The 95,170-nt window shown below is 39.0% G+C and carries 65 protein-coding genes and 2 tRNA genes (1 of these 67 only partly in view); 39 read left to right on the top strand and 28 right to left on the bottom strand.

Annotation, left to right across the window (positions count from 1 at the left end):
• Positions 1-61 precede the first annotated feature (61 nt).
• Positions 62-8,881, top strand: coding sequence for an invasin domain 3-containing protein (locus SKC36_RS03965; protein ID WP_459464722.1), 8,820 nt, complete (start codon positions 62-64; stop codon positions 8,879-8,881).
• A gap of 321 nt (positions 8,882-9,202) precedes the next feature.
• Here the strand turns inward: SKC36_RS03965 and SKC36_RS03960 are convergent, their stop codons facing one another.
• Together SKC36_RS03960 and SKC36_RS03955 are read right to left on the bottom strand one after the other, a co-directional pair.
• Positions 9,203-10,042, bottom strand: coding sequence for a metallophosphoesterase family protein (locus SKC36_RS03960; protein ID WP_459453226.1), 840 nt, complete (start codon positions 10,040-10,042; stop codon positions 9,203-9,205).
• Between the two features lie 106 nt (positions 10,043-10,148).
• Positions 10,149-11,762, bottom strand: coding sequence for a DUF5060 domain-containing protein (locus tag SKC36_RS03955; protein ID WP_459464720.1), 1,614 nt, complete (start codon positions 11,760-11,762; stop codon positions 10,149-10,151).
• 129 nt (positions 11,763-11,891) lie between these two features.
• Between SKC36_RS03955 and SKC36_RS03950 the strand changes: the two genes are divergently transcribed.
• Positions 11,892-11,963 (top strand) — tRNA-Arg (locus SKC36_RS03950).
• Between the two features lie 1,214 nt (positions 11,964-13,177).
• Positions 13,178-15,550 carry a heavy metal translocating P-type ATPase gene (locus tag SKC36_RS03945; protein WP_459453224.1) on the top strand — a complete coding sequence of 791 codons (2,373 nt, stop codon included), beginning with the start codon at positions 13,178-13,180 and terminating at the stop codon, positions 15,548-15,550.
• A gap of 191 nt (positions 15,551-15,741) precedes the next feature.
• Here SKC36_RS03945 and hflX read toward each other — a convergent pair whose 3' ends face one another.
• From hflX to atpA, 4 genes are read right to left on the bottom strand one after another with little or no spacing between them, the layout of a single operon-like run.
• Positions 15,742-17,013: a GTPase HflX gene (hflX, locus tag SKC36_RS03940; RefSeq protein ID WP_459464718.1), complete on the bottom strand. Its 1,272-nt coding sequence runs from the start codon at positions 17,011-17,013 to the stop codon at positions 15,742-15,744.
• A gap of 60 nt (positions 17,014-17,073) precedes the next feature.
• Positions 17,074-17,898, bottom strand: coding sequence for a DUF2911 domain-containing protein (locus SKC36_RS03935; RefSeq protein ID WP_459464716.1), 825 nt, complete (start codon positions 17,896-17,898; stop codon positions 17,074-17,076).
• Between the two features lie 4 nt (positions 17,899-17,902).
• Entirely contained in the window at positions 17,903-18,784 is an 882-nt protein-coding gene (gene atpG / locus SKC36_RS03930) for an ATP synthase F1 subunit gamma (RefSeq protein WP_459464714.1), read from the bottom strand.
• Positions 18,785-18,798: 14 nt separating this feature from the next.
• A complete protein-coding gene (atpA, locus tag SKC36_RS03925; RefSeq protein WP_459453220.1) occupies positions 18,799-20,379 on the bottom strand; it encodes a F0F1 ATP synthase subunit alpha in 1,581 nt (526 codons plus the stop codon).
• Between the two features lie 240 nt (positions 20,380-20,619).
• Between atpA and SKC36_RS03920 the strand changes: the two genes are divergently transcribed.
• From SKC36_RS03920 to porD, 8 genes are read left to right on the top strand one after another with little or no spacing between them, the layout of a single operon-like run.
• Complete coding sequence (locus SKC36_RS03920) at positions 20,620-21,396, top strand: FKBP-type peptidyl-prolyl cis-trans isomerase (protein ID WP_459464712.1); 777 nt, start codon at positions 20,620-20,622, stop codon at positions 21,394-21,396.
• 18 nt (positions 21,397-21,414) lie between these two features.
• Positions 21,415-23,544, top strand: coding sequence for a carboxy terminal-processing peptidase (locus tag SKC36_RS03915; protein WP_459453218.1), 2,130 nt, complete (start codon positions 21,415-21,417; stop codon positions 23,542-23,544).
• Positions 23,544-24,344, top strand: coding sequence for an inositol monophosphatase family protein (locus SKC36_RS03910; protein ID WP_459453217.1), 801 nt, complete (start codon positions 23,544-23,546; stop codon positions 24,342-24,344). The genes SKC36_RS03915 and SKC36_RS03910 overlap by 1 nt, the downstream gene beginning before the upstream one ends.
• A gap of 7 nt (positions 24,345-24,351) precedes the next feature.
• A complete protein-coding gene (locus SKC36_RS03905; protein WP_459464710.1) occupies positions 24,352-24,504 on the top strand; it encodes a FeoB-associated Cys-rich membrane protein in 153 nt (50 codons plus the stop codon).
• A gap of 3 nt (positions 24,505-24,507) precedes the next feature.
• Positions 24,508-26,265: an ABC transporter ATP-binding protein gene (locus SKC36_RS03900; RefSeq protein ID WP_459464708.1), complete on the top strand. Its 1,758-nt coding sequence runs from the start codon at positions 24,508-24,510 to the stop codon at positions 26,263-26,265.
• Between the two features lie 39 nt (positions 26,266-26,304).
• Complete coding sequence (locus tag SKC36_RS03895; protein WP_459453214.1) at positions 26,305-27,195, top strand: outer membrane protein assembly factor BamD; 891 nt, start codon at positions 26,305-26,307, stop codon at positions 27,193-27,195.
• Positions 27,196-27,251: 56 nt separating this feature from the next.
• Positions 27,252-27,569, top strand: a complete 318-nt coding sequence (locus SKC36_RS03890; RefSeq protein WP_459453237.1) for a DNA-directed RNA polymerase subunit omega — start codon at positions 27,252-27,254, stop codon at positions 27,567-27,569.
• Positions 27,570-27,593: 24 nt separating this feature from the next.
• Positions 27,594-28,502 carry a type IX secretion system protein PorD gene (gene porD / locus SKC36_RS03885; protein WP_459453213.1) on the top strand — a complete coding sequence of 303 codons (909 nt, stop codon included), beginning with the start codon at positions 27,594-27,596 and terminating at the stop codon, positions 28,500-28,502.
• A 352-nt stretch (positions 28,503-28,854) separates the two neighbouring features.
• Here the strand turns inward: porD and tilS are convergent, their stop codons facing one another.
• On the bottom strand, positions 28,855-30,192 hold the full coding sequence (gene tilS, locus SKC36_RS03880; RefSeq protein ID WP_459453212.1) for a tRNA lysidine(34) synthetase TilS: 1,338 nt from the start codon (positions 30,190-30,192) through the stop codon (positions 28,855-28,857).
• A gap of 52 nt (positions 30,193-30,244) precedes the next feature.
• On the opposite strand from tilS, the gene SKC36_RS03875 reads away from it, so the two are divergent.
• Positions 30,245-31,789, top strand: coding sequence for an OstA-like protein (locus SKC36_RS03875; RefSeq protein ID WP_459453211.1), 1,545 nt, complete (start codon positions 30,245-30,247; stop codon positions 31,787-31,789).
• 95 nt (positions 31,790-31,884) lie between these two features.
• Positions 31,885-32,490 (top strand): T9SS type A sorting domain-containing protein, encoded by a 606-nt coding sequence (locus tag SKC36_RS03870; protein WP_459464706.1) that lies wholly within the window; start codon positions 31,885-31,887, stop codon positions 32,488-32,490.
• Between the two features lie 82 nt (positions 32,491-32,572).
• Here SKC36_RS03870 and htpG read toward each other — a convergent pair whose 3' ends face one another.
• Positions 32,573-34,390 carry a molecular chaperone HtpG gene (htpG, locus tag SKC36_RS03865; protein ID WP_459464742.1) on the bottom strand — a complete coding sequence of 606 codons (1,818 nt, stop codon included), beginning with the start codon at positions 34,388-34,390 and terminating at the stop codon, positions 32,573-32,575.
• Positions 34,391-34,484: 94 nt separating this feature from the next.
• On the opposite strand from htpG, the gene SKC36_RS03860 reads away from it, so the two are divergent.
• The 5 genes from SKC36_RS03860 (at position 34,485) to lpdA (ending at position 42,424) form a co-directional block, all read left to right on the top strand.
• Complete coding sequence (locus SKC36_RS03860; protein ID WP_459453209.1) at positions 34,485-35,429, top strand: DUF3667 domain-containing protein; 945 nt, start codon at positions 34,485-34,487, stop codon at positions 35,427-35,429.
• 9 nt (positions 35,430-35,438) lie between these two features.
• Positions 35,439-36,374, top strand: coding sequence for a type IX secretion system membrane protein PorP/SprF (locus tag SKC36_RS03855; protein ID WP_459453208.1), 936 nt, complete (start codon positions 35,439-35,441; stop codon positions 36,372-36,374).
• Between the two features lie 245 nt (positions 36,375-36,619).
• Positions 36,620-39,349: a 2-oxoglutarate dehydrogenase E1 component gene (locus SKC36_RS03850; protein ID WP_459453207.1), complete on the top strand. Its 2,730-nt coding sequence runs from the start codon at positions 36,620-36,622 to the stop codon at positions 39,347-39,349.
• A gap of 22 nt (positions 39,350-39,371) precedes the next feature.
• A complete protein-coding gene (odhB, locus tag SKC36_RS03845) occupies positions 39,372-40,970 on the top strand; it encodes a 2-oxoglutarate dehydrogenase complex dihydrolipoyllysine-residue succinyltransferase (RefSeq protein ID WP_459464704.1) in 1,599 nt (532 codons plus the stop codon).
• A gap of 47 nt (positions 40,971-41,017) precedes the next feature.
• Positions 41,018-42,424 (top strand): dihydrolipoyl dehydrogenase, encoded by a 1,407-nt coding sequence (gene lpdA / locus SKC36_RS03840; protein ID WP_459453205.1) that lies wholly within the window; start codon positions 41,018-41,020, stop codon positions 42,422-42,424.
• A gap of 1 nt (position 42,425) precedes the next feature.
• On the opposite strand, the gene mscL is transcribed toward lpdA, so the two are convergent.
• Positions 42,426-42,779, bottom strand: a complete 354-nt coding sequence (gene mscL / locus SKC36_RS03835) for a large conductance mechanosensitive channel protein MscL (RefSeq protein ID WP_459464702.1) — start codon at positions 42,777-42,779, stop codon at positions 42,426-42,428.
• Positions 42,780-42,999: 220 nt separating this feature from the next.
• Here mscL and SKC36_RS03830 point away from each other — a divergent pair, with 220 nt between their 5' ends.
• Positions 43,000-44,160 (top strand): sialidase family protein, encoded by a 1,161-nt coding sequence (locus SKC36_RS03830; protein ID WP_459464700.1) that lies wholly within the window; start codon positions 43,000-43,002, stop codon positions 44,158-44,160.
• A 155-nt stretch (positions 44,161-44,315) separates the two neighbouring features.
• Here the strand turns inward: SKC36_RS03830 and SKC36_RS03825 are convergent, their stop codons facing one another.
• The 5 genes from SKC36_RS03825 to asnS are packed head-to-tail and all read right to left on the bottom strand — an operon-like array spanning position 44,316 to position 49,488.
• Positions 44,316-45,686: an MATE family efflux transporter gene (locus SKC36_RS03825; RefSeq protein ID WP_459464698.1), complete on the bottom strand. Its 1,371-nt coding sequence runs from the start codon at positions 45,684-45,686 to the stop codon at positions 44,316-44,318.
• Between the two features lie 3 nt (positions 45,687-45,689).
• Positions 45,690-46,997, bottom strand: a complete 1,308-nt coding sequence (gene murA, locus SKC36_RS03820) for a UDP-N-acetylglucosamine 1-carboxyvinyltransferase (protein ID WP_459453201.1) — start codon at positions 46,995-46,997, stop codon at positions 45,690-45,692.
• Positions 46,998-47,006: 9 nt separating this feature from the next.
• Positions 47,007-47,663, bottom strand: a complete 657-nt coding sequence (locus SKC36_RS03815; RefSeq protein ID WP_459453200.1) for a DUF4290 domain-containing protein — start codon at positions 47,661-47,663, stop codon at positions 47,007-47,009.
• 15 nt (positions 47,664-47,678) lie between these two features.
• Positions 47,679-48,056, bottom strand: a complete 378-nt coding sequence (locus SKC36_RS03810; RefSeq protein ID WP_459453199.1) for a diacylglycerol kinase family protein — start codon at positions 48,054-48,056, stop codon at positions 47,679-47,681.
• A 1-nt stretch (position 48,057) separates the two neighbouring features.
• Complete coding sequence (gene asnS, locus SKC36_RS03805; protein WP_459453198.1) at positions 48,058-49,488, bottom strand: asparagine--tRNA ligase; 1,431 nt, start codon at positions 49,486-49,488, stop codon at positions 48,058-48,060.
• 150 nt (positions 49,489-49,638) lie between these two features.
• On the opposite strand from asnS, the gene rpoN reads away from it, so the two are divergent.
• The 8 genes from rpoN to SKC36_RS03765 all read left to right on the top strand — a co-directional run bounded on the left by rpoN (position 49,639) and on the right by SKC36_RS03765 (position 58,720).
• On the top strand, positions 49,639-51,078 hold the full coding sequence (gene rpoN, locus SKC36_RS03800) for an RNA polymerase factor sigma-54 (protein ID WP_459464695.1): 1,440 nt from the start codon (positions 49,639-49,641) through the stop codon (positions 51,076-51,078).
• A gap of 42 nt (positions 51,079-51,120) precedes the next feature.
• Positions 51,121-51,900 (top strand): enoyl-CoA hydratase/isomerase family protein, encoded by a 780-nt coding sequence (locus tag SKC36_RS03795; protein WP_459464693.1) that lies wholly within the window; start codon positions 51,121-51,123, stop codon positions 51,898-51,900.
• Between the two features lie 84 nt (positions 51,901-51,984).
• Positions 51,985-52,058, top strand: a tRNA-Arg gene (locus SKC36_RS03790).
• 513 nt (positions 52,059-52,571) lie between these two features.
• The gene (locus tag SKC36_RS03785; protein ID WP_459464691.1) at positions 52,572-53,756 is read left to right on the top strand and encodes an AraC family transcriptional regulator; all 1,185 of its coding nucleotides are present in this window, start codon (positions 52,572-52,574) and stop codon (positions 53,754-53,756) included.
• A 132-nt stretch (positions 53,757-53,888) separates the two neighbouring features.
• Complete coding sequence (locus SKC36_RS03780; protein WP_459464689.1) at positions 53,889-54,452, top strand: outer membrane protein; 564 nt, start codon at positions 53,889-53,891, stop codon at positions 54,450-54,452.
• Between the two features lie 296 nt (positions 54,453-54,748).
• On the top strand, positions 54,749-55,126 hold the full coding sequence (locus tag SKC36_RS03775; protein WP_459453193.1) for a hypothetical protein: 378 nt from the start codon (positions 54,749-54,751) through the stop codon (positions 55,124-55,126).
• Between the two features lie 64 nt (positions 55,127-55,190).
• Entirely contained in the window at positions 55,191-57,563 is a 2,373-nt protein-coding gene (locus tag SKC36_RS03770) for a TonB-dependent receptor (protein ID WP_459464687.1), read from the top strand.
• Between the two features lie 2 nt (positions 57,564-57,565).
• Complete coding sequence (locus SKC36_RS03765; protein ID WP_459453191.1) at positions 57,566-58,720, top strand: hypothetical protein; 1,155 nt, start codon at positions 57,566-57,568, stop codon at positions 58,718-58,720.
• Between the two features lie 68 nt (positions 58,721-58,788).
• On the opposite strand, the gene SKC36_RS03760 is transcribed toward SKC36_RS03765, so the two are convergent.
• The 4 genes from SKC36_RS03760 to SKC36_RS03745 all read right to left on the bottom strand — a co-directional run bounded on the left by SKC36_RS03760 (position 58,789) and on the right by SKC36_RS03745 (position 65,674).
• Positions 58,789-61,356, bottom strand: a complete 2,568-nt coding sequence (locus SKC36_RS03760; RefSeq protein WP_459464686.1) for a TonB-dependent receptor — start codon at positions 61,354-61,356, stop codon at positions 58,789-58,791.
• Positions 61,357-61,647: 291 nt separating this feature from the next.
• Positions 61,648-62,994: a neutral/alkaline non-lysosomal ceramidase N-terminal domain-containing protein gene (locus SKC36_RS03755; protein ID WP_459464685.1), complete on the bottom strand. Its 1,347-nt coding sequence runs from the start codon at positions 62,992-62,994 to the stop codon at positions 61,648-61,650.
• Positions 62,991-64,289, bottom strand: coding sequence for a hypothetical protein (locus SKC36_RS03750; protein WP_459464683.1), 1,299 nt, complete (start codon positions 64,287-64,289; stop codon positions 62,991-62,993). The genes SKC36_RS03755 and SKC36_RS03750 overlap by 4 nt, the downstream gene beginning before the upstream one ends.
• A gap of 11 nt (positions 64,290-64,300) precedes the next feature.
• The gene (locus SKC36_RS03745; protein ID WP_459464681.1) at positions 64,301-65,674 is read right to left on the bottom strand and encodes a DegT/DnrJ/EryC1/StrS family aminotransferase; all 1,374 of its coding nucleotides are present in this window, start codon (positions 65,672-65,674) and stop codon (positions 64,301-64,303) included.
• Positions 65,675-65,979: 305 nt separating this feature from the next.
• On the opposite strand from SKC36_RS03745, the gene SKC36_RS03740 reads away from it, so the two are divergent.
• Genes SKC36_RS03740 through SKC36_RS03730 form a run of 3 tightly spaced genes read left to right on the top strand, consistent with a single transcriptional unit; the run spans position 65,980 to position 69,064 of the window.
• Positions 65,980-67,284, top strand: a complete 1,305-nt coding sequence (locus tag SKC36_RS03740; protein WP_459464679.1) for a sugar MFS transporter — start codon at positions 65,980-65,982, stop codon at positions 67,282-67,284.
• 20 nt (positions 67,285-67,304) lie between these two features.
• Positions 67,305-68,333 carry a Gfo/Idh/MocA family protein gene (locus SKC36_RS03735; RefSeq protein WP_459464677.1) on the top strand — a complete coding sequence of 343 codons (1,029 nt, stop codon included), beginning with the start codon at positions 67,305-67,307 and terminating at the stop codon, positions 68,331-68,333.
• A 14-nt stretch (positions 68,334-68,347) separates the two neighbouring features.
• Positions 68,348-69,064: a 3-keto-disaccharide hydrolase gene (locus tag SKC36_RS03730; RefSeq protein WP_459464675.1), complete on the top strand. Its 717-nt coding sequence runs from the start codon at positions 68,348-68,350 to the stop codon at positions 69,062-69,064.
• On the opposite strand, the gene nagA is transcribed toward SKC36_RS03730, so the two are convergent.
• Genes nagA through SKC36_RS03710 form a run of 4 tightly spaced genes read right to left on the bottom strand, consistent with a single transcriptional unit; the run spans position 69,059 to position 73,497 of the window.
• Complete coding sequence (gene nagA / locus SKC36_RS03725) at positions 69,059-70,252, bottom strand: N-acetylglucosamine-6-phosphate deacetylase (protein ID WP_459464673.1); 1,194 nt, start codon at positions 70,250-70,252, stop codon at positions 69,059-69,061. The genes SKC36_RS03730 and nagA overlap by 6 nt on opposite strands.
• The gene (locus SKC36_RS03720) at positions 70,252-71,016 is read right to left on the bottom strand and encodes a glucosamine-6-phosphate deaminase (RefSeq protein ID WP_459464671.1); all 765 of its coding nucleotides are present in this window, start codon (positions 71,014-71,016) and stop codon (positions 70,252-70,254) included. Before SKC36_RS03720 ends, nagA begins: the two co-directional genes overlap by 1 nt.
• An 11-nt stretch (positions 71,017-71,027) precedes the next feature.
• Positions 71,028-72,182 (bottom strand): acyltransferase family protein, encoded by a 1,155-nt coding sequence (locus tag SKC36_RS03715; RefSeq protein WP_459464668.1) that lies wholly within the window; start codon positions 72,180-72,182, stop codon positions 71,028-71,030.
• Entirely contained in the window at positions 72,154-73,497 is a 1,344-nt protein-coding gene (locus SKC36_RS03710) for a Gfo/Idh/MocA family protein (protein WP_459464666.1), read from the bottom strand. Before SKC36_RS03710 ends, SKC36_RS03715 begins: the two co-directional genes overlap by 29 nt.
• A 276-nt stretch (positions 73,498-73,773) precedes the next feature.
• On the opposite strand from SKC36_RS03710, the gene SKC36_RS03705 reads away from it, so the two are divergent.
• From SKC36_RS03705 to SKC36_RS03690, 4 genes are all read left to right on the top strand, one after another.
• On the top strand, positions 73,774-75,081 hold the full coding sequence (locus SKC36_RS03705) for a hypothetical protein (RefSeq protein ID WP_459464664.1): 1,308 nt from the start codon (positions 73,774-73,776) through the stop codon (positions 75,079-75,081).
• An 88-nt stretch (positions 75,082-75,169) separates the two neighbouring features.
• Positions 75,170-76,621, top strand: a complete 1,452-nt coding sequence (locus SKC36_RS03700) for a Gfo/Idh/MocA family protein (protein WP_223144260.1) — start codon at positions 75,170-75,172, stop codon at positions 76,619-76,621.
• Positions 76,622-76,720: 99 nt separating this feature from the next.
• Positions 76,721-79,879, top strand: a complete 3,159-nt coding sequence (locus tag SKC36_RS03695; RefSeq protein ID WP_459464662.1) for a PVC-type heme-binding CxxCH protein — start codon at positions 76,721-76,723, stop codon at positions 79,877-79,879.
• Between the two features lie 144 nt (positions 79,880-80,023).
• Positions 80,024-81,208, top strand: coding sequence for a helix-turn-helix transcriptional regulator (locus SKC36_RS03690; RefSeq protein ID WP_459464660.1), 1,185 nt, complete (start codon positions 80,024-80,026; stop codon positions 81,206-81,208).
• 303 nt (positions 81,209-81,511) lie between these two features.
• Here the strand turns inward: SKC36_RS03690 and SKC36_RS03685 are convergent, their stop codons facing one another.
• On the bottom strand, positions 81,512-83,215 hold the full coding sequence (locus tag SKC36_RS03685) for a hypothetical protein (protein WP_459464657.1): 1,704 nt from the start codon (positions 83,213-83,215) through the stop codon (positions 81,512-81,514).
• A gap of 174 nt (positions 83,216-83,389) precedes the next feature.
• On the opposite strand from SKC36_RS03685, the gene SKC36_RS03680 reads away from it, so the two are divergent.
• The 3 genes from SKC36_RS03680 to SKC36_RS03670 all read left to right on the top strand — a co-directional run bounded on the left by SKC36_RS03680 (position 83,390) and on the right by SKC36_RS03670 (position 86,453).
• Positions 83,390-84,367, top strand: coding sequence for a glycosyltransferase family 9 protein (locus SKC36_RS03680; protein ID WP_459464655.1), 978 nt, complete (start codon positions 83,390-83,392; stop codon positions 84,365-84,367).
• Positions 84,368-84,370: 3 nt separating this feature from the next.
• Positions 84,371-85,675, top strand: coding sequence for a GntP family permease (locus tag SKC36_RS03675; RefSeq protein WP_459464653.1), 1,305 nt, complete (start codon positions 84,371-84,373; stop codon positions 85,673-85,675).
• A gap of 88 nt (positions 85,676-85,763) precedes the next feature.
• Positions 85,764-86,453 carry a hypothetical protein gene (locus tag SKC36_RS03670; RefSeq protein WP_459464651.1) on the top strand — a complete coding sequence of 230 codons (690 nt, stop codon included), beginning with the start codon at positions 85,764-85,766 and terminating at the stop codon, positions 86,451-86,453.
• Here the strand turns inward: SKC36_RS03670 and SKC36_RS03665 are convergent.
• Genes SKC36_RS03665 through rsmA form a run of 5 tightly spaced genes read right to left on the bottom strand, consistent with a single transcriptional unit; the run spans position 86,450 to position 90,441 of the window.
• Complete coding sequence (locus tag SKC36_RS03665; protein ID WP_459464649.1) at positions 86,450-87,394, bottom strand: NAD(P)-dependent oxidoreductase; 945 nt, start codon at positions 87,392-87,394, stop codon at positions 86,450-86,452. The genes SKC36_RS03670 and SKC36_RS03665 overlap by 4 nt on opposite strands.
• Entirely contained in the window at positions 87,391-87,720 is a 330-nt protein-coding gene (locus tag SKC36_RS03660) for a nucleotide pyrophosphohydrolase (RefSeq protein ID WP_459453171.1), read from the bottom strand. Before SKC36_RS03660 ends, SKC36_RS03665 begins: the two co-directional genes overlap by 4 nt.
• On the bottom strand, positions 87,717-88,172 hold the full coding sequence (dtd, locus tag SKC36_RS03655; RefSeq protein WP_459453170.1) for a D-aminoacyl-tRNA deacylase: 456 nt from the start codon (positions 88,170-88,172) through the stop codon (positions 87,717-87,719). The genes SKC36_RS03660 and dtd overlap by 4 nt, the downstream gene beginning before the upstream one ends.
• A gap of 1 nt (position 88,173) precedes the next feature.
• Positions 88,174-89,550, bottom strand: a complete 1,377-nt coding sequence (mgtE, locus tag SKC36_RS03650) for a magnesium transporter (protein WP_459453169.1) — start codon at positions 89,548-89,550, stop codon at positions 88,174-88,176.
• Positions 89,551-89,610: 60 nt separating this feature from the next.
• Complete coding sequence (gene rsmA, locus SKC36_RS03645) at positions 89,611-90,441, bottom strand: 16S rRNA (adenine(1518)-N(6)/adenine(1519)-N(6))-dimethyltransferase RsmA (RefSeq protein ID WP_459464647.1); 831 nt, start codon at positions 90,439-90,441, stop codon at positions 89,611-89,613.
• A gap of 25 nt (positions 90,442-90,466) precedes the next feature.
• Here rsmA and SKC36_RS03640 point away from each other — a divergent pair, with 25 nt between their 5' ends.
• Both SKC36_RS03640 and clpB read left to right on the top strand, forming a co-directional pair.
• Positions 90,467-93,766 (top strand): PAS domain S-box protein, encoded by a 3,300-nt coding sequence (locus tag SKC36_RS03640; RefSeq protein WP_459464645.1) that lies wholly within the window; start codon positions 90,467-90,469, stop codon positions 93,764-93,766.
• A 116-nt stretch (positions 93,767-93,882) separates the two neighbouring features.
• A protein-coding gene (clpB, locus tag SKC36_RS03635; protein ID WP_459464643.1) for an ATP-dependent chaperone ClpB crosses the window boundary here: on the top strand, positions 93,883-95,170 show its 5' end (the start). 1,316 nt of this gene lie beyond the right edge of the window; 1,288 of the gene's 2,604 nt are visible here — the first part of the coding sequence; it begins with the start codon at positions 93,883-93,885; the stop codon falls past the right edge of the window.

Here is a 95,170-nt window from a genome sequence, read left to right as displayed (position 1 = left end):
AACAGGGACAGCTGTAACAAGTGGCAGCATAACGATCAATCCAGGATCGGCCAATAAGTTTGTGATTACAGGATCCGGCACGCAAACGGCTGGAACGAGTCAAACGATTACAATCACGGCGAAGGATTTAAGTGGAAATACCATTACTTCTTTTGCTGGGGATAAATCATTAACCTTCTCGGGTGCTCTTAGCTCATTAAGCCCTGTAACTACCCCTAAGGCTACTGATAAAAATGCTAACCAAATTAGTTTTGGTACTGCTACTACGATCACCTTTACCAATGGAGTGGCTACCACTAATTTATCTCTATATTTAGCTGAATCAGTTAATATCGCTGTAAGTGATGGTACTTTAAGTGCTACTGGATCTGACCGCTTGGCTATTACAGTAGGAGTAGGATCTTTCGCTAAATTAGGATTGACCATGGCTGCATCTCAGACCAATGGTGTAGCCTTTACAGGTACCAATACCTTGACAGCTTTAGATGCTTACGGAAATACAGTTACTAACTTTAGCGCATCAAGCAATAACATCACGGTTAGCACGAGCTTACCAGGTACCATTAGCGGATTGTCTGGTACAAATAAATTATCAGCTGCTGGTGACTTTGTGAATGGAGTAGCGAACTTAAGTAGCCTTGGCTTAATCTACACGGGTACAGTTGGAACAGGAACATTTACCTTTACCCCTGCAACAGGATTAGCAATTACCAGCTCTAACGTAAGTATTAGCTCTGGTACAGCTACTCGATTAGTGCTTACAAGTGCTACGGCCACTCAAACGGCTGGTATAGCACAAGCTATTACAATTACTGCGAAAGACGCCAATGGTAATATTGTAACAAGTTTCTCAGGCGACAAAACTTTAGTATTCTCAGGAGCAAGTTTATCACCAAATGGAAATTTCACAGCCAGTGCAACGGATAAAACTTCTGCGGCCAGCAATTTTGCTTCGAATACCATAATCAATTTTGTCAATGGTGTGGCTAGTACCAACTTGACGCTTTATGCTGTTGAAACAGCTAATATTGCTGCAAGTACGTCTGGCATTACTGCTTCAAGTGGATCTGACAGATTAACTCTAACGGTTAACCCTGGTGGATTTAGTCAATTAGCGGTAAGTTTAGCTGCTTCTCAATCTAATGGTGTAGCCTGGACAGGTACGAATACCCTGACTGCTAAAGATGCTTATGGAAATACTGTAACTAGCTTTAACGCAAGTTCCAATGTCATTACTGTTAGCTCAAGCCTTACAGGAACGATTACAGGTTTATCTGGTACGAATAGATTGAATGCCGCAGGTGACTTTGTCAATGGTGTGGCTAATTTGACAAACCTAGGTATCGTATATGCTGGATTGGCAGGAAACGTAAACTTCACCTTTACGCCAACTACGGGCTTAGCAAGTACTGGAGGTCCAGTTGCAATTAACCCAGGAGCCTTAAATAAATTAATTATTACAGGTTCTTCGAATCAAGTGGCAGGTACAGCTCAAACGATTACCTTAACAGCCAAAGATTCAGGTGGCAATACGATTACTAGCTATACGGGTACGAAAAGCTTAACCTTCTCTGGAGCTACTGCATCCACATTACCTGTGACAAGTCCAACGGTTGCGAATACATCCTTTGGCACAGCTACTAATGTGGTATTTAGTAATGGTGTGGCTACTGTGAGTATGAACTTGTTCAAAGTAGAAAATGCCATTATATCAGTTAGTGACGGAACCATAACATCTTCAGGGGCTGATCGTTTAGCAGTAGCTGTAAGTCCTGCAAGCTTCAGCAAATTGCAAGCTAGTCTTGCCAATACACAAGCTATTGGGGTAGCCTTTACAGGTACTAACACCTTAACGGCCTTAGATGCTTATGGAAATACAGTAAGCACATTTGATGCATCACTTAATAATATCACAGTAAGTGCTAGCCTAACAGGTACCATCACAGGTCTATCAGGAACGAATAAATTGAATGCTGTTGGAGACTTTATCAATGGTATAGCCAATTTAACTAACCTTGGATTGAAATTTACTGGAACAGCCGGAACAGGAACTTTAACCTTCACTCCAGCTACAGGAACTGCTGTGACAAGTACTAACATAAACTTCACTAGCGGAAGTGCTACTAAACTGATTATAACTGGAGCATCTAATCAAGCAGCTGGTGTGGCTCAAACCATCACCATTACAGCGAAAGATGAAAGTGGCAATACAGTTACGACTTACACTGGTGCAAAACAATTGACATTCTCCGGTGCTAATCCATCTACGAGCCCTGTTACGAATGCAACTGTGGCTGGAATAGATTTTAATTCAGCTACGAACATCACCTTTAGCAATGGTGTGGCAACAGCTAGTATGATACTATATCAAGTGGAAACAGCCGTGGTAGAAGTAACTGATGGTAGTATCGTATCAGATGGAACAGACCGATTAACAGTAGATGTTACAGCGGGAACCTTTAGTAAATTATTGATTGCATTGGCAAGTCCTCAAAATAATGCTGAGACTTTCAAAGGTATCAATACCCTGACAGCCAAAGATGCTTATGGCAACACGGTGACAAACTTTAATGCTTCGACCAATAATATTACAGTAAGTTCTAGTTTAACAGGAAGCATTACAGGTTTATCAGGTACGAATAAGTTGACTGCCGCTGGTGATTTTGTTAATGGTGTGGCTAATTTAACTAGCCTAGGAATGATTTATACTGGTAACCCTGGTACTGGAACATTTACATTTACTCCAGCGACGGGTACTGCTTCAACAAGTGCTAATGTCCTAATTAATGGTGGAGAAGCAACTAAATTTGTCATAACAGCTGCTGCTTCAAGTGTCATGGCTGGAGTACCTCAAAGTATTACCATAACGGCTAAGGATAGTAATGGAAATACATCCACGATTTACACAGGAACTAAGTCCATGGTATTCTCAGGAGCCAACGTTTCCTTAAATCCTGCGATTTCTCCATTGGCAGGAAGCATTGCCTTTGGTTCAAATACTTCAGTCACTTTTGTGAATGGTGTTGCTACCTTGAATGTGACTTTATATAAGGCTGAAACGGCATTGATTTCTGTAAGTTCTGGAACAATTTCAAGCACTGGTACAGATCGCCTAAGTTTGACAGTAACACCAAGTACCTTCTCTAAATTGTCGGTAAGTTTAGCTTCACCACAAAATAGTGCTTCAGCCTTTACAGGTACTAACACCTTAACGGCCTTAGATGCTTATGGAAATACGGTAACTGGATTTAACGCCGCTACCAATAATATCACCGTGACTAGCAGCTTAGCTGGAACAATTTCTGGCTTATCAGGAGTAAATAAACTTTCTAATATTACTGATTTTGTAGCAGGCGTTTCAAACTTATCAGGATTGACTTATTCAGGAGTTACAGGTACGGGAACCTTTACCTTTACACCAGCAAGTGGAACAGCTATTACAAGTAATTCTGTTGTAATAAATGCAAATGTACCTAGTGGAGCAACATCCACTTTAACTCCAATAAGTTCAAGCTTGTTAGCTTCTGGAATTCCACAGACCTTGACAGTAACAGCGAAAGACGCCTTAGGAAATTCAATAACCACTGGAGGAGCCACCGTTCTAATTACAAAATTATCCGGAGTAGGTACGGTTTCTGCGGTGACAGATAATGCTAATGGAACTTACACAGCCACAGTTAGTTCGTTGCAAGCTGGTACAGGAGTATTTGTTGCTACAATTAATTCAAATCCAGTTTTAAGTGGAACAGCTACTCAAACTCAGGCAAGCGTTACCTTTACAGTGGGCGCGGCTAATGCTACAACTTCTACCTTAAGTCCTACAACAGCTAGCTTATTGGCAGATGGAAGTACACAAACATTGACGGTAACAGCTAAAGATGTTAATGGAAATAGCATTACTACTGGTGGAGCTACTATTCTAATTACTAAGTCTTCAGGTGTAGGAACAGTATCTGCTGTGACTGATAATGGAAACGGAACATATACAGCCACCGTGAGTTCAACTACCCCAGGTACGGGTGTATTTGTGGCAAGTTTAAATGGTAATCCAGTATTAAGTGGAACAAGCAGTCAAACGACAGCAAGCGTCACGTTCAATGCCGGTGCGCCAACTAAATTAGTTATTACGGGTTCTGGCACACAAATTGCAGGTGGACAGCAAATCATTACCATTACCGCAAAAGATGCAAGTGGTAATACAGCTACGACATATTCAGGTTCAAAACAACTTACTTTTGGTGGGGCAACTAGTTCAGCTAATCCAGTTCAAAGTCCTAGCATTGATGGAACCAACCTAGGTACAGTGACTAATTTAACCTTTACCTCAGGGGTAGCTACCGCAGTGATGCGCTTGTACAAAGCGGAGACAGCAACTATCACAGCAAGTGAAGGTTCGCTTACTACAAGTGGATCCGATCGCTTAACAGTAGCTGTAAGTGCTGGTGCTATGTCTAAGTTTGAATTAAGCTTAACTAGCCCTCAAGTGGCTGGACAAGCCCTAGTTGGTATAAATACCTTGACGGCGCAAGATGCCTTCGGTAATATCATCACTAACTTCAATGCAAGCAGCAATAATGTAACTGTAACCTCAAGTTTAGTCGGTACCATTACAGGCTTATCGGGTGTCAATAAACTGAATGCATCGAATGACTTTGTAAATGGTGTTGCTAACTTGACAAGTCTAGGTTTAGTATACAGCGGAGGTATTGGAGTCGGTACATTGACATTTACATCCGCTACTGGTGTTAGCGTTACTAGTCCGTCTATCACATTTAGTTCAGGTGAAGCGGCTAAAATTAAGTTAAGCACCATTGCTAACCACGTAGCTGGATTACCACAAACAGTAACGGCTACTTTGGTGGACGTAACCAATAATCCGGTAAATGCTACTGCTAGTGGGCTAATTACTTTGACCGTTAAAACAGGAACTGGTACTATTTCAGGAACTGCTTCTGCAACCTTAATAGCTGGCTCACCTTCAGTTGAAATTACTGGATGGTCATATACTAAGAGTGAAACGGGAGTTGTATTATTAGCCACTGGAAGTGGATTAAGTTCTAGCAATATCACAGGTAAAACTGGGGAGTCTAATGCATTCAATGTAACTGCAGGCGCTCCTACTAATTTTATCATTTCCACCAATGATCAAACCGTACCTGCTGGTTCAACGATTACTATGACCGTGAAGGCAACCGATCAATTTGGTAATGTCGTTACGAATTTCACGGGAGACCAGCTATTGCAATTGGCAGGTGCATCTATTGCTCCTAATGGCACGGCTAATCCTCAAGCTGGCGCCAACTTAGTTACTACTGCCTCAATTCCAAGTGATACCAAAAATCCACAAGCAAGAGTTGAAACGGGTAAGAAAACGACTAATAATACTACAGTTAATATTTTAACAAGTGCCTCGGGAGGACCAAGTTTGGCCAATGGCAAAACAGGAACTGCTACTCCAAGTTCGAACTTAGTCTTGAACGGAATGACACCATTTGGCTCAAGCTTCACAGTGAAGTTTGTCAATGGAGTTGCCACCATCCAGGTTGTATTATTTGCTGCGGAAGTAGCCAAATTAGAAGTTAAAACGCCTACGGGTTCTATCGTTACTAAAACGGAAAATAAATTACCAGTAACAGTAGTTCCTGCTAATTTCTCTACGCTGCAAGTTGATTTAGATGCACAGCAAGAAGCTGGAAAACCAATAACGGGTACCATGGTAGCCATTGATGATTACGGTAATACCGTTACAACCTTCAATGCTGCACTTAACCCTGTGAAAATTGTTGTATCCAATGTTTCTGGTACTACTACAACAGCACAGACTACTTATACATTATCGAAACCAACTGACTTTGTAAATGGTGTGGCCGACTTCTCTGTACTTGGAATTACGTACAAACAAGGTACTTCAGGTTCAACTAAATTCACCATCACGCCTACCGAAGGGGCAGCTGTTCAAACACCTGAAATCGTCATTGTATCGGCTGATTCTGATGGTGATAGTGTTACAGATGAGCAAGAATTGATAGATAAAACAGACATGAATGATGGTTGTTCATATTTGATGAGCTCGTTTGTTATGTCTAAAACATCAGCTGCTTGGAAAGCCATTGATTGTGATGGTGATGGATCACCTAATGGAACGGACGTAGAACCTTCCAATGCATGTTCTGGTGGAATTGCTGGTTATATTCCTCCTAAAGGAAGTATAGGTTATGCTAAATACTTTGCAGGTGATTGCGATAGTGATGGTATTTCCAATGAAATGGAGTGTAATGGAGGTTACCTAGGTACTGGTACTTGCCAAGACTTTGATTCAGATGGCATTCCAAATTTCCTAGATCCAGATTCTGATAATGATGGTATTTTAGATATGATCGAAAAGAATATGGATAGTGATGGAGATGGTGATGCTAACTACTTGGATTTAGATTCTGACAATGACGGTATTTTAGATACCCAAGAAAGATCATTCGATACCGATGGTGATGGCGTGATGAACTTCTTAGACATTGACTCTGACAATGACAGTATTTTAGATGCTTGGGAAGGAACAGATAATAAGCGTGGAACGATTGATGATAATTACGATGGTCGAGTAGATAAAAATGGTGCATCTCCAGACGTAAATGGAAATGGATTAGCTGATTTCTTAGAAGGAAATCCTGCTCCAGTACCTGATACAGATAAGGACGGAACTCCAGACTACATCGATCTTGATTCAGACGGTGATGGTATTGCCGATAAGGTAGAATTAACCAATGACCCAGATAAAGATGGTAGACCAAACTACCGCGATAAAGATGCTGATGGTGACTGGTTAGGTGATAGTGACGAGCGTGATACAGATAATGATGGAGATCGTATTCCAAATTACTTAGATGATGATTCCGATGGTGATGGAATTCCAGATGCTTGGGAAGGAAAAGATAAGTGTAGAGAATGCGATAACTTAAATGATGGCAACGAAAATGGTTGGGATGATCGTGGTGAATACAAAGCGGTTATTGATTCGGACAAAGATGGTTCGCCAGATTTCTTAGACCTAGACTCAGATAATGACTGTATTCGCGATGGTGTTGAAGGTGGAGCAGATTGGGATCAAGATAAATTAGCCAACTTCCGCGATACGGATTCAGATGGAGATGGTATTTTGGATAATGTGGAAGTGGGTAATTGTGATAAGCCTTGGGATACAGATGGTGATGGTTTGAAAAACTTTGAGGATACAGATTCTGATGGTGATGGTATTCCAGATAGCGTAGAAGCAGGTAAAGACTTAACAAAACCTGTGGATACAGATGGAGACGGAATTCCGGATATGTTAGAATTGGATGCAGATAATGATACGATTCCAGATAAAGTGGAGGTGGGAAGTGATGTTTGGAAACCGCTAGATTCTGATAAAGATGGCAAGTATGATTTCCAAGATACCGATTCTGATAACGATACCGTTTCTGATAAAATGGAAGCTGGCCCTAATCCAAATATGCCAAGAGATACAGATAAAGATGGATTGGCTGATTTCCGTGATGTGGATTCAGATAATGATACGATGCCAGATGGAGTAGAGGTAGGTATCATCAATGGTGCACCAGTAGATACAGACAAGGATGGTCTAGCAGATATGTTAGATACCGACTCGGATAATGATACCATTCCAGATAGTATTGAAGCAGGAAAAGTACCATTAGTTCCACTAGATTCTGATGGAGATTTATTGCCAGATTATCGTGACATAGATTCAGATAATGACGGAATGTTGGATATCATTGAGGTTGGTGCAGATGTCAATAATCCATTGAACACAGATGCTGATACCCATACAGATGGAAGTCCTAAATACGATTACCGTGATACTGACTCGGATAATGACGGTATTCCTGATTTCATTGAGGCGGGTGCTAATCCATTGAAACCTCAAGATACTGACGGAGATACTGTTCCTGATTACCGTGAATTAGATGCAGATAATGATGGTATTCCAGATAGTGTAGAAGCAGGTAAAGATCCAATGATTCCAGTAGACTCGGATAAAGATGGAAAAGCCAACTACACAGATACGGATTCTGATAATGACACCATTTCAGATAAAATTGAAGCTGGAGATAGTCCAAAAGTACCAGTAGATACGGATAAGGATGGTCTACCAGATTACTTAGATCTTGATACGGATGCGGATACCATACCTGATTTAGTTGAGGTGGGACCAGATCCTAGCAGACCTTTGGATACAGATAAGGATGGTATCTATGACTTCCGTGATACTGATTCCGATGCAGACGGTATTCCAGATAAGATGGAAGTAGGTAGTGATCCAAACAAACCTTCAGATGCAGATTTAGATGGTTTACCTGATTACCGTGATGTTGACTCAGATAACAATGGAATCTCCGATAAGGAAGAAGTTGGACCAGATCCATTGAATCCAATTGATACGGATAGAAATGGTATTCCGGATTACAAAGATCCAGATGATGACGGTGATGGTATACCGGATAAATTAGAAGATGACATCAACTATGGAGCATTACCAGATTGTGATAAAGATGGTATTCCAAATAGTAAGGATAAAGACATTTGCGAACCGTTTGTTACGCAAGGATTCTCTCCAAATGGAGATGGTATTAATGATAAGTTTGTGATTCCTGGAATCATGAGCATGCCAAGTCACCATTTAACCATCTTTAACCGTTGGGGTAGTATAGTGTACGAAACCGACAATTATAAAAATGATTGGGGTGGAGAGATACCTAAAGGCATAGGTGTCGTTCAAGGAGAAGGTACTATTACAGATGGTGTGTATTTCTACATCATTGACTTCAAAGGAGCGAAACCAAATATTCAATCATTCGTTTACGTGAATCGATTGGATAAATAAAGAAATTGAAGTGATGCCCTATACGTCATTTCAATAAGAGGGAAACCTCTAAAACATTAGAACACGGATTGCAGAAAGTCGGAACTTTTTAAGCTTCGACTTTTTTTTTGTTTAAACTTTTACCAGGAATATTATTTTTTTGAGTTGGATATCATACGATGACGTATCCTAGATGAATATCTATTTCTTGGACAATTAATTCGAAAACTCATTCGTTAAACGGCTGATTAAACCTGTTTCAGCAACGCTGGCAGGGTTTGGAACCCTGACAGCGTTAGGAGTTTCGATACTTTTCCGTGCTACACGGTTTAATCTTGGCGTTTAAAAGCTAAGTTCCTCCATCTTCACTTCAGGGTTCATCATATAGGTGATTAAAGTTCCATCTTGTAATAATTCACCCACACGATAGCCTTTATAAGCTGTACCCCAACTTCCCCCAATATGGGAATCAAATAAAAACGGGGTATTATTCATCATTTTAACTCCATCTTGATCATGCTCATGACCATGGAAAGCTGCCTTGACATTGGGGTAATTTTTTAATAAATCAAAAAATTCCGGATGATCAATGCCGTGTTTGGTCCATTTGGCTTGGGGAATATGTAAAAACAATAATACTTGTTTGTATTTTTTGTGCAACTCCAATTGCTCTTTTAGCCAAATTAAATCGGGGCATAAATATTTGCCTTGTTCATTGGATGTGTCACCTAATAAAATACCCACTTTTTTATGCACGACCTGGTGGTTCAATGGAGTACCCCATATTTCTTTCCAAAAATCGGCACTTACTAAATCATGATTTCCCCGTGTCACGTAATACGGCATTTTAAGTCCGTCAATTTTCTGTTTGGCTTTAGGCATCCAGGATTTATCATCATGGACAATGTCCCCATTCATGACACAAAAATCCAATGGATTATCGGCATGAAATTGGTTGATTTGTTGAATGGCCTTGTCCAACATCTCCTCAAAAGGAGTATTAGCTTGCCCATAATGGATGTCAGATGCTACAATAAAACGCAATTTGACCTTTTTTCGGAATGCCTCTACTTCATTTGGACTTATGGCCTTGATTTGTCCAGAAAGTAGGAATATGGATGCAAATGAAACTTGCTGAATGAAACTTCTTCTGCTTGGCAGTTCTTTTTCTTTTTTTGACATATAGGTTTAGATTGAAGTTCTAATTTATCTTATTTTACATAAAAATAGTACTGATTATTCATCTTAATGTATTGTTAATAATTAAAATACCCTAAAGCTAGGTTAATCATTCATGGATTTCCCTGATTCGTAGCGCGATGTAGGGCTTTTCTGGCAACCTGATTTTCTTCCAATCTTTGTCATAAAACCGATAATCACTGTCTTTTCCCGTTTCAAATATCTCCGGTAGGGTATGAACGGTCATAGCATAAGTATCAATAATATCGACTTGAAAGCGAGTGCCTGCACTTAATTTACCAAAAGATCCATTGTTGACAGGTAAATTAAACATCCAATATTCCTGAATTTGTTTGCCAAAATAAACTAAATAATTTCCCTTTCCACCGGATGAAGTAACATTGTCGCGTGAAACATCCGACAAAGTCATAGGCCCAGGACCTTCTTCTAATAGTTGTCTCAAAAAACGAATTCGCTTCCAACTTTCGCCAACAAATCGGCCACCTTTGGCCCAGAATATCGTATCTCGGTGATCTTTAAACATAAATGATTCTCCATGAGTCACGTAAGTGCCACCCATCACTCCATTCCAAATCAAATGAGTCATGGTTTCAGGACTGTATCTTCCCCAGCGCGATTTAAGATTGCCTTCATATCCTACTTCATCCAAAACCACGGGTTTATGATATACATTTCGGAGCATGGCTGCGGAATTGGGACTTTGAACCGGTGATTCATCTTGCACGCTTACATGGGTAAATTCCGGTTTCCAATAATCAAAATAGGTTGCAGTAGCTCCATGAATAGAACATAAATGGCGATATGGGTCTGATTTGACAACTGTTTTAGTTAATTCATCCCAATCCGCAACAGTTTTTGATTTCACATAATCCCATTCGTTGGCCATCGACCACCAAACATTTCTAAAAGAGGAAATACGTGACAATAAATATTGAATATACCGAATATTGACCTCTCGGGGCATGGCATCAAATCCCCATCTTCCTTTATCATATGGATGGAATAGAATTAAATCAGCCTCTATTCCTAAGTTTTGCAATGCATCTAGTTGCTTTTCTAGGTGTTGAAAAAAAGTGGGATTAAATTGAGAGTAATCCCAAATATAGGTCGTATTACCCAGTTCATCTCGTTTAATTTCTTTGACAAGAAAGGGGTATAGCTTGGGTTCTTCTTTTACTAAATCATAGTTTTTGGGAAATACACACATCCTAATTTTATTAAAGCCAGACTTTGATAAGGAAGCCAAAGTCAAGTTTTGCAATTCAGTTCCCATGTGGTTCCAAGCATAAGCGGTTGTTCCCAAAGGGTAATATATTTTTCCATCAGCGTAACTAAAATGCACCATTTGATGGGTTTTGACCATACCATGGTTTTGTATTGAAGGAGTGATGCATTCCAAAGTCCCTGATTTTTTGGCTAATCCTGCCACATTACTTTGTGTGGTAAAGCGCCAAGTACCTAATTTGGTGGGCATAAATCGAATTTTAAACCGATTGTCGCCATCATAAAAACCCGAAATGGTCATCGTAGTATCTTGATGAACGAAAGTAGCTTTGAATTCGACATCTTGGAATCCATTACCTTTAAAGGGGGCATTCCAAACCAGTTCTATTCGATTCCATCGCTCTACTTTTTCTTGAGCAAATAACTCAGAAGAGAGACTGAAAAGTAGGCTAATACCTAAAAGAAATGATTTTTTCATCCACAGGGTTTTCATAGAATTAGGTTTTTGACTAATAATTGTTTGGCTCAAAGCTACAAGATAAAGAACTACCCAATCAAATATTATCAAGTTTTTTGTTCTAAAATGATTAATTTGCAAGTCTATTTTGGCGCCATAGTTCAACGGATAGAATAGACGTTTCCTAAACGTTAGATGTGGGTTCGATTCCCGCTGGGGCCACTACGAGTATCTCTCTCAAACAAAGGTGAACCTAAACGTTAGATGTGCCGGTGTCGCGTTCGACTCGATTCCCGCTTCGTTCATTCCCTTTAGCTCAAGCTTAAGGAATAGCCTTCTGACCTAAAACTCCACTAATCTATAATTCGACATGACCCTGCGGAACATGTCGAATAGCACATGCAATTCCAATGGCAATAGTTGGCTTCGAGAACCTCAGCCAACTCATCAACTTGTTTTTAAAAGAGTAGTTGTGTCTTACCACAGAATTTTACAGTTGGCTGAGGCTCTCGAAGCCAACATCAAAAGTTATTCTTTGAAGTGTCATGTCTAATAGCCAGTTTGCGCTCGACTCGATTCCCTTTCGTTCATTTCCTTTTCGAAGTAGCTGAACGATTAGCCTTCAGATCTAAAATTCTACATTCATCATTCTACATTCTACATTCAGAGGTTAATCCCGAAGAAAGATGAGAACGGAGCATGAGCGAAGCGGTAGGCGCATTTTTGACACTGTGCGAAGGGAATAGCCAAGAGTCAAAAATTAAAGCCGTATGCGAAGTGAGCATCGGTTCCGCGAAAGCGGAATTCGTCTTAGGATTAACCGATTTGTTTCAAGTTTTTTTGTTTCTTTTTTTTTCCAAAAAAAGAAATACCTTGAGATTAGCGATAATTTAGTATTTGTTTGAGGCCTTCAAAATAGAATGGAATTACAAATTCCAATAATCTTATCATTCGACATGACCCTGCGGAACATGTCGAATAGCACATGCAATTCCAATGGCAATAGTTGGCTTCGAGAACCTCAGCCAACTCATCAACTTGTTTTTAAAAAGAGTAGTTGTGTCTTACCACAGAATTTTACAGTTGGCTGAGGCTCTCGAAGCCAACATCAAAAGTTGTTCTTTGAAGTGTCATGTTTAATAGCCAGTTTGCGTTCGACTCGATTCCCGCTTCGTTCATTCCCTTTAGCTCAAGCTTAAGGAATAGCCTTCAGATCTAAAATTCTACATTCTACATTCTACATTCAGAGGTTAATCCCAACAAAAGATAGAAACGGAGCTTATTAAAATTTATCATTCAAGAGCAAAATACTTGCTTATATTTGAATGCTTCCCCTTAAATATTTGTTTTATAGGATAAAGTCGATAATTCTACATTCTACATTTTACATTCTACATTCTATATTCTACATTCTACATTCCTCATTCTACATTGAAATGAAACATACCTACCCCATAACTGGCATGAGTTGCCAAGGCTGCCGAAGTCACGTTGAAAAAGCCTTAAACTCCGTAGAAGGGGCCAAAGCTACCGTTGATTTGGAAAAAGCCGAAGCCATCATTGAGTTGGAACATCATATTTCCACCGACGTTTTTGAAAAGGCTTTGCAAGCTAGCGGGGGAAATTACCACATTGGTCAAAATCCCCAAACTTTGTTGGCCAAACCAAAACCCGTAGCCATTCAAGGGGCTTTATATTATTGTCCCATGCATTGTGAGGGAGATAAAACCTATGCTAAACCTGGATCTTGCCCTATTTGTGGCATGGATTTGGTCGCTCAAGCAACTGGTATCGAAGATGAAAATAGTACCTATCAGAACTTATTATTTAAATTAAAAATTGCCATTGCATTTACCTTACCCATTTTTGTTATTTCCATGACGGATATGATTCCTGGAAACCCTTTATTTCAATGGGCCTCCATGAATACCTGGAATTGGGTGGAGCTTGCCTTATCTATCCCTGTCGTATTTTATGCTACTTGGATGTTTTTTGAACGGGCTTGGCAATCATTGATTAGTCGGCATTTCAATATGTTTACCTTAATAGGCATTGGCGCTGGCGCTGCTTGGTTGTTTTCGCTCATTGCTCTCTTTTTTCCATCCATTTTCCCCCATCAATTTCATTCGCATCATGGTACTGTTTATGTGTATTTTGAAGCAGCTACTGTGATTTTAACCTTGGTTTTATTAGGTCAGGTACTTGAAGCTAGAGCTCATGGTAAGACTAATGCAGCTATCCGGGAATTATTGAAACTAGTACCCAATGAGGCGACATTGATTAAGGATGGCAAAGAAGTTATCGTTTCGATTGACCAAATCCAAGTTCAAGATTTAATCCGCGTGAAGCCTGGGGAAAAAATTCCTGTAGATGGACATATTCAGGATGGTCATGCCTCCATTGACGAATCCATGATTAGCGGGGAGCCTATTCCTGTGGATAAACAAGCTGGAGATATCGTGAGGGCAGGTTCCATTAATGGAAATACGAGTTTTGTACTTCAAACAGATAAAATTGGGGCAGATACTTTATTATCTCAAATTATTGAATTGGTACACCGAGCAAGTAGTTCTAAAGCGCCCATTCAAAAAATGGCCGATACCATTTCTTCCTATTTTGTACCCGCTGTTGTGCTTTCCTCGCTTTTAACCTTCATGGCTTGGGCCTTGTTGGCCGATGAAAATGCATATACTTTTGCCTTTGTGAATGCTATTGCGGTGCTCATCATCGCTTGTCCATGTGCCCTTGGCTTAGCCACACCGATGTCGGTGATGGTAGGAGTAGGGAAGGGTGCCCAACATGGTATATTGATTAAAAATGCCGAAGCTTTGGAAAAATTAGCTGAAGTCAATGTGGTGATAATCGATAAAACTGGAACCGTGACTGAGGGCAAGCCTTCCCTGGAAAAAATGTTGGTCAGTTCAGAGGAAATAATCGAGAGGGATGTCTGGCAAAAAATAGTATCACTGAATTCGCTGAGTGAGCATCCTTTGGCTAAAGCTAGTGTCAATTTTGCTAAGAATTTGGGAATTACGGCCATCAAAGTCGATCATTTTGAAGCCTTATTGGGTAAAGGGGTATTGGGGCAAATTGCAGGGAAAACCTACGTCATAGGAAATCATAAATTGCTAGAGGAGCGCCGTATCAATATTCCAGTGGATTTGTTCAAGCAGGTGATTGCGGAGCAAAAACTTGGTAAAACGATTTCTTACTTTGCGGATGAAAAAGAAGCTCAAGCGGCTTTGGTTATTAGCGATAAAATCAAAGAATCCAGCCAGCAAGCTATTCAAGAACTACAATCCGAAGGTTTACAAGTGATTATGCTGACAGGGGATAATCAAGAAACGGCTGATTTGGTGGGTAAAAAACTGGGATTAGACGCTTGGAAAGCACAGATGTTGCCTCAGTCGAAACTGGATGAAATTGTTCGTTTGCAAGCCGAAGGTAAAAAAGTAGCTATGGCAGGAGATGGCATTAATGATGCACCTGCCCTATCTCAGGCGGATATTGGAATAGCTATGGGAACAGGAACTGACGTGGCCATAGAAAGTGCGGAGATAACCCTCATTAAAGGAGATTTACGGGATATTGCTAAGGCTAGAAAATTAAGCCAAATGGTCATCCGTAACATTAAGGAGAATTTGTTTTTTGCCTTGGGATACAACGTATTAGGCATTCCCATTGCGGCAGGAGTTCTGTACCCATTTTTCGGCACACTTTTATCCCCGATGCTCGCCGCCCTCGCCATGAGCTTTAGCTCCGTGTCGGTGATTTCGAATTCCTTAAGGTTGAGGGGGAAAGCGTTATGATGTAGAATGTAGAATTAGGAATGTAGAATATAAAATGTAGAATGTAAAATGTAGAATGTAAAATGTAGAATGTAGAAAGGTGCTCTGAAATCAATTTACAGTTTTAATTCAACTCTATCGAAATGTGTTGAATGTCGAGAATAGTATCCTAAAAAATTCTTCATTCTACATTCCTAATTCTACATTACCATTTACTCCGGCACATACTCATCACTATGCCCCATCAAGTGATTACCACCTAACCAATTCGGGAAAATTTGGTAGTGTTTATCTTTGATTAGACTCATAACAGTATCCCGCAATTCATTCAAATTGCTTTTTTGTTCTGCCGAAATAAATACCGTTTTAGGTTGGTTGGTCTGCCAGTGAGTTTGCTTCAAGAACTGAGTTACTCGGTCCATTTTACTTAATTCCGGTTCGCCATCTTCATTCAAGGCCGCTCCTTCAAAGAATACATCTTCCACCGGGAATAAATCAATCTTATTGAAAACTAAGATTGTTGGCTTGTCACCTGCGCCCATTTCATTCAAAATCCCTTGAACAATCTCAATTTGCTCCTCAAAGTTTGGATGCGAAATATCCACCACATGCAATAAAATATCCGCTTCTCTTACCTCATCCAAGGTCGATTTAAAAGATTCAATCAATAGGGTAGGGAGCTTACGAATAAATCCTACCGTATCCGTTAATAAGAACGGAATACCTTCCCAACTCACTTTACGCACGGTAGAGTCTACCGTAGCAAATAATTTATTCTCCGCAAAGACATCCGCTTTGGCCAACTTTTGCATCAAGGTCGATTTACCTACGTTGGTATAACCCACCAAAGACACACGCACCATACGGTCACGGTTCTTACGCTGAGTAAAGGTTTGTCGGTCTATCGCCTCCAACTTTTCTTTCAAAAAGGCTATGCGGTCATTGGCGATACGTCGGTCAGTCTCCAATTCCTTCTCACCCGGTCCACGCATACCCACACCACCACGCTGCTTGGATAAGTGAGACCACATACGGGTCAAACGTGGAAGCATGTATTGGTACTGGGCCAATTCCACTTGTGTTTTCGCTTGTACCGTTTTGGCCCTTTGTGCGAAAATATTCAAAATCAACAAACTGCGGTCCAAGACTTTCATCTCCTTGCCGCATATCGAAATCTCATATTCAATATTTCTAACCTGAGATGGGCTTAAATCATCATCAAAGATGATCATATCCACATCTTTGTCAATCACATAACGAATCACATCCTCTAATTTACCTTTACCCACATAGGTACGGTTATCTGGCTTAGCTAAATTTTGTGTAAAGCTATGCAAAGTCAACACCCCTGAGGTAGAGGCTAAAAATGCTAACTCGGCTAAGTATTCTGCCGTTTGTTGTGCATTCTGTTTTTGCGAAGTCACGGCCACTAAAACGGCGGTTTCTTGCTCTTTATTGGTACTATATCCCTTTTCTTCTCCCATATATAAGCTAAAAAAAGCCTTCCCGTTAAGAAAGGCTTTTTCAAATTAAGCAATTCTATTTTATAAGCTCTTAATTAATTTCTCATTAAGCGCTACGTAATCGTCATTTTTTTGGGCTTTCGCCAATTCAATGGATTTCAAAGCCGTTGCTTTGGCACCCGTTTTGTCACCCATTTTCGCTTGAATCTTCGCTTTTAAATGGAAAACCCAGAACGCAGTAGGGTTAGCCGCTGTCGCTTTACTAGCCCACTCCAAAGCCTTGTTCAAATCACGACCCGTCTCAAAATAATAAGAAGCCGATTCAAAATAAGGTTTGTTGTCTGCATTCATCACTTGATCAATGGAAGCCGCAATCTTGGCATCAATCTCCGTTTCTATTGGAATAGAAACTGTTGTTTTTTCCCATGATATCTGAATAAACATCTTATTGGCAGCAACTAGTTCAAATTGGTATGCCAAAGATTCCACCGGGTACTGTAAAGTAGCTGTTGGAACCGTAGTGCTTAACACATTTTCCTCTGGATGATAATTAAAAACTCCATTAGTTCCTTTGTTGAAGATAATCTCCCATGATTTTTCAGAAGGATTGATCATCAATTGGTAAGAACCTGCTTTCAAGGTTTTTCCCTGAATTTTGACATCTTCTCCAAAAGTTATTTTAGTAGGAGCATTGGCCCCTGCTCTCCACAATTTTCCAAAAGGCACGATATCACCAAATATCTTACGTCCGCGAAGAGCAGGACGGGAATAAGTGATCTCTACCGAAGATAAAGAAAACTCTTGTTTGATGGTTTGAGATGGACTAGGAGTAGGAACTTTGAATGATTGTGCCTGAGCACTCATTCCTAAAGTAGCCAAAACCAACACTAAAAGTATCTTTTTCATAGGATTAAGCAGATAAAGCCTCAGCACCACCCACAATCTCAAGGATTTCGTTGGTGATAGCGGCTTGACGTGAACGGTTATATTCTAATTTCAATGCTTTCAATAATTCACCCGCATTATCCGTAGCTTTATCCATAGCCGTCATACGAGCACCATGTTCTGAGGCATTGGACTCTAATAAGGCTCTGAAAATAGAAAGCTTAATGGATTTAGGAATCAATTCATTGATGATTTCCGCTTCAGATGGCTCAAAAATATAATCCACAGCGGAAGGTTTTACATCACCAGTATTGCTTTCTTGCAAAGGCAATAATTGTTCAGTACGAATGATTTGTGTTGCTACGTTTTTGAATTCGTTGAACACAATTTCAACTACATCATATTGTTTTTCTTCAAAACCAGCTAATACTTCTTCTCCAATCAAACGAGCATTGCCAAAGTTTAATTTAGTATAAATATCTTGGTGAGCAGTATTGATTTTATACCCTCTACGACCCAAATATTCACCCCCTTTTTTACCTAATGGCAATATTTCAACACGTCCAGCCTGCTGCAAAGCCGCATATTTTTGTTGAATCAAAGCAATGGTTGCTTTACCAATATTCGCGTTAAAAGCGCCACACAAACCACGGTCAGAGGTCACCACTAAAATCAATACGTTTTTAATTTCACGTACTTCAGTAAATGGATTTTCTTTTCCTGCATCCGTACGTCCTGAAACAGTCGCTATCATTTCTGATAACTTTTTAGAATAAGGACGCATTTGGACAATGGCATCTGTAGCACGACGCAACTTCGCTGCCGAAACCATTTTCATAGCTTTGGTGATTTGCTGCGTCGAATTAACTGAAACGATTCTATTTCTTACTTCTTTTAAGGAAGCCATACCATTCTAATTTTTTATACTGCGTATTTAGCTGCTACTTCATTTCCTACACGCTTCAGTGTAGCCGTCAAGGTATCATCAAATTTACCTGCTCCTAAAGCATCCAATGTAGCTTTTTCGGTAGCACGTAATACTTGAATAAAATCTTTTTCAAATTCACGTACTTTCTCCACTGGTACTTTATCTAAATTACCAGTAGTAGCTAAGTAAATCATCGCTACCTGATCTTCTACACGTTGTGGAGAGAATTGTGGTTGCTTCAACATCTCTAAGTTACGACGACCACGGTCAATCGTTAATTTAGTAGAGGCATCCAAATCAGAACCAAACTTAGCAAAAGCTTCCAATTCACGGAATTGAGCTTGATCTAATTTTAAGGTACCCGCAACCTTCTTCATCGACTTAATCTGCGCATTACCTCCTACACGTGATACCGAGATACCTACGTTAATCGCTGGACGAATACCTGCGTTGAATAAGTTAGACTCTAAGAAGATCTGACCGTCCGTAATTGAAATTACGTTGGTAGGGATATAAGCAGAAACGTCACCCGCTTGAGTTTCAATGATTGGAAGGGCTGTTAAGCTACCACCACCTTTTACCAAGTGCTTAATAGAATCTGGTAGGTCGTTCATCGACTGAGCAATAGCATCAGAAGCATTGACCTTAGCAGCACGCTCTAATAAACGAGAGTGAAGGTAGAATACGTCTCCTGGATAAGCTTCACGTCCTGGTGGGCGACGAAGTAACAAGGAAACTTCACGGTAAGCTACGGCTTGCTTAGAAAGGTCATCATAAACAACCAAAGCAGCACGACCTGTATCACGGAAGAATTCACCAATGGCAGCACCTGTAAACGGAGCGTAGAATTGCATTGGAGCTGGATCAGCCGCACTCGCCGAAACGATTACCGTGTAATCCATAGCACCTGCTTTACGCAAGGTTTGCTCAACTTGTTTGATGGTAGATGCTTTCTGACCAATGGCTACATAGATACAGAAAACAGGCTCTCCCTTATCGTAAAATTCTTTTTGATTGATAATGGTATCGATACAAACAGCTGTCTTACCTGTTTGACGGTCACCAATAACTAACTCACGCTGACCACGTCCTACAGGAATCATGGCATCAATCGCTTTAATACCTGTTTGAAGAGGTTCTGTTACTGGCTGACGGAAAATTACACCTGGCGCTTTACGCTCCAAAGGCATTTCGTATAAATCTCCAGTGATTGGACCATTTCCATCGATAGGCTCACCTAAAGTGTTCACTACACGACCTAAAATGCCATCACCTACTTTAACTGAAGCAATTAATTTGGTTCTCTTTACGGTATCACCCTCTTTTACCAAAGTGGATTCGCCCAATAATACGGCTCCCACGTTGTCTTCTTCTAGGTTCAATGCCAAGGCTTTCAATCCGTTTTCAAATACGATCAACTCACCTGCTTGTACATTGGATAGCCCGTAAATACGAGCCACACCATCACCCACTTGGAGTACGGTACCTACTTCTTCTAATTCTGCTTGGGTCTTAGCCTGAGATAATTGCTCCCTAAGGATGGCTGAAACTTCGTCTGGTCTTACTGATGCCATGTTAAAATGGAGTTTTCTGGGATGTTAAATACTTATTTTGAACTAAATTTTCGGGTGCAAAATTAGTTATGAAATTTCAATATTCCCATAACTTCTGCAAAAAATGTATGAATTCATAAGACTTTTTTTAGATACATACCGTTAGGTCAATATAGACTCCGTTAAATGGCGTTAAAATAATTGAGAAAGAGCCATTTTTCTGTATCTTAGAGGCTTTGTTTGACTATATTAATAAATTCTATGAAATTTCCTTTGATTCGATTAACTACTATTCTTACTCTTACTGTTCTTACTTTTTCCACTTTTGCTCAGACAAAACCTGCTGCCAAAGCTAAAGTAGCTACTAAACCTGCTGCCTCAGCTCCTAAGGCTAAAGCCGCTCCACATGCAAGCGCTCATTTTGCTAGCACGCTTGATTCTGTTTCATATGCTGTTGGTGTGTTGGTTGCTCAAAATTTTAAATCACAAAATGTGGTTTTAAATCCTGAGACCGTTGCCAAAGGTTTTGCCGCAGCTACACAAGGTAGTACTTTAAGTCTCAGCGAACAAGAATGCCAAAAAGTAGTTAATAACTTTATGATGCGTAACCAGGAGAAACAAATGGCAGAAGGAGCCAAACAATTTTTGCCTAATAAAGAAGCTGGAGAAAAGTTTTTAGCAGAAAATAAAAAGAAACCAGGCGTCAAGGTTACTCCTAGCGGTTTACAATATGAAATCATAAAAGCTGGAGATGGTCCTAAGCCAACATCCTCTGATAAAGTTAAAACACATTATCATGGAACTCTGATTGATGGTACCGTGTTTGATTCCTCAGTAGATCGTGGAGAGCCTATCTCTTTTCCAGTAACAGGTGTTATTCCTGGTTGGGTAGAGGCTTTGCAAATGATGCCGGTAGGTTCTAAATGGAAATTGTACATTCCTCAAGAATTGGCCTATGGTATCCGCGGTGGTGGAGCAGCCATCAAACCTTACTCTGCTTTAATTTTTGAAGTAGAACTTATTGCTATTGAAAAATAATAAAACACAGCACGGTATATGAAAAAGATACTGCCTATTCTAATCCCTCTATCACTTTTGGTGGTATTGTTTTTACACGGCAAAAATCAAACATCCTTTCCATCGAACAATACGGTGGTTTATCAAGATGGAGATTTGCAACCCACAGACACCCAACGTAAAGTGGAGAGATTGGTCTTTGGTATCTTGAGTAATTACCATTACCGTAAAATTCCGGTAAACGATTCCTTATCATCCAAAATTTACGATGCCTACCTGAAAGAACTTGATCCCAACAAAGTATTCTTTCTTGCTTCTGATATCGATGAATTGGAGAAATACCGTTTAACGATCGACGATCAATTGAATGAGGGTGATTTGACATCCGCCTTTGCTATTTATAACCGCTACCAGCAACGAATGAAGGAGCGTTATGCCTACATTGATCAGATTCTACAAAAATCACCTGACTTTACCATCGATGAGAATTACCAGCCAGGTAGAGAGAAAGCCAAATTCGCTGCTTCCAAGGAAGAGTTAAATGATTACTGGCGTAAAGACATAAAAAGACAATTGTTGGATTGGAAAATCTCTGGAAAAGCGGATACTACGGCCCTGCGCGAGTTGAAAGAGCGTTACAAGCGTTCTGAAAAATACATGGCTCGTACGCGCTCTGAAGATGTATTTCAAGTTTTCATGAATGCTTACACCGAAAGTATTGATCCGCATACCTCTTACATGATTCCGCGTACAGCTCAGGCATTCAATACGGATATGGCTCAGAGTTTTGAAGGTATCGGTGCTACACTTCGTTTAGAAGGGGATTACGTAACGATTCAAGACTTGATTCCAGGTGGACCTGCATTTCGTAGTAAACAAATCAATCCCAAGGACCGCATCGTAGGAGTTGCACAAGGGGATGATGGAAGTTTCGTTGATGTGATTGGATGGTTCACCGATGATGCCGTGAAATTAATTCGTGGGCCTAAAAATACCGTAGTTCGATTGAAATTATTGCCTGCTGGTAGTGGAACAGGTGCCCCAACTTCTGAAGTTCGTTTGGTTAGGGAGAAGATTAAATTGGAAGAACAAACGGCTAAAAAAGAGATTTTGACCTTTAACCAAGGAGACAAAAAAATGAAGTTGGGACTGATTACGATCCCAATGTTCTACCGTGATTTTGAGGGCGCTCGTAAAAGAGAATCCGATTTCAAATCCACTTCAGCTGATGTAAAGAAATTCTTAACTGAGTTCAAAGCAGAAGGAGTAGATGGCCTAATCATCGATCTACGTAATAATGGGGGAGGATCTTTAATTGAAGCTGTTGATTTAACCGGTTTATTCATACCAAAAGGTCCAGTGGTTCAAAGAAAACAGTCGGATGGCCGTATTAGCCAAGAAGTAGATAAAGACCCAGAACAGTTTTATGATGGACCAATGGCGGTATTGATTAATCGTTTCTCTGCTTCTGCATCAGAAATTTTTGCTGCGGCTATTCAAGATTATAAGCGAGGAATTATCGTAGGTGAGCAATCCTATGGTAAAGGAACTGTGCAGTCGGTGGTTGATTTAGATAATTACATGAACAACGAGAAAGAACCTGTAGGGCAATTGAAAATTACCCTAGAGAAATTCTATCGCATCAATGGTAGCTCCACTCAGCATAAAGGGGTGAGTCCGGATTTTGCATTGCCTTCTGCATTTTCCGCAGAGGAGTTTGGAGAAAGTTCACAGCCAAGTGCATTGCCTTGGGATATGATTTCACCAACCAATTATCAAATTACTTCCAACATCAACCCAGGCTTAATCAATAAGATGCAGGCTAGTTTCCAAGCTCGTTTGAAATCCAAACCAGATTTAATTAAGCTGAAAGATGATTTTGAGCGTTGGAAAAAAATCAAAGAGCAGAATTCTATTTCCTTACAAATAGATAAGCGTAAAAAGGAGCTAGATGAGCAAAAGAAAAAGCCAGATGAGTCACAAGCTGTCATGGAAAATATTGCGGGCTCAGCGGCAGATTCTCCAGAAACAGAAAAAGATAAGAAAGCATCCACTGCTGATAAACATGCTAAAGATGTGTATTTGAAAGAAACTCAACAATTATTGGCGGATTGGGTTTTAGGGCCTTTACCTACCAAAGTAGCGGCAAAAACACCAGCTAAAAAATAATGGCTGATTTAGAGAAAATATTAGAACAGTCCCTACCTCTGGTTCGGGAAACAGGCCAATGGATCCAATCCATGGTGAACCAGATTGCGATTGAGCAAATTCAATATAAAGGCAAAAATGACCTCGTTTCATTTGTGGATCAAACTGCCGAAGCGCGTTTGAAAGAAGGTCTTGCTGCCATTTTTCCCGAGGCTGGATTTATTGCTGAGGAGTCAGCTTCTGATTTTTCGGATGTTGGAGATGGCTATTATTGGGTGATTGATCCTTTGGATGGCACTACTAATTTTTTGCATCAATTGCCCATTTACGCTGTTTCTGTTGGTTTAATCTATCAAAAACAGCCCATTTTAGGCATGATTTATGAGCCTAATCGGGATGAATTATTTTATGCTATTAAGGGGCATGGGGCACATTTAAATGGTTTGCCGATACATGTTTCCTTTCAAGCTAGTTTAGAGAAAAGCTTATTAGCTACCGGATTCCCTTATCATGATTTCTCTTATCAAGACAAGTATTTGGCCTTATTAAAGGAACTCATGCAGAAAAGTCATGGTTTACGTAGAATGGGTGCAGCGGCCATCGATCTGGCCTATACTGCTTGTGGTCGCTTTGAAGGCTTTTTTGAAGCTAATTTGAAACCATGGGATGTTGCTGCCGGTAAAATTATCATAGAAGAAGCAGGAGGGAAGGTAACTAATTTTTCTGGTGCTGAGGATGTTATTTTTACGGGTCAAATCATAGGTGCAGGGGCTATTTTTGAAGAATTTTTAGGAACTTTGCAAATGCATTGGGAAAACTAATAGACAAATGGAAAAGATCATCATCAGTCTCGTATTTGTTGGAGCGCTATTTTATTTAGGGAGATTAGTCTATCGGATGTTTTTTTCCAAAGAAGTGGGTTGTGCCAAAGGTTGTGGAACTTGTTCTGCCATGCCCACGGAAACCAACAATCCTGTATAAGCTTTGAAAGAAACATCCAGCGGTAAGATCGTCGACCTGCAAATCATTCGCAGAATTTATGGATTTATTGTTCCATACAAATTCCGATTTTGGTTATTGGTATTTCTAATTCTATGCATGGCTGGTGTATCACCCGCTATTCCTTTGCTTATACGTTATACCTTAGATCATTATGTGGATATTGCCCACATTCAAGATCTTTTACGCATGTTTTTTATCATGTTGGCCGTTTTGTTCCTGCAAACCGGTTTGCAGTTTTCTACCAGTTATTTAGCCGGTTATTTAGGTCAAACCGTAATACGCGACATTCGTGTGACTCTGTATCAAAAAATCATTAATCTACGTTTAGCTTTTTTTGATTCTACACCCATTGGAAGATTGGTAACGAGAACTGTTTCTGATATTGAAACATTGAACGACGTGTTTTCAGAAGGTTTGGCTTCTATTGCCGGTGATTTATTGCAATTGTTTTTGATTGTAGCCGTCATGTTTTATACGGATTGGCGCTTGACCTTAATTATTTTGGCTACCGTTCCTTTCATGGTTTTATCCACCTATATTTTTAAAGAACATATCAAAAAATCTTTCAACGAGGTACGTTTGGCGGTAGCTAATCTCAATTCCTTTGTTCAGGAGCATATTTCAGGAATGATGATAGTTCAGTTATTTCATGCTGAAAAAAGGGAAATGCTGAAGTTTCAGGAAATTAATAAAGAGCATAGAGATGCCAATATTAAAAGTATTTGGGCCTATTCTGTGTATTTTCCCGTAGCGGATGTGATTGCAGCTGTGGGGACAGGATTGGTGGTGTGGATGGCATCTACATATATATTGAAGGAACAACAAAGTGTAGGTACTTTGACTGCCTTTATTATGTTTATCAACCTGTTTTTTAGACCTATTCGGATGTTGGCCGACCGATTCAATACCTTGCAAATGGGGATTGTTTCTACCGAAAGGATTTTAAGCTTATTGGATTCCAAGGATTATATTCAAAATAATGGTACCCATTTGGCGGATAAATTGGAGGGTAAAGTTGAGTTTAAAGACGTGACTTTTGCCTACAATGAACCCGAGTGGGTAGTGAGAAATGTTAGTTTTGAAGTGGAGGCAGGAAAGACGCTCGCCATTGTGGGTGCTACGGGAGCTGGCAAATCTTCCATTATTGGTTTGCTGAGTAGAATGTATGATTGTCAATCAGGTACAATAATGATTGACGGTACGGCATTGACCGACTATGAAATAGGAAGTTTACGGAAAAATATTGCTGTGGTTTTACAAGATGTTTTCTTGTTTAGTTCGACCATTGCCTATAATATTAATTTAGGCGATGAATCCATCTCACAAGAAAAGATGGAGGAGGCAGCTAAAGCGGTAGGTGTACATGAATTCATTATGTCTTTGCCGGGAGGCTATCAATATCAAGTGATGGAACGAGGGGCCACGCTTAGTGTGGGTCAAAGGCAATTGATTTCTTTTGTTCGGGCTTTGGTACATGATCCTAAAATCATCATTTTGGATGAGGCTACATCGTCGGTGGACTCGGAAACTGAATTGATGATTCAAGAGGCTATTGCAACTTTAATGAAAGGTCGCACGGCCGTGGTGATTGCCCACCGTTTATCGACAATCCGACATGCTCATCAGATTTTGGTGATGGAAAAAGGGGAGATTAAAGAAAGAGGAAATCATGAAAATTTGATTAAAAAGGACGGTTTATACGCTCAATTATACCATTTGCAATTTAGTAAAGCAGTTTAATTCGGAGGTACGCACAATTATGATTATCTTTGCGCTCTTATGAAGTTGAAAAATTTAGGATTGATTCTTTTCGTAGCCCTAATAGGCTTAAGTTCTTGTGGAAAATTTGAAAAATTCCGTAAGAGTGCTAGTGTGCCTATTAAATACAAAGCTGCGGTTGATTATTACAAAAAGAAGGATTTTGCCAAGGCTGGTATTCTTTTTGATGAGATTTTACCTTTATTAAAAGGTGATTCTACGCAAGAATTAGCCACTTTTTATCAAGCTTATTGTGATTTTAATACGGGAAATTATACGCTTGCCAATTCGCATTTTAAGAAATTTGCAGAAGTCTTTTCTCGTAGTGAATATGCAGAGGAGGCTATATACATGTCTGCTTTTTCTTTATACAAAGATTCCCCAAATTATAATTTGGACCAAACGGGAACTTTGTCGGCCATCAATGAAATTCAGAGTTATTTAAATAATTATCCTGACACCAAGTTTAAGGAAGAGTGTAGCAATATCATTAAGGAATTAAGGAAGAAATTAGAGCGTAAGGCCTATGAAAAGGCGCGTTTGTATTATAAAACCTCACCTTTTAACATTGCGACATTAAAATCATCTGTGATTGAGATAACCAATTTCCAACGTGATTTTCCTGATTCGGATTATAATGAGGAAATGGCTTATTTAAAGGTATTATCTCAATTTGAGTTGGCCAATAGTACCATTGAAATAAAACAAAAAGAACGTTATGCTGATGCTTCTAAGTTTTATTTGGAGCTGGTGGATAAATACCCCAACAGTAATTATCTGAAATTGGCTGAGAAGATGTATACCAAAAGTATCGAAGAGGTGGCTCGTATTACCAAATTGGAAGACGAGTACAAAGCTGCTGTCGAAAAGGAGAAGGCAAAAACATCCAAATTGGCCACCAGTCCTCAGTAGTTTTTACCAAAAAATTAGTCTAAATTTGCAATCTTAAATTTATAGAGATGTCTAAGATCCAAACAAATCCATCCATCATTACGCGTGATGTAGATAAAATTGCCGAAAAGACGGGAAACGTGTACGAATCGATTTCCATTATTTCGCAGAGAGCTCGTCAAATCTCTAGTAAGATGAAAGAGGAATTATCAGGTAAGTTATCTGAGTTTGCTTCTTCAGTTGATAATTTAGAGGAAATTTTCGAGAACCGTGAGCAAATCGAAATTTCAAAATATTATGAGCGTATGCCAAAGCCGTCTGCTTTAGCTATCGACGATTTTATGGCCGATAAGGTAGACTATCGTGTACGTGAAGAAGGTACAGACGAAAAATAGTTTTATTTCGTTTGATTTCTAACCATGAAATCTACTCCCTTTATTCTGAGCTTTATCATGTTGCTAACTTCCTGGGGACTATGTGCCCAGGAGTTACAGGCAACGGTGACCATCAATACCGAGCAATTGCAGCTCGACCAACAGCGCGGAAGCAATCAAATTTATCCAGAGTTACAAAGAACCATGCAAGACTTTCTTAATGGAAGACGCTGGTCCAATGATAATTTTGCTCCGGAAGAAAAAATCAAAGTCAATATCAATTTATTATTAACAAAAGCAACTTCACAGGGCGACTTTGAGGCAAATGCTCGTGTGCAAGTATTACGACCGGTCTTTGGGACGTCTTATGAAACCATTGTATTGAATATCATCGATAAGAGTTTCAATTTCAAGTATTTATTAGGCATGCCCTTAACTTATAATGACAATTCGTACATCGATAATTTAAGTGCTATGCTGGCCTATTATGCCTATTTAGCATGTGCCTTTCAGTATGATTCATTTGGAAAAATGGGAGGTGATATATTTGCTCAGAAATTATTCAATTTGACTAATTTAGCCCAAACTTCGGGTACTGGATGGGGTGTAGTGAGTGATGTTCGAAGCCGGGTAGCCATTTCCGAAAGTCTGATGAACCAACAGTTACAAGGTGTTCGCGAAGTAAATTATACCTATCACAGACTATTATTGGATACTTATAAAGACCAACCTGATGAGACCAGAAAAGGAATATTGGAACTATTAAATCAGATTCGTCAAATCAATCAAATCCGACCAGGTGCGGCAAGTATCCGTATTTTCTTTGATGCAAAAGCTGATGAGATTTTTTCCATCATGGATGAGGCAGAACCTAGCGAGCGCCAACAAGCCTTTGCCTATTTGAGTTTATTGGATCCCATCCGAACTGAGACTTATAGAAAATTGATTCGGTAGGAAATAGTTTTTTGTTGATTCTTTTTTTTCTTTTCAAATGGATTGGATTCAATTCAATCTAATTCAATCCTATTCTTCTCTTTTATTCTTTTTTATTATTTCTTTTTAATTCTTTTTAATTCTCTTCTCAGAGATTTGACAAATCTTCAAGATTTGTCAAATCTAATTGACCTAGCGGTCAATTTCAATCGTTTTTATTCAATTGCTGATAATTATCTATTTATTGAACTTTTCATTTCCAAAGTGGATAGTATTCCCTGAAATTTACAGAATGATAAATATTCGGTAATTTGACATCCATGAATATAGAATACAAGGCTATTCAGATCTAAATTCTCACTAATTAATATTCCTAAACCTTGTTCTCCAAAGTTAAAATACATAGACCCTCTGTTTTCTCCGTTACTTTATTTCGGTTATCAATCCTGTGACCTATTACCCAAACCACTGAACCTTTACTCAATACCAATTGCACATTTTTCTTCAGGTTTAATGGTACTTTTTTATCTGTTAAAAAATCCGAAATCAATTTCTTTTGATTCATCCCCAACGGACAAAACCAGTCGCCCTCTTGGTATTTTCTGATTTCTAAAGGGAATGTCAGTGTTTCAGCATCCAAGCAAGCTACATGTGCTCCCGTTGGAGGAATAAATCCTTTCTCATTTTCTCCAAAATCAATGTGTAGATAATGTTTTCCTAAATCCACAGTTTCATCCTCCTCTTGAACCAAAATTGGCTTGAATTCCGATTGATCCTTAGGACTTATCACCCATTGTTGACGGTCAATATTTAAGATATGACTTGGGGATTCAAATAGTTTACCAATTTGTTTTTCATCTGCTGCTAAAATATGATGAATGGAATCTGAAGGAAAGTGATAGGATAATAGAAACTGCTCGCGCATAACCGTTTCTTTTTCCATGAAACCGTTTTCAGATAATTGTACAAATACATTTCCCGTTTGATCCGTTCTACAACGCTCTTGTTTCCAAAGGGATAATTCCGCTTGCATCCATCGTTCTATACTGGCAATATTAGCACTGCTTTGTGCTACACTTTGTTCAAAATGTGCATTTAATTCGATCAACTTGGGAATAATTTCATGTCGAATGAAATTCCTTTGGTATTTGTTCGAGGCATTCGAAGAATCTTCCCTCCAGGCTAATTTCTGACTAACTACGAAATCAAAAATCTGCTCCTGGCTAGCAAAAGCCATAGGCCGTATGATGTAGCCATTTTTAATTGGAATTCCATGAAAACCGGCTAAACCTGCACCCCGACTCAAATTCATCAATACCGTTTCTGCACTGTCCATCTGATGATGAGCTGTAGCAATATAGTCATATGCTTCTTTTTGACGGATTTCTTCAAACCAATCATAACGCAAGATCCGAGCAGCTACCTGAGTGGATAATTTTTCTTTTTCAGCAAAGGCCAAGGTATCAAAGCAAATCGTATGATAAGGAACCTTCAAGGTCTTGGCCATTTTTTTAACAAATACTTCATCTGCTAAAGATTCTTCACCCCTCAAACTAAAATTAACATGCGCTATTCCAAAATTAAATTTGGCCAATGAAAACAGTTTAGCCATGATTACGGAGTCTATTCCGCCGCTCACAGCCAATAAAATTTTTTGATCGGCCTGGAATAAATTCTCTTTTCGAACAAATTGGATGAAATCTTCCAGCATAAAAATGGTAAATTGCGTGATAAAGCCACGAAATTAACGATTCGCTTTCAACATGCGTTATAAATCGCTCATTTTCCTACTGTTTCTCTTGTTATTACCTGCCTTGGCCTGGTGTCAAAGTCAGGTACAAGTAATTTCTGCGGATAGTTTAAATGGTATTCAGGTGGAATCTAACATGATCAAGAAATTGATTGGGAAAGTCGTGCTTCGTCAAGGAACAACTACCTTATCTTGTGATCAAGCGATTTTGAATAGTAGTACCAATAACGTGGAAGCCTATGGTCGTGTGAAAATTATACAAGCTGATACTGTTACCATTACTGGAGATTCTGCACTTTATAACGGCGATCTCCGACAAGCCTATATGTTGGGCCGTGTTAAATTGGATGATCATACCATTGTGTTGAATACCAATAAGTTGGATTACGACATGAATACCAAAATGGCGGTTTACCATACAGGGGCTAAGATTTTGGATAAGAAAACTACACTTACAAGCAAGGAAGGTTTTTATAATACTGTTACCAAGAACTTTTTATTTAAAGAAAAAGTACGAGTGGTGGACAAGGAAGGAGGGGCCCTGAAAGCCGATTCCTTACGATATAATACTGCGACTAAAGAAGCTTTTTTCATCTGTCCGACAGAAATAATCAATAAAAAGGATACGGTTTATACCAAATCCGGGTTTTATAATACCCAGACGAAAGTCTCCAATTTTACTGGGCGTTCTACCGCCAAGATGGAAGATTATACCTTAACTGCAGATACCTTGTTTTATGATAGTCCCACTAAAATTGGAGTAGCCATAGGTAATGTGGAATTTTTAAGCCAAAAAGATAAAGTCGTATTGACGGGAAAAAATGGTCGCTACAATGGTAAAACAGGAATTACTCGTGTATATGGCCATGCCCTCATGCGAAATATTATGGAAAAGGATACCTTATATTTAACTGCTGACACCCTCGTTTCCTTTGATAATAAACAAGATTCTGTTCGCAAGTTATATGCTTATAAGCACGTTCAAATCTATAAATCTGATTTATCAGCCCGATGTGACTCCTTGGGATATGACATGCGAGATTCAGTCATTCATTTTTATCAAAAGCCCATCATTTGGACCAATGATTCACAGTCAACAGCTGATTCAATTTCTTTATTTATGGTGAATCAGAAATTGAGAGAAATGCGTCTCAGGGGGCATTCTTTTGTGATTTCGGCAGATTCGGCATCTCATTTTAATCAAATAAAAGGTCGAAAGGTTTGGGTGTTTTTTAAGGAAGATTCCAAACTGAGGAGGGTGAATGTGGAAGGAAATGGTGAGAGTATTTATTATGTGATGGACGACAAAAAAGTAACGACTGGTCTAAATCGTGTCGAATGCAGTAGAATGAATCTATTTTTCGATGATAATAAAGTCAAACGCATAACTTTTATTACGAAGCCCGAGGCAAAATTTGTTCCACCAAAAGAATGGAATGAAGATTTGGAAGTTTTGGATGGATATCGTTGGCGAATCAACGAAAAAGTAAGCTTGAAAAAACTGATGGATGCCGTGAATGCAACGGAATTATCCATACCAATTGTTAAAAATCCTTAAAATAGAGCCTTTGGTCATTCATAATGTACCATTTGGCCTATTTCAATTTTTCTAAGACAATATCTGTCTTATTTTTGTTTTCTATTAATCTTGAAATGAATCGATACTTATCCTTTATGTTGTCTTGCATCATGATGCTACTCTTAATCGAGAGTTCATGGAATGTGAACGCACAGGGAGAAGGTAAATCTAGATCTCGTTTGGAGATGAAATCAAAACCTAGTCCTGTTCGTTTGCCGATTTTGTTAGCTAAAAGAAGCTTTAATATTAATCCCCAATTGCAAACGAGTTTAAACATTCACGAGAATACTTATATCAGCCAGTTTTTAAAGAATAGTTATGCTCAGCCTAGCTCTCAGAAAACAGCGGAACCAATGAATTTGGAACGTAAGCTGACAGAAGAGGCTGGAACTAACGATAATTTTTTGTTTCAATCGGACCGGCTAGTGGTTTCTAATTTATATCCCAATCCAGCAAGTGAGTATGCCGATATTGATTTTCAAATGAATACATCCAACCAAGAGGTAAAGATTGTGATCTATAATATTTTAGGTCAAGAAATCAAGGAGTTGGTATTAGATAAAGATCAACGCAATGCGCGTATTTCTTTGAGGGAATTCAACAGTGGGATGTATATGTATCAACTAATGATCGATGGTCGCTCTATTGTTACCAAGAAGTTGATAGTTAGAAAGCAATAAGCAATAATTTTAACGAAAAATTCGTTCGTTTGAAACAACGTCGTCAAGGTTTGGAACCTTGACGACGTTGTTTTTTAACCCATTAAAATCCACTAACCGTCCTCTTAATAAATGCGGTTAGATCCGCTCCAGTTAATAGATTTTGAGATAATAAAGCCAAATCAGCAATTTGCTTCGCTAAATTTTTCTTTTCATCCTCTGATGGTAATTCAATCAATTTATTGATCAATGGGTGGTTGGCATTGATGGTAATTTGATAGGTCATTGGCATATTACCAAACATACCCATACCGCCACCACCTGTTTTAGACATATCGCTCATTCGACGCATGAATTCATTTTGTGTTACAATGGCAGGTAATTCATCCGGCGACATAGCCTCAACACTCACCTGTTTTTGTTTGTCGTTCAGCGTTTCTTCAAAAATTGCCTTTACCGTATTTTTTTGATCATCTGTCAACACCGCCTCCAATTGGATACCTGTGTCGATTAATTTATCAATGGAATCTGCATCCACGCGTTTCCACTGCGTTTTTTCAATTTTTGATTCCATTTGATTAATGAAATGGGCATCAATCATGGAGTCCATTTTTAATACGGAATACCCTTTTTGAATGGCGGATTGAATAAAGGCATCTTGTTGCTGTACGTCTGTGGTGTATAAATACACTTTCTGACCATCTTTATCTGTTTGTAAAGCTTGAACTTCCTCGGCATATTCATCCAAGGTGAAAAGCTTATAAGCCGTGTTTTCGACCAAGCAGAAATCTTTTGCTTTTTCAAAAAACTTTTCATCCGAAATCATTCCATATTTGATGAATAAGCCAATATTAGCAAATTTTTCTTCAAAGCCAGGTCTGTCAGATTTGAATAGCTCTTGTAATTTATCAGCTACCTTTTTTGTGATATAGCTATTGATTTTCTTTACATTAGAATCCGCCTGCAAGAAACTTCTCGAAACATTTAAAGGGATATCTGGGGAGTCGATTACCCCATGCAAGAGCATTAAAAACTCTGGTACAATGTCTTTTACCTCATCTGTTATGAATACTTGGCGACTGTACAACTGAATTTTTTCACGCTGCAATTGGAACTCATTTTTCACTTTTGGGAAATATAGAATTCCAGTCAAATTGAATGGATAATCTACATTGAGATGAATCCAAAATAATGGTTTCTCTTGAAATGGATATAATTCTTCGTAAAATTTCAAGTAATCTTCATCGCTTAATTCAGACGGAGATTTAGTCCAAAGTGGAGAAGGATTATTGATGATTTTATCTTGGAATTCTATCGGTATAGGTAAAAATTTACCATATTTTTCTAGGATGGATTTCAAACGGAACTCATCTAAAAATTCCTCAGAATCTTCGGCAATGTGCAAGATGATGTCGGTTCCCCTTTCGGCTTTTTCAGCGGAATTGATGCTATATTCAGTAGATCCATCACAAATCCACTGAGCAGCTTCAGCGCCCTCTTGATGTGATTTTGAAATAATTTCCACTTCGGATGCTACCATGAAGGCAGAGTAAAATCCTAGACCAAAATGGCCAATGATTCCTTTGTCGTCACCTTTATCCTTGTATTTTTCTACAAACTCGGTGGCGCCAGAAAAGGCAATTTGGTTGATGTATTTTTTTATTTCTTCGGCTGTCATACCAATTCCATTGTCGGAAATGGTGATAGTTTTCGCCTCTTTGTCAAAACTTACTTTGACTTTCAATTCACCTAATTCGCCATTGAATTCTCCAATGGAGCTTAATCTCTTGATTTTTTGACTGGCATCTACCGCATTAGAGACTAATTCACGAAGAAAAATTTCGTGATCCGAATAGAGGAATTTTTTAATGATCGGAAAAATGTTCTCGGTGTGAATGGAGATATTACCTGTTTCTTTCATATTGTTCATGAGGAGTGATTAAAAATCTTTAATTTGTTGGAGGATTAACAAAAACGAATCCAAATTTGATGGAGGTGTCATATTGTCAGTAATTATGTCGAAAAGCATCATACGAAGTGAAAGCAATTGTCTCAATTGTGGGAAAGAAGTAACAGCTCGTTACTGTTCTCATTGTGGACAAGAAAATAGGGAACCCTATGAATCATTTTTGTCTTTAATGATTCATTTTGTGGAAGATATCACCCATTTTGATGGGGCCTTATTTAAGACTTGTAAAACCTTATTTTTACAACCTGGAAGTTTAACCCAGGCTTATTTATTAGGTAAACGAAGTAGTTATTTGCATCCCATCCGCTTTTACCTGTTTACTTCAGCCTTTTTCTTTTTGACTTTATTTTATGTCTTTGAGCCCTTACAATTTACTTGGAGTAAAGATACCAAGGCCATAGAGGTGGCCTCCTTTCAAGTAAAGGTAGATAAACGTGATACTTATTTGAATTCAAATGAGCTTCAGCGTTATAAAAAAAGCCAATTAGATAAGCCAGAATCAGCGCGAGATTCTCCACTTTTTCAAAATATACTTGTTCATTATTTTGAGTTACAAAAAAAGTATCCAGACAGTAAGCAGTTTTACCGTGCTTTGTATGATGGCGTTACGCACAAAATGTCCCAAGTTTTATTTGTAACCATACCCATCCTAGCCTTGATTTTGCAGTGCATCTTTATTCGAAGGAAACATTTTTACTTCATGCACCATGGTATATTTGTGTTACATATGGCTACGAGTTGGTTCATTGTTCTGTTTTTAAGAAATGTATTTGACCTAATTCAATTAGCCTTATCATGGGACTTCCTTAATGTGGTAAAAAGTTTCTTGGTGATCGCTTGGATATATTTTTATTATCGAAGTTTTACAAACTTTTATCAATTGAAAGGCGTTAAGTCGATTGGATTGTTTGCAGCAACTTTTAGTTTACAATTCGTATTTGTTTTCATTTTGTTTATTTCTCTGGTTCTATTTTCATTTTTTAGTTTATAAATCAAGCATATGCGCCTCATTCTGCTGGGAGTTTTTTGTTTAAGTTGGGTCTGTTTGAAGGCTCAGCAAGAATCATTACGCATGGTATACCCATTTATTCCCTTGTCCATTAATCCTGCTGATGCAGGTGGAAAAGGTGTGGCTTCTGTGACGGGTATATTTCGTAGAAAACCTTTATTCCAACAAACCGGAGGAGCAACTTCATCGCAGCAATATTTCAGTTTTGATATGCCCATCCGTCAAGAAAAATGGGGGATAGGTTTTTTGGCCTACAATACGGATCAATCCTACGGACCTTTGGGAGGCGGAGTAGCAGCCAATTTAGGTCTTGCTGGATTGGTAGCCAAGCGATTTGTCATTGGAAAAGGTCAGGGATTACAACTAGGTCTTAATTTAGGTTTGAATCAATATCCTATTTTGGGAAGAAATGGGACATCTGAGTTTGGAGGAAGCATCGGTTTTGGTATTTCTTATCAGTATGACCGATTGGAGTTAGGACTTAGTCGTCCAACTCAAAGTTTACGAGATTTAGGATGGTCAAATCCCAATCCAATTTATGCCAAAATTGCTTATCAAATGGATGCAGGAAAAGGGAATTTGCTGAAACTGGGTGCACTTGCTCGTCAACAATACGAGGAGACTAGGGTAGATTTACATGCCGTTTTTTGGTGGCAAGAAAAAGTGGGTTTGGGTATTTGGTGGCAAAATACGGGATCTGAGTTTTCCAATGAGGCATTGTTGGGCAGTGTGGAAGTTCCATTGGGAAGAAATTTCCGAGTGGGTTATGCCTATGATTTTTTAGGAAGGAATTCGGTGTATTATGCGCCAGGTACGAACAATACAGGAACTAGTACGACGCAAACGGCAGTCTCTGCTTATCATCAAATTTTTATGAGGTATGAGATAGATTTAGGGAATGGGAAGATAGCCAATTTTAGACCCTAGGTATTCGGGTAAATAATTTGATTATCCATAGATATAATAATAAAATTTAAAGATTTTTTTTGGCCTTGCAAGTTGCGGCATAAATCCTTGGAAATTTGTGCTCTAAACGGGAAAAAACCCCAATTTTTTTGGGGATAATTATAATCCCCTTCGTAAATTGCGAAGATTTTTTTAGACAAGATTAAATAAATTTATCCAATCAATAACGTTTGAAACTTTTCTGGATATAGGCCAGATTTTACATTATGGATTCATTTTCCTACGTTGCCAATGCTGATACACAGGTTATTTCTGACTTGTTTGATGCGTATAGAGTTGACCCCAATTCAGTAGACAGTTCTTGGAGAGATTTTTTCAAGGGTTTTGAGTTTGCTCAAACTTGGCAAGGAGAAGGCGCTTCGTCTTCAGGTGCTGCCTTGGATAGTTCGCATGTTCAAAAAGAAATGTCAGTTATCAGCTTGATAAAGGCCTTTCGTTCTAGAGGACATTTGCTTTCTAAAACCAATCCGGTTCGTGCCCGCAAAGATCGTCAGCCTCGCTTAGAAATTAAGGATTATTCACTTTCCGAAGCAGATTTAGATACCGTATTTCAGGCAGGTAGTTTCTTGGGTATAGGTCCAGCTACTTTACGCAAGATTTGCGAAGTTTTAGATAAAATATACGCAGGTTCCATAGGTTTTGAGTATTCCTACATTCGTGAAGTTCGTGTTAAAGAGTGGTTAAGAAATAAAATAGAAAAAGAGGCATTGTCATTTATGCCTTCGATAGAAGAGAAAAAGCAAATTTTACAAAAGCTGAATGAGGCGGTTGTATTTGAAAATTTCTTAGGAACTAAATATTTAGGTCAGAAGCGTTTCGGTTTAGAGGGAGGAGAGAGCACGATTGCCGGTTTAGACGCTATCATCAACAAAGCGGCTGATTCTGGGGTGAAGCAAGCCATGATAGGTATGGCTCACCGTGGTCGCTTAAATGTGTTGGCCAACATCATGCATAAATCTTATGAGGCTATTTTTGATGGATTTGAAGGAAATGTTCCTGACCAAATTCATGGAGATGGTGATGTGAAATACCACTTAGGATATTCTAGTCAGCATACAAGCCCTAATGGAAATGAGATTTCTTTGAAATTGGCACCCAATCCTTCTCACCTAGAAGCGGTTAATCCCTTGGTTGAAGGTTTTTGTCGGGCTAGTGCCGATGCCCATTATGAGGGAGATTATTCCCAAGTATTACCCATTTTAATACATGGAGATGCGGCTTTAGCAGGTCAGGGTATTGTTTATGAGGTAACTCAAATGGCTAAATTGAAGGGTTATTCTACCGGAGGAACCATTCACTTTGTCATCAATAATCAAGTAGGATTCACAACGGATTTTGAGGATGCTCGTTCGGCCATATATTGTACCGATGTTGCTAAAATCATCGATGCTCCTGTATTTCACGTAAATGGCGATGACCCTGAGGCAGTTGTTTTTGTGTCACGCATGGCAGCAGAATTCCGTCAGGAGTTTGGTCGTGATGTATTTGTTGATATGGTATGTTACCGTAGAAACGGTCACAACGAGTCGGATGAGCCACGTTTTACTCAACCTACTTTGTATGCCAACATCACCAATCACCCAAATCCAAGAGAGATTTATACACAAACATTAATCAAGCGTGGTGATATTGATGCCAAATTAGCCAGTCAGATGGATTCCGAATTTAAGGCGGAATTGCAGGCTCGCTTGGATATGGTCAAACAAAAAGTAAAGCCTCCCTATGTTCCCTTAAAGTTGGATAATAAATGGTCTACTTTGCGTTTCTCCAAAGAAGGAGATTTTGCTAGCTCACCCAATACAGCGATAAATAAATCAACGATTGATTTGGTGGCCAAGGCTATAACCACTTTACCAGCTGGTTTTGTTGCATTGAAGCAAATTGAAAAGGTTATTGCTGACCGTAAATCGTATTTTGAAAAGGGAGAATTAAATTGGGCAACAGCTGAATTATTAGCTTATGGCTCAATTTTGGCCGAAGGAAAAACGGTACGTTTATCAGGTCAAGATGTTCAACGTGGTACATTCTCTCATCGCCATGCGGTATTGCATGATGCCAATACGAATAGTAATTATTGTAATTTAGATCATATAAAAGAAGGACAAGAGAAGATGCAAATCTTCAATTCCTTGCTTTCTGAATATGGTGTTTTAGGATTTGAATTTGGGTATGCATTGGCTAATCCAGATGCTTTAGTGATTTGGGAAGCCCAATTTGGTGATTTTGCCAATGGTGCACAGACCATGATTGACCAATTTGTAAGTTCACATGAATCAAAATGGGGAACACAAAATGGTTTGGTAATGCTATTGCCTCATGGTTATGAAGGGCAAGGTCCCGAGCACTCCAATGCTCGCCCAGAACGTTTCTTGCAATTAGCTTCAGAGAACAATATGGTGGTTGCTAATTTGACAACACCTGCCAATATTTTCCATGCCTTACGTCGACAATTGACTTGGGAATTCCGTAAACCATTGGTGGTTATGTCTCCTAAATCGATTTTCCGTCATCCTAAGGTGGTTTCTCCAATTGAAGCCTTCACTAAAGGTAAATTCCAAGAGGTCATTGGGGATAGTTTTGCTGAAAAAGCAAAGGTTAAAAAAGTGTTATTGTGCAGTGGAAAAGTGTATTTTGACCTACTAGAAAAACAAGAAAAAGATGCTCGTAAAGATGTGGCGATTATTCGAATTGAACAATTGCACCCACTACCAACGGCTCAAATAGAAAAGGAAATAGCTCAATATAAAAATGCCGATGTGTATTTTGTTCAGGAAGAACCAGAAAACATGGGCTATTGGTCTTATATTATTCGTGAATTTGGTTGGACTAAATTCAAAGGTTTGGTAGCACGTAAAAAGAGTGCATCTCCTGCCACAGGATTCTTAAAGGTACATGCAGAAGAGCAAGCTGCCTTGATAAATAAAGCGTTTGAATAATTAAAATAAAAGCCGAACAACAATGGCCATAGAAATGAAAGTGCCCGCTGTGGGCGAATCGATTACGGAAGTTACCGTTGCTACATGGAATAAGAAAGAGGGTGATATAGTGAAGTTGGATGAAGTTCTTTGTGAATTGGAGTCAGATAAGGCAACTTTTGAATTGCCAGCAGAAGCGGAAGGTGTACTGCATATAGTAGCGAAAGAAGGTGATGTTTTACCAATTGGCGCTGTTATTTGCACCATTGAAGTAGTTGGCGCTCAAGCCTCTGCTACAGCTCCAGTGCCTGCCGCGGTAGAAACTCCAAGTCCAGCACCAGTAGCATCTGCTGCTCCTGCTGCTCCTGCTGCTGCTACCGAAGGTAAAGTATTGGAAGTTAAGGTACCTCCAGTGGGTGAGTCCATTTCTGAAGTGACCGTATCTGTTTGGAATAAAAAAACAGGTGATACTGTTGCGTTAGATGAGGTTTTATGTGAATTAGAATCAGATAAGGCTACTTTTGAATTACCTGCTGAATCTGCAGGTGTTTTAAATATCGTGGCAGAATCTGGGGCTGTAGTGCCTATCGGTGGTATTTTAGCTACCATCACAGTTGGAGCATCTGGCACAGCCGTAGCAAATGCCACAGCTGCAGTACCTGCCACAGCCGTAGCACCTGCTACGACTCCTTCTTCACCCGCTACAGTCGTAGCAGGTGCTACGACTCTTTCTACAGCAGCTTCTTATGCTGCAGGACATCCTTCTCCGGCCGCTGCGAAAATATTGGACGAAAAAGGAATTGCTGCTTCACAAGTAGCAGGAACAGGAGTTGGTGGTAGAATTACGAAAGACGATGCTCAAAATGCCCAGGTAGCCCCACCTGCACCAGCAGCAGCTTCTGCACCAGCACCTGCTGTAGTTGCTAGTTCATCTAGCGATGCTCGGGCTTCTCGTCGTGAAAAAATGTCTTCATTACGTAAGACAGTGGCTCGTCGATTGGTAGCGGTAAAAAATGAAACGGCTATGTTGACTACCTTTAATGAGGTGGATATGAAGCCAGTAATGGATTTGCGTTCGAAGTACAAAGATAAGTTTAAAGAAAAGCATGGTGTTGGATTAGGCTTTATGTCCTTTTTCACTAAAGCCGTTTGTGTGGCGCTTAAGGAGTTTCCTTCTGTCAATGCGAAGATTGATGGAGATGAAATGGTATTCCATGATTTTTGTGATATTTCCATCGCAGTGTCTGCACCTAAAGGTTTAGTAGTCCCTGTTATTCGCAATGCTGAAAACCTAAGTTTAGCTGGAATCGAAGCCGAAGTAGTTCGTTTAGCTGTGAAAGCAAGAGATAATAAGTTGAGTTTAGAAGAAATGACGGGAGGAACCTTTACTATCACCAATGGTGGTGTATTTGGATCTATGATGTCCACTCCGATTATCAATGCCCCACAAGTAGCTATTTTAGGTATGCACAATATTGTGGAGCGTCCTGTTGTGGTGGATGGTCAAATTGTGATTAGACCTATGATGTACTTAGCTTTATCCTATGATCACCGCATCATTGATGGTCGTGAATCGGTTAGCTTTTTAGTACGTGTCAAGCAGTTGTTGGAAGATCCTGCTCGTTTATTATTAGATATTTAACAACGTGAATAGGCCTTTAGAGGCCTATTCCTTTTTTCCATTGCCTTATGTTAGAATTTGATGTTGTCGTTATTGGTTCAGGTCCTGGTGGTTATGTTGCAGCCATTCGTGCGGCCCAATTAGGGTTTAAAACTGCCATTATTGAAAAATATGCTGTCATGGGTGGTACCTGCTTAAACGTAGGTTGCATTCCTTCCAAAGCTTTATTGGATTCTTCAGAACATTATTACAATGCCATTCATCATTTTGAAGAACATGGAATAGTAGGAGGGAAACCCAAAGTTGATTTGGAAAAAATGATTGCCAGAAAAGCCGGTGTGGTGGAAAAAATGAATGGTGGTATTTCATTTTTAATGAAGAAAAATAAGGTAACGGTTTTTCATGGTTTAGGTTCATTTGAAAGTGCCAAAGTGGTGAAGGTTAGCCAAGCTGATGGAAAAGAGGAATTGCTAAGTGCCAAGAATATCATTGTGGCAACTGGTTCCAAACCTACCATTTTGCCTTTTATTCCTGTGGATAAAACGCGAATCATTACCTCAACTGAGGCATTGAAATTAAAAGAAATACCAAAACACTTGATTGTGATTGGAGCAGGTGTAATTGGAGCGGAGTTAGGTTCTGTTTATGCTCGCTTAGGTTCTAAGGTTAGTTTCGTGGAATATGCTGAAGGCATGATTCCAACCATGGATAGAACCATGGGAAAGGAATTGCAGAAATCAATTGCCAAGTTGGGAGCTGATTTTTACTTTTCTCACCAGGTTACTGGGGCTGAAAATAAAGGGAAAGAGGTAGTGGTTAAGGCTAAAAACGCGGCAGGTGAAGCCGTAGAAATTAAAGGAGATTATTGTTTGGTATGTATTGGTCGTAAGCCTTATACAGAAGGTTTGAATTTAGCCGCGGCTGGTCTGCAAGTCGATGAACGAGGAAGAATTGCCGTTGATGAGCACACCTTACAAACATCCGTTCCAGGCATCTATGCCATTGGTGATTTGATTCGAGGAGCAATGTTAGCGCATAAGGCAGAGGAAGAAGGTGTATTTGTGGCTGAGGTAATTGCTGGACAAAAGCCCCATATTAATTATAATTTGATTCCTGGAGTAGTTTATACTTGGCCAGAGGTAGCCGCTGTGGGTAAAACAGAGCAAGAGCTCAAGGCGGCAGGTATTGCCTACAAAGATGGTTCTTTTCCATTTAAGGCTTTGGGACGCGCCGTAGCCTCCATGGATGTAGATGGTCTAGTAAAAGTATTAGCTGATGCCCAAACAGATGAAATCTTAGGAGTTCATATCATTGGTGCTCGTGCTGCCGATATGATTGCAGAGGCAGTGGTAGCTATGGAATTCAGGGCTAGTGCAGAAGATGTGGCACGTATGTCTCATGCCCATCCTACCTACACGGAAGCCATGAAAGAAGCTTGTTTAGCAGCAACTAGCAAACGAGCTATTCACGCTTAATTTACTCGCTTGCATTTGCTTCTGAAGATTTAAAGCGGTTGGTCATTTTAATAAGTAAAAACATCACAAATGCGACTAAAATAAAGTCGATGAAAATGGTGATGAAATTACCGTATTGAATAGCGTTTTCCGGACTTAAAATTTTGCCACTAGCATCGTATTGAGCCTCTCTAAGGACATATTTCATTGATTTGAAATCTACACCTGTAGTTAACTCACCTACAATTGGCATAATGACGCCATCAATGAAAGCGGTGGTGACTTTACCGAATGCAGCTCCCATGATAAAGGCAACTGAAATTTCGATTAGACTGCCTTTCATGGCAAATTCTTTAAATTCTTTAATGATACTCATGTTTTGAAGGGATTTAATTTGAAATTATTTGCTGGAAATATTTAGAACTTTTTCGAATACACCCACTGTCGCTTAGATTTCAACTTGGCGACATGGATCAATCTTTCGAAATTCAAGTCCAAATACTTGATTTTTTTTTAATTTTCAATCGCTTGAAGAAAATTGTTTGCACAAATTCATAAGTAATAAATGAGTAAATTTGATTTTATCGTTTATAGCCATGAAAACACCACTTATTTTCTTGTCAATTTTTTTATTTTCTTCGGGACTCTTAGCTCAAAAGTCTGAGAAAGTTACGGTTTTCCAATCTGGCCAAGACTCTTATGCTAGTTTTCGAATTCCAGCTATCATCAAATTGCCTCATGGCGAACTTTTGGCTTTGGCAGAAGGTAGAAAAAAAAGTGCGGCCGATTTTGGGAATATTGATATTGTTTCCAAAAGAAGTAAAGACGGAGGAAAGACGTGGTCTGCTATACAAAAAGTCGTCGATGTAGATTCCTTACAAGCAGGGAATCCAGCCCCAGTCGTTGATTATTGGGATCCTGAATATCCTCAAGGAAGGATTTTTTTATTTTATAATACAGGGAATAATCACGAAAATTTAGTTCGACAAGGAAAAGGTCTCAGGGAAGTGTGGTATATCACCTCCACTGATGATGGAAAGACTTGGTCAAAGCCTACTAATTTGACTAAATCTGTTCATCGTCCTAGTCAAGAACCTTATAATTTTGCGGAAGATTGGCGTTCCTATGCTAATACGCCTGGTCATGCCATGCAAATTAGTTCAGGTAAATACCGAGGTCGAATATATGTGGCTGCCAATCATTCTAGTGGAGCGCCTAAGTCAGATTTTAGTGATTATGTTTCACATGGATTTTTTACCGATAATCATGGTGAAAGTTTTCAATTGAGCCAGTCTTTGGGACTTCCTGGAAGTAATGAGGCCACTGCTGCTGAACTTTCAGATAATCGATTACTGTTGAATGCGCGAAATCAAAGAGGAGATGTAAAAACCCGAATTGCAGCCATTAGTTCAGATGGCGGTAAAACATGGGATAAAACCTATTATGAAACATCCTTGCCAGATCCGGTATGTGAAGGTTCTTTATTATCTTTAGGATATCGCCAAGGTAAAAGTGTATTGGCTTTTTCCAATGCTGCTGATCCCGAAAATCGAAATCATTTAACCTTGCGAATTAGTTTTGATGAAGGTTTAACTTGGCCAATCAAACATGAAATAGATGCCACAAATGATCCTATAAAATTTCCTGATTTTACGGCATACTCAGACATTGTTAAATTAGAGGAAGATCGAATAGGCGTTTTATATGAGCGAAATGATTATTCGGAGATAGCATTTGTCAGTATAAAATGGGAGTAAATATTGGATTTTTGGCTAAGGCCAGCAACGCTGTCAAGGTTCCAAACCTTGCCAGCGTTAGCGATTTAGCTCAGTTAAGTGTAAGGAAGCGTCCTTAGCCAAACGATTGAAATCGTTAAAAAAATATACAAAAGATTAGATTACCAGTTTTTTGATTATTCTTCTACTTTCAGAGAATCGAAATCAATGACTTTGGTACGAGCATAAAAACGCCAAGAGAGTAATGTCGCGGAGCAAATTAAGCTACATGTTAATCCTATCCATATGCCAACAGCCCCCAAGTCACCATAAATACCTAAATAATAACTGAGAGGAATACCCACTCCCCAGTATGAAAATATGGTTATGGCTGTTGGAATATTTACATCTTGTAATCCACGAAGTAAGCCTAAGGAAACAGCTTGTATGCCATCAAATAATTGGAATATAGCTCCCCAGGTAACTAAATTGACGGCAATAGCTATCACTCCAGCTTCTTGGGTATATCCACGTACTAACCACGGTTTGCCAGTAAACATGATGATGGCACAAATTCCCATGAAAGCTATGGAAAGTAGTAATGCGGCATTACCAGATTTGTAAATTCCCATCCTATTTTTTTCTCCAATGTCTGAGCCAACATGAATTCCACCTGCTGCGGCGATACCTGTGGCCATCATGTAAGTCAAAGATGCCATGTTAATAGCCACTATATGGGCAGCTTGTGCCGTTGAAGAAATCCAACCCATCATGACTACAGCCATTCCAAAAGTTGCGATTTCAAAAAATCCTTGAAAACCAGATGGAATACCCACTTTCAGAATAGTCTTTTCTAAAACCCAATGATGATGTTCTGTACCTTGTTTAGCTAAATATTTTTTAAATGACCCAGATTTGAAAATATAAAATCCTAAACAAACAGCCATGAATATACGACAAAGTAAAGTTGAAATACCTGCTCCAAATAAACCCATGGCAGGAATTGGCCCTAATCCATTAATGCAGATATGATTACCAATAACATTTAATACTAAGGCGATAATGGTAATATTCATGGCGATTCTCGTACGTTTTAATCCGTCGGAAAAGCTTTTGAAGGCTGAGAAAAGGAAGGTAGGAATTACCGAAATGGCTATTAATACCAAATAGGGAAGGGTTAATTCTTTGTTGATAGCACTTTGTTGAAATAAGTCATAATTCCAGCCAATAATACCAATTAAGAAAATAGTGATGACTGATAAGAATAAGGATACTCGAATACCAGCTCGCAAGAGATTTCCGCATTCCGAATCATTATTCTCGGCTACTGCTTTAGAAATCATGGGCGAAATAATCTGCAAGCAGATTAAACCAATCACGGCAATTGTGAAGAAAATCGAACCCGCCATGCCAGAAGCCCCCAAGCTCTCTGCGGCCTGAGTTTTCATTTGTCCTACTTGAATGGTGTCCGCCAAACCCATAAGCATCACGCCTAATTGTCCGATAACAATAGGTAATGCTAATTTTATCGTACTGGCAATTTTGTCGCTAAGACTAATTTCATGCATGTATTAGATTCGAACAATTTCTGCACCTAAAGCATTTAGGCGAGTATCAATGTTTTGATATCCTCTGTCAATTTGCTCAATGTTATCAATAATTGAAGTACCTGTGGCCGACATAGCTGCAATTAATAAAGAAACCCCAGCACGGATATCAGGAGAGGACATACGTATGCCTTTCAAGTTTTGTTTTCTGTCAAAACCTACTACCGTAGCGCGGTGAGGATCACAGAGGATGATTTGAGCACCCATTTCTATTAGACGGTCCACAAAGAAAAGTCTACTTTCAAACATTTTTTGGTGGATCAATACGGTTCCTTTTGCTTGAATAGCAGTTACCAAAATGATTGATAATAAATCGGGTGTAAAACCTGGCCAAGGATGATCAGAAATGGTCAACATGGAGCCGTCAATGAAGTTTTCTAGTTCATAATGCTCTTGTGCCGGAACAAAAATATCATCTCCACGGAATTCCAGTTTGATACCAAGTTTGCGGAAAACATCAGGAATGATACCTAGCTCAGGAATTTTACAGTTTTTAATGGTAATTTCTGATTGAGTCATGGCAGCCATTCCAATGAAAGAACCAATTTCAATCATATCAGGTAACATGGTATGCTCGGTTCCTCCCAAGATTTCAACTCCTTCTATGGTTAATAAATTAGAACCAATTCCCGAAATTTTGGCACCCATGCGATTCAGCATTTTACATAATTGCTGTATATATGGTTCGCAAGCAGCATGGTAAATGGTGGTTGTCCCTTTGGCTAAAACCGCAGCCATTAAAATATTGGCCGTTCCAGTAACCGATGCTTCATCCAATAACATATAAGCCCCGGTAAGGTGTGAGGCATCTACTTCATAAAATCCACCATCTTCGGCACTATAATTGAATTTTGCCCCCAATTTCATGAATCCAGTAAAGTGAGTATCCAATCTTCTACGACCTATTTTATCACCTCCGGGTGAAGGAATACGTCCTTTTTTGAAACGAGCCAAGGTGGGTCCCAATAACATAACAGAACCACGTAAAGCAGCTGCTTTAGCTTTATATGTCTCAGATTCTAGGTATTCTATATTGACTTGGGATGCATCAAATTCAATGCTAGATTCACTTAATCTGCGAATTTTTACACCCATATCCCCCAATAAATCAATTAATTGATTGACATCACGGATATTGGGAATATTGTGTATGGTGACAGGTTCAGCAGTAAGAACTACAGCACATAAAATTTGTAATGCTTCGTTCTTTGCTCCTTGAGGAGTAATTTCTCCTGATAATTTTCTACCACCTGTTACTTTAAATGAGGCCATATGGGTCAACTATTTTTTATGATTTCTTGGATTGAAATTCCGATTATTTCTGAAGTTTTTTCTATAATTATTTCCGCCACGGTTATTGTTTGATCCGTTTGGATATTCTGGAGCATTGTAGGCATTTCGAGCATTATTGGCCACTTTGGCATGCCCTAATCCTTCTTGTGATAATTCGTCAACGATTGATCCTAACAAGTTTTCAGACATTTCTTTGATGTTTTGCCAAATAACTTGGTCATCCACCGTGTCTTTATTCCAGGTTACATAAAAGCCTTTCATTAAGCGAGCTATGTAGGCCACTAAAATCTTTTTATCTTCTATTTTTTCTTCGGCAATGGCCCGTAGAATCAATAATTCCACATTACGTCCGTAGTGTTTGAACTTTAAGTGATGTTGGTTATAATTCACTTTTTTGGGTGCTTTACCAACAGATTCTGGTGATGGAGGTGGATAAGGGCCTTGTACGTCTAACTGAAAGTTGGACATAATATACAAATCATCCCAAAGCTTTTTGGAATAGTCTTGGCTGTTATCCTTCATGCCTGGATGAATCTGTTTCATGAGTTCAATCATGAGAAAGGCATATTTGGTTCTTTTCTCACGATCCTGAATCGTCAGAATGTAGTTGACCAATTTTTGTACACTAGACCCGTATTCTTTCATAATGTTGTGTCAATCTTAATTACTAAAAACCAATCGCATCCAAAGATGTGGAAAGGAAATAAGGCAAAATACAAAAGCCGCCCAAATAGCCATCACCAAAACAGCTCCTGCTGCAAAATCTTTTGCTTTCTTAGCCAAAGCATGGTGTTCAGGAGCTACAATATCGGTAATCTTTTCTAAGGCTGAATTTATCAATTCTGCCATCCATACTCCTGCAATGGCTAAACTTATCCAAAGCCATTCTATCGCCATGAAGCCGACATTGATACCTACCACAACAACTAAGATAGTCGATGCTAGGTGAATTTTTGCGTTATTTTCTTCCTTGATCAAGGTGATAATTCCTGACCAAGCAATGGAAATACTGCGAAAAGCTTTGGATAGGTTGAACATATTAAAATTCTGCTGATTTAGGAGTTCTTGGGAATGGAATAACGTCTCGTATATTACTCATTCCTGTTACAAACAAGACCAAACGCTCAAAACCTAGTCCAAAACCGGCATGGGGAGCAGAACCAAATTGTCTGGTTTGCAAATACCACCAAATGGAATCTTCTTCAATTCCCACCTCTTTCGTTCGCTGAAGAAGTTTTTCGTAGTTATCTTCCCTTTGAGATCCTCCAATAATTTCTCCAATTCCCGGAAACAAAACGTCCATGGCTCGTACCGTTTTGCCGTCATCTTCTAATTTCATGTAGAATGCTTTGATGTCTTTAGGGTAATGGGTTAAAATGACAGGTTTCTTAAAATGTTTTTCTACCAAATAACGCTCATGTTCACTTTGCAAGTCGATTCCCCAAGCTACTGGATAGTTAAATTTACCTTGCTTGTGTGGCTTAGATTGCAATAAAATATCAATAGCTTCCGTATAGGTTAATCTTTCAAATGTATTTTCAGAAACAAATCTTAATTTCTCAGAAAGAGTCATTTCCGATTGTTCTTCTTTTTTCTTCATTTTTTCCTCCTCCAACAAGCGTTTTTCAAGGAAGGCAATATCATCCGCACAATTTTCTAATGCATAACTGATTAGGCTTTTGGTGAAATCCTCTGCCAAATTCATATTATCAGTAAGCTCAAAAAAGGCCATTTCCGGTTCCACCATCCAAAACTCAGCTAGGTGCCTAGTGGTGTTGGAATTTTCTGCCCGAAAAGTAGGACCGAAGGTGTAAATTTTTGACAAAGCCATTGCCCCTAATTCTCCCTCTAATTGGCCCGAAACGGTCAAATTAGTCTCTTTCCCAAAAAAGTCTTCCTTATAATCTACTTTTCCGTCCTCTGTTAGGGGAGGGTTGATGGCAGGCAATGTAGTGACACGGAACATTTCACCGGCTCCTTCCGCATCAGACCCAGTTATAATAGGTGTATGCAAGTAGAAGAAACCATGGTCGTTAAAATATTGATGTATAGCAAAGGCTAAGGCATGACGAATACGCAAAATTGCCGAGAAAGTATTGGTTCTAGGGCGAAGATGAGCAATCTCCCGCAAGAATTCTAAAGAGTGTTTCTTGGGTTGTAAAGGGTATTTTTCAGGATCTGCAGTACCATAAACCTGGATGGCAGAAACTTGAACTTCCACAGATTGACCTTGTCCTTGGGAAGGAATTAATATACCTGTTACGGCAATGCATGAGCCTGTAGTAACTAATTTTAACGTTTCTTCCGAAACGGCACCATCAGATACAACGGCCTGAATATTATGAATCGTAGAACCATCGTTCATCGCGATGAATGCTACGGAAGAGGATACACGTTTGGTACGAACCCATCCTTTGACCGTGACTGTTTGTTGGCTCGGGGATTGGAGAAGTAATTCTTTAATTTGCATATAAATAAATGGTCAAATGGCCCCCATTTGGGGCAAACTAGTCTCAAAATTACGTACAAAAAACGGAATAATTTTATTTATTTGTGAATTACCAGTATTTTTAAAAACAGGCCGTCAAATCGACGTATATTTGTTTATTAGATTAAAGATATGCAGGGATTATCCATCAAAATTTCTCAGCAACAGCGGCTTTCTCCACAACAAATTCAGTTTGTTAAATTGCTTCAAATACCTACGGCTGAGCTAGCTGCCAGGATAGAAGAGGAATTGGAGGAAAATCCAGCTCTGGAGGAAGGATTAGAAATAAAGGATTCAGATGAATTTGATGAAAAAGAGCGGGAGACTGTTGAGGATTTAGAGCGTGAAGAATTAGAAATAGGGGATTATTTGCAAGATGACTATGCCGGTTATAAAATGGCTGGAGATTCTTATGATTCCAATGAGGAAACGAAAGAGAGGCCGATGGCCACAGTTTCCAGTGCGGAGGATTATTTATTGATGCAAATAGGTTTCGTTTTGAAAAATGAGCGAGAGGAAATTATAGCTCATCAGTTAATAGGTTCTTTGGAGGAAGACGGCTATTTGCGAAGGAATGTTGAAAGTATTGTCAATGATTTGGCATTTACTCAAGGTTTTACCACCGATTTTGAAGAGGTAGAAAGTGTTTTGAAGAAAATCCAAGCTTTAGATCCTGCTGGGATTGGAGCTCGGGATTTACAGGAATGTTTGTCGATACAATTGCACCGTCGAGAATCGGATCATCCGACTTGTTTGTTAGCCATTCGGTTAATAGATGAGTTTTTTGATGAATTTTCTAAGAAGCATTTTACGCAGCTACAGCAAAAAATTGGAATAGATGAAGTTGACCTTAAAAAAGCGATCAACCTGATAAAGCGATTGAACCCTAAACCGGGAGGCTCAGAAGGGGGTAATTTAGCCCCATATTTACAACCGGATTTTGTGGTCACCAACCAGCATGGGAAATTGGATATCAAGTTGAATGGTAAAAACGCTCCTGAATTAAGGGTAAGTAAGTCATTTCAAGAGATGCTGCAAACCTATGATCAAGGAAATAAGCAGCAAAGAGAAATTAAGGAGGCGGTTACTTTTATCAAACATAAATTGGATGCTGCTTCATGGTTTATTCAAGCAATACAACAAAGACAAGGAACTTTATTGAAAACCATGCATAGCATTGTGGCCCAGCAATATGAATTTTTCTTGACCGGAGATGATTCATCTTTGAAACCTATGAAGATGAAAGATATTGCGGCTTTGATTGAAATGGATGTTTCTACGATATCTCGTGTAGTTTCCGCCAAATCGGTGCAAACGGATTTTGGAATTTATCCTTTGAAATATTTCTTCTCAGAAGGAATCACCCATGAGTCAGGAGAGGATATATCTACTAGGGAAGTCAAAAATATATTAAAGGAAATCATCGAGCAAGAGCCGGCCCATGAGCCATATCCAGATGAAACCTTGGAATTGTTGTTAGCTGAAAAAGGTTTTGTGGTAAAGCGGCGAACCGTGGCAAAATATCGGGAGCAATTGGGAATACCGGTGGCAAGATTAAGGAAGAAATTATAGTATACTTGGGTCATTTTTATTCATTCAACTAATATTAATAGGATGTCGCATTACCAATTTCTTAAACTATCTGATGTGAATGGTGTTTGGACTATTCATTTAAATCGGCCTGAGGTTTACAATGCATTGCATGCAGGTTTAATTCATGAGATTCGGGATGTGGCAGAAAGGGCCAAAGCTTCTGATTCTGCTAGGGTGCTTATTATAAGCGGAGAAGGGAAGGCCTTTTGTTCGGGTGCCGATTTAAAATCAGGGACGAGCGATTCGGATTTGGCGGCAGTTTTGAGATCGACTTATAATCCGATGATATTGGCATTGCGAGGATTAGATAAGCCAGTTATTGGCGCGATCAATGGCCCAGCTGCGGGGGCAGGATGTTCTTTAGCCTTGGCTTGTGATTATATCATTGCGAAGGAAGGAGCTTATTTTGCTGAACTGTTTGTACAGATAGGTTTAACCTTAGATGCGGGCAGTACAGCATTTTTGATGCAATCCTTAGGATATCACAAGGCCTTTGAATTAGCAGCAACAGCAAGAAAAATTAGTGCGGAAGAAGCCAAATCCTTGGGTTTGGTATCTGAGGTGGTTAAGGAGGAAAATTGGGACCAACGAGTAATTTCGCTGGGAGAAGAATTTGCCCGTCGACCTACTTTGGCATTGGCCTTAATGAAAAGGGAATTGCAAAAGGCTCATCATCAGGACTTAGCAACTATTTTAGAAATGGAAGCTGAAGCTCAAAGAGAAGCGGGTTATTCCAAAGATTTCCAAGAAGGGGTAAAATCCTTTTTAGAAAAACGAGCTCCTCGTTTTATTGGGAAGTAAAATTGGAATAAAATTCATTTTTTTTCAACAAGGTCTTTTCATATTCCCAAAGAAATTCTACCTTTGCAGTCCCGAATGGGAATTGGTTGCGTAGCTCAATTGGATAGAGCATCTCACTACGGATGAGAAGGTTTGGGGTTCGAATCCCTACGCGACCACACTTAGATGAATCAAAAGCCTGTAAACGTATTTACAGGCTTTTTTTATTTATAGGTAAAAATTAACATAGCGTATTGTTATTTTCTTGAATCTTGGGTTTTGGGTTTACATCCATTATTAAATTTTGATTTTTAGATAATTCGCCTTTATAAATTTGGTAATGACTAGCTTAAACCTATTATCCTTCTGTAAAAAATAAGTCAAAATGTATTTTTGATGACAAAAATCAGTAACTAAAATTAGTCTAAACAAAGATTGTCACCTAAATTTGACAATTATTGCTTTGGTAATTTGAAAAGGGGTTTATACTCCGTGTTCTTTATTAGCGTTTAATATGTCTTTCCAGTATTTGGATCCGACATTTTATAAAAGAATTGCAAATTCACCTGTTGTTCTAGCTTAATTTTTTTGATTTAATTTGGAATGATTTTTCATCATGATGAAGCATTTATGCCCCATTGCTTCACATGATGATTAAACAATAAAATAAAATTATAACAATTTTGCATTTTATGGATGGCATGTTGATCTTCTTGGTCCTTTTCAAACTAGTGGTTTCACTGGTATTGGCTGTCTTTAATTTTAGGGTCAACCGAAATACGATTTATTTGTCTGGCGTATTGGTTGTGATTGCACTTTTTGGATTACTACATTATAGTATTTTTGCTAGCAATTCCCCTACCATGTTGATTTTCATGGGGGTGTATAGTATTCCTACCTATTATTTAGTAGGTCCATTTTTATATTTCTACTTCCGTAGTACCTTGTTAGATAATTCCAAAATTTATCCAATAGATTACCTACATTATTTACCCTTTTTCATTGCCCTGATTAACGTATTTCCCAGTTTTTTACGCCCATGGAGTGAAGCATTAGAATTGGCAAATGCTATATTAGCTGATCCCAATTATCTGAAAAATTTAAATCTGGGTTGGTTATATCCAAGTAATTTCAATATGATTGGAAGACCCATTGTTATGTTGGTTTATATCATTATTATCATCAAAATGTACCGTGAGCATAGCAATGAGTTATACCGAAATGCGTTGCCGGATAGCCATCGTATATTAATGAAAAAGTGGTTAATCCTACTTTTGACGGTAGTTACCTTCGCTGCATTGAGTTACCTGGCGGGAGCATTAGTCTTTATGAATACGCCTAATGTTCCAAAGCAAACAGTCATGCATTCACCGCTGACTTTAATTGTCATGATTGCCTTCCTGATGATTCCTTTACTTATTGTCATTTTTCCTCAGGTATTATATGGAATTCCGATTGTCAAAAAGAAAAGGAAATCATTTGATCATTTTTTGAATGCCGCAGAAATATACAAATATGTCAATAAATCTGACGATCCGCTTAAAGAGGATGCGATTCGCATATTAGATAGCATCCATGATGAGAAATGGTATTTGGACCCAGAATTTAATGTGGATATGTTGGCTTCTAAACTAGACCTTCCCAAACACCACATTTATTATTGCTTTAATTACATCATCAAATCTAAGTTCACTTCATTGCGTAGCCAACTGCGTATTGAATATGCCAAAAGCTTATTAAAGAACGATAAAGAGATGGACTTGGATTTAGTGGCCCAGCAGTCGGGCTACAGTTCTGTTCAAAGCCTAAACCGCGCCTTTGTTGAAGAGGAGGGTATTAATGTGTATGATTATGTAACTAAAATTAAAAAAAGATAGTTTCGGGCTTTTTAGAGCCTTTTTAGATATTTAGAGTGCCATACTGTTGTTTCTATTATTACTAATTTAAATCTGATAAAATGAAAAAAATTATCCACTAAAGACCTAAGAGGTCTTATTATTTGACCTAAAATGTTGCCTGTAAGTTTACCAACCACAAAAAAAAGACAAACCACTAGTAAATGTTTTATCTGGCTCTTTGCCTGCTGTATTTCTTATTTTAGTCTAGCGCAAGAAACCAATCAATTGTATAAGCATGCCATTGGTTACAAGTACACCACCTTATGCCAAGGTATCACCTTTCGAATGAAGGTAGCGGATGCTGCACAATTAGAAGCCTTTGCTGGACCTATTGAAAATGATCCCAATAAGCGAACTTCTGTTTTAGGTGTACGTTATTTACATACATTTCTTCAAGAAAGAGATTTTCCAATCAATCCCTATATTTTCATAGGTTTTGGATATGCACAAAGTGAAATCAAACACATCGCTTGCAAAATGAAAGATCCCAGCGATTTATTTAATCTTTACGGCTATAGTGCAGGCATTGGGATGGAGCTAAAAGTGACGGATCGGATTTCTTTAAATGCTGAAGCGGCTAGAATGACCTTATTCAATTCGACTCCCAAGGGCCCCAATTTGGATGGTATTTCCTTAAATTTTGGTATAAATTATTCCTTTGGGGGTATATTTTAATTTATTAGTTATACGTTTGAGTTTAATGATTTTTTTTAGATTTGCGACCCCTCAAATGGGTGTTTAAAAGGCAATATGATTACTTGCTCCCTGTAAATTTTTCAATCAATTCATTTACATCTCGCGAAGGATATTTTCTTAATTTTAAATCAGATTGTAATTGGTTTTTAAATTTTGGGTGTAATAGTTAAACCCATTTTTTCTGTAGCTTTGGGTATTTTCTATAGTCAAGTATTAAAAAAATAATTGCATATGGGGGCTAAGTTATTTGCCAAATTGTAATTTTGTCTTTCACCATGAATCGATTTCTTGCCATACTTTTATTGATTGCCCTTCAATTGCCTCTGATGAGTCAATGGGCATCTGTGGCATATTATCAAGTAAATCGAAATTATATTGCTAAAAATCTTTGTGAAAATCGGGATAAGCCTAAGTTGAATTGCAACGGTCAATGTTATTTGGCTAAAAAATTAAAGGCTGCCGAAGATAAAGAGCAAAAAACGAATTCAGAGCGTTTGGAAAAAATGCCTGAAATTCAACTAGCTTGTGAACAAGTACCCATGCTAGCTTTTCATCCTTCCTTGATTGATTTTTCAGAAGATCATTTTGTGCAAGACCAAATGCTTGCTCAGTCCTCCATTCATTTACCATTTCACCCCCCTAAGTATAGCTAATTTCTGGAACCATTAGGCTTGATGAAAACCGTCAAGCGTATTTTCTCATGTAAATTAGTTTAAAATGAAAGCGATGATTATCGCGCTATTTTGCTTGCTCTCTTTAGCAAGTAATGCGCAAGTATATACCTATAAAATTCTCCATGCAAGTACCCAGGAACCCATCATTGGTGCTTCATTGACACATTCTAACAAAATAATTGCCCTAAGTAACGAGAGGGGCGAGTTTGTGGTAAAAGCCATTTTAGCCAATGAAGAATATATTATTTCCTCATTAGGTTTTCAAGCTGTCCGATTAAAAGGAAAGGAATTCAATCCCGTCATACAATTGCAAGAAGCATCCTTGGATTTAGCTACGGTGGTCGTGACAGCCTCTAGGCAAGCCGCTGTAAGAACGGAAACACCCGTGGCCATCCATAAGATAAGCGCTACTTTACTGCAAGATACCAAAGCCATTCAGTTGACGGAAATCATCAATAAAGTTCCTGGGGTCATCATGTTAAATTATAATAACGAACAGCATGCCATGGGTATTCGTCAGCCATTTGGGACCTCACCCTATTTTTTATACATGGAAGATGGACTTCCTTTACGTCCATTGGGAGTTTTTAATCACAATGCGCTGATAGAAACTAATTTACAAGGTCTAAATTCGGTAGAAGTGATTAAAGGTCCCGCCTCTTCTTTGTATGGACCTGAAGCTGTTGGAGGAGCAATCAACTTGATTAGCAAAATGGCCCCTGGAATTCCTACCGCATCCATTGGTTTTCAAGCGGATGAGTGGGGTTATGCTCGAACTCAATTCACAGCGGGGGGGCCTTTGAGTAAAAAATGGGCTTTGATGACAGGTGGCTATATAGCCCGACAAAAAAATGCGTGGGCTTCCAATTCCGATTTTGATAAGTCCTCGATCAATGTTCGTTTAGACTTTCAAATTTCTCCCAAGACCAAAGTTTGGTCTTCATTTGCCTACAATGATTATTTCTCCCAAACTGGAGGGAATATTGATAGTGTTGGATTTTATTCCAGGACTTACCAAAGTCCGGCTAATTTTACATACAGAAGTTCTTTCTCCTCACGCTCTCGAATAACATTGGAGCACAAAGGTGCCAATAATTCATTGTCAAGTTTGACTGCATTTTATCGGGAAAATTCATTAGGCCAAAACCCAGCTTACAGTATTTCTTGGACAGGCCCTTCCACTTCGGCATCTGGACAAATTAATTCCAATGATTTTACCAGTTTAGGAATTATGGGACAGCATAGTCGACCATTTTCTTGGTTGAATTCTAAATTGATTTTAGGCTTTCTTCTGGATCGCTCTCCAAACAGCTATTGGGCTTATCGAATTAATTTAAAGGCAACACTTCGTCCAGATAAAAAGTCGGTAGAAAAATATGAAATAGCCTCAATTTTGCCTAACTCATATTTGTCTAATTACCAGGCAGTTATTTGGAATAAAGCCGTATATGCTCAATGGGATATTCATCCCCTAGAAGCATTACGAATTTCCCTCGGTGGCCGATTGGATGATATGTCCTTTGATTATACCAATTATATCGACCAAAGTATAGGGACCAAATCCTACACGCAGTTTTCTCCAAAAATAGGTATGACCTATGAGGCTAATCAACAAGTGGGATTTTATGCCAATTATTCCAAAGGTTTCTCACCTCCAGCCTTATCAGCTGTATTTAGGGCCCGCCCAGCTACACAAGCTATTGCTACTGGGGAAAAATTTTATTTAAGTATAGAACCTGCAGTTTTTGATAATTATGAAGTAGGAGGCTGGGCTTCTTTATTTCAATCTAAGTTGTTTTTAGACTATTCCATTTATCGCCTGAACGGCCAAAATGAATTATTAGGTATTCGCCAACCTGATAATTCGACTGATTATCAAAGTGCAGGAAAAACCTTGCATGAAGGGATTGAATATGCGATTTCCTATCGGCCAGATTCTCAATGGAATTTCCGATTTGGTGGCACGAATGCCCGACATATTTTTGTGGATTTTGTCCTAAGTCAGAAAACCGGTGATGCCTTAAAAAATGTCAATAATAAAGAAATGTCGCAAGCACCACATTTTATTGCCAATGCGGAGATTAGCTATAAACCCAATTGGTTAAAAGGAGCAAGGTTAGCTTTAGAATGGCAAAGAATTAGTTCATGGTATCAAAATCAAGTGAACACGGTTTCTTATTCGGATGCTGGTTTTGGAGGATTATTGGGTGTTTCTGTATTAAATCTTCGCTTGGGGTATCAATGGCATGCCTATCAGGTATTCATGAATGTTATGAACCTAAGCAATGAATTATATGCTAATTCTGCTAGTCGAGGCAATAATTATTCCGATAAAAGTACCTATACACCTGCTGCCCCTAGGACCATCAATCTTGGTTTGCAAGTAGATGTTTTTCAATTGTTTAAATCGAAATAATTATGAAATATTCTTTTCTTTTGAGCTTTATTTTGTTGGCATTTGTGGGTATAGGTCAACAAATCTCAGATCCTAAACGTATGGCAATGGATCCTTCTTTTACTAGCCAACAAAATGGAAATTTAGTGCTCTCCTGGGTTGAGAAGCAGGGAGATAGCACCTTGTTTTTTCGAAAAGTATGGGATAAATCCCGTAAAACTTGGTGGGCTAGTGAATCCATTCCCATTCACCCTCAAGCATCTACGCATGCGGAAGGGATGCCCAAACTGTCCTACAAGTCGGATGGAACTTGCGTATTATTATTTGAAGTAAACAAGCCCAGTGAGAAAACACGTTTTAGCGGAGATTTGTATTATGCCATGGAGTATCAAGGTAAGTGGACAAAAGCACAAACCATACATCGTGATACTTCGGCTGGATTGAGTCATTCTTTTGGAAAAATATTTCCATTAGCCAATGGCCAAGTGGGAGCACTATGGCTAGATGTAAAACTTGGACCTAAAGGAAGAACCTTGGTCTATGCTGAGACTTCAGCAGCCAAGGGTTTTGGGGAAATGCGAGTTTTGGATAAACAAACCTGTGAATGTTGTCGGATTGATGCCCTAGCAGATGCCAAAGGGAATATTGATCTTATTTATCGCGATTTAAATGATCAAGGCGAAAGGGACATGGCCTATATTCATTCTTCTGATTTTGGTCAGTCATTTTCTACCCCGGTAACTTGGATGGCAGATCATTGGCAAGTGAATGCCTGTCCACATGCAGGCCCAAGTTTAGTTCGAGGTCCACATGGCCTAGAAGCTACATGGTATACCGGAGCAAGTACTGGATCGGGAATAAAGTGGGCTTATCAATATAAAAAGGAATTGATTCTGCATTTGAAAGGAGATAAATATCGACAAGCACAATTGGCTAGCAATCCACATGGAGAAGTGGCTTTGGTATACGCACAGATAAAACAGGAAGGTGAGCGATATTTTAAGCAAATAGGAATGTATGTCAAAAATAAGCAAGGAAAATTACGGCACCAGTGGGTTTCAAATCCATTGGCTGATTGTTCCTATCCCACTATACAATGGAATGGTGAATCTTGGATGTTGGCCTATGAATCATGGCAAGGAGAGGAGCGGGTGATTGTTGTGAAGGAATTTAAATAATAGGATTTTTGCAAAATAAAAGCCCCAGTAAACACTGGGGCTTTGTTTGATTTTTGTTGATGAAAAGTTTAATAAGTAAAGCGAAGCGTTACGCCATAGGTAGCTGGGTCACCTAAAACGGCAGCATAATGACCTGCACTTCCTGCCGCTGGTAATAATTGCTCAAAATAATCTCGATCAAGAATGTTTCTACCCCACAGTAAAACTGAGAAACCATTGGAAGCACGGAATCCTATTCTTCCATTGACAATGTTATATCCTGCAATGTTTAGGTATTGAGAAGGTGAGGCACTTGAAGAAAAGGTGGAGCGAGCATAGGTATCTAATCCTATGAAATAATTACCTTTTAGCGATAAGAACTTTCCAGATTGTATGTATTCTCCGCTCAATGAACCTGCCCATTTGGAGATACCTGGTAATGTCCCTCCAGATACTTCTTTGAAAGCAGATGTACCACCGGTTTCTTCTAAAGGTACAGGTGCATTTTTGAATGATACGTATATACCATCTGTATAAGATAGTGCACCTGTAAAGGATAAATGATTATTTAAACGAATGCTACCATCAATCTCTATACCTTTCACCCGAACTTTTTCCGCATTGGCCAAATAACCTCTGTTTACCCCAACTTCCGCGGTTTGAACTTGGGTTTGATAATCCTTAATGTCAGTATTAAATATCGTAATATTTAAATTGGATTGAGCACTTGGCTTAGTTTTTAGGCCTAATTCATAGTGAGTTACATATTCTGGGTTGACTCTAGCTAAATCTATTAGCACAGCTCCGTTGGCAGTCGGTAGTCCACCTAAGTTTACTCCCACGGGCTTGTAGCTATTGGAAATTGTTCCAAATAAGTTCAAGGATTTACTAGGTTTGTATGCCAAAGTAACTTGTCCTGAAAAATTATTTTCATTCACACTGAAATTAAAAGCTTGGTTGGTATATAAACCATTTTTCAAGGCGACTAAAGCTGGGTCGCTTGTCTGTAAGCCACCATAAGTCTCTCTTTTGTAATCCACATCTTTTTTATCGTAGTTAAAACGAATACCGGGTAAGACGTGCAATTTGTCAGTAATCTTCCAATCAATTTGACTAAATACTGCTGCACCTAATGTATGTAGTCTGGAGGTAGTTTTAGTACCAAAACCATCAAATAAACCAGGTGTTTTCCAAAGTGGGGAAGTGGAGCTTTGAGCGAATCGCCACTGAGCAGAACCAGATTCTTCCGTTTGAACCGGATCAGAGGTTAAGATTTGATCAATTAAGAATACACCAAAAACACCACTTAGTCTTTCAGAAAACTGGCCCGCATAGCGAATTTCTTGAGTCCATTGGTCGTGTCTTGAATTTCCTTGTGATTTAGTTAACACGGGTAGGCCTATGAAATCCCGGTCGTTGGATGGATCCCAAATCCAATAGCGCCAAGCCGAAGTTGAGGTTAGGGTACCTTTCCCGATTTTAGCATCAACGTTAATGGAAGCACCACCAAAATCATTGTTTACCCTCCAAGGGGAATCGGCATCTGTTATTCGATCAAAAGGATTATTGCTTGGTAATTTATAGCCTAAATCTGAAATGATGGAGTTGAATTGGCGGTATGCAGCACGTTTGGTTGGAACTACCCCAGCTACCAAGGTTGCATTGCCATCGGGTCTTTGGCGGGCATTATCACCAGCAAATGTGATGTTTACATTTTCTGAGGGAGTGTATAATAATTGGGCTCTGAATCCTACATTATTAAGGGTATTGGTCGGTTTCAAGGTGGTCAAATTGAAAATAGTACCATCTCTTTGTGTTCCTGAAAAGGAAACGCGAGCAGCCAATTTTTTACTTATTGGGCCAGTAACGGATGTTTTAACTTGGATATAATTTAAGTTACCGTAGCTAGCCTCAAAACTAGCACCTGGGGTAAAACTTGGAGTTCTAGTCGTGATGTTAAAAGCTCCTGCTGTAGTGTTTTTGCCAAATAAAGTTCCTTGTGGTCCACGCAATACTTCAATCCGATCCACATCCACAAAGTCAATGACCGTAGCTGCTGGACGAGCATAGTAAACTCCGTCTACATAAAATCCAACACCTGGGTCAATACCATCATTGGTTAGGCCAAAGGAAGAACCGAGTCCACGAATATTTAAGGTTGTATTTCGTCCATTGGATGAATATAACTGGACTGAAGGAATCAATTCTTTTAATCGATTTGGATTAAATGCACCTGCATCCTCGGCAACAGCCCCGCGGATGACTGAGATGGGAATGGGAATTTCTTGAATGGATTCTTGACGTCTTCTTGAAGTTACCACGACATCCCCTAATTCATTCGTGCTTTCTTCAATGGAAATTTCCACTTTGTTGCTGTTGATGATGACCTCCTTCTTTTGATAGCCTACATAAGAAACAATCAACGTAAATGGTAGTTTTTGGCCAGTTATAAGGGTGAATTCTCCATTGGCATCTGTCGAAGACCCGTTGGTTGTACCTTTAATAACAACAGAAGCTCCGATGATAAATTCATTTGTTTTAGCATCAATGACCTTGCCAGAAACTTTGGCATTAATGGTTGGTTTATCTTGGGCGGAAGTGAGGCTCGGCAAAAGAATGGCTGCTATTAGTAAAAATAAGGCGGAAATTTGTTTCATGAGATGGTCGTTATGGGTTAAGATGTTAGTTATGTAATTAAATCTATGTATTAAGTATACTAATTGGTTTAAAAAAATCTCAGATGTATGTCTGAGGGGCTATTGTTTTCAATTATGCATGCAAAGTAAATACATTATCCTATTTAGTATACCTTTTTAGTATAGTATTTGTAAAAGTTCTTTAATATTTCAAATTCCAACTAAATAAAGTGAAATTTTTGACAAGACTTTTTGAACTAAATAAGTAGAAATGGAATAGGCAATAAGCCAATATTGAAACTGGGGGGATGATTAAAGTCCTATGTTTTTCATCAATTGATAAACTCCGCCCATAATTTTTTCTTCCACCGTATCGGTAAAAGGACCGGGCCACCCATAATATATCATACTGGATTCTGATTCATAGCCACCCTCTTGTAGAACTCTCTTTGAGGGTATGTAGCACATTACTTCATGGCTATAACCTGCCACAAAAATATCGTGCTGAGCGAATTCTTTTTTGATTCTCAAGGAATAATCCACTACAACTTCTCCTGCCAATGCCACCAAAGTAAATTCTTTTCCAATTCGGAGGGCCTGTATGGGATATTGATATTGTTGAATGTTCCAGCCCTTATTTATCGCCTCCAGCATTAATTTAGCCCTTCTTTGTTTAAATATATCGTCCCCTACAAGTTCCTTTTGGTAAACGCTGATGTTCACCTTTTGAAAATCTAGGCTTACTAGTTGCGTATCATAGCGTAGAGAATTTCCTAGGGGTTTTAAGGGTTTTTGTAGGACGTTTTGAACCGTCTCGGCTAATTTTTTACCGTGCTTCTCTGCCAAGGTGATAGTCCCTCTTGGCTCAGGATTTTGATCACCAGCACAACCTAGTATGAACATGGCCAAGGCTCCAGGATATTTTTTTTCTATTTCAATTTGAGCAAATCCTGCATAATCTCCATTGACTAAATAATTGTCGCCTTGTACCGTGGTGTTATGGCAAGCATAAGCCACCAGAACGGCTTTAATTTGCCCTTTTAAATCGCTTACTTGAATCACAGGTACATCATGGTCAACCGGGCCAGGCAAGTCCTGTCCTAGTTTAGAGGCGGCAAGTTGTCGACGGTTTATCGCAAAATCTGCCTGACCATGCCCCATGGATAATTTCATTTTTTCTTTCTTCGCGATGGATTCTTCGGCTAAATCCACCAGCTTATCAATTAAACCTAAGGTATAGTTGGATACGCTTTTTTGCTCTTCCAAATGATAATCAGCTATACCACTTAATGCCGGCCAAATCATTGGTCCAGAATGAGTATGAGATGAATTGATGATGATTTGTTTTTGACTTAGACCATATTTTTCTTCCAATTGCTGAACGATACCTTGATGTACCTCTCGACTGAGTCCCAATAAATCCGTGCTGATGATGATGGCTTTTTCCTTGGGGGAACTTTCTAAATAGATAGCTTTAGCCCAAAGATCATGGACAATACCCGTAGCAGGGGTGGTTCTGCTGGCATAACCGGTAAGCCAAATAGGAGAACTTGGCGTGATGCTTTTTTTTGCCAAACCAACGAACATATCTTGCCCCATGGTCTTCATTTCCATAAGTAGCATGAAAATCAGAAAGGATAATTTCAAGGTATTTTTCATAGTTTTTGTCCGATTTGGGGAGCATTTATTTGAATGAGATCACAGCGAATTTGGCCATTTTCTGAAATTCTTGCTAGGGCATAAATCTTGCCCTCAAAATCGATGGCAATGGAATTGACATATTGAGGCCAATTTCCATCTTCATAAAAAATGGGACCATGATCTTGATAATCTTGAGTGGGAATGTGGTAGCTGACCAGATGCAAATATTCCAAACCTTTGGCCGCCCCTTTGGCAATCGTTTTTTCACCTTCTAATCGTTTGCCATCTTGGTAAATGGGGCCTCCTGTTAAATAATACAAGGTTTCTTGATCGGGACCCAATTGGAATCCTAAATATCCATAACTAAACTGATCGAACATTCCTGATCTTTTGGAAGCTAAAGAAGTGATTCGATCTAGTACTTCTATTTGTTGTTTTATAGGATCAAATCGGAATAAATATCCCGAATTTCCATGCACGCCATAGGCCACTTGTTCGGGTTCATACCAACAAATTTGTCGCCAATTATAGCTCATACTTCCCGGATAGGTAGGATTGTATTGACCAAAATAATCTAATCGTAAATGAGCCTGTTCTATTACAATTAGCTGCTTTGATTCGGGCTTAATTTGATATATATCACCTTCGGCCGTGGAAAAATAGGCTATTCCGCTTGAAGGATGCACAAATAATGAACGGCACAGAGATCTAAAATCATCGCCTGGTGTTCCAGCTTCACCTAGTCCTGCTACAGAAGGATAAAGATGTAATTGACGATGTTTTACATCAAATTGAAAAATTTTCCCTGTGGGCCAAGTGATACCAAAGAGCATCCCTCTTATTGTATCCATGGTCATGGAAACACAGCCTTCGCCATCTGGAAGAATAGCTAGATCTTCAAATTTACCAGAGCCAAGATCATAGCTGAGCAAATGGCCACCAGGGTATAAAGCATAATTATTAGGGGCTTCAATGGGCAATCGATCCATGCCATCAATCAATTGATAATAACCCACATGAGTGGCAAAATAGAGTTTCTTGTCATATTCATAGAAACTCACATGACTTTTACCTTGTGGGATATGTGGAAAATGTCCTTCATCACAAATGGTATTTAAGTCGGCCAAATGGGTGATTTGATTCGTTTTTGGATCGAATTCAAACATTTGTCCAGCGGCCTCCAATTGATCAGAGGAAAGAACGTAATAAATTCGACCATTGGATGCTAATGAAATGGCATTATAACTATCATGAGCTAATGAAAAACCCGAATTAAATGCTTTAGCTTGCAATGAATGAGATGGAATTGGCATGTAGGTTTAAATTAAGGCTGCAATTTCTTTTTAATGGCTTCAGCTTCACGGTGTATTTTTTGAATACTATGGAAAATGAGTTCCATGTCTTCCTTAGAACCTAATAAAAGATTTTGGGTAAACCAGACTGCCTCTTGGCACAATTGATCATTCAAAGGACATTGATTTTGTTCCATATAGCTCGAATACGTTAATTCACTTTTGGAATATAGCTTTTTGAAATGTTTAGATTCAAAAGTCTCTTTGATAAAAGCTTGGGTATTTAATGCCGTATAACCACCCGAACAAGGAACTCCTTCGGCTTGTAAAGCTTGTAAAAAATGAGCGCGACTTAATCCCTTAAATTCTTCTGGATTATATCGAAAAGGGAATAAATGAAAAGCCGCTCTCGTGACAGAGGGGTAAAGTCGATAGGTTTGAATACCAGGGATGGTTTTCAACATGGAAGACAAATAGCTAGCGCGTTCATTTCGGGTTTGGGTTTGCGCTTCTAAACGAGTTAATTGGGCTAAACCAATGGCAGCTTGGTATTCCGTAAATCGTACTTTACTACCTTGCATGACACTTCCAGCACTAACGGAACCAGTGGCCACCCCATAAGGAAAACCTAAGTTATGGTAGGAATAGCAGCGATCCATGTAGGCTTCGTCATTGCTAACGATAGCTCCTCCTTCACCAATGGCAATATTTTTTGAATTTTGAAAGCTGAAACAACCCGCTAATCCAAAGCTGCCTACTTTTTGATGATTGATTTCGGCCAAGGGTGCTTGACAAGCATCTTCAATCACCAAAAGTTGGTGTTTTTTAGCTATTTCCATGATATGCAACATATCGCACGGTAATCCTAAAATATGGACGGGCAATATAGCTTTGGTGCGGCGGTTGATTTTCGCCTCAATCTTGTGGCTGTCCATTTGAAATGTTTCAGGGTCCACATCCACAAAGACCGGAATGCAACCATTGGCCAAAATAGCTTGAATACTTGCAACAAAGGTGTAGGGGGTAACTAATATTTCATCACCTGGTCCTAGCTTAGCTTGATTGATGGCCACAATGAGGGATTGAGTGCCATTGACTACGGTTAAACACCTGCTAGTACCAATGGTATCAGCCCAAGCTTTTTCAAATTGTTTCACCATTTGGGCTCTGGACCAAACCCCACTTCTCATAACTTCTAGCAATAATTTTTCGTCCTTTTCTGCATCCCAAATGGGCCAATTAATCCAATTGCTAAGTAATGTATTTGATTTACCTCCTAAAATGGCGGGAATCTGTGTGTTGGAAGAACGAGGGGGGAAGCCTTTTTTTTGCCAAGATGGAATCACAGCAGCGGCACTCAAAATACCTGATTGCATCAGAAACTGACGTCTTTTAGAGGATTTCATATCATTAAATAGGTTGTTGATAGCAAGATAAATGAATATTCATAAATTTTATACGATTCATGAAAAAAGGCTTGTTTGAATCAGGGTAGGATAGATTACTTTTTTTGGCTTAGATGGCTTCAACGCATCATATAGCTTATTGTGAGGTAAAAATGCTAATATTAAAATCCGTGTAGCCATTCATGCCCATTGTTCAGGTTTGTTTTTCATTGTATTTCACTTAAATTGGCTACCTAAAACCTATTTAAATCAACGATTATATTTCTTTTGTCATAGACAGTTTATAATCTTCATCTTCCTTAATTATGAATAAAGCGGTTTCCGTTTCTGCTTTGAGTAGGAGAGACACTCAAGTCTCTATCCTGATCATTGGATTCATGTTTTTTATCTTTGGTTTTGTCTCCTGGGTAAATGCCATCTTGATTCCTTATTTTAAGATTGGTTGTGAGCTGAGTAATTTTCAGGCCTATTTTGTCACTTTTGCTTTCTACATATCTTACTTTGTTATGTCAGTTCCAGCCTCTTTTTTGTTAAAAAAGGTTGGATTTAAACGGGGAATGATGTTGGGCTTTTGGCTTATGTCTTTAGGGGCATTCATCTTTTTACCTGCATCCTTAACACGCACTTATCCTATATTTTTATTAGGGCTGTTTACATTAGGTGCTGGATTAGCCATCTTACAAACAGCTGCTAATCCTTATATCACCGTATTAGGCCCACAAGAAAGTGCAGCGCAACGCATCTCCATCATGGGGATTTTCAATAAAGGAGCTGGGGTTTTGGCCCCTTTGGTTTTCGCCGCAGTTATCTTAAAGGCTACCGATAGTGATTTGTTTAAAAATTTGGCATCTATGACAGGCGAAGCCCGTAATGCCGCTTTGGATGAATTAGTCGGCCGGGTTACCATTCCCTATGCCATTGTGGGTACAGTTTTGTTCTTATTAGGTTTAGTCGTTCGTTATTCTCCCTTACCCGAGATTGATACCGACTCAGAGTCGGAGGAGCAAGCCATCTCCAATGCCGGTAAAACCAGCATTTTTCAATTTCCGCATTTGATCTTAGGGGCTATCGCCATCTTTTTACATGTTGGCACCCAAGTAATTGCTATTGATACCATCATAGGCTATGCAGGATCCATGAACATTGCCTTGTTAGAGGCGAAGGTATTTCCTTCTTATACCTTATTAGCGACCATAGCTGGTTATATTTTGGGAATCATTTTTATCCCCAAATGCCTTTCTCAAGTGAATGCTTTCCGAATCTGTACGCTATTGGGAACTTTATTTACCTTTGGCATCATTTTTGGTCATGGAACAGTCCAATTTCTAGGTCACCAGGTAGACATTTCCATTTGCTTTGTGATTTTATTGGGTCTTTCCAATTCTTTGATATGGGCGGGTATTTGGCCATTAGCCCTAGATGGATTAGGTAAATTCACCAAATTAGGGGCTTCCATTCTGATTATGGGCCTATGTGGAAATGCCATTATGCCCTTATTTTATGGTTATTTGGCCGATACTTATGATTTACGATCAGCCTATTGGGTGTTATTCCCATGTTATTTATACCTCGTTTTTTACTCGGTCTATGGCCATAAAATCAGAAAATAAATATTCTGAATCACCTATTTATGAAACATAAATTAAATTCTCGAAGACAATTTCTTCAGCAAAGTTCCTTAGCAGGCCTGGCCATTATCACTTCAAATACCATGATGAATGGCCAACCAGTTTCTCATTTGCAACAAAAGGCAGAAGTGGGTAAACGAATTGGTATCATCGGTTTGGATACATCTCACGCCACGGCATTTACCAAGGCCCTAAATGCTCCCGAGGCTAGCCAATATGCAGGTTATAAGATTGTGGCAGCTTATCCTAGAGGTAGTAAAGATATTGTTTCAAGTACTGAGCGAATTCCTAGCTATACAGCTGAAGTTCAGAAATATGGCGTAGAAATTGTGAATTCGATTCAAGAATTACTATCCAAAGTGGATGTAGTGATGTTGGAGACCAATGATGGTCGCTTACACTTGGAGCAAGCCTTGGAAGTATTTAAAGCTGGGAAAATAATGTTTATCGACAAACCCATTGCCGCTTCCTTGAAAGATGCGCAAGCTATTTTTGCGGCAGCTGAAAGGTACAAAGTACCCATCTTTTCAGCTTCTTCCTTACGGTATTCTGCCAGTGTCCAAGAAGTAAGGGCTGGAAAAGCTGGCAAGCTTGTAGGTGCAGATGCTTACAGTCCTATGAAAATAGAAAAGACTCATCCTGATTTATTTTGGTATGGTATCCATGGAGTAGAAACCTTATTCACTATGATGGGTACCGGTTGTCAATCGGTCAATCGCTACATCAATGATGATCAAGAGGTGGTGGTGGGAGTTTGGAAGGATGGACGTATTGGAACGTTTAGAGGATTGAAAAATGGGAAGCAGGAATATGGCGGGACAGCCTTTGGTTCAAACTCTGTGATTCATTTAGGTCCATACGGGGGCTATGATCCTCTTTTACTTAAGATCATCGAGTTTTTTCAAACAGGAATTCCCCCTGTTTCCAAAGAAGAAACTTTAGAGATATTTGCTTTCATGGAGGCAGCAGATGCGAGTAAAAACCAACAAGGGGCTAAGGTTAACTTGGCTGATATGTATTCTAAAAAATAAACCTCTTTAAAACGATGAAAATTTTATATAGCTTATTGATTGTTTGTATTTTATGTTCTTGTTGCAGGGATAATACACTAACTAAAAGTGAAAAGTCCTCTGGTTTTTCTTTGATGTTTGACGGTAAAACTACCCAAGGGTGGCGTGGTGCTTTTATGAATGATTTCCCCAAAAAAGGATGGGTGATTCGTGATGGAGCCTTGCTGGGGGAATTAAGTAATGGGGGAGAAGCAGCCGATGGAGGAGATATAGTCAGTTTAAAAAAATACCGAAATTTTGATTTACGATTCGATTGGAAATTGGGTAAACTAGGTAACTCGGGCGTCAAGTATTTGGTCGAGGAAAAAATGCCCAAAGCTTCTGGTGGCTCGCAACCAGGCTATGAATACCAATTAATAGACGATGCCGACTTTATCTACAATGATAAACATCTACCTGCTGAGATAAAAACAGGTTCACTATACCAAATTGCGGCCGCTCAAAAGCCTGATGTTGATATTTCTATTTGGCATACATCACGTATCGTTTTTAATAATGATCAGATTGAACATTATTTAGATGGTAAATTGATTGTCTCCATCAACCGAAAATCTAAAGCATTTTTAGATGGTTTTCAGCAAAGTAAATTCAAGACTTTTCCCAATTACCCAACCATACAGGAAGGGCATATCTTATTGCAGGACCATGGACACAATGTCGCTTTTAAGAATATCAAGATTAAAGAACTATAAGGAATAGATGATTCGACCATTCACCATGGTCATTTGGATGTTGATATCCTGATCAAAAATGAGGATATCAGCATCTTTCCCTTTTGATAAACTACCTTTTTGCTCCTCTATGTTCATGATTCTAGCTGGAACCGCAGAAATCATTTGAATAACTTCTAATAAGGGTACATCCGTCATTTGCAACATGGTTCTAACCAATCGATCGGTGGTAGCAATACTTCCGGCAAAAGCAGTTCTATCTGGTAATTTAGCGACTCCATCCTCAACGATAACAGCTAAACCTTTATCCTTATGGCCCAAAATAGAATTTCCTGGAGGCAAACCTGCTGCTCTCATGGCATCGGTGATTAAAGCTGTTTTATTAGCACCCTTGATTTTGTATACGAGCTTCAAAAGTGGGGAGGGCAAATGAACTCCATCAGCAATGATCTCCACATCCATGTCATCGATTAAATACCCTGCTTCTACTGCTCCTGCATATCGAAATGCATTTTTTCTCGTTACACCCGACATAGCCGAATAAAAATGGGTGGCTAATCGATAGCCATGTTGGAAAGCTTTTTCGACTTCCTCATATATGGCATCAGTATGAGCTAAGGCTACTAAAACACCTTTAGCATTTACATAATCCCCAAATTCCAAAGCCCCTGGAAGTTCAGGTGCCGCCGACCAGCGTTTGATACAATCGTAATTTTCAAGGATGAATTGGTATTCCTCTGGATCTGGATTTCGAATGTATTTTGGGTCTTGAGCCCCACGTTGGCTTAAAGCAAAATAGGGCCCTTCTAAATGCATGCCTATGAAACTAGCTCCTTCTGTATTGATTTTATGAGCTTTTTGGTAAGCCTCTAAGGTTGAAAGTAAATCTTCTTTTTCGCTAGTTAAAGTGGTTGGAAGCATCGCTGTAGTGCCATAGCGCGCATGCGTTTTCGCAATTTCTAAAAAAGCCTCTACCGTTCCATCCATGAAATCATGGCCACCACCGCCATGAATATGTATATCAATAAAACCTGGCGAAATGTACTTTCCTGCTGCATTTATTTCAATGGAATCGGGAAAATCCACATTCCCAGCTACTACTTCAAGAATTTCCCCATTTTCAACCAATACCGTCCCATTCAAAAGGATTTCATTCCTTAAAATGACTGCACCGCCATGGATTTTATATCGGGAAAGTTTTGAGTTCATTAGGCAGTAAAGGCTTGTTTTTTAATGGAAGGAGAAAGTAATTCAGCCGAATGTTGGTCTAAATACATGGAACAATCGGGATGTTTTTGAAGGATACTGGCAGGATACCAAGGACTTACCTCATTCTCTAAGCAATTTTTTACGGCCTCTGCTTTTCTGAAATCAGGAACAGAGCAAATGATCTTCTTGGAGGCCATGATGTGTTGAATCGACATGCTGATGGCTTGCTGGGGAACATCTTCTAAACTAGGAAACCACCCTTCACCCATTTGTTGTTTGCGGCATGCTTCATCCAATTGAACCACGATATAGGGATCTTTAGTTTCAAAATTTGCGGGAGGATCATTAAATGCCAAGTGTCCATTTTCACCAATGCCTACCAAAGCCACATCAATAGGATGATGGGAAATAATGCTATTTAATCGTTGGCATTCTGCTTCTGCATCCTGTTCTCCATTGATTAAATTAACAGCTTGTAAAGTTGGAACTAATTGAATAAAGCGTTCTGTTAAGTATTTTCTAAAGCTAGCTGGATGCTCGATGGATAAGCCAATGTATTCATCCAAATGAAATAAGACAACCTTGCTCCAGTCGATGTCTTTTTCTTGAATTAATTGATTCAGGGTTTCGAACTGACTTGTACCTGTGGCTAAAATGATATTAGCTTGACCTTTACTTTGTATGGCCAGTTTGATATGTTCTGCAGCTAAGCTGCCAGAAGCTTGTCCTAAATTTTTAGGAGAAGAAAAAATGTGTAGTTTCAATGTAATAGGCTTTAGACGCGTAAAAAGACCTTTTTTTCGTAAAGGAATCTTAAAAATACCCATTTAATTAAGATCACACAAACTACGGAGAGACAAACTGAAAAGCTTTCTCCGAAGAGTTGAAATAACCAGGTAAATAGGGCATTATTGGTATAATCCCAATCGATAAAATGTCCAGATAAATAAATGAGGATGGAATTCATTCCAATAACTTGGAAGAAAAAGGCCCATTTTTGATAGCCTTTTACGTCCATGATATAATAAAATAGAGCTAATAATAATAGACTTAGCCCAGTGGTTTGCATCACAAATGAACTTGACCACAGGTTTTTATTGATGGGGAAATCTAGATTCCATATTTGGGCAATGAGGAGTGAGGTGATCCCTGCATAGACCATCCATTTAACCTTTTGCATAGCTTGATATTCCTGTTTTTTGAGGAATATTCCTGTGATAATACCAGCCAATGCGGTGCTGATGGCTGGGATATTGTTGAAAAAACCTACGGTATCATGTATTCCTCGAGATAGTCTGCCTGGCAAAATACTTCGATCTACGTAGGAGGCGAAATTCCCTGGCTCACTTAAATCACCCATTGGGAAACCTGGGGCAGAGGTAAATTTAAGTATGAGCCAATAAGCCAATAGCAATCCTGAAAACCAGATGATTTGAGCTTTTTCTTGGGTGTATAAATAAATGATATTAGCCATCATATAGGCTATACCGATTCTTCCTAAAACGCTGGAAAACCGAATTTCAGCGATGGGCTTTATTTCTAAACCTTCATTATAAATGATACCTAAAATAACTAAGCTTAAGCCCCTTATTATTACTTTTTTTAATACATCAGCCTTGCTTTTACCTTGGTCCAAAGATCTACCAATGGAAAATGGGGTAGATACTCCTGCCAAAAATATAAACAAGGGAAAGATTAAATCGTATACTCGGAAACCATCCCACTTTACGTGTTTAAATTGATGGGCTAAACCTTGCCAAAAAGGTGATTGGCTTTGTTCTGCTATTTTATGGATGAGTTCATCTGCCCCCATAATCCAAAACATATCAAAGCCCCGCAGAGCATCCAAGGAATGTAAGCGCTGACTGATAAATGAATCTTTTTCTGGACTAGCCATCGGCTTAAATTTTAGGTTCCCAACCTTTTTCATAAGTTCTACTCCAGAACTTCATGGCCTCTTTATCATTTAAAATATGGCCATTTTGAGGGTCTATTTGAAGACTTCGACCGATGCGCTGAGAAATATTACCTAATTGGACTAGGAGAGTACTTTGGTGACCGCTTAAAATATCTGAATTAACAGCCACTCCTTTTTTGATTCCATCAAATAGATTTTGAATGTGCAAAGCATCCAGATTGGAAGCAGGATCTGCCAAATTACGAGCATCCACGGCAAAGTCATTTTTGACTTCTTTCACTAGGTTATTCTTTAGGTCGAATATTTTATATGAATTTCCACTTTCAATCAACATGGAACCTTGTTCGGCATAAAAAATGACTCCAACACTTTGGCTTTCTACGGATTTTCCATTACAGCTTCTTCCTTCCCAAGTGATCAATGATTTATTCTCGAATTCCAAATTAATCATTTGGGTATCAGGTGTTTCCCAATCGTCTTGGTAGCGATATCTACCTCCATTGGAGCTAACCTTGGTAGGATAATGTACATTTAAACCCCACCGAGCCAAGTCAACCATGTGGGTGCCATTGTTTAGAGCTTCTCCAGTTCCCCAATGCCAAAACCAATGCCAGTTATAGTGTATTAAATTATCTTTGAAGGCCTTTCTTGGCGCAGGACCTTGCCATAAATCATAATTTAGCCATGAAGGTACTGCAGTCTCTTTTCCTATTCCAATGGATGCTCGGTTATTGGTATACCAAGTTTTAGCGTAATATGGTTTGCCAATTACCCCCGCATGTAATTCAGCGATGGCTGCCGCTACATTGGGCCATGATCTACGCTGGTTTCCCATTTGCAAGATTCTTTTGTGTTTAGCGGCCGCTTTTACTAAAAGTTCCCCCTCATTGGGATTATGCGAACAAGGTTTTTCTAAGTACACATGTTTCCCGGCTGAACAAGCTAATATGGCTGCTGGGGCATGCCAGTGGTCGGGAGCGGTGACGATCAGGACATCAACATCTTTATCTTCCAAGGCATTTCGGAAGTCAGGGGTAGCTTTAGGACGTTTGTGCTGTATTTTTTCTATGGCATTGATACAAATATTAGCTGCGCGGGAATCCACATCACTGACATGCAATACTTCACAATTTTTTTGTGCAGCGAAATTCTTCCCAACGGCTAAACCTCGACTATTCACCCCCATACAAGCCACGGTGATCTTTTCGTTGGCACCAAGAATATGGCTGTAACTTTTAGCAGAAAAGCTTGGGAGAATTCCTCCTATGGATAATACGGCTGCTCCCGTAGATGCCTTTTTAATGAAGTTCCTGCGTGAATTTTTCATTATCTTGAGTTAAAATAGGTTTATTTTTTTGAGCCATTGAGGCATTTCATTTCCAAAGTTATCAATTGCAAGTATTTTTGCAAGCCTGATTTGAAATGTAGAAATAAGAATTTGGAGCTACAAATATTTGGATAAGCGAACAATCTTGTAGAAACTTGTATACCATCAAAAAAAATAATTAAAAGCTAAAATTTACCTTTCACTCTTTATCCTTTTCAATTGCGTTTTCTTTTCATAGTCATCCTTTTTTCGTCCCTACAGATCCACGCACAAAGCTTGGTCAGCAAATCTGATTTAGATTTTCTAAAAGAATTGACTCAAGCGGTAATTGATAGTTCAAGGATTTTACCCAATCAGCGTATATCCCCAGATTTTGGACCTAATCAAACCGGTGGAACCTTAATTCGTCCAGGAGGGAGGTCTTCTTATCCTGCTTTTTGGATTCGTGATTATGCTATGTCGGTAGGAACAGGGATGATGTCATGGGAAGAACAAAAACACATGTTGATGTTAACAGCAACGACACAAAATGACGTATTGAGGAAGACTAAATTTGGTTCGATAATTCCCCGTGGAGCGATAGCTGACCATATCCGAATCGATGATGGGCAAGCTATTTATTTCCCCGGAACCTATTCGGTTGAAAATCAAGGAGAAACTCGTTGGGGCTATCAACCACCTTTAGATGATGTGTTTTATTTTATTCAAATGGCTTACGAATATGTAAAACAAAGCAAAGACCTAACAATACTAGATCAGCCCATTAGAGGAATTAGCTTGTTTCAGCGATTGCTCCTAGCTTTGGAGGCTGTGCCTATTAATCCTGTCAATCAATTGGTTAGCGTGCATGAAAAGAATAGGGGAGTAGATTTTGGTTTTCGGGATGCCATCCACATCACAGGAGATTTATGTTTTAGTTCCTTACTACGTTATCAGGCATTATTACAAATCGCTGAATTATATCAATGGAAAGGAAATCGGGTTGAATTTCGACAAATGCAGTCGCGCGCAGGTTATGTAAAACAACAAATCATTCGTGTTTTTCTGAATTCCACCGGAATGTTAAAAGCCTCCACTGGGAAAAGTGCCCAGTCAGATGTTTGGAGCACAGCTTGGGCAGTTTATTTGGGAGTATTACATGGAAAAGATGCAATGAAGGCTTCTCAAAGATTGAATAGTGCCTATTTAGACAAAGAATTGGCCTATCGCGGAGCTGTGAGGCATGTTTTAAAATCGGACGATTTTAGTGAAAAAACAGCTTGGGAAGGAAGTTTAGTGAAAAAAGATACCTATCAAAATGGGGCCTATTGGTCTACTGCCACTGCTTGGGTAGCCTATACCATGTCTTTAAGCCCGAATTCAAAAGCAAAGCACTTGATTGATGAGTTTATCCAAGATTTAAAACAAGGAGATTTTAGAAAAGGAATGGAATTTGGCGCCCCCTGGGAGTGTTTTACGGATACAAGCCAACAAAACCCTGTTTACATGACATCAGTTTCTGTTCCTTATCAAGTCCTAGTCGATTTAGCATCCAAAGCCCAAAAGCCTACAAGTCATCGTAGGATTAAAAATAGTTTAAATTGAATTGTTCAAATGCAAAATTGTTATAGCTTTGAAGATTGAATTGCCATGTAGGATTTGACAATTCCAATTACCTTATAAAATTAGACCTATGAAACTAAAAAAATCCGATGCTTCCAGAAGGGAGTTTATTAAGTCTGCCAGTTTAGCCTCTGCTGGTTTTATGATTGTTCCTCGCCACGTATTGGGCGGAAAAGGCTTTACAGCTCCCAGTGATAAAATCGTTGTTGCCGGTATCGGAGTAGGAGGTAAAGGAAAATCAGATTTACGTTATTTTGCTCAAAGTGGCAAGGCTGACATTGGTTTTCTATGTGATGTAGATGATCGTCAGGCTAAGGATTCCGTAGAAGCTTATCCAAAAGCTAAGTATTATAAGGATTGGCGTGTGATGTTAGAAAAGGAGTCAAAAAGTTTTGATGCTGTTTCTGTTTCTACACCAGATCATAACCACGCTATTCAGGCTATGGCTGCCATGCAATTAGGTAAGCACGTGTATGTGCAAAAGCCAATGACGCATGATATTTATGAAGCAAGAGCCTTAACTCAGGCTGCAAAAAAATATAAAGTAGTAACCCAAATGGGTAACCAAGGTTCTTCAGGAGACGGTGTTCGTCAATTGGTAGAATGGTTTGATGCGGGTATCATTGGAGATGTACATACAGTACAAATCTGGACGAATCGTCCTATTTGGCCACAAGGTATCCCATGGCCAAGCAATAAGCCTGCTGTTCCACAAGGATTGGATTGGGATTTATGGTTAGGAACTGCTCCTTATAAGGATTATGTAGACAACTTAATTCCAGGTAGCTGGAGAGGTTGGTGGGATTATGGTACAGGAGCATTGGGTGATTTAGGTTGCCATTTAATGGAAGCTCCTTTCCGTGTATTGAATTTGAAATATGCATCAGACGTACAAGCTTCTGTAAGTAGTGTATTTACTGCTTTTGGAAAGCGTGGATTTTTCCCAGATAGTTGCCCTCCTTCAAGTCATGCTACCTTAACTTTCCCTAAAACGGATCGTACTCAAGGTCCTATTACCATGCACTGGATGGATGGTGGTATTAAGCCAGAAAGACCAGAAGAATTAGGTCCAGATGAAATGTTTGGCGATGGTAATTCAGGAATCTTGTTCATAGGTACCAAAGGAAAAATGATGGCAAGCGAATATGCAGCTAACCCACGTTTATTACCTTTATCTAGAAACGAAGAAGTAAAAGTTCCTCGTAAATTAGAGCGAGTACCAGGTAGTGCAGACGGTCACTATGCTCAATGGGTAGAAGGCTGTATTGCAGGATATGGCAAAAAGCAATTAAGTTCACCATTTGAAATGGCCGGTCCTTTGACAGAAGCTATTTTGATGGCTAACTTGGCTATCCGTGTTGCGGATATCCCTGTACCTAGAAAAACAGGAAATGGAATGCATTATCCAGGATCAAACACGAAGTTGTTATGGGATAATCAAAACATGCGCGTTACCAATTACGACGCTGCCAATGCCTTTGTCAAGAGAACCTATCGCGAAGGCTGGACACTTGGAAATTAAAACCTCAGAGATGGATCCTGCCACAGGGTCCATCTTTTTTTTGTTTTTAAGATTACCCTCGAAATTACCCCTACTACATTAAACAATAAATATTAGATTATGTCCTATAAAATCAGATTAGGGATATTAGGTATTGTAATAGCTATCATAGCATTTAGCTCTTTTCAACCTTCCAATTCACCATACTTACAAATCAAAAAAAACACGACCATTTCCTTGGTAGGTAATAACCTAGGTTCACGAATGATCAATTTTGACCATTTTGAAACCGAATTACAATTACGCTACCCTGATAGTTTATTGACTGTAAGAAACCTGTGCGATGGTGGAGACACACCTGGATTTAGGCCTCATTCCTCTAGAAATGATCCTTGGGCATTCCCTGGAGCGGAGAAATTTCAGTTGGAATTTGCCAAAAATTCCGCAAGTGAGGGGCATTTGGAAAAGCATGATGTGTGGTTAAGCCGACTAAAAACGGACATTGTCATCGCCTTTTTTGGATATTCTGAATCAACGGAAGGACCAGCGAGGGTTGAAAATTATAAGGCTGAGTTAAACGCTTTCATCAAACATACAAAAAATCAAAAATACAATGGTCTTGCTTCGCCTCAATTAGCTTTGGTTTCTCCGATCGCTTTTGAAGACCTTAGTTCTCTTAGGGATTTACCTAATGGTAAGAAAGAAAATGAGAATTTGGCCCTTTATACCAAAGCCATGAAGGAAGTGGCGGAACAAAATAATGTATTGTTTTTAGATGTATTTGAGATCTCACAAAAATGGTATGAGGAAAGTAAAGAACCTTTGACCATAGATGGACTACAATTAAATAATGCTGGATACCAGCGCCTTTCTTTGTTTTTAGCCGATAAACTTTTTGGTAAGAAATCCACAGAGGTAGAATCTCGCAGAGCGATGGTTCAAGCGGCGGTAGATGAGAAGAACTGGATGTGGCATAATGATTTTAAGATTCCTAATGGAGTTCACGTATATGGTAGACGATATAATCCATTCGGTCCAGATAATTACCCCGCTGAAATTGAGAAGATTCGCCAGATGACTCAGATTCGCCAGCAGGCTATCTGGTTGGCGGCTAGAGAAGGTAAAGTTTTGGATGTAGAAGCAGAAGATAAAAAAACGAGGACCTTGCCTGCGGTGACTACGAATTATAATCCAGAGAAAAACGGAAGTTTACGGTATTTGTATGGCGAAGAGGCTTTAAAATCCATTCAAGTTCCAACAGGTTATAAATTGGAGTTATTTGCCTCAGAAGAGCAATTTCCAAATTTGGCTAAGCCATCTCAAATGACTTTTGATAACAAAGGCCGACTTTGGGTGGCAGCTATGCCAACCTATCCTCATTATAAGCCAGGAGACCCCAAGCCGAATGATAAGCTCTTGATTTATGAAGATTCCAATGGAGATGGAAAAGCGGATCGTGAAATTGTATTTGCCGACCACTTACAATTACCCGTAGGATTTGAAATTACGCAAGAAGGTGTATTTGTTAGTCAAGGCACCAATTTGGTCTTGTTGAAAGATACCAATGGAGACGATAAAGCAGATAGCAAAGAAATCATTTACAGTGGATTTGATGATCATGATTCACATCATGAGATTCATGCCTTTGTTTCAGATGAATCAGGAGCTATTTATATGGGAGAAGGGGTATTTTTACATACCAATGTAGAGACTCCTTATGGAACAGTTCGTGCTACAAATGGTGGTTTCTATCGTTTTAATCCTACTCGTCGTCATTTAGAAAGGGTGGCTCAGTTATCGATTCCTAATCCTTGGGGTATCGCTTTTGATCGTTGGGGACAAAATTTCTTTGCTGAAACTTCGGGACCAGATGTTCGTTGGATGATGCCTGGTAGTGTTTTAAACCGTTATGGTGAGGCCAATCATAAATCATATAATTTGATAGAGGAGGCACATCGGGTTAGACCTACTTCTGGTTTAGAGTTTATTTCAAGCCGACATTTTCCAGATGAAGTTCAAGGTGATATGTTAATTAACAATACAATTGGTTTCTTAGGAATGAAGCAGCATCAAATTTGGGATGATGGTACAGGATATAAGTCCAAGCACCGTGTGGATTTGGTCAAGAGTGAAGATCGTAATTTTAGACCGGTAGATATGGAATTTGCGCCAGATGGGTCTTTATATTTCATTGATTGGCATAATATTCTGATTGGTCACATGCAACATAATGCTCGTGATCCATTGAGAGACCATACACATGGTCGTATCTATCGAATTACTTATCCATCTCGTCCATTACTTAAGCCTGCTAAGATTTATGGAGCTTCAATAGATGAATTATTAGAAAATTTAAAGTTGCCTGAATATAGAACTAGATACCGTACTCGTCGGGAATTAAGAGGCCGTCAGGTGGCTGAGGTAATCAGTAAAACCAAGGCATGGATAGCTAAATTAGATAAAAATGACCCTAATTATGAGCATCATGCACTAGAAGCACTTTGGGTTACTTGGGGGATGAATAAAATTGACCAAGCTTTATTAAGCCAATTATTAAAAGCAAAAGATTACCATGTTCGGGCAGCGGCGGTACGTGCTGTTCGTTATAATGGTCATCAATTGCCGAATCAAGCTGCGCTGTTAACTCAAGCTGCTCAAGATAAACATGGTCGAGTAAGGTTGGAAGCCATCGTAGCGGCCTCTTGGATTGGTCCAGCAAAGGGTTTGCCAATTTTAGCTCTGGCCAAAACGAAGCCATTAGATGATTGGATGATCCATACCTATGAAACAGCATTCGCACACCTTAGCGGAAAAGGCGTGGAGCGTAAGAAAGAAGTTTATGGGGCCACTAATTTAAAAGGAGCAGATCTGGAATCTTATACTGCTGGTGGAGCTTTGTTCGGAAAAGAGGGTTATTGCGGTACCTGTCACCAATTAGATGGTAAAGGATTAACGGCCTCAGGCTTTCCTCCATTATCGGGCTCTAAATGGGTAACAGGAAATCAAGATCGTTTGATAAAATTGGTATTAAAGGGATTAATGGGACCAATGACGGTGAACGGTGTTAAATATTCAGGACAAGTTCCTATGACTCCATTTGGTGGATTGATGAATGATAAGGAAATAGCTGATGTCTTGACCTATATCCGAAATGCATTCGGAAATAAAGGTTCCGTAGTTACTCCTCAAAAAGTGAAGGAAGTTAGAGCCAGTGTCCTCGGTAAAAAAGATTTTTATCAAGTAGATAAGCTCCTTTCGGAACATCCTATGGAAGATTAGTTTGCTTTTAATAAAAACGGCCTCTTTACGGGGCCGTTTTTTATTTTATATCAAGTAAAATTCCCCATATTTATTCTTTGTCTTGTACACACTACTCTTAAAACGATCAATCAATGAGGTCATTCTCATGATTTTTCTTTGCTTATGGAAAAAATAACCATAAACTATTACCTGTATTTTTTGGGATTTTTGTTTTTTGCATTTGGGGCTAGCTTGTTGATCAAGAAAGGATTGTTAGCTACTCGACTTTTGGGGCTACAGTTTTTGCAATTAGGTATACAACTCTATTGTAGTTATTATATACAGTTACCCGTTATTTATGATCATCCGAATTATTTTAGGATAATATCGCCTCTATTCTATCTGATTGGGCCATTATCTTATTTATTCCAACATTTTTTATTGTATCCAGAAAGGAAATTTACCAAGGTTTATTTTCTTCACTTTTTTCCTTTTCTCTTTCATTTTTTGGAGTTTTTACCTTTGTATCTAAGTTCTGAGGCAAGCAAATTGGCCGAGATTAATGCGGTTATTAAGGAAAGTACCTTTAATAACTACCATTCTAATTTCGGATTGATTTCCATGAGAACTCATTTTTACCTAAAGGGCATCTCCTACATCTCTTACATGATTTGGACGGCTTATGAGTTGTTTAAATATTATCAGTCCGTCTCCAAATCCTTTTTACTAAAGAATCAATTGATTGTATTCTGGCTGACTGGAGATCTGTTCTTAAAAATTGTCGTTTTGTGCTTTCACATTGCTTTTAATTTCATGTATCCCGAGCAGGTGCAAACCACAGCAAGGGATTTTCTCTATGCAGGGGAATTCGCATTCATGGCCTTGTTTCTATTTTTGAATCCTCGATTATTGGATGGCCCCTATTTAAAAGGTCTAGTTTTTCAGCATTCTTATCGAGAAATTCCTGAAAATACCCTATCAAATTCTGCCCTTAATGTAGAAAAATCAAAAATTAATGTAAAGAATAAATCAATTTTGGAAAAATTGGATCGATATTTTGAATCTGAATTTATTTTTTTAAAATCAAACATTTCTTTAAATCTGGTGGCACAAAGTTTGAAAATTAAACCAAGATTGATACGTATATCCTTACAAGAAGAGCGTGATTTTTCCTTTACAGACTATGTAAATTCATGGAGAATTCAATATGCAGAAGAGCAATGTCGAGATAATCCACGCTGGAAAACGTACAAAATCGAGGTTATAGCCACAGAATCAGGCTTTGGTACCCGGCAGAGTTTTAATGCTGCGGTAAAGAAGCTTAAAGGTGTCTCACCTGGTCAGTACTTCGCTAAGTACTTAAACTAATGTTCTCTTGTTTAAATTTTAATTAAAATTTTAACGAATACATTGTTCTCTTTTTTAAATTCGTAAAGAATGTTTTTAGGTTAATTTTTCTTTACATATACTCAAAATTATCTTTTTGTGTTTGTAAAATATTGCTGTACCTTTGAAGTGTTATAAAAGTAAAAAAAATCTAAAGACGGTAAGTGTGGTTCCTTTAGGTTTTTTCTTATAACCCCGGATGTTGATATAATTTAGAACACGGAGTAATGTAAATCCAAGATTCAATGAATCTTGGATTTTTTTTGTGCCCTGTACTCATGGAGATTATTCTAAGCTTAGCTTATGCGATTGGGAGTCCACTAGAATGGTTTGATCTAATTTGTATAATTCTTGCTTACCTACTTGATGATTAGATTCTCTAAGTAATAAATACATGTCAAATTCACCCGCTTGAATTGATTCATGGTTAATCTTTATTGAACCATAGGAGGCTCGGTAATTTTCCATCATCAGGAAATTCTTTTTACCATTCAGGGCAAACTGTATGGGTAAAATATAACTGAGTTTAGGATGAGTTTGTGATTGTAAGCAAATAAACCACTGGGCATTTAATTCAGTTGAAAATGGAAAATTTTGAAATTCCAGCCAATAGTAATGATTTAACCAAGTTGCGTGTTTTTGTTGCATCACCACTTGATATTCCTTCGCTTGTAGGCTAAATGTTTGTCTAGAAAGGCTTTTGGCTTTGTTTAGTTGGCTAGGACTAGTCCAAGTATTGTTAATAGAATACACTTTATTCTTTTCAGCTAATTCAAAGATTGGTTTGGCATTCCATAGAAATCCAGAGCTAACGGATAATTGACTATGGTTGTTCTGCCAATTAATTCGATCAGCAATGAAGCTCATTTTTTGGTATTGTTGACTGTTAATATGGTTGAAATAAGCTAAGGTATTAAATGAAATACTATACAATAGTGAAATGATTAAAATTATGCGTTTGTTTGGTTTACTCACTTGAGGTAGCAACAATAAATAAACAATTATCATGGATAGTGCCGCATATAATTGAAACCGACTATAAATGGTATAATTTTCTGCGGATCGTACCAAGGCAATTAATCCCGCTGAAAATAGGATAAAGGCTAATATGCCTAAATAGGTGGCTTGGTCTTGATATTTAAATTGAAATTTCCAGAAGTCTAGACTATAAAATATAAAAAAAGCCACAACGCCTATGCCAATACCCCATGAAAGGCTAAGTCCTAATTTGGGAAATTCCATAGCCGTGGCCCCTATAAAGCCTACAAAGGATAAGAAGATGTGCTGAATGTTCCAATGGAATTTAGCGGCTTGTCCCATCTGATAAATTTGTAGATAACAGGCAAAGAAAAGGACTAAGCATAAACAAATGATCAATGCGTTTTTCCAATTCTTTTGAAGTGCATACACATAGGCTATGGAAATAAATACAATAAATCCATTTCCAAAGGTAAATGAAGCCAAGAATGCCAATAAAATTGCCCAGGCTAGTGCAAATGACTTTTTTTCCGTAATTAAAGTTAGACTGACCAGTAGAAAAAGGCTAACATGGGCATGTTGTAAGCCTGTAATGGCCCAATTGGAGACTTCGTGATATTGGGGTTGTAACCACAAAAATGCTACTGGAGTGAAATATATTAGGTGGATTTTTTGTCTGTTAAAAAGCCGAAATAACAAGTACAGAATGACAATTAACTCGAATAAAGTAAGCCAAATTAGGTGCTGGAAATTTACCTGACCAAAAATTAGGTAATCAAACCAGGCTATTAACCTAGGTATAACAATGGAATGATCGTTATCTACTCGAAACAAAGCTTGAAAAAAACGTGACCAATCCCAAGGAGAAATTTGGGTACTATTAATGAATTCCAATAAGGTTACATCATCTTGAAAAGGGAAGTCCAAACTGAAATTAAACACGTAAAACACAAATATCCCAATCAATGACAATATGACAAGGCTTGAAATAGTTGAGAGGGTTTTGTGCATGTTTTATCTTAATGTACAAATTTAGGGAAAAATTAAATATTTGAATCCTTGAAAATTTTTCCATATTTCCCCTCGTATACTTCCGTTCTCATATTTTAGTTTTAATTTTGAGCACCTATCAAGAATGGGATGATAAATTCCGTTCTCATTAAACCTATTTAAATACTATAAATCATGTTTCATCGAGTGACCTATGCGATAGGTTCATTGGCGTATTTTATCAGCCTGAGTTTTCGAATTCTATTAAACCGTATTTACCAGCCTAATACTATTCATATTGGTATTCTTATGGATGGGGATTTAGGAGATATGGTTGCTTCAGAACCAATTCTACCAGCCTTGAAGGAGAAATTTGGACATGTGGCGATCTATTGGATTACAGAGAAACGATATTTTCCTATTTTTCAACATCATCCATTAGTTACGGAAATGGTGGATGAAAATAGTATATTGGTTGCCCGATTCTTATTAACATGGAATCCCTTTACGCATTTTTATTTCTTGCAATTAAGTGATTTTAGAAAGGACCCGGTTTTTCATTTTTCCTTGAAAAACAAGAAAGCCGACGATTTAGGAATTCGATTAAACAATTATTACCACCATTTTAATTTGCTGGAAATTTCTTCTCAATTGGCTGACCTTGGCTTGATAAAAGGGCAACCCCATCTCTATGTGGATCAGGAAGCTTTAAAATTGGATATCAAGAAACCTTATTGGCTGGTTCATTGTAAATCCAATGCTGGTTGGAGGGATTGGACAGACGAAAAATGGAGTGAATTATTGTTGAGGGCTATCGAAAAATGGGGAGTACAAGTGGTAGAAATCGGGATGAAGCATCCATTACCTTTTCAGCACCCAAATTTTACATCTTTGGTTGGCCAATGTGATTTGATGGAAACCATGAAAATCATTCAGGGAGCGTCTTTTTTTATTGGATTAGATTCTGGCCCTACGCACATGGCAAATGCATTTCAAATTCCAGGATTGGTGATTTGTGGAGAATTTACTTACTTTAAAAAATATATGTCCTATTCTGGCTTCTATCAGGAAAGTAATCGAACGAAAGTGATGTTTAATCCAGATGGTAAAGCAGAAGGCTTAGCTTTTGATGACGTGTGGCAACAATTAATTGCCTTGCAAGAAAATAGATAGCCTATGCTATTTCTAATTACCTTAGGGGCCATTGTATCGTTAGTTTTAGCCATGACCTGGTTAAAATTTACTCCCTTTGTAGCATTTGTTGGCGTAAGTATACTTGCAGGACTAGCTTTTCAGCTAAGTCCTGAATTTATTTTTAAGGCCATTCAAGATGGGATGGGAAGTACTTTAGGTTCCATTGCAGGGATTTTAGCTTTTGGTTCCATATTAGGAAAATGGGTGGGCATCAGCGGGGCAGCACAAAGGATGACGGAAGTACTATTGCAAATTTCGGGTACTCGATATGCCAGAATTGCGTTTATGATGGCTGGTTTTCTAGTTGGTTTACCTCTTTTTTATTCGGTTGCTTTCATGTTGTTGGCGCCATTAGTCATTACGGCTTCAGCCAAATTGAAACAACCCGCTACTTTTTTAGCCTTACCCATGTTGGCTTCCCTCACCGTTACCCAGGGTTATCTACCTCCTCATCCAGCACCCTTAGCCATCATGCAGGAATTTGGTGCTGATTTGTCGAAAACCATGGCTTATGGTATAATAATAGCAATCCCTGCCATACTTGTTTCAGGATTATGGTTTGGCTTGACAACTAAAAATATAACAACTCCTGCTAACCCCGCTTTTGTATTTGTGCAAGGTGAAAATCAGGCTGAGGAGAGAACTTTATCCACTTTTCCTAGCTTTTTGATTGTCCTTTTTCCCATCATTTTATTAGCAGCGGGTTCATTCGGAGCAGGATATTTTCCTGTCTTAGCGAGTTATTTATCCAATCCCGTTTTTTCCTTATTTCTATCTGTTTTATTAGCCGGAATACTTTTAAGACGAATCGGTTTTAGTGCTGACGAATTGTTGAGTTCTTCCATGGTATCCATCAAAGATATTGCAGGTATTTTATTGATTTTTGGTGGGGCAGGTGCCTTAAAACAAGTATTAGTCGTAGCGGGCGTAAGTCAGGCCGTAGCAGATAGTTTAGGTTCATCTACCTGGAATGTCTATGTTTTGGGTTGGGCCATGGCTGCTATCATTCGCGTATGTGTTGGTTCATCTACAGTTGCCGGAATAACAGCTGCAGGTTTTATGAAGGTAATATTGATCAATTCCACCGCGGATCCTAATTTAATGGTTTTAGCATTGGGGGCAGGGAGTATGATGTTTTCTCATGTGAATGATACGGGTTTTTGGTTATTCAGGGAGTACTTTTCATTAAATTTTAAAGACACACTTAGGTCTTGGACACTCATGGACACCTTGGTCTCTATTACGGGATTGATTGGGGTTTTGGTTTTGGATCAAATACTTTTTTAAGAGCAGGTAGCTTTTTACTTCGACTGATGCAAGTCATTGTTTCATCAAATAGATTTTTCTAATTTAGATTGACCGTATCTAATTTTATATGAAAAATTTCTTGTATTCTTTCGTTCTACTAGCCGTACTTTCTTGCCAATCTTCTACTTCAGAAAATCAAGAAACCCTTGTCCCGAATTTATTGTTGAATGATGTCTTAGCTTGTCAAGATTTAGCGGGACTTAAGACGAAATACGGTAAAGAATCCATTGTAGCTGATACCAGCTGGATTTTAAATGAAGATACCCTGAGGGGCTCTATTTTATATCCTAATACGAACAAACAAGTATATGTTATGTACCATCAAGGACAGATACTGGATGTTTCTGTGGTTGGAAAACAATCTTTATGGAAAACAAATTCTGGCTTATACCTGGGTTTGAAAATGCTAGATGTTGAAAAGTTGAATCAAAAGAATTTTACCATATCCGGTTTTAATTGGATCAATGGTGGTATGGTAGTGAGCTGGGAGGGCGGAAAATTAGGTGGTGATCAATTAACTCATGTGGTTCAATTTAGTAATGAAGGAAATAAACATGAGGGCCTTTCTGATATGGAATATAGCCAGATTTCCGGTGAGGCAGAATTTGACATTCGTCATCCATTGATTCAAAAACTAAATCCAAGTTTAGATCAATTGGCCTTAGTAAAACCTTATGTGCCTAGCCAATCAGAGGGTAAGTCCATGGGTACACATATTACTAAAACTCAAATTCCTAAAGTAAAGAAAAAGCCTTAATTGACTTGATTAATGGCTTTTCCTGCCATGTATCCTTCTAATGTTTTGCTTAGACTTTGAATGATTCGGATTCTTGCCTCTTGGCTTAGCCAAGCATTGTGAGGTGTTATATAGATGTTCGGTATTCCTATCAAAGGGTGATTGCTTGATGGTGGTTCTTGGTCAAGAACATCCAATAGCGCTGCGGCAATCTGTTTTTTTTGCATGGCATTGGCCAAGGCTGTGGAGTCAATGAGTCCTCCTCTGGAGCTATTAATTAGGATCGCATGAGCTGGCATCCAGCTTAAGAATTCCTCATTGACCAATAGATTTGTTTGTGGGGTCAAAGGGCAATGTAGGCTTATGACATTACAAGTTTGGGCTAATTCTTTTTTAGATAAAAAAGTATATTCAGGTATTTGTAAATCTCGCGTATGGTGGTAGTATATTTTCATACCTAAACTTTCAGCCATGTGAGCAAAACACTTACCGATATTCCCCATTCCAATGATCCCCAATTTTTTACCAGCCCATTCTGTCAAAGGACTTAAGGAATATGACCAATCATTCTGGCTCCAATCTCCCGCTTGAACCGAGCGATTATGTTGTTCCACCCGATTACTCCAAGCTAACAGCAAAGCAAGTGTGTGCTGCGCGACGGAATAAGTACCATAGGCGGGTACATTAGAAACTTGTATACCTCTGGCCCTACAAGCAGCAACGTCCACGGAATTATAGCCTGTGGCAGCCACTAAAACTAGTTTTAAGGAGGTAAAATGGGCTAATGCTTTTTCATTGACTAGGCATTTGTTGGTTACTAAAACTTGGGCCTTAGCATCACGTAAAGTGATTTCATCTTCGCTTGTTTTTTCATAGAAATCCACTTCCCCAAAGGCACATAAAGCATTTCTTGAAATATCATGTTGAAACAAGGCTAAGCCATCTAGAATAACGATTTTCATGCTTTTAATTTTGGATTATTATGGTGGCGATCTTGGTCTCGGATGCTTTTTTTAGCTAAGTTTTGTTCCAATGCTTTTTCTAAATTAATCCCTGTTTGATTGGCCAAACAAATTAAAACAAATAATACATCAGCCATTTCATCTCCCAGGTCTTTTTGTTTATCAGACTCTTTTTCTGATTGCTCTCCATACCTCCTAGCTATAATTCGGGCAACTTCCCCAACTTCTTCGGTCAGCATGGCCATATTGGTTAATTCATTGAAATAACGTACTCCTACGGTCTTGATCCATTGGTCTACTTGTTCTTGTGCTTCTTGTATCGTCATGAGTTGGCTTGTTGAGAATCTAAGATGATTGTTACGGGTCCGTCATTGACAAGACTTACTTGCATATCTGCTCCAAATTGACCTGTTTGAATAGGAAAGCCCAAATTTTTTTCCAATAGTTCAATCAGATGATGGTACAAAGGAATGGCTTGTTCGGGTCTAGCTGCTTCTATGAAACTTGGTCGGTTTCCTTTTTTTGTTTGAGCATGTAAGGTAAATTGACTTACCAAAATGATACGGCCATTCACCGCTTTTATATCCAAGTTCATTTTGCCCTCGGAATCAGAGAAAATGCGTAATGAACTTATTTTATTGGCCAAATAGATACAATCTGCCTCGGTGTCAGCTTGATGAATACCTAATAAAATCAAAAATCCTTGATCAATTTGGGCATTGATTTTACCCTCAATTTCAACTTTAGCTTCGGAAACACGTTGAATAAGCGCTAGCATTTTACAGCAATAAATAGACGATGAGGAAATAAACCCCATAGCCTAATATGTCATTGGTAGTGGTAATAAAGGGTCCACTGGCTACCGCAGGGTTAATATTTAATTGATTCAATACCAAGGGGGTAAGTGTACCCATCAACGAAGCTAACATAACCACCGCAAATAAGGAAAGAGAAACGGTAACAGATAGCATGATGGCACCGTGGTCAACTAACATAGAACAGCCAAATGCGAAGGCTGCGGCAATCAAGGCATTGATTAAGGCTACGATTAACACTTTCTGAAGACGTTTCCAAAGTGTCGTATCTAAACCGCTTTTATCGGCTAAACTTTGTACAATGAGGGAAGAGGATTGAATTCCTACGTTACCGCCAGTAGACCCAATCAATGGAATAAATGCAGAAATTGCTGGCATCAATGAAATCGAACTGTCGAAACGGTCAATGATTTTGGCGGCTAAAAAGCTACCCACCATACCACCAATCAACCAAGGTAAACGCGAACGTACCAAGAGCCAAATGGAGTCATCTTCCTCTACGTCTTCCGAAATACCGGCCATGACTTGAATGTCTTCCTGTGCCGATTCAGTAATAAAATCGACCATGTCGTCGATGGTGATTCTACCCAATAAACGACCTTGTATATTGACTACAGGAATGGCCTCTAGGTCATATTTTTGCATTAAATCGGCTACTTCCTCACCAGAAACATAGGTTTGAACTGATACGATACCATCTGCATCGAAAACATCCTGAATTTTGGAGCCTCTTTTAGCTAAGATGATTTTTTTCAAGGAAACGGTACCCATCAATAAACCATCATCATCAACCACATAAACGGCATATACTTTCTCAACGTCTTCTGCTTGTCTACGAATTTCCTCTACACATTCGGTAACAGTTTGTTTGACATTGATTTTTATTAACTCTTTTTGCATTAAACCTCCCGCACAATCTTCATCATAATGCATTAAATCAATGATAAAGCGAGCTTGTTCTCGGTCTTTCAACAAGGCAATAACCTCCTCGCGAACACGCACGGGTTGTTCATTCAATATATCCACGGCATCATCGGAATCAATGACGTTGATGTAGCCTGCAATTTCTTTGGAATTGAAATTCTTCAAAAACTTGATTCGGTCATCCGAATCTAGGGTGGAAATAATTTCAGCAGCTAATTTGGTGTCCAGTAATTGAACGATGTATTTGGCTTCCTCCCCAGTTAATTCATCCAAAATACTCGTAATATCTGCGGCAAATAAATCTTCAATTTTGGCTAGAATAGCTTCATTGGATTGCTCAACGATGAGTAATTTGATTTCCTCTAAAAACTCTTTGGTGAGTTCAAACGGAAGGTGTTGTGGGTTGACTACTTCCATGGATTTCGCTGAGGTTTGAAAATTTCGTATCTAAATTAAGAAATATTTGCTGGATTTCGCCTATTCACCTACATATCCATTGGCTTTCCATAATTCGGTTAGTTCTGTAAATTCAGCCACACCTAATTGTTCTGCGCGCTTCGTTAAAAGTGGATGGTCGGGTAATTGCATGGCTCTCAGTGCATTTCTCAAGGTCTTACGACGCTGATTAAAGGCCATTTTGACTACTTGTTTGAACTTCTGTGGATCACAGTCTAATTTTTTATCCCAATTTCTCACCACACGAATTACACCTGAGTTGACTTTGGGAGGAGGAGTGAACACCTCTGGCCCTAAGGTAAATAGGTATTCCACGTCATAGAAGGCTTGAAGTAAAACACTCAAAATCCCGTAATCTTTATTGCCAGGCTTGGCGGCTAGGCGCTCAGCTACTTCTTTTTGAAGCATTCCTACTACTTCCACACATTGATCTTTGTATTCCAGAATTCTAAAAAATATTTGGGTAGAAATGAAATATGGAAAGTTTCCAACGATGGCGAATTTTTCTTCACCGAAAATATTTTCTAATGGATATCTCAAAAAGTCCCCATCTATTAAACGAGGTCCAGTAAACTCCAGATAATTTTTTCTTAGGTAAGCTACTGACTCTTGGTCAATCTCAATTAAATAGGTCTCGTAATCCTTCTTTTTTACCAAATATTGAGTTAAAACACCCATTCCAGGTCCAATCTCCAATACTTTATGGTAAGCACCCTGTGGATCCAGGGCATTGACGATTCGCTGGGCTGCGTCTAAATCATTTAAAAAATGTTGTCCTAAACTCTTTTTTGCTCTTACTTGCACGTGCTCTTGGGGCTTTAAGGAAGTAAAATTACGCCCTTTTTTGTACATTGTAAGCAAAATTGTGAATAAAGCCATGGCAAGTTGGGCACAGAAATCCAAGGATGAATTAATTCAGGAAATTAGGCAACTGAAAAATCAGTTGGATGTACTCGAAATGACGGAATCGACTTTCAGTGGAACCTCCGCCAAAGAGAATCTAATCCGTACCCTAGAGAGTTTAAAGCTATTTGGAATCATCATGGCTTTGGATGGGACCATTACCCATGCCAATGCCTATACCCATAAATTGTTAGGCTATGAGCCAAACGAATTGAATGGAAAAGATTTTTTTACCACCTTATTGCCCTTGGAGGAGAGGCAGGGTAGAAGAACTTCTTTTAACCAAGCTGTAGCCAATGGAGGATTATTTGAAGAGAGGGAAAGAACCTATGTAACCAAGTCAGGAGAAATTAAATGGGTGGAAGTTAATTCTACGATTGTTAGTGAATTAGACGAGCAAACCTATTTAAGTATCATCGGTGAAGATATCAGCGAACGAAAAAAGGTTAGTGAAGCTTTAAGTAGGTCCAATGCTCAATTGCAGGATTTGATAAATAATACGACTGACTTAATCCAAATCACAGGTATTACAGGACGTTTTTTATTTGTTAACCGAGCTTGGTTGGAAACCATGGGCTATACCGAAGACGAGGCCCGTGATTTGAAATTGACGGATGTTTTGCACCCTGAGTTTGCTTCCAATACCCTGAATCAACTTGATTTGCTCAGTAAGGGTGACGAAATACCTGAATTTACTGCAGTATTCCGACGAAAGGATGGCCGTCGATTATATGTCAGTGGATCAGCAACTTGTCGATTTGAAAAGGGGGTACCCACTGCATTTCGTTGTATTTTACATAACTCCACAGCTAAAGTACGTGCCGAGCGAGCCAGTAAATTATACTCGTCCATTGCTCAGGTTACCATCAATTCCTCCAATTTAGATGATTTATATTCCAATATCCATAAGCAATTAGGGGAGGTTATTGATGTAAAAAACTTCTTTATTGCTCAATATGACCCCGCAAAAAGTTTTCTGTATTTCCCCTATTATGTGGATGAATACTTTAATTCCAGGGTACATTTTACCAAAAGAAAATTAGGAAATGGATTGACAGAATATGCTATCATGGCCAATAAGCCATTGATTTTGCATGATGATGACATCCATCAATTGGCCAATGAAAAGAAAATTTACTTGTATGGTGTAGTTCCTAAAGTGATGTTATGCGTACCTCTACGTATTGGTGATCGAGTGACGGGGATTATTGGGGTGAAATCCTATGAGCGTTCCAATAAATACGAAAACCGAGATTTAGAGTTATTGGACTTTATTTCAGGACAGGTAGCTTTAGCCATTGCTAGAAAACAAGCAGAAGAAGCCTTAGCACGTGAGACAGCACGTTTAAACGCCATTTTTGAGGGTAGTTCTCACTTAATGTGGTCGGTAAATAAACGTTTATTCTTGACCAGTTTTAACCATGAATATTCAGATTTATTGGTAGAGCAAATCAGTATAAGTCCTCAAATTAACATCAGTGCCGAAAAAATGGGATTCCAATTGTTGGCCCCACCCGAGCGTCGCCGCATGGAGGAAGGATACAAGATGGCCTTTAGAGGGCAGAAGCAACATTTTGAATTGGAATTACTGACAAAAACAGGGGAGGAGAAATGGCTAGAAATATATTTAAATCCTATCTTTTTGGAGCATGGTACAATTGAAGAGGTTTCAGGAATAGCTCGTGATATTACGGATTTAAAGAAGTACCAACATGCCTTGGTGGAGGCACGTGAACAAGCAGAGCGTTCATTAAAAGTGAAGGAACAATTCTTGGCCAACATGAGTCATGAGATTCGTACGCCCATGAATGGGGTGATAGGAATGGTGGATTTATTGAGCGATACCCCATTAAATGAAGATCAGGTAGATTATGTTCAAACGATTAAGAAATCCTCAGAAACGCTACTTCATATTTTAAATGACATTTTGGATTTAGCCAAAATTGAAGCAGGTAAGATGGTTCTTCATCCAAGTGACATTGTTTTAGATGATGTGCTTGACCGTTTGATGGCTTTATTTTCTCAGGTAGCTTGTCAGAAAGGAAATACTTTGGAATATCATTTGTCCAAGGATTTACCCGAAGTAGTTATTGCCGATGAGACCCGTTTATTGCAAATTCTGTCCAATTTGACTTCCAACGCATTAAAATTTACGGAGCATGGCAAGGTAAGTATCGATGTGTCGGGAGAGAATATTACAGCAGAGTCTTTGGATTTAGTCGTAAAGGTTCAAGATACGGGCATTGGAATCAGTCCAGAAAATTTAAAAATATTATTCAACGCATTTCAGCAGCTGGATAATTCTACCTCCAAAGTGTATGGGGGTACTGGATTAGGCTTGGCCATTTCTCGTGAGTTCTGTAAAATGATGCAGGGCGATATTGGGGTAGAATCTACTTTGGGCAAAGGAAGTACTTTTTGGTTTAAAGTCCATTTGAAGGTAGGTAAACAGGAGTTGGTCCAAAGAAATAAGGAGGCGGATAAGTTTGTGATACAAGGCAAATTAGAAGATATTCAGCCTCATGTTTTGCTGGTGGATGATAATTCTACGAATCGAAAGGTAGCTTCTCAAATTTTAGCAAAGGCGGGATGTACTGTTCAAACAGCTTCTAGCGGACGGGATGCTATAAATTTATTAAGTAAGACGCATGAGTTTGATTTGATTTTGATGGATATTCAAATGCCTGAAATGGACGGAATGCAGACGACCCAGCATTTGAAACAATTGGGTTTAGCAAGTTTACCTCCGATAGTAGCCATGACAGCCTATGCCATGAAGGAGGATAGAGAGAGGTTTTTGGCGGTAGGAATGGATGATTATTTAGCTAAACCAATCCGCGCTCAGCAATTGATTCAAATGGTGAATCATTGGGTTAGGCAAGGAGTGAAACCTCATGCAAAGCAGGTGACTGTTTCTGAAACTCAATCCTTAAATCCCGTGGATCAGGAAGCCTTAGATTCTTTATTGGAAGCTACGGGTGGTGATGAAGGTTTTGTGAAAAGTATGTTATGTGATTTTATTCATGAGGCCAAACAGCAGATTATCGATGCTGAAAATTTTTACCATCAGAATGACTGTAAGGGGGTTCAATCAGAATTACACACCTTAAAAGGCAATTCAGGGACTTTAGGAGCTGCTGAGGTTTACGCCTTATGTAGGAAAATCGAGGGTAAAGCCAAGGTCTGTGATTTCCAGGAATTTGAACTGGAAATAGCGCTATTAAAGCAAGCGCTTAATCGATTTGAATCGGCTGTTCAAGTTCAATATGCTTGATTTTCGGACAAAATGGCGTGTTTTTGAAATAATTCAAGGGGTAAATAAGTCATTATTTCCGATTTCGTACTGTGGATTAACATTTGATTGATAGAGGTCAAATTGTAAATAAACAGATGAATCCTAAAAATTACACTTCCCAAGCGAGTATAGTGATTCAAAATTCGGTGGAATTGGCTACCAATGCTGGCCAACAAGCCATTGAAACAGGTCACTTGTTGGCGGCCATCTTGCAAGATGATACCCAAACGGTTTCATTTTTGCTGAAAAAGTTGGGTGTAGCTGCTCATCAAATTCAAGAAAAGCTAAGTAAAATTATTAGTTCTTATCCCAAGGTTTCCGGAGAGCCCTTTTTGAGTAATGGATTGCAACAATCCCTTCAAAAGGCGGAGAAATGGAAAGAGACCATGGGGGATTCCTATGTCAGCGTAGAGGTTTTGTTTATTTCTTTGCTGGATGGTAATGACGCCGTAGCGGATGCTTTGAAATCTTTGGGCCTCAATACCACTTCGTTAAAAAATGCCATTGTAGAACTTAGAGGAAATAGAAAAGTGAACGATCCACATGCAGAGGGTACTTACCAATCCTTAGAAAAATACGGTAAGAATTTGAATGATTTAGCCAAAGCTGGGAAAATAGATCCAGTGATTGGTCGGGATGAGGAGATTCGTCGTGTCTTGCAGATTTTATCCCGCAGAACGAAGAATAACCCTATTTTATTGGGAGAGCCGGGGGTAGGTAAGACGGCGATTGTAGAAGGTTTAGCTCAAAGAATTGTGTCAGGTGATGTGCCAGAAAACCTAAAATCTAAGATTATCATGTCCTTGGATATGGGTTTATTGGTGGCAGGAGCCAAATATAAGGGAGAATTTGAAGAGCGTCTAAAAGCGGTTATCAAGGAGGTGACGGATTCCAATGGGGAGATTGTTTTGTTCATCGATGAAATTCATACCTTGATTGGTGCGGGTGGAGGAGGAGAAGGAGCCATGGATGCGGCCAATTTATTGAAACCAGCTTTGGCTCGCGGTGAATTGCATGCGATAGGGGCAACTACTTTGAAAGAATACCAAAAATACATTGAGAAGGATAAAGCTTTAGAGCGTCGTTTTCAATCAGTGATGGTGGAGGAACCTGATGTGGCTGATGCGATTTCCATTTTACGTGGTATCAAAGATAAGTATGAATTACACCATGGGGTGCGTATTCAAGATGATGCTGTGATTGCTGCGGTGGAATTATCAAATCGCTATATCTCCGATCGTTTTTTGCCCGATAAGGCCATTGACTTAATTGATGAGGCTGCTGCAAAAATGCGCTTGGAAATCGATTCTGTTCCAGAGGAAATTGATGATATACAACGTAAAATCATGCAATTGGAGATTGAAAGAGAAGCCATTCGCCGTG

The organism is Aquirufa sp. OSTEICH-129A, assembly GCF_054558355.1.
Note: the sequence above shows the minus strand (reverse complement) of the source record. Positions and strands in the feature narration are given on the sequence as shown.

Coding starts and splice junctions, on each gene's coding strand:
- SKC36_RS03960 (WP_459453226.1), bottom strand. CDS start 10,042: ATGTCAAAAAAAGAAAAAGAACTGCCAAGCAGAAGAAGTTTCATTCAG.
- SKC36_RS03955 (WP_459464720.1), bottom strand. CDS start 11,762: ATGAAAAAATCATTTCTTTTAGGTATTAGCCTACTTTTCAGTCTCTCT.
- SKC36_RS03945 (WP_459453224.1), top strand. CDS start 13,178: ATGAAACATACCTACCCCATAACTGGCATGAGTTGCCAAGGCTGCCGA.
- hflX (WP_459464718.1), bottom strand. CDS start 17,013: ATGGGAGAAGAAAAGGGATATAGTACCAATAAAGAGCAAGAAACCGCC.
- SKC36_RS03935 (WP_459464716.1), bottom strand. CDS start 17,898: ATGAAAAAGATACTTTTAGTGTTGGTTTTGGCTACTTTAGGAATGAGT.
- atpG (WP_459464714.1), bottom strand. CDS start 18,784: ATGGCTTCCTTAAAAGAAGTAAGAAATAGAATCGTTTCAGTTAATTCG.
- atpA (WP_459453220.1), bottom strand. CDS start 20,379: ATGGCATCAGTAAGACCAGACGAAGTTTCAGCCATCCTTAGGGAGCAA.
- SKC36_RS03920 (WP_459464712.1), top strand. CDS start 20,620: ATGAAATTTCCTTTGATTCGATTAACTACTATTCTTACTCTTACTGTT.
- SKC36_RS03915 (WP_459453218.1), top strand. CDS start 21,415: ATGAAAAAGATACTGCCTATTCTAATCCCTCTATCACTTTTGGTGGTA.
- SKC36_RS03910 (WP_459453217.1), top strand. CDS start 23,544: ATGGCTGATTTAGAGAAAATATTAGAACAGTCCCTACCTCTGGTTCGG.
- SKC36_RS03905 (WP_459464710.1), top strand. CDS start 24,352: ATGGAAAAGATCATCATCAGTCTCGTATTTGTTGGAGCGCTATTTTAT.
- SKC36_RS03895 (WP_459453214.1), top strand. CDS start 26,305: ATGAAGTTGAAAAATTTAGGATTGATTCTTTTCGTAGCCCTAATAGGC.
- porD (WP_459453213.1), top strand. CDS start 27,594: ATGAAATCTACTCCCTTTATTCTGAGCTTTATCATGTTGCTAACTTCC.
- tilS (WP_459453212.1), bottom strand. CDS start 30,192: ATGCTGGAAGATTTCATCCAATTTGTTCGAAAAGAGAATTTATTCCAG.
- SKC36_RS03875 (WP_459453211.1), top strand. CDS start 30,245: ATGCGTTATAAATCGCTCATTTTCCTACTGTTTCTCTTGTTATTACCT.
- SKC36_RS03870 (WP_459464706.1), top strand. CDS start 31,885: ATGAATCGATACTTATCCTTTATGTTGTCTTGCATCATGATGCTACTC.
- htpG (WP_459464742.1), bottom strand. CDS start 34,390: ATGAAAGAAACAGGTAATATCTCCATTCACACCGAGAACATTTTTCCG.
- SKC36_RS03860 (WP_459453209.1), top strand. CDS start 34,485: ATGTCGAAAAGCATCATACGAAGTGAAAGCAATTGTCTCAATTGTGGG.
- SKC36_RS03855 (WP_459453208.1), top strand. CDS start 35,439: ATGCGCCTCATTCTGCTGGGAGTTTTTTGTTTAAGTTGGGTCTGTTTG.
- SKC36_RS03850 (WP_459453207.1), top strand. CDS start 36,620: ATGGATTCATTTTCCTACGTTGCCAATGCTGATACACAGGTTATTTCT.
- odhB (WP_459464704.1), top strand. CDS start 39,372: ATGGCCATAGAAATGAAAGTGCCCGCTGTGGGCGAATCGATTACGGAA.
- lpdA (WP_459453205.1), top strand. CDS start 41,018: ATGTTAGAATTTGATGTTGTCGTTATTGGTTCAGGTCCTGGTGGTTAT.
- mscL (WP_459464702.1), bottom strand. CDS start 42,779: ATGAGTATCATTAAAGAATTTAAAGAATTTGCCATGAAAGGCAGTCTA.
- SKC36_RS03830 (WP_459464700.1), top strand. CDS start 43,000: ATGAAAACACCACTTATTTTCTTGTCAATTTTTTTATTTTCTTCGGGA.
- SKC36_RS03825 (WP_459464698.1), bottom strand. CDS start 45,686: ATGCATGAAATTAGTCTTAGCGACAAAATTGCCAGTACGATAAAATTA.
- murA (WP_459453201.1), bottom strand. CDS start 46,997: ATGGCCTCATTTAAAGTAACAGGTGGTAGAAAATTATCAGGAGAAATT.
- SKC36_RS03815 (WP_459453200.1), bottom strand. CDS start 47,663: ATGAAAGAATACGGGTCTAGTGTACAAAAATTGGTCAACTACATTCTG.
- SKC36_RS03810 (WP_459453199.1), bottom strand. CDS start 48,056: ATGTTCAACCTATCCAAAGCTTTTCGCAGTATTTCCATTGCTTGGTCA.
- asnS (WP_459453198.1), bottom strand. CDS start 49,488: ATGCAAATTAAAGAATTACTTCTCCAATCCCCGAGCCAACAAACAGTC.
- rpoN (WP_459464695.1), top strand. CDS start 49,639: ATGCAGGGATTATCCATCAAAATTTCTCAGCAACAGCGGCTTTCTCCA.
- SKC36_RS03795 (WP_459464693.1), top strand. CDS start 51,121: ATGTCGCATTACCAATTTCTTAAACTATCTGATGTGAATGGTGTTTGG.
- SKC36_RS03785 (WP_459464691.1), top strand. CDS start 52,572: ATGGATGGCATGTTGATCTTCTTGGTCCTTTTCAAACTAGTGGTTTCA.
- SKC36_RS03780 (WP_459464689.1), top strand. CDS start 53,889: ATGTTGCCTGTAAGTTTACCAACCACAAAAAAAAGACAAACCACTAGT.
- SKC36_RS03775 (WP_459453193.1), top strand. CDS start 54,749: ATGAATCGATTTCTTGCCATACTTTTATTGATTGCCCTTCAATTGCCT.
- SKC36_RS03770 (WP_459464687.1), top strand. CDS start 55,191: ATGAAAGCGATGATTATCGCGCTATTTTGCTTGCTCTCTTTAGCAAGT.
- SKC36_RS03765 (WP_459453191.1), top strand. CDS start 57,566: ATGAAATATTCTTTTCTTTTGAGCTTTATTTTGTTGGCATTTGTGGGT.
- SKC36_RS03760 (WP_459464686.1), bottom strand. CDS start 61,356: ATGAAACAAATTTCCGCCTTATTTTTACTAATAGCAGCCATTCTTTTG.
- SKC36_RS03755 (WP_459464685.1), bottom strand. CDS start 62,994: ATGAAAAATACCTTGAAATTATCCTTTCTGATTTTCATGCTACTTATG.
- SKC36_RS03750 (WP_459464683.1), bottom strand. CDS start 64,289: ATGCCAATTCCATCTCATTCATTGCAAGCTAAAGCATTTAATTCGGGT.
- SKC36_RS03745 (WP_459464681.1), bottom strand. CDS start 65,674: ATGAAATCCTCTAAAAGACGTCAGTTTCTGATGCAATCAGGTATTTTG.
- SKC36_RS03740 (WP_459464679.1), top strand. CDS start 65,980: ATGAATAAAGCGGTTTCCGTTTCTGCTTTGAGTAGGAGAGACACTCAA.
- SKC36_RS03735 (WP_459464677.1), top strand. CDS start 67,305: ATGAAACATAAATTAAATTCTCGAAGACAATTTCTTCAGCAAAGTTCC.
- SKC36_RS03730 (WP_459464675.1), top strand. CDS start 68,348: ATGAAAATTTTATATAGCTTATTGATTGTTTGTATTTTATGTTCTTGT.
- nagA (WP_459464673.1), bottom strand. CDS start 70,252: ATGAACTCAAAACTTTCCCGATATAAAATCCATGGCGGTGCAGTCATT.
- SKC36_RS03715 (WP_459464668.1), bottom strand. CDS start 72,182: ATGAAAAAGGTTGGGAACCTAAAATTTAAGCCGATGGCTAGTCCAGAA.
- SKC36_RS03710 (WP_459464666.1), bottom strand. CDS start 73,497: ATGAAAAATTCACGCAGGAACTTCATTAAAAAGGCATCTACGGGAGCA.
- SKC36_RS03700 (WP_223144260.1), top strand. CDS start 75,170: ATGAAACTAAAAAAATCCGATGCTTCCAGAAGGGAGTTTATTAAGTCT.
- SKC36_RS03695 (WP_459464662.1), top strand. CDS start 76,721: ATGTCCTATAAAATCAGATTAGGGATATTAGGTATTGTAATAGCTATC.
- SKC36_RS03690 (WP_459464660.1), top strand. CDS start 80,024: ATGGAAAAAATAACCATAAACTATTACCTGTATTTTTTGGGATTTTTG.
- SKC36_RS03685 (WP_459464657.1), bottom strand. CDS start 83,215: ATGCACAAAACCCTCTCAACTATTTCAAGCCTTGTCATATTGTCATTG.
- SKC36_RS03680 (WP_459464655.1), top strand. CDS start 83,390: ATGTTTCATCGAGTGACCTATGCGATAGGTTCATTGGCGTATTTTATC.
- SKC36_RS03675 (WP_459464653.1), top strand. CDS start 84,371: ATGCTATTTCTAATTACCTTAGGGGCCATTGTATCGTTAGTTTTAGCC.
- SKC36_RS03670 (WP_459464651.1), top strand. CDS start 85,764: ATGAAAAATTTCTTGTATTCTTTCGTTCTACTAGCCGTACTTTCTTGC.
- SKC36_RS03665 (WP_459464649.1), bottom strand. CDS start 87,394: ATGAAAATCGTTATTCTAGATGGCTTAGCCTTGTTTCAACATGATATT.
- SKC36_RS03660 (WP_459453171.1), bottom strand. CDS start 87,720: ATGACGATACAAGAAGCACAAGAACAAGTAGACCAATGGATCAAGACC.
- dtd (WP_459453170.1), bottom strand. CDS start 88,172: ATGCTAGCGCTTATTCAACGTGTTTCCGAAGCTAAAGTTGAAATTGAG.
- mgtE (WP_459453169.1), bottom strand. CDS start 89,550: ATGGAAGTAGTCAACCCACAACACCTTCCGTTTGAACTCACCAAAGAG.
- rsmA (WP_459464647.1), bottom strand. CDS start 90,441: ATGTACAAAAAAGGGCGTAATTTTACTTCCTTAAAGCCCCAAGAGCAC.
- SKC36_RS03640 (WP_459464645.1), top strand. CDS start 90,467: ATGGCAAGTTGGGCACAGAAATCCAAGGATGAATTAATTCAGGAAATT.